We start from the raw sequence: 115343 nt of genomic DNA, 5'->3' as shown, positions 1-115343 counted from the left end.
TTGAACTTTCCTAGCGTTAGCGAAAGATAATTGGCTGTTAATGTTTAATCTATAATTCTTTTATTTTTATTTATTTCTATACCCTATGAATTTGGTATAAATATATACCATTTTCGAAATAACTTTTTTTGATTTTGTATAAATATATACATTTTTTGAAAGAGGATTTTCAAATGTAGTATAAATACATACGATTTTTGTGAATAGAAAATCGATAACTGGAACAGGGCGTGTGGTTTGTATTATGTGCAAGACATTAATGATTGAATAATAAGTTTTGATTGTTTCAACCCTCTGATGAATAGCGCAATCATTAGAGAAATATAAAACTAAATAATTTAAGAAAGGAATCTGAATAAATGGATTTTACAAATAAGAAAAGTTATATAATCATCCCAAATGTTGCTTTTGGCTTTGGAACAGAGTACCACATGACAACTAATGAGTTTATGGTGTTTGGCTATTTACAATTAGCGAAATCTATTGGTTTGGAAAATCAAATAGTAACAATGATTGATGTAATCGTTGAAGCATTAGATTGGAATACATCAAATACAAGTCGTGATAGAAGCCGTGTGCAAGAAGTATTAACAGGATTGCACAATAAAGGATATATAACTGTTAAATTTAATGGAACTAAGATGGTATCATCTGTATTAATAATTACAATCAAAAAAGAAATGGAAGCTGCTGAAGCAATATCAAAAGTTGATTGGAGGGATAGACCGTTTATTTTTAGTGGTTGGACTAGGATTGAATACTATGAGTACAACCTAGCAAAGTGTAATGGTGAACACTTAATGATAATTGCTTACACGAAATGGAGAGAACAACTTAAAAAAGCTAAGAATATTACCTATAAAATTGCTTATCAGGAGTGGCAAGCGGTTTTAAGCGTAAGTTATACCAAATCGGTAGATACAATAAAAAAGTGTGCAACGTTTATTGAGAAGATTACTGGAGCTTACTATAAAGATGAGGTTGGACAATGGAAACAGGGTGTAAATGAATATTCAGTTAGACATTCTAAACCTAATGTGAAGGAGATTGAAAAGAAAGAAAAAGTAAGGAACGCACAAGAAAAGTTTGCAGAAAAGGTAACTGATTTAAGGTACAAGTTTGAGGATAACATTTTGAAGCAGATTAATGACTATGGCACTAAATGGGAGTTAGACGGTTATACAGCATGGATAGTAACTGATTGCCCTATTCTTAAAGAAGCAGGTGAGAAGAAATTTGAAATACTTGAAAATAAGGGACAGGGTTGGGTTAAAGAAAAACTTGAAAAAGAATATGAAGAACGTAAATTACGTAGAGAACATCAACAGAAAGCGACAGAAAATCATATAAACGATTATGAACCATTCGTTTCTTCTTATAAGAAACCAAAGAAAAGGGAAGGCGGTATTAAAGATTTTTTAGATGATGCTATATGATTTGAATGTCTTGGAATATTGACATAATTTAATATTATCAAGCCCTCAAGTAAGTGTGAGGGCTTTTATTATATGAATTTTAAAATCTGTGACCTATAGTTCCTTACTATCTGTATTATGGTATAATAATGCAAAATTATGTTGTGTTTTCTAGTAAAGCGGTTAATTTCAGCTAACGGTAAATTGTACAACTATGAGAGCTTTTGTCTTTATTTATGATACTAATCCATATTATATGAGTTATTTTTAAAACGATGGTAAAGAAGGTTGGTATGTCATCGGATGAAATAATAGACGTTAAAAAAATTGATATCATTAGAAAAGTATGAAAATTCTCTATCGGGGAAATATTCTCAATTAAGATTAATAGAACGTGTCGACAGTGAGAGGTTTTCACTTTACGAACTAAAGGAGAACGGTTTGAAAGTAGCGCCACAAAATCCAGAGAAAATAAGGGAGTAACTTGAAGTGTATTAGAGAACAATTTGAATGATTACTATTCAGAAGATGTCTTTTCAGAAAAGATTATTAGTGATTTAGAAGAAGGGCATAGACGCCCAGTCAAGGTTTATAAAAATGAGCGTAGATCTATCGCAAGATAAAAATGCTATTATCATAGAAATATTAAAGGGTAATTTGGAAAAAATGAGATGAATAATAAGCTAGTATTTTAATTTGGATTTTATTTTAAGTTAGGGGAGTAGCGTGATGGTTAAGTTATATTTTGCAAAGTTCAATATAAATTCTAATATCAATGAAATTGATGAAGGTGGAATAAAAGATATACTTCAAAAACTTTATATCGCTATTGATGATAAAGTTGATTATGTGAAAGAGATACCGACAAGATATACCGATGAGGACGGGGAAGTTCAAATTTCGTTTAGAGAAGAGAAATATAATTTTTCCCAGATAGTAAAAGATGATGCTACAAAAATAATTACGGGATGGCTTGTGCGAAGGATGCCGATGCATATAGAAGAATTTGATATTAAAGAGAGGATATCAACACCTGCTGTTCTTGATAATACTTCTGCAAGTACTATGTTTTATATAGATTGCGAAAGAGAGATTATAACATTTACGACTAGATTAAGATTAGGTTATGCACAGATAATGGAGGCTTTTGAACAGTTATTTGGGATTTACATAGGGGATGTAGGATTCAAAATTTTCCTTTTGAAAAACCCTTTCAGCATAGATGAAACGCTGGAGCGAATGAAAAAAGTGCATAAAATAACTACTACTTTAATTCCACCTAATGCTGCAAACCGCGCAGCTTTACAGGCACTTCTTGAAGAGAAATCTGAAGAGTTAAGGGATGCCAATGTGACAACTGAAACTACTATTTGGGAAACTGATAAGAAAAATGAAAATGGAATTAATAAATCATCTAGTCGATTTAAGACTTTTATAAATTTAATTAAGGCTTTTGCTGAAAAAGGATATGGAAAAACAGAGATTGAGGGAGAAGATTCAAATGGAAATATAACAGATTTTGATTCGGATAAAGACGCCCCATTTGTCGAAAATGTCTCAGATGCGAATAAAGAAGATAGGGCAACTATTATTCATGTTTCAAATCAAGGAATACAGAAGCTAGCTATAAAAAGTACACTTGATAATCAAGAATAGAAAAAGGTGGGGAGGTAATGGCTAAAACAGAAATATACGATTTTAAGAAATTGTATGAAACTATTAGGAAAGTAGAGAAAGACCAGAAGGTTTTACCCGCTATAATAAATTATAAAGAGTTTGAGTCATGGTTTTCACTTTTACTTTCCTTGACTTTTGGAATAATATTATGGTTATTTACAAATACAAATGATAATAATATAGCTTTCATTGTTTCGAGCAGTCAGAATATGTTACTATATCTAATCTCAGGATTAATAGCTATGCTAGGTTTTATAGTAGCAGGTTTAGCTATAATGATAAGTACTACATCTAAAGCTATAATGAACAAATTAATTAATGAGGGGAAATTTGAATATTTAATAAGCGTGTTTGCGAGCTTTGTGTTTATTTCTGTTGTTATGGTACTTTTGATAATTTGTTGTATGGCACTTTATTTTGTTTTAGGAATTAATTATCCTTTTATAAATTGGTTATATTCAGTTATTGCGTTTTTCTTATCTTATTTAGTATTTTTTACTTTATTTTACGTAGTGTCTTTATTAGGAACGTGTATAAATATATTTATATTTAACTATGATATGTCTGTTAAAGAAGATTAGTTTCAGTATAGATAGTATAATTTAATAAAGGTCTTTGAACCAAGTTCATAAATGTGTAATATCCTTAATGGAGAAAAACGTTTAATATAGAAGTAGAAGTATGGGAAGGCTAATTCCTTTGTGGTGTAAGTGACATCATAACGCTAAGATAATGTGATTGGAAAGTAGACAAAATATGCACTAACCAGCTACAATAGACTTACAAAATAATGCATGTAATGGCAAAGTAATTTATATAGTATTCAAATATTCAATAGCTCGAAAACATTATTATATCAAGGTCTATCGTTAACGAAGTAAAACACGTTAACCGCGTGCTGTATGATGTGACGAGTAAGCCACCTGCAACGATTGAGTGGGAGTAGGGCTAAACATCTAACATCTTGCAATCCTAGTTGTATCAAAAGTTTAAACGTTGTTCGAGTGAGCGTTTAGTTGTTCAACTGCAATAATTGACTTTCAAAATAGGCCTTTCCTTTATTCATGTAATTCATGAGTGAAGGAGGGTCTTTTTTATGGTTAGAATTTTTGAACTGATAGGTGATTTCAAAATGAATCAGGAAATCATTGGTCGTAAGCAAAAGTTGTCCAGATGTATAGTTGGCGGTGAGCTGATATACCAAGTTTTTACTGATATATGTAAGCTTAGCAGTGAATGTATACGGTTAACTTCAGTAAAATGAGGTATAGTATATTTGTTGGGTAGATTCTCTTTAAAGACAAAAAAGTAGGTGAATAAAATGGGAAAATATCAATTGGATACAAAAGGTAAGGTAGCTGTGGCAAAATATCATGAAAAACACAAGCCGGCCCAATTTGATAAAAAGCAGCAACTTGAAAAAATACGTGCGGAGTATTTGAAAAACAAGCAACAACAAGCAGATAAATAATATGAATTTTTACAGAGGGAGACTAAAATATTCCTCTGTTTTTTATTATCATAAGGAAAATAAATTTTTCTGCATGCTATTATTGGGTACCAGGCATATAGAGACGCCATTCGTATAAATTAACCATGATAGAAAATCAAAGTGACATGTTCATTATTCAAATGATGCCGCTGTAAACAGGTAGTTCACCTAGTGCTATTGAGGACAAGAATTATATGAATTGAGCGGAATCTCCTGCTTTGGCATACTGAGCGGAAATGTTAGGCTATCACCGAAGTAAAGTATGTGAACCATGTGCTGTATAAAATAGTACGGGTAAGTTGTTAAGTTGGAATGCTAAATATTAAGTAATACTATTTAACGCTGGGAAAGGTTTTAAAAATACAAAATGAGGGAAATAAAAGCTGTCTCTTGTATTACATAACTTGCAGGTCTATTTGCCAAAAGTGGCACATTAAAGTTGAATACTGAAATATATCGAACGGGGTGAAATATGAGAAAGCGAGTAACAACAAATATTTACAGCTTCGCATTGATTGTAAGTTTCATAGGGGCAATCGTTTTGCCGGTTCAAGCTACTGCAGCAGTGGAGGGTAAAAATACTGCGGTAGTACAACAGGCAGCAAGTCCATTTCAAGACGTATCCCCAGAAGATGAGGCTTACGCAGCCATTGTATGGGCTAAAGACAGAGGGATCATTAGTGGTTACGCAGACAGTACATTTAAGCCGAACGCTTCTATAACGGAGGCGCAATTTGCGAAAATGCTCGTGCAGTTTTTAGGCTTAAAAGATGATAAAGGCGATATACATAAAAATAAATCCGCGAATCATTGGGCGGATAGTCATTACGATAGCTTGGCCGCATATGGTACACCGTTAAATGCTTATTTTAACAATACGTTAAGAAATCAAACAGTAACACGGGGTGTAGTGGCACAGGCAATTGGCTATTTAACAGGCAATGCAACTTCGTTAAGCGGCTCCATTAACTTTATGCTTTCACAAGGGATAACGATCGGTCAAAACCCACAATTTGAAGGGAAGGATTTAAATAAATTTTTCGGTTCGGAAAATTATTTAACGAGAGCACAAGTAGCGTCATTCTTATATCGTATGCATAATTTGGAACTGGAAAGAGCTGCAGGTATTGCAATAGAGGCATATGAGAATAAAGAAGCTTTAACTTTAGTAGCAATAGCTAATAAAGGTATCAGGATGCTGGATAATTCTTTACGTAGAGGAGAATTAGGAAGTGATGCGCCACCACCTAAGAATGAACCTGTAGTAAATGTTAATAGTGCTTATATTCCGATGAAAAAATTAATGCAAAAACCAGAGCTTCCAAATGGCTGTGAAATTGTTTCTCTTACCGCCGTACTAAATCATTATGGATACAATGTTTCGAAAACCACAATGGCGGATCAGTATCTTCCGAAACAAGCTTTCAGCTGGAAAAATGGCAAACGTTATGGACCGGATCCTTACAAAGCCTATGCAGGGAATCCGAGAAGCACAACGAGTGGCTGGTATAGTTTTGCGCCTCCTATCGTGAAGGCTGCTGATAACTATATGGCAACACAAAAAAACAAAATGAAAGCAAAAGATATAAGCGGCAGCAGCCAAAGAGAAATACTTACATATTTAAATAAGGGTGTCCCTGTTGTGATCTGGGTAACGCTGGATTTAAGCAAGCCGGCACTAAATGGGCAATGGTATTTAAGTGACTCTGGCAAATACTATAAAGCTTATACAAATCTGCATGCAGTTGTTTTGACTGGATATAAAGATGGAATAGTAGGTGTGATGAATCCTTTAAGAGGGCAAGTTACGTATAATCTAAATGCATTTTTTAAAAGTTATGCAGAGCTGGGGAAACATGCGCTTGTTTTAGAAAAGCAATAAACCATTATAAGGCTAGCATACCGTAGGAAATTACTTGGGAGCCAACAGCCATAATTGTTGAAGAGTAGACTTAACAATCAGATCCATGGTGTGAAGGTATGAGAAGAGAATTGCCATATCTTTAATTCAACTCTCCGCTATCGTAAGTGATAGCGGGAATTTTTTTCTGTCCTCAATATATACAAAGAACAGAATATAATGAGCCCGGTTATATTCTAGTGAAGTCGAAAGACTATAAGTTTTATTATCTTATGAATAACTTTAAACCTTCATTTTCTTTCAGTTTCATTACAAGAAAATGAAGGCTTTTTCTTTTATAACAGAGGTTTATTAATTATTGCATTTTACCTATTTACGTTTATTTTTCAGGAGAAAAGGTATTAACAGTAGTATACCCGCATCTATACGACAAATTGGTATACCCAAACTATATAACAAACAGGAGGAATGAAACATGGAAACACGTGATAACAAATTATATGGTATTTATAATAATGAAATGGAATTACAAGAAGAAATGGATCGCCTTCGTGCACAAGGTTATGATGAGGAAGATATGTATATCGTCTCGAATCGTGACCAGCAGCTATCGATGTATCGAGGTTCAACATCTTATGTAAATGAAACAAAAGAGGGATCTTGGTGGGATCGATTTAAAGCGTTTATGATGGGTGAAGATTTAGTCCGTGATCAGTATTTTACGCAAATGGGTCTAACGGATGAAGAAAGAAACCGCTACTATGATGAGTTACAAGCTGGTAAATATTTATTATATGTAGATAAACATTACGGTTCTTATTTTGATGAAGGATCAAAAAATTATGGTGTGAATAATGTTTTTGACCGCGATTATGAAAAAACGGATGAAGAGCGTTTAGCACTTCATGAAGAGCGTCTGCAGGTTGATAAAAACCGTGTACAAACAGGTGAAGTCAATGTAGAAAAACGTATTGTAGAAGAACAGCAAACGGTAGAAGTACCTGTAGAGCATGAAGAGGTATACGTAGAAAGACGCCCTGTAAATGAAGAAGTACGTAATGTAAATATGGGCGTTCGTGATGGTATGGCTCATACGTATGAAGAGGATGGAAAAATTCATATCCCAGTAACGGAAGAGCAAGTAGAAGTAACGAAAAAAGATGTCGTGACAGAAGAAATCGTTGTCGGCAAACGGAAAGTGACAGATACTGAAACGGTATCCGATACGGTTCGTCGCGAAGAAGCAGATATTGAGGATACTACCCACAACATCGATGATCCATTAAAGCGTACAGATCGCCGCTATTAAGAGCATTGTAAACTAAAGAGGGAAGCCTATATTATTATAGGCTTCCTTTTTTATTGGGGGGAAACTACTTCTTTTCCGTATCATATATAAGTATAAGAGCTTTTTACTTATGATAGGTTACGTACACCTTATTTATGGGAAGTAGATAGTTTAGTAATATTTATTTATAATGGAACAAATATCTATATTTTATCCAAAAATAATCAGGAGGTTGACAGCATTGAAAAAATGGTTGATAGGTATGCTGCTGCTAGTGGGTGTGTATATGGTGGCCGAGGAAGCAGAAGCGAAGTCTATTGTGTGGGATGGTGCAGAGGTCGTAGAGGGGCAGACGGGAAAAATGACTTTTTCAAAGGACGTAAAGGTTTACAAGAGACAGCCAAACGGCACATTTGCATCAATGGTCGTAAAAGCGAATAATTTTTTCCGTGTTTATACGATTGAATCCTATAATGGCAATACGTATTACTGGATGAGCGGCGGCTACCGCGTGCAGGCGACAAATCTTGTTATCTTTAAAGAAGTACCCAATCATATATTAAATGAGCTGGGCACGTTTAATAAATTGAATACCATGATTTATGCTAAATCAGCGAGCGGCGTCTCTCTAAAGGCATCGCCAAAGGGGAACTCAGAAACGATAGCAAGCTTCCCGCAAGGAACAGTTTTTAAAATTTTGCGTGTTTCGGGAGACTATGTAAAAGTCCAATATGACCCTTATCAGGGGGCAGATCATGTTGTCATTGGCTACGCGTTGAAAAAAGATTTGGCGAATTTAGTATCGCAGGGAACGCTGTATGTACAGACCTCAGGCGAATTGCTGAGAACATTGACAGGAGAAGAAAATTTCTACAGAGAGCATGTAATACGTAATGATAGTGTTACTGTATTCTTTTATGCAGGAAATCAGGCATATGTAAAGTTGCCTCGTGGACAATATGGTTATATAGCAAAATCAGATTTAGGTAAAGCGAAACATGAACCGAAGCCTGTTGCCCAAATTTCATCTCCTTCTGTCATTTCTTTGGATGAATCGAAGGAACTTAGTTGGAGGAGAGGAGGCGCAAGTCATAGCCTTCCTACAAGTGGTAAACTAATACATCAAGGTGATGGTCTTTGGAAGGGGCGGGGGGTCTTTGAAGAGAATGAAGCTTATGCTGAATATGATCTGATACTAAAGACGGTCACAACGAGCTCCTCCTATACAATTGATGGGAGTGTTACCGAATCGGGCAGGCCTGAATTTTCTTACCCAGTTGATAGCATTTCGCTGACGTTCCCTTTGAAAAACGGAGATTTGGCTAGCGTAAATGGTCAAAAAAAACCTATAAAAATCGAATCTGTTGGAACATTCGATGGAAAAGATTATAGTCCAGTAGTCTATATTGGTGATTCCGTTGTAGTAGGAAAGCATTTATACTTCCACGGAAACAAATCTAATTACAGCATTTATCATTAGTAGCCATCTGTCGAGGAAGCCGGAATTGTAATAGGGTAGGATTTCTTTAAAATATGGTCTGATCATGTTTGTAGAAAAATGGATAAAACATAGGCGTTGATTTCTTCCAATAGAATGGCGGAAATCAACGCTTTTTATATTTTTAATATTTATTCAAGCTGATCAGGGTTATAACAAGTTAAGAATCATTGAGGGCAACTTCTTTTCTCCTGTTTAAATCGCCGAGGTTCCCCTTTTTTTATTACTATCTTAGTTGCTATAGGCGGATAGAATCTGTTTCATCACTTATATATGATATTTTTTTGTTTTATTTGTAATATAATTAAGTATTTTTAATAAAAATGTAACATAAGAAGTGAAGGTATGCTAATATTCAAAAGTAATATAGAAGGGAGCTATTACTTTTGAAACTTAAAAATGTAGGGATTATTTTATTTCTTACCCTGTTATTAGCAGCTTGCGGAGATGAAAAAACAACTGTCTCAAGTGAAGGAAGCAAAGATCAGTCAGGAGAAGAAAATACTGCAGCTGAGGAGAAGGAAGGTACAGCGAAATTGGAGATTTCCCAGCAGACTGCGGGTGCTTGGATTGATTCTATTGATTCGGTATGGGTGCATTCTGCAGCAATATTTGAAAATACAGGAGATACACCAGTAGAAATTGGTGAGACTCAAATGAATTATAAGGCGACGGATGGTAGTATCCTTGGAACATCCTCGATGATCTATGCGGTTCCTCAAATAGTAAATCCTGGAGAAACAGCTTTCATTGGTGAATCGACAATTTTAGATGGAACATTAACAGACGAAAGCTTCAGTGAAACGACATTTAACTTCAACTTTAGCGAAACTGCAGACAAGCCTAATCTAATGGAAACTAGCGGAATTAAAGGAATAGACGGTGAGTATGGATATAAAGTGACGGGGATTGTTAAGAACCCGACAACTGAGCAGCAAGAAGATATCCGGTTGGCTGCAGCTTTGTTCGATAACACTGGCGATTTGTTAGGCGTGCTGCAAGGAAGTGTAGATGTAGGCTTAGCTGCAGGTAGTGAAGCTGGTTTTGAACTTAGTTATCCGGAGCTTCCGGAGGAGGTAGCTGCTAAAGTGGCGACGATCGAAGTGAAAAGCTACGGTTGGACATGGTAAGACAGTTTTTACAGGCAGATCAAAGAGGGCAAATTAGATAAAAAATGAGGAGTAAGAAAAAATGAAAAAATGGTTATTTGCAGCAGGTGCGACTGCCTTATTGTTGGCTGGGTGCGGGGAAGAAAAAAAATCAGAGGCAACAAAACAAGAACAATCATCAGATGAGTCAGTGAATGTTGAAAAAGGTTTGTTGAATGTGGAAGTCACATTACCTGCGAGCTTCTTTGAAGATACCACAGAAGAAGAGATTATGACAGGAGCTAAAGAAGAAGGCTTCACTGAGACAACAGTGAACGAAGATGGTTCTGTCACATATAAAATGTCAAAATCTAAGCATAAGGAAATGATGAAGGAATTAGAGGATGGGATTGTTGAGTCGATTAAGGAGATTGTCGAATCGGGTGATTACCCTTCCATTAAAGAAATTTCATATAATAAAAGCTTTGATGAATTTGATGTGAAGGTCGACCGTGAACTATATGAAAACGGCTTTGACGGCTTCGCGATTTTAGGCATCGTCATGACAGGCGCATACTATAGTGCATTTAATGGAGATGCGGCTGAAGACCTGAAACTAACATTTAATATGATCGATGCAGCGACAGATGAAATTTACGAGACAGCTGTATACCCAGATGACTGGGAAGAAACAGAGGAAGCAGAATAGTCTATTAAAAGAAAATCATAGTACAGATGGCTGATACTGTCCATTCTATGGATGAACTAAAAAAGGAGCCCCCTTCCATACACGTTCATGTGAGTGGGAGGGAGCTTTTATTATTTATCCAGCTATGCTCCATAGTGTACGTTTTTAAAGTGGAAGGTTTGAACATTTTAAAAGCCGGATAGAAATGGGTCATGATAGTATGCGTAGGTGATAAAGAATTCTAGTTAGTACAAACAAATAGGATCTGGAAAGTTAAAGTTACTAAGCATAGGAATTTGTTTGCCGTTAGAAGGGAGCGGCAAACACAGATTCAAGCTCTCATGTTTTTCTATAGGATTGGCAGAATATACTATAGGCTAACTGAGATCCTATAAACGAACGATATAGTTGATCTTGCTGCAACAGATATTAATTAAGTTTCCGTCACGAAGTTGAAGAACTTTTCCATCCGCGATATTTTCAAATATCCCAGTTACAGGGGCAGGGTTATTTGTATAAACTACAATTGTATCACCTTCAGCGATTCCTTGTAGTAAGTCACGACAAGAGCAGCCATCGCTATGATGTTTTTCCTGATCTTTACATTTGTCTTTATCGTGTTTATGGCAATCAAACTCTTTTGTTGAGCGTTGACATTTGTATTGTTTCAATCTCTTCACCTCCTTTTGCAGAACTATAGTATTGTATGTTGATAGAAGAAAAAAGGCTGGGGCGAATTGCTTGGTTAAGAGAAAAAAACAATAACTAAAATTATGAGGAATATAGATTCAACATAAAATATCCATTAATAGAATAATTTTGGAATTCGTATTTCTTTTGCTGATTACAAGAAAATAAGGGGTATTTATACTTGAATAGAAGATATTTTAAAAGCATCTCAAAAGGATAGAGGAGAGTTTATCTTCATTCCCTTTAGAGATGCTTTTATTTTTAAATTAGCAGGGGCTGGCAATGATGTCCTGCTGGGGGGCATTGTTGTGATTACATCCATTTCATTTGAAGGATGGCTTGTAATTGCTTGAAATTTTCCTGACCGATATTTTTTTCGATACTCCGATCAATTTCTTTTTTTATTTCTAGGCTATGATGATAGACTTCTTCGCCTAAAGGAGTCAGCTCTACCCGTCTTTGTGTTTTCGGTGCTTTGACAAGCTCTGTTTGGACTAACTGCTTATCTTCTAATACTTTTACAAATTTATGAACTGCCTGTTTTGAAATCTCGACTCTTTTTAAGATATCAGGAATTGTCGTTGCTCCTCCGCGTATACAATTTAAGATATACCATTCGGAAGTGGTAATTTGAATATTGTTTTGAAGATTCCAGGTAGTAACAACTGCTTCACGCAGCTGCTTATAATGTTTGTGTAATAAATCAATTGTTTCGCTCATAATGCCTCCTTTGCCATCTACTATAAACAACTTAGGTATTTTGGTCAATTAGGTTGACCAAAAAACTTTTATGAGGTAAAATAATATATAGTAAACCAGGTTGACCATAGGGGGGAGAACATGTTTTCAATAGGTGATACAGTTTTCTACAGCGCACAAGGTATTTGTTCCATTGAAGAAATAAAAGAACAGAAGTTTGGGAAAGAAGCTCAGCTTTATTACACGCTACGTTCGCACCACAACCCAAATCTTACTCTATATCATCCTGTCGATACGGTTGATTCGAAGCTAAAAAGGCTGATGACGAAAGAACAGGCTGTGTCAGTATTACATTGTTTTAAAAATGTAGCTGATTCATGGGATGAGAAAACAAATGTAAGATCTCATTCATATCAGGCTACGATTAGCTCAGAAGATCATTTAAAGATTGCGCAGATGGCCAATACTTTGCTTCGTAGAAAATCGGAGCTGGAGGAAATCGATAAGAAGTTACCAGTCCAGGATGCTCAAGTGTTACAACGCGTAACGACAATTTTGTATGAAGAACTGGCAAATGCCTTAAACACAACTGCGGGCGATATATCGAATCAAATCGATGAAATTATACAAAAGAATTAGATTTATATAGTGCATGTACCTTATTGGTGCATGTGCTTTTTTGTGTTGTACATATTGGAACAACTATATGCTTCGACCGTCTAATCGGCAAAAGGGGTGTTTTATAAGGTGAAGAGACTGTTCGTATTAACTATAATAATTTTTTTACTAAGTAGCTGTAAAACAGAGTTTTCAAAAGAGATGGAAGGGAGCAGTTCTGCAGCAGAGGAAATAAAGCCTCCGAAAGTGGCAATTACATCAAAGAATGGAATCTATCCAATGGGGCAGGGGAGCTTTAATTGGACAATAGACGGTAAGAAGAAAGGGGAAACGGTGACAAGTATTGCAGATACAGCTGTTCCTAGTGCTTCTATAAAAGGCGGCAAGTTCACCTCGATTAGCAAAACGGAAGTGCTTACCTTGCTGTTTACAGTCGAACCAGAGCGTTATGAGCTATATGGCTGGTATATAGACGGCACAAAGAACAAAGTAACAAAGCTGGAAGAATTAAAGGGAGACACACCAGTGGCCATCGAAGTACTGGCTTATTATCCCCAAGGGTATGCCTCTTATGTGCTTCCGGTCATTTTTGAATAATAAGCTCTAAAAGCAAAAGACTGTCCTGTTGTAAAAAATACAACAGGACAGCCTTTAATAAGGTTCTATAATAGTTCGTCTTTTACGTAATCAGCCCACTGATAATCGAGGCATTGTAACTTCTTTTTTTGTGAATGGGGGAAACCGTCTTTCTTTGTCTTGATGGCACATAGCAGACAGGAGCAGTGAATCTTTCCTTTTGCAAAACGCCCCTCAAATGAAATGTTCCATCCATATTGCTCGGCGATTCTTACTTTACGTCGAATGACTCTCTTTCGATGGTGCCTATAATAGGCACGGTTTCTATTTGTTTGATGCTGCCTCATTGCTATCTACTCCTTTGGGATAAGGCTCAGCCTGCAAGCCTCCCCCAAAGAAAATCTGGAAGCTTACAGGCTGAGTATGTTAGCAGAAAGCAGGTAGTGAATATGCATAGTCAGCCCCCTTTATTTATATTCTGAAGACCATCCTGCTTTAGAGAAGGTTCTTAAACTCGCACCAATCAACTAGGCGCGGCAGCTCGATTTGCTGATTATAGGATTGATTTTTTACAATTACCTTCGTGCCAAGCTCAGCCAGTGTTTCCAGTACAGCAGGTTTATCATCAACATAGTAGTCGAGCTCAAGTGATTGGATAATCTTGATTTTTTCATGGTCTGCCATACCGCAGAAGAAATTTTCATCCTTTACTGGGAAACCTTGAGCTTTTACCCATTCGCGTGTCTGCCCGCAATACTGCTTTGGTCTCGAGGTAATATAGAATATCTCATGCCCCTCTGCAACAAGTCCGTTCAATGTGTCGATGGCATCTGCAAAAGCGGGGCAGTCAGTGAAATAAATTTCTTCCATACAGTCCATCCACATTTGGCTGCCCTGCTCATTCGTTAATCCGAAAGGAGCATGTATCTCTACAGTGGAAAGCGATAGGAATAAATCAATTCCTAATTCTTTATTTAATTTTTTGTTATATAGGTGAAACGCATGTTCACGTAAATTGATAAGTGTGTCGTCTATGTCAAAGCCAAATTTCATTATATCCTCCTGTATCTAGCCCATTATTGAAAAATGTGAGAAAAATCCCTGCTCTTTTTCAATCTGTAATGCCTGGAGCTTTTCAATCTCTTGTTTGCGCTGCGAGGCACATGTTAGTGAAGCAAGTTGTTCAATTGTTTGTTTTTCTAGAAGCTCAGCGAGGATATCTGCATCCTTCATGGCACTATTCAAACCAAATGCACCGGTGGGGGTCATTGTATGAGCGGCATCACCGATCAGGGCGAGCCCGTTATACCCCCAATGCTCCGCCTGGCTGCTGAATACATCGAGAAAAATAAAATCTTCCCAAGAAGTAATATGCTCATGCACAGCTTCTGATAGGTCCGGAAACGCATTGATCAGCTTTTCGATAAAGGGAACAAAGGGCTGCTTCCGAAGCATTGAATAGCTTCTCGGGGGTATATTCCATCCGATTTGTACATAGTTTTTTGCCTGAGTGAATAGTGAAATCTGCATATCCTCGACGAGTGCCATTTTGATAGAGGGCTGCCAGCCATGGGGAGCTGGTATGCGAGCCCATAGCAGGTCATAACCGTGCTTATGGATCGCTGTCTTGATCTGAGCCTTTTTTCGAACAGTTGAAAACCGTCCGTCTGCTCCGACAATAAGCTTACTATTGATAATAAATTTTTCCCCGTTACGTATGACATGGACCCCTGTATAGCGTCCATCTGCATCTTGAAAAAGATCTGTAACCCGCGAGTTCAGATAATACTCGAACCCCTCGTAGAGTTGGGCAGCATCAAAGATAGCCTGTAAGAGATGGGCTTGTGGAACATGGATGCCTAAATGGCCGACAGCTGGGTCGGGGGAGGTGGTTTTGATTAATTGACCATTGTGCCAGTACTCCAGCTGCTCCATTTTTAATAGCCCGAGCTTTTCTACCGCATTGAAAAGATTGTGCTTTTTCAAAATAGCTTCGCCTTCTTCGTTTATATGCTCTCCGCGAAAGGACTTAGCAATTTGCCCCGAACGCTCCAATAATAGAACGGAGAATCCTTTCTTTGCTAATAAATAGGCAAGTAAAGCACCGCCGGGTCCACCGCCGACAATACAGACATCTACTGTTTGAATCATAAGGCTATCCTTCCTTTGGGTAAGCGGTAATTCGCAAATCCTCGCCAATTTTTTCAATATCGGCAAAATCTAGTAGCATGGCGGCATCAATCGTTTCTACGTCCATTCCCGTAAATGGCGTAATTGAATGGCGTCCACCCAGTACTTTGGGTGCCATGTAAACAAGGAATTTTTGAATGAGTCCGTCACGCAGGAAGGAGGCATTCACTTCTCCGCCGCCTTCAACCAAGACATCGGTAATACCAAGTTTATAAAGCTGATCCAGCATAGAATGCAGATCAAGCTTGCCCTCAACAAGTGGTACATAAATGAATTCTGCCCCTGTATTTTTGAATGTATTGGTTTTTTCCTGCTGTCCTTCAGCTGTCACAATAATTGTTCTCGCGATATTGGTTTGTAAAATTTGTGCATCGAGGGGTGTTTTCAGCTGACGGTCTAATATAATTCGAGTAGGATTTTTACCGGTGCGTCCCTTAAGCCTTGTGGTTAAAGCTGGATTATCTTTTAACACGGTGCCTATTCCAACAAGAATGGCATCTACTTCATTGCGAAGCTCATGCACATCCTGGCGTGCTTCCTCTCCCGTAATCCATTGGGAATGTCCATTATATGTAGCAATCTTTCCATCTAGAGTCATAGCAAATTTCGAAATGACGAATGGGCGGGAGGCCACCATATTATGAATGAACCGTTCATTTAAGCGGCGGGCTTGTTTTTCCAACAGTCCCACTTCTACCTCGATTCCTGCATCGCGCAATAGTTGAATACCTCGTCCTGCAACGGAAGGATTGGGGTCCTCCATTGCTACGACGACACGCTGTACACCTGATTCTTTTACAAGGTTCGCGCATGGAGGGGTTTTACCGAAATGAGAGCAAGGTTCTAGCGTCACATATAATGTTGCACCTTTTGCATGTTCTCCGGCCATATGAAATGCATGTACCTCTGCATGAGGCTCCCCGGATTTTCTATGAAGTCCAGTCCCAACAATAGAACCGTCCTTCACAATCACCGCCCCCACAAGCGGATTTGGATTTGTTTTTCCTTTTGCGCTTGAAGCAAGATCAAGGGCGAGTTGCATGTAATACTGGTCGTTCTTCATCTTCAAGTCCTCCATCTGTCAAGATATGGCCAGCTTTTTCTACTTTTGTTTGCAAATAAAAGCGGTTTGTTTCTGTCATGCCGCCCCAAAGCGGAATATGCTTATCCGCTAATAAGCCATGCTGTTGAAGAGCGGCCAGCTTATTTGGATTATTTGTAATAAGAGTTGAAGGCTTTTGACGAAGTGCTTCTAATAGTAGAATGGCGTCTTCGTATGAACGTATATCATCCTCAAATCCTAACGCATGGTTTGCTTCCACCGTGTCATATCCATTCTCCTGCAGCAGGTAAGCCAGCGTTTTAGAAAATAAGCCTATACCTCGTCCCTCATGATCTGCTAAATAGAAAATGGCGCCGCAGCCATGATCGGCAATCATTTTCATCGATTCATGAAGCTGATAACCGCAGTCACAACGCTGGCTGCCGAAAATGTCCCCAGTATGACAAATCGAATGCATGCGAATTAGCGCCTCATCGGCATTGGCAAAATCTCCATATACTAAGATGGATGATTGTTGTCCTATTGCAAGGTTTGTTTTAGATATATTCTCTATAACCTGTTCGGCTGTAGTACTAGCTTCCACAGACAGCCATGAATACCACTGGAATGTAGCTTCAAAATCGCCTTGCTTAATGGGTAGACGGACAGGGCCTACTAGACATAGGTTTTCTGTCTCGTTGCGTTTAATAAGCTGTATCTTTTTTGATAAAATCTCAAATTCTTTTTTCATTGTCATCACCATTCATCGTTTTAGTTTAAGTCTATGATAAAAGGAGAGGGGAGTATTAGGCATGGAAGAGCTTTTTTGCCCTGCGGCTTTGATGTTGCCTTTTTAACTTCCTTCAGCAAAACTCCCCCGGCCTTATAGGTGTCAAGATGAATCTCGACACATTACCATCCAGGCAAAGTAGTTACTAGTAAACCATGACGGGATAAGCTCTATTAGTCAACTTTTCCGTCTTCCTTCATATAACTTACGTTTCGTAATTAAATATATAAAAGTTAACGTGTGTTGTCTATTTTTTCATTCTCTTTTAATAGGAAAAGTGCTTTCTTCATTATTTCTTTAAATATTTTATTGTATAGAAAAGGAATATAACAGCACCTATCTTTCATACATAAAATGAAGGGGGAGAGGCTGTGTTTAAAGGAGAAAAGGAAATCCAAATGATAGAGTATGTACCAGAGTCGGTGAAAAAGGCAGGGGTAAGACTGGCGGAAGTAGGGGAAGTACAAACTATTTCTTTTACAGCACGAAAGCTCGTCATTGCTCTTGCCCGGACAATTTTAGCGATGAACCCGAAAGATAAGGATGTAGTGCATCAGGCAATCAGCTCTTATAGTGCGCTGTATCCGCTTATCAGTGAGGATAAGGAGTTCCGGTTTGCAGCGGATGTAGATGCAAAAATACGGGATTATATTTTGTCGACACGTACAGGAGAGCTTGCTCCAGCAATTGGCTATTTATTTGCTCAGGAGCAGTTAAACAAACCGTTTATTGTTGACTTTTCAGGGCAGATGGAAGATGAAGCAGCAAAGGCGGCAGTTCCTGACATGATTGCTGCATCATCTACCGGAGAAATTACTTTTATCGAATCCAAGGGATCAAAAGATACCCGCAACAAAGGGAAGCTGCGGGATGCCCTTATCCAAAGTGAAAGTGCCGCAACCTTAGTTGAAGGAGCAGTAGATGACTTTTATGGCCTTTTCATTTCCATTCCTAAAGCCGATGCCGACTATCCTGCATCGATCCACTATACCTCTACAATCAATGAGGGACAACGTAAAGCTCATGATCTTCGGCGTCTTATGTTTAAACATTATGCCAGCTGGTTTATGCTTCTTGGGTTCCAAGAAGAGGCCGAAAGATTGGCTGATGGAGAGAACATCATGATCAAGAGGCCAAAAAAAGAGGTAATGGTGAAAAAGAAGAAGTATTATCTGCTGGACACTTCAGATTCGCTTTTCTTCAATGCTATCAACATATGGGATAAGCAATTTAAGCGGGCAAAGTTCGCTATTGCAGCAGATGTTTTTACTTTTTTAACAGGACGTATAGATGGTGCGGTCGATTTCTCTTCATATGGTCAGCTTCTGAAGCAAGGGAAGAAATATGATTTTTTTGCAGATGGGACGGCTGTTTTTTATAAATAAGAAAGAGATACGCAAATGAATTATTTGCGTATTTTTTATTTGCATATTTTTCCTGGTATGATCAATTTATAATATAGAGAAAAAGGGGTGTAGAAATGTTCAAAATAGAAACGGGGAATCTAGCACAAGATACAATTGTTTTTTTACATGGGGGAGGACTTGATCATACCCAATGGAATGAAGTGATGCAGCACCTCTCTGGAGATTTCCGTTGTGTTGCAGTTGATTTGCCAGGGCATGGGAGAAGCAGGGATATCGAGCTATCGATGGACAAAGTAATGGAAGAACTGGAGGTACTCGTCGCATCATATGGGAAAGTGCATCTTGTAGGGCTATCACTTGGGGGCGTCATAACTTTAACAGCACTCAATCGATTCCCGTCCTTTATAAAGAGTGCGATAGTCAGCGGGACAGTATTTTCTTTCGATTTAAAAAATGCAAAGCTGATCAACAAATATGCGGCACCTATTTACAGTATGCTAAAACCGGAATGGATTACGTCTATTCTAATGAAAACCTCCAATATCCCAATGCGTTTCAAAGAAGATATTAGCGAGGCTGTCAAGTTTACTAGTGTGGAACAGGTACGCAACATGTATATAACGTTAGCTTCAGGGGAATTTCCGGAAGGTAATCAATGCCCGCTGCTTGCCGTAGTTGGAGAAAAAGAAAACAAAATCGTCAAGGACTCACAGGCTAGTATTGTAACTTCTATTACACAAAGCGAAGGAGCAATAGTGCCCAAGGCAGGGCATGCTTGGAGCTATGAAAATCCTGTTCTCTTTGCGGAAATGGTAAGGGAATGGTGTTCTCGTACAAAAATCCATTATGTGCTAAGAAGCTTAGAAAAATGAAAAGCATCGAAATTTTTACGAACTTTAGTTATTTTTTTTAGATTAATGTTCGGAAATAGGTTGAAATCTAAAAAGTGTGGTGATATAGTACTAACATAAATTAAATACGTCGTCGTATAATAACGGGAATAAGGCCCGTAAGTTTCTACCAAGTTACCGTAAATGACTTGACTACGATAATGAAAATATTTTGTACCTCTATCTATGGAGGTATAGTGTTTTCTTATATTCAGTGAAACAAAGCATACGACATCCTGCTCGTATGCTTTTTTTATTGGAGACAAAGTGCCGTTACTGTAAGACGACAAACGGAGGAACAGTTCAATATGAAAAAGTATTTCCAATTTAATGAGCTTGGCACAAATTACAAGCGAGAAATATTAGGTGGTTTAACTACTTTCCTAGCAATGGCTTATATTTTAGTAGTGAACCCATTAACACTTACATTATCAGATGTGCCCGATCTGCCATCCGCATTGCGTATGGATTATGGAGCGGTATTTGTAGCTACAGCTGTTTCTGCAGCAATTGGCTGTTTTATTATGGGGATTTTAGCAAAATACCCATTAGCATTAGCACCAGGACTTGGTTTAAACGCTTTCTTTGCCTATACAGTTGTTTTAACGAATGGAAGCCCTTGGCAACACGCATTAGCAGCTGTTTTTGTATCTAGTATGTTCTTCTTGATTTTAACGTTGACAGGCTTACGTGAAAAATTAATCAACGCTATCCCTATGGAATTGAAATTAGCAGTTGGAGCGGGGATTGGTTTGTTCGTAGCATTTATCGGTTTGAAAAATGCTGGAATTGTCGTTTCCAATGAAGCAACAATGGTTGGTCTCGGAAATTTGAAAGATCCAGAAGTGTTACTGGCAATCTTCGGTATAATCGTTACGGTTATATTCCTAGTACGCGGCATGAAAGCTGGAGTATTTATCGGTATGGTGATTACAGCTGTTGCTGGTATGATCTTTGGTTTAGTAGATTTACCTAAAGCCGTTATGGATATGCCGCCAAGTGTAGAGCCGACATTTGGTGCGTTGTTCTCAGCATTTGGTGATCCAAACTTCTATACATTGACAATGCTATCTGTTATCTTATCGTTCTTGTTTGTTGATTTCTTTGATAATGCAGGGACGTTAATGGCGGTAGCAAACCAAGCAGGTTTTGTGAAAGACAATCGTCTGCCGCGTGCTGGCAAAGCGTTAATTTCTGATTCATTAGCATCTGTTATCGGTTCTATTTTCGGTACATCAACTGTAACGTCTTATGTTGAATCTTCAGCAGGAGTTGGTGCAGGGGCCCGTTCAGGATTTGCATCTATCGTAACAGGAGTATGTTTCTTACTATCTTTATTCTTCTTGCCGTTACTAGTAGTTGTTACGAATGCAGTAACAGCACCAGCTTTAATCATTGTCGGGATCTTAATGGTCTCTTCGCTTGGTCAAATTGAGTGGAATAAGTTCGAAGTTGCTGTACCGGCGTTCTTTACAATGCTGATGATGCCATTAACTTCATCCATTGCTACAGGTATTGCAGTTGGTTTCATTTTCTATCCACTTACAATGATTTTAAAAGGGAAAGCAAAAGAAGTAAGCCCGATTATGTATGTCTTTGGTATTGTCTTCTTACTATATTTAGCTACGTTATAGATAATAATGAGAGTACTGCGCTATGGCATATGCTATAGCGCAGTTTTTTGTATAAATAGAGTCTGAATAGAAGTGACAAGGTAAATAGCTTTACAAATGATTTTGTATATATAATAGGAAGAAACTCAATAAGGGAAAATCAATTTAATGTCTGAATAATTTTTCTTTTAATAAAGGGTTGCCAAATAAAAGAGACGAGTGTATAGTTAAGAACGTTGCTGCGACACAAACGAAAGCAACGAAAAAACTTCAATAAAGTTGTTGACAAATAGAAACAACGGTGTTAAAGTTATAAACATCGCTTCGCAAAATAGTTTGAAGCGACATGAACTTTGAAAACTGAACAAGCAAGACGTTAACAATAATTTTCTTTCTTAATTGAAAGAGACAATTTGACTAAAACAATAGTCAGCAACATTTTGAGCTTAACTCAAACTACTTTTATGGAGAGTTTGATCCTGGCTCAGGACGAACGCTGGCGGCGTGCCTAATACATGCAAGTCGAGCGGACGTTTTGTTGGTGCTTGCACCGACTTAACGTTAGCGGCGGACGGGTGAGTAACACGTGGGCAACCTGCCCTGTAGTCTGGGATAACTCCGGGAAACCGGGGCTAATACCGGATGATACTTTCTATCTCATGTTAGAAAGTTGAAAGATGGTTTACGCTATCGCTACAGGATGGGCCCGCGGCGCATTAGCTAGTTGGTGAGGTAACGGCTCACCAAGGCAACGATGCGTAGCCGACCTGAGAGGGTGATCGGCCACACTGGGACTGAGACACGGCCCAGACTCCTACGGGAGGCAGCAGTAGGGAATCTTCCACAATGGACGAAAGTCTGATGGAGCAACGCCGCGTGAGTGAAGAAGGATTTCGGTTCGTAAAACTCTGTTGTAAGGGAAGAACAAGTACAGTAGTAACTGGCTGTACCTTGACGGTACCTTATTAGAAAGCCACGGCTAACTACGTGCCAGCAGCCGCGGTAATACGTAGGTGGCAAGCGTTGTCCGGAATTATTGGGCGTAAAGCGCGCGCAGGCGGTCCTTTAAGTCTGATGTGAAAGCCCACGGCTCAACCGTGGAGGGTCATTGGAAACTGGGGGACTTGAGTGCAGAAGAGGAAAGTGGAATTCCAAGTGTAGCGGTGAAATGCGTAGAGATTTGGAGGAACACCAGTGGCGAAGGCGACTTTCTGGTCTGTAACTGACGCTGAGGCGCGAAAGCGTGGGGAGCAAACAGGATTAGATACCCTGGTAGTCCACGCCGTAAACGATGAGTGCTAAGTGTTAGGGGGTTTCCGCCCCTTAGTGCTGCAGCTAACGCATTAAGCACTCCGCCTGGGGAGTACGGTCGCAAGACTGAAACTCAAAGGAATTGACGGGGGCCCGCACAAGCGGTGGAGCATGTGGTTTAATTCGAAGCAACGCGAAGAACCTTACCAGGTCTTGACATCCCATTGACCACTGTAGAGATACAGTTTTCCCTTCGGGGACAACGGTGACAGGTGGTGCATGGTTGTCGTCAGCTCGTGTCGTGAGATGTTGGGTTAAGTCCCGCAACGAGCGCAACCCTTGTTCTTAGTTGCCATCATTTAGTTGGGCACTCTAAGGAGACTGCCGGTGACAAACCGGAGGAAGGTGGGGATGACGTCAAATCATCATGCCCCTTATGACCTGGGCTACACACGTGCTACAATGGACGGTACAAACGGTTGCCAACCCGCGAGGGGGAGCTAATCCGATAAAACCGTTCTCAGTTCGGATTGTAGGCTGCAACTCGCCTACATGAAGCCGGAATCGCTAGTAATCGCGGATCAGCATGCCGCGGTGAATACGTTCCCGGGCCTTGTACACACCGCCCGTCACACCACGAGAGTTTGTAACACCCGAAGTCGGTGAGGTAACCTTTTGGAGCCAGCCGCCGAAGGTGGGATAGATGATTGGGGTGAAGTCGTAACAAGGTAGCCGTATCGGAAGGTGCGGCTGGATCACCTCCTTTCTAAGGATATTTTTCGGAAGTATATCACACGGTGATATACGTTAACGTTCTTGCTGTTCAGTTTTGAAAGTTCATACTTTCAAAACTTGTTCTTTGAAAACTGGATAAAACGACATTGAAAGCAAACACAAATTTCTATCTTTAAATAGATATGAGTCAAACAAGTCAAGCAATTGACGTGTAAACTGAAGTCTAACTCTTCGAGTTAGCGTTAACTTATTGGTTAAGTTAATAAGGGCGCACGGTGGATGCCTTGGCACTAGGAGTCGATGAAGGACGGCACTAACACCGATATGCCTCGGGGAGCTGTAAGTAAGCTTTGATCCGGGGATTTCCGAATGGGGGAACCCACTGCGTTTAATCGCGCAGTACTTTCGCGTGAATTCATAGCGCGTTAGAGACAGACCCAGGGAACTGAAACATCTAAGTACCTGGAGGAAGAGAAAGAAAATTCGATTCCCTGAGTAGCGGCGAGCGAAACGGGAAGAGCCCAAACCAAGAGGCTTGCCTCTTGGGGTTGTAGGACACTCTATACGGAGTTACAAAGGAATGATTTAGGCGAAGCGACTTGGAAAGGTCCGCCAGAGCAGGTAAAAGCCCTGTAGCCAAAAAGTCATTCCCTCCAGAGTGGATCCTGAGTACGGCGGAACACGTGAAATTCCGTCGGAATCCGGGAGGACCATCTCCCAAGGCTAAATACTACCTAGTGACCGATAGTGAACCAGTACCGTGAGGGAAAGGTGAAAAGCACCCCGGGAGGGGAGTGAAAGAGAACCTGAAACCGTGTGCCTACAAGTAGTTAGAGCCCGTTAATGGGTGATAGCGTGCCTTTTGTAGAATGAACCGGCGAGTTACGATTACGTGCGAGGTTAAGTTGAAAAGACGGAGCCGCAGCGAAAGCGAGTCTGAATAGGGCGAAATAGTACGTGGTCGTAGACCCGAAACCAGGTGATCTACCCATGTCCAGGGTGAAGGTGAGGTAACACTTACTGGAGGCCCGAACCCACGCACGTTGAAAAGTGCGGGGATGAGGTGTGGGTAGCGGAGAAATTCCAATCGAACTTGGAGATAGCTGGTTCTCTCCGAAATAGCTTTAGGGCTAGCCTCGTGATTGAGAATACCGGAGGTAGAGCACTGTTTGGACTAGGGGGGCATCTCGCTTTACCGAATTCAGACAAACTCCGAATGCCGGATATTTATACACGGGAGTCAGACTGCGAGTGATAAGATCCGTAGTCAAAAGGGAAACAGCCCAGACCACCAGCTAAGGTCCCAAAGTAATCGTTAAGTGGAAAAGGATGTGGCGTTGCTTAGACAACCAGGATGTTGGCTTAGAAGCAGCCATCATTTAAAGAGTGCGTAATAGCTCACTGGTCGAGTGACGCTGCGCCGAAAATGTATCGGGGCTAAACGATTCACCGAAGCTGTGGATTGACATCTTTGATGTCAGTGGTAGGAGAGCGTTCTAACTGCGTTGAAGTCAGACCGGAAGGACTGGTGGAGCGGTTAGAAGTGAGAATGCCGGTATGAGTAGCGAAAGACGGGTGAGAATCCCGTCCACCGTATGACTAAGGTTTCCTGAGGAAGGCTCGTCCGCTCAGGGTTAGTCGGGACCTAAGCCGAGGCCGACAGGCGTAGGCGATGGACAACAGGTTGATATTCCTGTACTACCTCCCCACCGTTTGAGAAATGGGGGGACGCAGTAGGGTAGGGTAAGCAGAGCGTTGGTTGTCTCTGTTCAAGCAGTAAGGCGTGTGTGTAGGCAAATCCGCACACTGTAACGTTGAGCTGTGATGACGAGTCCGTATGGACGAAGTTCCTGATCTCACACTGCCAAGAAAAGCCTCTATCGAGGTGGGAGGTACCCGTACCGCAAACCGACACAGGTAGTCGAGGAGAGAATCCTAAGGTGTGCGAGAGAACTCTCGTTAAGGAACTCGGCAAAATGACCCCGTAACTTCGGGAGAAGGGGTGCTCTGGTAGGGTGAAAGCCCGAGAGAGCCGCAGTGAATAGGCCCAGGCGACTGTTTAGCAAAAACACAGGTCTCTGCAAAACCGTAAGGTGACGTATAGGGGCTGACGCCTGCCCGGTGCTGGAAGGTTAAGAGGAGCGGTTAGCGCAAGCGAAGCTGTGAATTGAAGCCCCAGTAAACGGCGGCCGTAACTATAACGGTCCTAAGGTAGCGAAATTCCTTGTCGGGTAAGTTCCGACCCGCACGAAAGGCGTAACGATCTGGGCACTGTCTCAACGAGAGACTCGGTGAAATTATAGTACCTGTGAAGATGCAGGTTACCCGCGACAGGACGGAAAGACCCCGTGGAGCTTTACTGTAGTTTGATATTGAATTTTGGTACAACTTGTACAGGATAGGTAGGAGCCAGAGAGCCCGGAGCGCCAGCTTCGGAGGAGGCGTCGGTGGGATACTACCCTGGTTGTATTGAAATTCTAACCCATGCCCCTCATCGGGGCAGGAGACAGTGTCAGACGGACAGTTTGACTGGGGCGGTCGCCTCCTAAAAGGTAACGGAGGCGCCCAAAGGTTCCCTCAGAATGGTTGGAAATCATTCGTAGAGTGTAAAGGCACAAGGGAGCTTGACTGCGAGACCTACAAGTCGAGCAGGGTCGAAAGACGGGCTTAGTGATCCGGTGGTTCCGCATGGAAGGGCCATCGCTCAACGGATAAAAGCTACCCCGGGGATAACAGGCTTATCTCCCCCAAGAGTCCACATCGACGGGGAGGTTTGGCACCTCGATGTCGGCTCATCGCATCCTGGGGCTGTAGTCGGTCCCAAGGGTTGGGCTGTTCGCCCATTAAAGCGGTACGCGAGCTGGGTTCAGAACGTCGTGAGACAGTTCGGTCCCTATCCGTCGTGGGCGTAGGAAATTTGAGAGGAGCTGTCCTTAGTACGAGAGGACCGGGATGGACATACCGCTGGTGTACCAGTTGTTCTGCCAAGGGCATCGCTGGGTAGCTATGTATGGACGGGATAAGTGCTGAAAGCATCTAAGCATGAAGCCCCCCTCAAGATGAGATTTCCCATTACGCAAGTAAGTAAGACCCCTGAAAGACGATCAGGTAGATAGGTTCGAGGTGGAAGTATGGCGACATATGGAGCTGACGAATACTAATCGGTCGAGGACTTAACCAAATTTTGTGTGCTGCACAATGAAACGTTTATCCAGTTTTGAAAGAACAAACTTCTTTCAGTTATATAAAGGAACTTCTGCTACAAGCGCAACATCGTGTTGCAGCACAGAAGTCAGCACATCCATGTGCAAGTCTAGTGATGATGGCAGAGAGGCCACACCCGTTCCCATACCGAACACGGAAGTTAAGCTCTCTAGCGCCGATGGTAGTTGGGGGCTTCCCCCTGTGAGAGTAGGACATCGCTGGGCAACAAGACTCAACCTGTAGAGGTTGAGTTTTTTTATTGCCAAAAAAGCTCCCAACCACCAAACACCGAAGGTGAGATCGGCGCGCAAACCGAAGGATTCATTTTATGTAAGGAAATCAAAGAATACGATACGAATTTCCCAGAGCAGTGGGAGGACCAAGAAGGACAAGGAAACAAGGGAGCAAAAGAAGGAACGTACTCGGTACGTGACTGAAAGAGTAAGCGCAGATGACGCCATCATTCGCCGGTCATCGCGCTGCGAAGGTAGCGTCGATGGTAGTTGGAGGCGCCCCTGTGAGAGTAGGACATCGCTGGGCAACAAGACTCAACCTGTAGAGGTTGAGTTTTTTTATTGTCAAAAAAGCTCCCAACCACCAAACACCGAAGGTGAGATCGGCGCGCAAACCGAAGGATTCATTTTATGTAAGGAAATCAAAGAATACGATACGAATTTCCCAGAGCAGTGGGAGGACCAAGAAGAACAAGGAAACAAGGGAGCAAAAGAAGGAACGTACTCGGTACGTGACTGAAAGAGTAAGCGCAGATGACGCCATCATTCGCCGGTCATCGCGCTGCGAAGGTAGCGTCGATGGTAGTTGGAGGCGCCCCTGTGAGAGTAGGACATCGCTGGGCAACAAGACTCAACCTGTAGAGGTTGAGTTTTTTTATTGTCAAAAAAGCTCCCAACCACCAAACACCGAAGGTGAGATCGGCGCGCAAACCGAAGGATTCATTTTATGTAAGGAAATCAAAGAATACGATACGAATTTCCCAGAGCAGTGGGAGGACCAAGAAGAACAAGGAAACAAGGGAGCAAAAGAAGGAACGTACTCGGTACGTGACTGAAAGAGTAAGCGCAGATGACGCCATCATTCGCCGGTCATCGCGCTGCGAAGGTAGCGTCGATGGTAGTTGGAGGCGCCCCTGTGAGAGTAGGACATCGCTGGGCAACAAGACTCAACCTGTAGAGGTTGAGTTTTTTTATTGTCAAAAAAGCTCCCAACCACCAAACACCGAAGGTGAGATCGGCGCGCAAACCGAAGGATTCATTTTATGTAAGGAAATCAAAGAATACGATACGAATTTCCCAGAGCAGTGGGAGGACCAAGAAGAACAAGGAAACAAGGGAACGAAAGAAGGAACGTACTCGGTACGTGACTGAAAGAGTAAGCGCAGATGACGCCGTCATTCGCCGGTCATCGCGCTGCGAGGATAGCATCAATGGTAGTTGGAGGCGCCCCTGTGAGAGTAGGACATCGCTGGGCAATCAGACTCAACCTGTAAGAGGTTGAGTTTGTTATTGCTTAAAAACCCCCAACTATCAAACACCGAAGGCAACATCACTAGGGGTTAAATCTCTTTAAGACATTCTTTTTAAAATGGACTAATTCTAACTCCCTATCAGAGGTTATAAAAAATTTATAGGCTATATACAATTTCTTTTGCTATAAAAAAATAAAAGCATGTACGGTCTATATTTTTCAGAAATAATGTTATATCTAAACAGATGCTATCACTTTTAAATGCGTCTGTTTTTCTTTTCTTTCACTGATTTTCAATATGCATTATGCTTAAAAATAAAGAATTTATAAAGTTTACAAGAAGCAGCAATTATCGTTGTTATAGTGTATTTAGGAGGACAGCAAAATGGCGCATAACATTCTGTTAGTTGAGGATGATCGAGAAATCGCTCGCATAATGAGGGATACTCTCGTCAAGGAAAATTACAAAGTTACCTGGGCCACAACAGGGATAGAAGGATTGGAGGATTTTAGTAAAGGAAGTTTTGACTTGGTTCTGGTGGATTGGATGATGCCTGAAATGGGCGGCTTGGAAATGATAGAACACATCCGTCTTCAAAGTGATGTTCCCATTATTATGATTAGTGCTAAGAGTAAGGATACCGATAAAGTAGAGGGACTGCAGGAAGCTGATGACTACTTAGCGAAGCCATTCTCCTTAGAGGAGTTAAAGGCTAGAGTAGCATCTCATTTGCGACGTTGGCAACGTTATAACAAAATTTATCCGGATAAGGAAATCGTACAGTTTACCAATGGTTTATGTATCGATTACAAGAACGAGCAAGTTTTTCATGAGAATACAGAAATAGTTCTCACACAAAAAGAATATGCGCTTCTTAAGCTATTTACTCAGAATCCTCATCAATTGTTTACGAAGGAAGCACTGTATACTCATGTGTGGCAACAAACAGGTCTTGAGGCTAACCATACTGTGACCGTCCATATTAAAGGGCTGCGTGAAAAGCTGAAGGACCCTGTAAAACACCCTCACTTTATTCAAACAGTATGGGGAAAGGGTTATCGATTTGTGGGTGACGAACTTTGAAAATCAAAACATGGCTGCTTCTTACTTACCTGCTGGTTATGCTGCTGCCCTTGGTGGGGGCATATGGACTCTATTTATCCATTAATGCGTATTATCAGGATAGGAATATAGGTGAATTTGTAGAAAAGCGAATAGAGTTAAATGAGATGAAAAAGGTACTGCAGGATTCCTCTCTGTATCAAGTGGATGCATCATTCGAAAAAGTTGAAAGTTTGACGTCTGATCAGGTACAAGTCAAGTTGTATTCAACGAAGGGATATCTTTATTATTCTTCTAATCCTTTTGGGCAAACAGGCAACAGTTTTGAAACGAAAGAAAGGCTGTTGAAAAATCTTTATGAGTTTAAACAAACTTATCAAAGCTTTGTCTATAAAGAACCGGTCTATAACCGTAATGAAATGGCCGGTATCTATGAAGTGACTTTCCTTCGTACAGAATGGATAGAGCAGGTGAATAATCGTTCCTATATAGCTGGAATAGGCATCATAGGCTTATTAGTAATTATTTATGGAATCGCCGTATATTTCTTGAATAGAAGATTTAATAAACCAGTGAAAGAGCTGATTTCTCAAATGAAAGCCTATGCCAAAGGAGAAATGGTTGAATCAAACTTGCATCAGAAAAGGGATGAGTTAGGAGAACTTGCTTGGAGCTTTAAAACGATGCAAATAGAGATTGAGCGCACTAAGGGGCAGTTGGAAGAGGAGCAGAGACAGAAAGAATTCATGATTGCAAGTTTATCACATGATTTGAAAACACCTCTTACCTCTATTCAGGCTTACGCAGAAAGTTTATGCAGTAGTGACATAAGCGGCACAGAGCAGGCGGAATATTTACAAGTCATATCCTCAAAAGCAGATTATATGAAACACATGCTGGAAGATTTAATGATGTACACATTATTGCAGTCTCCTACCTATGAATTAAAGCGGGTAACAGTTGATGGTGCTGAGTTTTTTGATATGCTCCTGGCTGACTATAATCAGGTGTGCAAGGAAAAAGGATTTAGAGCAGAAACTTTCCTGCATGTAGAAGGGAAATATGATGTGCATCCAAAACAATTGATGAGAGTTATGGATAATCTTATCTCTAACGCATGGACTTATACGGAACAGGGTGGCTTTATAGGAATAGCAGCTTTTGAGCCTTCTCATATTCCATTATGGTGCAAGGATTTTGTCAAGTCCTCCTTCAAAGAGGCAGAAGGAGTATACCTTGTTGTTCAAAACAGCGGGGAAGGCATCTCACTTGAAGAATGCAATAAACTTTTTGAACCGCTTTATCAAGTGGATCAATCAAGAAGCAAGGCGGGACAGCGCGGAGCAGGGTTAGGTTTGAGCATAGCTAAACAAATTATTGAAAAGCATGAAGGGCACATCACTGTATGTTCAGATATAAAAAAAGGCACAGCAATTATTTGCTGGCTGCCACAAAGGAGAGAAAGTAAATGAAAAGATTAATTTATTCGGCTACATTAGCCTTAACATTAGTATTGACAGGTTGCAGCACAGGCGGGACATTTACTCCACAAGAGGTTGTTGCTCAAACTTTACAGGAAATTGCAGAAGTGAAAAGCTACTACGGAGAATACAAAATGGATCTGGGAGATGAGGGCCTCACTTATATAAAAGAATGGGTTAAAGACGGAAAAAGACGAATTGAGATGACAGGCCCGAATGACGAGCAGTACATCACGATAAATGATGGAAAGCAACTGACGAGCTTGGACGTATCGGCCAATAGTATCCAAATCTTCGAGTATGCAGATGAGAGCGAAGCCGCCCTTACTCAGCAGTCGCCGAAAGAACAAGCGGAAATGCTTTTGAAAATGGTAGAAGATACACATAAAATTACTTTAGGAAAAGAAGAGAAAGTTGCAGGGCGTGAAACGTATCAGCTTATTGCAGAAGCGAAGGAGAAAAATAATCTCATAGGTGATATGGAATTATGGATCGATAAAGAAAACTGGATGGTGCTAAAAACTGTTTCTACTAGCGGAGGACTGACAATGACGACCGAATATACAAAGTTGGAACTCGATCCTAAGCTTGAGGATTCTCTATTTGTACTCGACGTGCCAAAAGGGGCAGTAGTGGAAAGAATGGATGCAGGCAGCTATGGTCCAGAAGAATCATCTATAGAAGAAGCAAAAACAGTTTTAGGATCCTTCCTTGTATTCAAAGAAGAAGGAATTGAATTAAGGTCGGTAGAGGATATGAAAGTCGAAGATCGTCCTGAGTTTGCTTTTAACTATAATATGAATGACGAACCTGCTTTTACTTTATCGGTACTCAAACCAGCAGCGAATGTAGCAGACATAGGACCAGATGTTGGAGCGACAAAAATAAAAGTTCGCGGAGTAGATGGCGAGCAGATGGATATGAATAATTTCCGTTATATTCAATGGACAGAGGGCGGCTATCAATATGGTGTTATTATAGAGAATCCGGAACTATCCTTTGAAGAAGTTTATCAGTACATCGAAAGTATGGAAATCGTTCAATAATGAAAAGGCAGTGCTATGAGATCATCTTATAGCACTGCTTTTTTGCATTACCCTTCATTTTATAGATATAATGTGTCGAATCGTTCACAATTTTTTACGGACGCATTTAGTATGAATAATTGTTCCATGCTATAGTAATAGAAATATTTTAAAAAAGGAGGAACAAAATTTTTGGCTAAAAAACAAGTATGGTATGAGGTAAAAGAAAATGAAACAATCGAGCAATGTCTAGAAAGAATGAAGAAGGATGGCTATATGCCCTTCGGCCGAAAAGAAGAACCTGTCTTTGAGATGGTTGAAGGTGAACCAACATATTTGCGTCAAAAAATCCAATTTAAAGGCGTTCCTATAGAATAAATGCCGGAAAATACCTTAAAACCGAACAATATCATTTTCTGAAAATTTATCGTTCGCATTTTACCATTGATTTTCTCTTGATCCCTTGTTAAAATGTGAACAGGAAAAGAAATTCGATCCCTACATATATGCTGGAGAATATGGCTCCAGTGTTTCTACCCGGTACCGTAAAAACCGGACTATGCAGGGAAAGCAACTTTTGGAATGATTGAAGAAAAGGATGTGACCTTAGATGCTTTCATCTGCATACTCCTTCAAATTTAGTCCTCAAGTAAATTGCTTTCTCATGCGTAGAGAGTAGTTTATTTGGGGACTTTTATAGTTGTTCTTGAGAATAAGGAATAGTTGTTGAAAAGGAGAGCGAATTCATGGATCCAAAAATTGGTGTTATTATGGGCAGTTCCAGTGACTGGGAAACAATGAAGCATGCATGTGATATTTTAGATGAACTAGAAGTGGCATATGAAAAAAAAGTTGTCTCCGCACATCGGACACCGGATTTAATGTTTGAGTATGCAGAACAGGCACGTGGCCGTGGTTTGCAGGTTATCATCGCAGGCGCAGGCGGAGCAGCGCATCTGCCTGGAATGGTAGCAGCAAAAACAACATTGCCGGTAATTGGTGTACCTGTACAGTCTCGGGCACTAAATGGGTTGGACTCTCTTCTTTCCATCGTACAGATGCCAGGAGGTGTCCCTGTAGCTACAGTAGCGATCGGTAAGGCTGGTGCAACGAATGCAGGTCTGCTTGCAGCCCAAATATTATCAACAACCGATGTACAGTTAGCAGAAAAGCTTGAGGCGCGCCGTGAAGCGACAAAGCAGCAAGTTTTAGAAAGTACAGGTGACTTGGTGTGACAAAAATGATTTATCCAGGTCAAACAATCGGAATTATTGGCGGCGGACAGCTTGGACGAATGATGGCAGTCGCTGCAAAGGAAGCAGGCTTTAAAATTGCTGTATTAGAACCATCTATGGATTCCCCATGCGGCCAAGTAGCAGATATCCGGATTGTCGCCCCTTATGACGATGAATCGGCTTTAGAAGAGCTAGCAGAAGTAAGTGATGTTATCACATATGAATTTGAAAATATTGACTACGAAGGGCTAAAGCGTTTGACGGAAATTGCTTATGTACCCCAAGGAGCAGAGCTTGTCCGTATTACGCAAAACCGTGTAACGGAGAAAGCTGCCATTGTAGAAGCAGGCTGTCCAGTTGCCCCTTATATCGTAGCGCATACATATGAGGAGCTTATTCAAAAGGTTGATGAGATCGGCTTTCCATGTATTGTGAAGACGGCGCGTGGCGGCTATGACGGAAAAGGACAGCAGCTATTGAAAAAGAAAGAGGATCTTCCAATGGCGAAAGAGCTTTTGGAGCATTCCGTTTGTATCGCTGAGGGCTTTGTTCCATTTACAAAAGAAATTTCTGTAATTGTTCAGCGGAATGGCAATGGCGATACGTGCTGTCTACCGGTAGGCGAGAATATTCATGTGCATCATATCCTTCATGAAACAATCGTGCCGGCTCGTGTTGATAGCAAAACAACAGCGCAGGCAGAGAATGAGGCAGCTAAAATTGCTGATTACCTCAATTTGGTTGGAACACTAGCTGTTGAAATGTTTGTGTTAGAGGACGGGAGTATCGTCATTAACGAGCTCGCTCCAAGACCACACAACTCTGGTCATTATTCGATTGAAGCATGCAATATTTCTCAGTTTACGCAGCATATCCGAGCTGTATGCGGCTGGCCATTACGCAAGCCAAAACTATGGGCATCTACGATTATGGTAAATGTACTGGGACAGCATGTAATGCCGTTGACAAATTCTATTTCTAAATATCCTGATTGGTCTATTCACTTATATGGAAAAGCAGAGGCGAAAGTGAATCGTAAAATGGGTCATGTTACAATTATGACGGAAGATGTGAATGCAACTTTACAACAAATCGAGGATTCTGGCATTTGGTCAGAGCAGAAGGAGAAATAATAGATGATTGAACGTTACACAAGACCCGAAATGGGCGCAATTTGGACGGAGCAAAATAAATACCAGGCATGGCTGGAAGTAGAGATTCTTGCATGTGAAGCCTGGGCGGAAATCGGTGACATTCCAAAAGAGGATGTAAAGAAAATCCGTGATAATGCGTCATTTGATGTTGACCGCATTTATGAAATTGAGCAAGAAACACGTCATGATGTAGTAGCTTTTACACGTGCTGTATCTGAAACACTTGGTGAAGAGCGTAAATGGGTACATTATGGATTGACTTCTACAGATGTAGTAGATACAGCCCTTTCTTACTTAATTAAACAAGCAAATGAGATTTTGCGTAAGGACTTGCATAATTTCATTGATATTATTCGTGAAAAGGCACTAGAGCATAAATACACAGTGATGATGGGACGTACTCATGGTGTACATGCAGAGCCAACAACATTTGGTTTGAAGCTTGCTCTTTGGTATCAGGAGATGCAGCGTAATCTAGAGCGTTTCGAAGCTGCAGCCAAGACAATCGAAACAGGAAAAATGAGCGGCGCAGTCGGCACATATGCCAATATTGATCCAAAAGTTGAGGCATACGTTTGTGAAAAATTAGGTTTAGCCGCAGCACCAATTTCAACGCAAACATTACAGCGTGACCGTCATGCTCAATATCTGAGTACGCTAGCATTAATTGCGACATCTATTGAGAAATTCGCTACAGAAATCCGTGGTCTTCAAAAATCAGAAACACGTGAGGTGGAGGAGGCATTTGGTAAGGGACAAAAAGGTTCTTCTGCCATGCCGCATAAACGTAACCCAATTGGTTCTGAGAACATGACAGGGATGGCCCGCTTGATGCGCGGTTACATGACGACGGCATTTGAAAACGTGGCATTATGGCACGAGCGTGATATCTCTCATTCTTCTGCAGAGCGCGTCATCCTTCCAGATGCAACAATTACACTGAACTATATGCTGAACCGATTCGGTAATATTGTGAAAAATTTAACGGTGTTCCCAGAGAACATGAAACGCAATATGGATCGTACTTTTGGTTTGATTTATTCACAACGTATCCTTCTTGCTTTGATCGATAAAGGGTTAGTACGTGAAGAAGCATATGATACTGTGCAGCCGTTGACAGCACGTGCATGGGACGAGCAAACACAGTTCCGTCCATTAGTAGAAGCGAATGAAAAAATCGCTTCGTACTTAACAAAGGAAGAACTGGACGATTGCTTTGACTATAACTACCATATCCAAAACGTCGACCTTATTTTCGAACGTTGCGGTTTAAAATAATCTAGGGGGAACATGTCATGAAGAAAGGTCAGCTTTTGTATGAAGGCAAGGCAAAGCGTTTATACGCAACGGAGGATCCAACTATTCTGTTTGTTGAGTATAAAGACAGTGCTACTGCATTCAATGGTGAGAAGAAAGAAGAAATAGCCGGAAAAGGTATTTTGAATAACCGCATCACAACATTGTTATTTGAAAAATTACAAGCGAAAGGAATCGCTTCGCATTTTGTGAAGCGCCTTTCTGACCATGAACAGCTTGTACGTAAAGTTGACATTATTCCGATTGAACTTGTTGTCAGAAACATTGTAGCTGGTTCACTCGCACAGCGCTTGGGGCTTGAAGAGGGTACACCTCTCAAGCGTCCAATCGTGGAATTCTATTATAAAAATGATGACTTGGGAGATCCGCATATTTCAGCAGAGCATATCGATGTACTAAATCTTGCGACGCCTGAAGAAGTACAGGCATTATATGAAGGCGGCTTGAAGGTCAACGAAGTATTACGCCCTATTTTCAAAGAGATAGGCGTGGAGCTGATTGATTTTAAACTGGAATTCGGCCGCGATCAGGATGGTAATGTCCTGCTTGCAGATGAGATTTCTCCAGACACTTGCCGGCTTTGGGATGCTAAGACAAAACAAAAGCTTGATAAAGACGTGTTCCGCCGCAATCTTGGCAGTTTAACGGAAAGTTACGAAATCATACTTACTAGACTTGGAGGACAATAGAGAATGAAAAAGGTTAAAATTTACGTTACATTACGCGAAAGTATCCTAGATCCACAAGGTTCGGCAGTAAAGGGCTCGTTAGTGAAAATGGGCTACGATGAAGTAGAAGACCTGCGGATTGGTAAGTATTTAGAGCTGACGATCGGTGATACGGAAAAGGACATTGATACGATTGTAAAAGAAATGTGTGAAAAAGTATTAACGAACGTAGTCATCGAAGACTACCGCTATGAAGTCGAGGAGGCTAACTAATCATGAAATTCGCAGTACTTGTTTTCCCTGGGTCAAACTGTGACATCGATATGTACCATGCAATCAAGGATGAACTAGGTGAAGAAGTAGAGTTCGTTTGGCATTCAGAAACAGACCTCAGCGGCTTTGACGGCATTTTGGTACCAGGAGGCTTCTCCTATGGGGACTACTTACGATGTGGAGCGATGGCCAATCAATCCAACATTATGTCAGAAGTAAAAAAAGCTGCCGAAGCAGGCAAACCGGTATTAGGCGTATGTAATGGGTTTCAAATTTTAACCGAAGCAGGGCTGTTGCCGGGCGCACTCCTCCGTAACAAAAACTTAAAATTCATGTGCCGCCCAGTACAACTAAAGGTGGAAAATAATCAAACGTTCTTCACAAGTCAGTATGAACAAGGGGAAATCATTACTGTTCCAATCGCTCACGGTGAGGGGAACTATTATTGTGACGAAGAGACGTTACAAAAATTAAAAGAAAACAATCAAATTGTGTTCACATACTCAGGGGAGAATCCAAATGGCTCTCTTGAAGATATCGCCGGCATTATCAATGAACGTGGAAATGTGCTTGGTATGATGCCTCACCCGGAACGTGCAGTCGATGCATTGGTAGGCGGAGCAGATGGGTTAAGATTATTTAAATCAATTGTAAAGCAGTGGAGGGAAAGTCATGTCAACAACTAAGTTTGAGCCAACAGCGGAGCAAGTTAAAGAGGAAAAGCTATATGCTCAGATGGGTATGTCAGATGAAGAATTCACAATGGTAGAAGGTATTTTAGGTCGCCTTCCTAACTGGACAGAGACTGGCCTTTTCTCCGTTATGTGGTCTGAACACTGCTCTTATAAAAATTCAAAACCAGTGCTGCGTAAGTTCCCGACAAAAGGGCCCCAAGTACTTCAAGGTCCTGGTGAAGGTGCAGGGATTGTAGATATTGGGGACGAGCAGGCGGTTGTATTCAAAATGGAATCGCATAACCATCCCTCTGCGATCGAACCTTACCAAGGCGCTGCAACAGGTGTAGGCGGTATAATCCGCGACGTCTTCTCTATGGGAGCACGTCCGATTGCTATGCTGAATTCATTGCGTTTTGGCGAGCTGAAGTCAGCACGTGGAAAATACTTATTTGAGGAAGTCGTTGCAGGGATTGCAGGATATGGCAACTGTATCGGTATTCCTACGGTAGGCGGAGAAATCCAATTTGATCCTTGCTATGAAGGAAACCCGTTAGTAAACGCTATGTGTGTAGGGCTGATTGATCATAAGGATATCCAGCGCGGTATTGCAGCAGGTGTCGGTAACACAGTCATGTATGTAGGAGCGAAAACAGGACGCGATGGTATTCATGGTGCAACATTCGCATCCGAGGAATTAACGGAAGATTCAGAAGACAAACGCCCGGCTGTGCAAGTAGGAGACCCGTTTATGGAGAAGCTTTTACTTGAAGCATGTTTAGAAGTCGTGAAGTCAGATGCATTAGTTGGTATTCAGGATATGGGTGCAGCAGGGCTTACTTCCTCTTCAGCAGAAATGGCTTCTAAAGCAGGCTCTGGTGTGGAAATGAACCTGGACCTTGTTCCGCAGCGTGAAACAGGAATGACAGCTTACGAGATGATGTTATCTGAGTCACAGGAGCGTATGCTTCTTGTAGTAAAAAAAGGGCGCGAAGATGAAATCAAGGCTATTTTTGAGAAATACGACTTGGATGCTGTAGCAATTGGCCGTGTAACGGATGATAAAATGCTGCGTCTTCTACACAACGGAGAAGTAGTGGCAGAAGTGCCTGCTGACGCGCTTGCTGAAGATGCGCCAGTTTATCATAAACCGTCCGCAGAGCCAGCTTACTATGCTGAGTTCCAAGCGATGGAAAACATAGAGCCACAAGTAGCAGATTACAAAGAGGCCTTAACTGCTCTTCTTTCAGCCCCAACTGTTGCTTCTAAAGAATGGGTGTACGGCCAGTATGACTATCAGGTACGTACAAATACAGTAGTAGCACCTGGTTCTGATGCTGCAGTATTACGTGTACGCGGAACAAATAAAGGACTGGCTATGACAGCCGACTGTAACTCCCGCTACATTTACCTCGATCCAGAAGTTGGCGGTAAAATTGCCGTGGCAGAAGCAGCACGTAATATCGTATGTTCTGGAGGAGAGCCGCTTGCTATTACAGACTGCCTAAATTTCGGTAATCCAGAAAAGCCGGAAATCTTCTGGCAGATCGAAAAGTCAGCTGACGGTATTGCTGCAGCATGTACAGCATTGAACGCGCCAGTCATCGGCGGGAATGTATCACTTTATAATGAACGTTCTGGTGTAGCGGTTTACCCAACACCGACAATTGGAATGGTTGGGTTAGTAAAAGAGTTAGAACATGTAACAACTCAACATGTAAAACAAGCTGGAGATATTGTGTACTTGATTGGTGAAACGAAAACAGAATTCGGTGGTTCGGAGCTTCAGAAATTAATGGCAGGTGAAATTTCGGGTAAAGCCCCAGCAATCGATCTAGAGGTAGAGGCAGCCACGCAGGCCGCTATATTGGCAGCCATTCGTGCAGGCTTAGTGCAGTCAGCACATGACATTTCAGAAGGCGGTACAGCCGTAGCGCTTGCTGAAAAAACATTTGCTTCGGATTCGCTAGGTGTAAACGTTACGTTAACAGGTTCTGCAACTACAGCATTATTCTCTGAATCTCAATCGCGTTTTATTTTAACAGTTAAAGAAGAAAATACGGCAGCATTTGAAGAAATCATAAAGGATGCACAAAAAATCGGTGTCGTAACAGAAGATGCAAAACTAACGATCAGCGGTGACAACGGTGTGCTTATAGATGGTACAGTAGAGGAATTCCGTTCGGCTTGGAAAGGAGCAATCCCATGCTTGCTGAAATCAGAGGCTTAAATGAAGAATGTGGCGTTTTTGGGATATGGGGACATAAAGAAGCAGCACAATTAAGTTATTACGGTTTACATGCGCTGCAACACCGTGGACAAGAAGGGGCTGGTATCGTCACAACAGACGGCCAGCAGCTTCGTGCGGTAAAAGGCGAGGGACTTGTAAATGACGTGTTTAACGAGGAAAAACTGCGTACGGCAACTGGCCATGCAGCAATTGCACATGCCAGGTATGCAACAGCAGGCGGTAATGGTATTGAAAATGTACAGCCGCTGCTTTTCCGTTCATCTACAGGATCATTAGCGATCGCTCATAACGGGAATCTAGTAAATGCTACTCACCTAAAGCAATACTTAGAGCGCTCTGGCAGTATTTTTAATTCAACTTCAGATACAGAGGTTGTCGTTCATTTAATCAAAAAAAGCTCACATTCTCCTTTCCGGGCAAAGGTGAAAAATGCTCTTTCTTTGTTGAAAGGGGCTTTCTCTATTCTGCTATTAACAAATGATTCAATGATTGTAGCTCGTGACCGTAATGGGCTGCGTCCTTTATCTCTTGGGAAACTGGGAGATGCATGGGTTGTGGCATCTGAAACATGTGCATTTGACCTAATCGGTGCTGAATATGTCCGTGAAGTGGAGCCAGGTGAATTACTGATTATTTCAAATGATGGTTTAGAAGTAGACAGCTATGTTGAAAAAGAGCAGCGTACGATGTGTGCAATGGAATATGTATATTTTGCCCGTCCTGATTCTAATATCGATGGTATTAATGTCCATATGGCACGTAAACGTATGGGAAAAGAGCTTGCTCGTGAATGTAAGCATATCGATGCAGATGTAGTAACAGGTGTACCGGATTCCAGTATTTCTGCAGCTATTGGATTTGCAGAGGAGAGCGGTATTCCTTATGAATTAGGATTGATTAAAAATCGCTATGTAGGCCGTACATTTATCCAGCCTACGCAGGAGCTGCGCGAACGCGGAGTGAAAATGAAGCTTTCCCCAGTCGTTCAGGTGGTAAAAGGAAAACGCGTTATCATGGTAGATGATTCGATTGTAAGAGGAACAACATCCCGTCGCATCGTTCGTATGTTGAAGGAAGCGGGAGCAAAAGAGGTACATGTTGTTATTTCGTCACCGCCAATGACAGACCCATGCTTCTATGGTATTGATACATCAACGCACGAAGAGCTGATCGCTTCTAGTCACAATGTAGAGGAAATTCGTCAGGCTATTGGAGCAGATTCACTGACATTCCTATCGGTTGAAGGGCTGGTAAAAGCGACTGATCGTCCATTTGAAGATGAAAATGGGGGACTTTGTATGGCGTGCTTTACAGGAAAATACCCTACTGAGATTTTCCCGGATACAATCTTACCGCATGAAAAAGAACTGTTATGTTAATGGAGGAGAAATAAGATGTCGAAAGCCTATGAACAAGCAGGCGTGAATATTGAAGCAGGATATGAAGCAGTAAAGCGTATGAAATCGCATGTAGAACGTACAAACCGTCTTGGCGTGATGGGCACGTTTGGTGGATTTGGCGGCATGTTTGACCTATCTGCACTAAACCTGAAAGAACCAGTTCTGATTTCAGGTACAGACGGAGTAGGGACGAAGCTGAAGCTTGCCTTCATGGTGGATAAACACGATACAATCGGGATCGACTGTGTAGCCATGTGTGTCAATGACATCGTAGCGCAAGGTGCAGAACCTCTGTACTTCCTCGATTATGTAGCAGTAGGGAAAGCAGAACCTTCAAAGATTGAACAAATTGTAAAAGGCGTAGCAGACGGTTGTGTACAGTCTGGTGCTGCGCTAATCGGCGGCGAAACAGCCGAAATGCCTGGTCTATATGAGGAAGATGAATATGACCTTGCAGGATTTGCAGTAGGCGCCTGTGAAAAATCAGCTATCATTACGGGAGAAAAAATTGCAGAGGGCGATGTGCTGATCGGACTTGCATCAAGCGGAGTTCATTCAAACGGCTATTCATTAGTACGGAAAATCGTCTTTGCGGACAATAATTTTGCAGTAGATACAGTAGTGGATGGTTACGAAGATTTAGGACCGATCGGAGAAGCATTGCTTGTACCGACAAAGCTGTACGCAAAGCCAGTCCTCTCTATGCTGAAGGCCGGCGATGTGCATGGGTGTGCCCATGTAACAGGCGGTGGATTTTATGAGAACCTGCCTCGTATGATGCCTCAAGGACTAGCAACGGAGATTGAGCTCGGTTCTTGGCCTATGCTGCGAATTTTTGAATTCTTAAAAGAAAAAGGACAGCTGGCTGATAAGGACTTATACAATGTGTTTAATATGGGCATCGGCTTCGTTGTCGCTGTTCCAGAAGCAGATGCGGAGAAAGTCATTACTGCAGCAGAAACGAATGGTGAAAAAGCTTATCGTATTGGCCGTGTTGTAAAAGGCGAGGGCGTACTTTTTAATGGCTCTCATGACGGGAGCTTAGGACAATGACAACGAAAATAGCTGTATTCGCTTCAGGGAGCGGCAGTAACTTTCAGGCAATTCAAGAGGCAGTTATAAGTGGTGACCTGCATGCTCAAGTAGAGCTTGTCGTAACGGATAAGCCCGGAGCATTTGTTGCAACACGTGCAAAGCAGTTTGATATTCCAGTACTCGAGCTTTCACCAAAACAGTTTGATTCAAAGGCGGCTTATGAAGAAGCATTGGTCTCAGAGCTGCGGGCTCTTAATGTGGAATGGATTGTCCTTGCAGGATATATGCGTTTGGTAGGTGATGTACTGCTTTCTGCTTATCCTAATCGTATTGTTAATATCCACCCTTCTCTTTTACCATCCTTCCCAGGCAAGGATGCTATTGGACAGGCAATGGAGCACGGGGTGAAGGTAACGGGTGTCACAGTGCATTTTGTAGATGCGGGGATGGATACAGGGCCGATCATTTCGCAGCAAGCAGTAGATGTTGTAGTTGGTGACCGTGAAGCAACAGAGGAACGCATTCATACAGTTGAACATGACCTTTACCCAAAGACGCTGCAATCATTATTCAACTAAAACTTTCGCGCTAGTCTGGATTTTAGAGACAAACGCGTACATAAATTGGAGGACTTTATTGTGACTAAACGTGCACTAATCAGTGTTTCGAACAAAGATGGTATTTTAGAATTTGCAAAGGAGCTTGTAGCATTAGGCTATGAGGTGCTTTCCACTGGAGGAACGAAAAAATTGCTTCAGGACAACAATGTAGCTGTAACAGCTGTTGATGAAGTAACAAAGTTTCCGGAAATCTTAGATGGCCGTGTGAAAACATTGAACCCAATGATTCACGGTGGCTTACTTGGCAAATTCGACGAGCCCGGCCATGTTGCACAAATGCAGGAACATGGTATCGAGCCGATAGAAATCGTCTGTGTGAACCTTTACCCATTCGTAGAAACAATCTCTAAGCCGAATGTGTCATGGGATGATGCCATTGAAAACATCGATATTGGCGGACCAACTATGCTTCGTTCAGCGGCAAAAAACCATGATTATGTCACAGTGATTGTAGATTCAAATGATTATGCACAGGTACTGGAAGAATTAAAAGCGGATGGGAAAACGACAATCGAAACACGCCGTCGTTTAGCGGCAAAAGTATTCCGCCATACGGCAGCGTACGATTCCTATATCTCTAACCATTTAACAGAAGCAATTGGTGAAGAGTTCCCTGAGAATCTGACATTGACGTATGAATTGAAACAAAGCTTGCGTTACGGTGAAAACCCCCATCAAAAAGCAGCGTTTTATCAAAAACGCCTTGGTTCGGATTTCTCGATCGCCTATGCACAGCAGCTGCATGGGAAGGAGCTTTCTTATAACAATATTCAGGATGCCAATGCGGCGCTTCAAATTGTGAAGGAATTTGATATGCCGGCAGCGGTAGCTGTAAAACATATGAATCCATGTGGTGTTGGTACAGGTTCTTCGATTGAAGAAGCGTTCAATAAAGCGTATGAAGCAGATCCAACATCTATTTTTGGCGGTATCATTGCCCTTAACGAAGAAGTTGATCAGGCGACTGCTGAAAAACTTTCCGGCATCTTCCTGGAAATTATTATTGCTCCTTCATTTACTAATCAGGCACTTGAAATTCTGACACAGAAAAAGAACATTCGTCTTATGACGATAGATTTTTCTCAAGCAAAGCAAGATAAATTTAATGTTGTATCAGTGGAGGGCGGTTTGTTAGTTCAAGAGCCGGATCGTTTCGGCTTTAAGGAAGCAGATATCAAGGTTGTGACAGACCGTGAGCCGACTGAAGCAGAATGGGATGCAATGAAGCTTGGCTGGGCAGTAGTGAAGCATGTAAAATCTAATGCCATCGTTGTAACAGACAGCCAAATGACATTAGGCGTCGGTGCGGGTCAGATGAACCGTGTTGGTGCTGCTAAAATTGCCTTTGAACAAGCAGGGGATAAAGCGAAAGGGGCGGTGCTTGCATCGGACGCATTTTTCCCAATGAGTGATACAGTGGAAGCAGCAGCGGCTGCAGGTATTACAGCCATTATTCAGCCTGGTGGATCAATTAAGGATCAGGATTCCATTGATATGGCGAATAAGCATGGTATCGCAATGGTGTTTACTGGTGTGCGTCACTTTAAGCATTAAAGAGAATATTTTCCGCAGGGAAACTGTCAATTCCTGCGGTTAATTCATTAAATTGCTCATCTTCTTTGGCATTTTGATAAAAAAGGGTAGTGTCTTTGTATCTTGCAAGATATAATAGAATAATGTTTCGCCGTTATTCTGGCCGGATAATGGCAGAAGCGTTTGAAAAAAGCTGTTCTCTTCTTTCTGGCCGGAAGAAGAAAGCAGCAGGGCACATGGCCTTGGCCGGACATGTTGCCAATAAAAATGTACAGCCCAGTATGTCTTCACTTTGGTCGGGGGAGATAGAAAGGCGGCATCTGTACAATAGCGCATTTAATATGACTATTCTGGTCGGGTACGATTATGGGATGGTTATTGTAGGATGCAAAACGCTCGCTTAATTCTAGATAAGGCGGGCGTTTTTTTTATACAAAAAATTAGAGTTTCAGGAGGGTTTGTTCATGAAAGTTCTTGTAATAGGAAGCGGTGGCCGTGAGCATGCCATCGCAAAGCAGTTCAGCGATGCGCCATCAGTGGAGAAGGTATTCGCAGCACCGGGGAATGACGGTATGAAAAGTGATGCAGAAATTATCGGAATCGATGCGATGAATTTTAAAGAATTAGCGGCATTTGCAAAGGAACAGGCAATTGATCTGACATTTGTTGGACCTGAACAACCGCTTGCAGCAGGGATTGTGGACTATTTCCAAGCAGAAGGATTGTCAATTTTTGGCCCGACGAAAGCCGCGGCCCAAATTGAAGGTTCAAAATCATATGCAAAGGAAATGATGAAAAAATACAATATCCCGACAGCTGCTTATGACACATTCACGGAAGCGGAGCCTGCTATTGCTTACATTAAGGAGCAGGGAGCACCAATCGTCGTAAAAGCAGACGGACTGGCTGCAGGTAAGGGCGTTATCGTAGCGATGACAGAAGAGGAAGCAATTGAAGCTGTTAATGATATGATTGGCAATCAACGCTTCGGTGACTCTTCATCACGTGTTGTCATTGAAGAGTTTCTAGAAGGGGAAGAATTTTCATTTATGTCCTTTGTACATAAAGGACAAATCTATCCGATGGTTATCGCTCAAGACCATAAACGTGCTTATGATGGTGATGAAGGTCCAAATACAGGAGGTATGGGTGCTTATTCACCAGTACCGCAAATACCGCAGGAAATGATATCCCGAGCTTATATTGAAGTCGTTGAGCCTACAGTGAAGGCGATGGAGGAGGAAGGTGCATCATTTACGGGCATCCTTTATGCAGGACTAATTTTGACTTCAAAAGGACCAAAAGTTATTGAATTTAACGCTCGTTTTGGTGATCCTGAAACACAGGTGGTACTGCCGCGCATGTCCTCTGACTTTGGTTTATTCATGAAAGCCTTGATGGAAGAGACGTACTTTGATCTACAGTGGCATAATGAAGCAATGCTAGGTGTAGTTGTAGCTGCTGAGGGTTATCCGGGTGATGTAGAAAAGGGGAACCCTCTGCCCGAGCTAGCGGATATCGAGCTGCCTATATACCATGCAGGAACAAAGCAAATGAATGGCCGATTTGTAGGGAACGGTGGCCGTGTACTGCTTGTTGCAGCCAAAGCTGATTCCTTAAAGGAAGCACAGGAAAAAGTATACGCGGAACTTGGTAAGAAAGAATGGGACAAATTCTTCTTCCGTAAAGATATTGGCTGGCGTACCTTCCAGTAACATTAAAGACTTTACACAATGGATGAATGACCAAGAGATAAAACAAAGCTGCATGGGTTCCCCATGCAGCAAAGAGTGAAAACAAAGTCTTTTTTTGATTTGTTTTTACGTTTTTCAGCTAGGCTCTACCCAGCCTGTCTTGAAAACGCTTGCCAGACAAGGCGCGACGACGAGCGAAGACACGAATAGAACCTAAGTTCATGAGTGGACGAGCGAGGCAAGCAACGCTGGATGAAAGCGATTGTCAACAGGCTGAGCTGCATGGGGTCCCCATGCAGCATTTGATATGATCAATAATATAGAAGAAAGATTCCCTGCAAATCATGCTCTTCTTTTAACTGTTTCTTAATTCATCATATCATCCTCATAGCCATAATCCTCATCATCGACTACCATAGCTGTTACTGGGCAATACTGATAATAGCCTTCTGCAACTTTCATGGCTCCGCCGATAATCATCAATTTTCCGATCAGGCAGTTGGGGTTACGTGAAATACGCGCCGTGCCAAATGATACAAGGGTTATACCGCATATCATACGAATAAATCCATTTTGTTCAGAAATGTTTTCCGATAGCATAAAATCACCTCCTTCAAAAAAGTAAAATAATCCCTTCGAAGTACTTTGCTTTATGAAAGTGCTATGTTACGATAAAATCGTCTATCCAGCTAAAAAGCACTTGTAGTATGTGCTGACTGGAAGGCGCTATACTGGAAGAGAATTTGAAAGGGGTGTACGATATGCCTGAAATTAAGTGGAAGATAAAAAACATTCGCGAACAGGTAGCAGCGATTGATGGAAAATCAGCGCCTAGCCTGGTTTTGAAAAATGCACGTTATTTGCATAGTATGTTTAAGCAATGGATGACAGGAAATATATGGATTGTTAAAGATCGTATTGTCTATGTAGGAGAGGAAATGCCGGCAAATATAGAAGGCGCAGAAATCCTGGACGTGGCAGGTAAGACCATTGTGCCCGGCTATATTGAACCGCATGTACATCCTTATCAGTTGTACAATCCTAGTTCTTTTGCCGAGTATGCGGCACAAAGAGGAACAACAGCATTTTTATCAGACAACATGACTCTTGTTTTATTATCTAAAAATAAGAAAGCGTTTTCACTTATAGATCAATTAAATCAGCTGCCATTTGCATTTTATTGGTGGGCTCGGTTTGATTCCCAGACAGAAATTGAACATGAGGAAGAGTTTTTCTCTACTGAATCTGTACTTGAATGGCTGGACAGACCAGATGTACTGCTTGGCGGAGAGTTAACGGGATGGCCTCGTCTTCTGCGTGGAGATGACCAAATGCTGTATTGGATTCAGGCTGCTAAGCATAAAGGCAAGAAAATAGAAGGGCATTTCCCGGGAGCTTCAGAAAGAACGCTGGTGAAAATGCGCTTACTTGGAGCGGATGGCGACCATGAGGCAATGACAGCTGATGAAGTGGTAAAACGGATTCAGCACGGTATTAAAGTAACGCTTCGTCATTCTTCTATCCGTCCTGACTTACCAAATCTTTTAAAGGGAATTTTAGAAAAGAAATTAAATATTTTTGATCATTTAATGATGACGACAGACGGAGCAACACCTGCCTTTTATCAAGATGGAGTAATGGACAAGTGCATTCAGGTAGCGCTGGATGCAGGGGTAGAACCAATTGATGCTTACCAGATGGTAAGCTATAATGTAGCGCGTTACTATAACATGGCAAGCCTGCATGGCATGGTGGCAACCGGAAGATATGCCACGCTAAATATCTTAAAGGATGAATTTACACCACAGCCGGAATCGGTACTGTCAAAAGGGATTTGGCTGAAAAAAGATGGAGAGCAGGTTTACGATTTCCCAGCAATCGATTGGTCTGGATTAGGAGAGCTGGACCTTCAATTTGATCTGCGAGAAGACGATTTCCAATTCTCAATGCCAATCGGGATGGAACTTGTCAATGATGTAATCACTAAACCGTTCAGTGCTAAAATACCAGCGCATAAAAGAGAGCTGCCATTAGGGAAAGATGAGAGCTACCTAATGCTTGTCGACCGTAATGGGAAATGGCGTGTCAATACAATGATTAAAGGCTTTGACACACATGTCAAAGGTTTTGCCTCCTCCTACTCTAATACAGGCGATATCATTTTAATCGGCAAAAGCATCCGTGACATGAAATGTGCTTTCCGAGAATTAAAGAGCATGCGCGGCGGTATTGTGCTAGTGGAGGACGGGGAAATTGCAGCAAGTTTGCCACTTCCAATCGCAGGAGGAATGTACGATGGGAAAGTCGAGCATTTAATAGAAAAAGAGATTGCCTTAAAAGAGGCGCTGCGTGAACGAGGCTACCATCATACAGATGCTATTTACACGCTTTTATTCTTACAGTCTACACATCTACCATATATTCGTGTTACACCGCGGGGAATTTTTGATGTCATGAAGAATACTGTGATGCTGCCTTCTGTGATGCGCTAGAAAAGGGGATAAAGAAAATGGTTAAAAAGAGAGTGTTGTTTGTCATGTGTTCAGCGTTACTGTTAGCAGCCTGCAACAAGGATACAGCAAATGAAGTGAAGCCGGTATCAGCCGAGCCCGAAGCTGAGGAGGCGGTAGAGGAGTTACCATATACAACTCCTTTTACAGGCGAAAAGGTTGCGGAGGAGCCGCAGCGACGTCCAATTTTAGTAACGATTAATAACCACCCGGATGCCCGCCCGCAATCTGGCATTGCTTATGCGGATGTCGTATATGAAATGCTTGCAGAGGGAGATGTAACGCGCTTTTTAGCATTATATCAGTCAGAAATTCCAACGAATCTCGGACCAATTCGAAGTGCGCGCTCCTATTTTGTAGACATGGCAAAGGGTCTGGATGCATTCTATATTGCTCATGGCTACAGCCCGGAAGCAAAAAGCATGCTGACAAGCGGAGTGGCTGACAATATTAATGGGATGAATTATGATGGAACACTTTTCCAAAGATCGAGTGAAAGAAAGGCACCACATAATTCCTATATGTCAGGTGAAAATGTAACTGCTGCGGCTGAAAAGGTAGGAGCTTCGTTACTTTACCAGAAAAAAGTGTTATATTCGTTTTATGAGGACCTAGATAGTGTTAAAATAGGAACAAAGGCGAATGAAGTGTCTATGAACTATAGTAATAGTGCCTTTAATAGTAACTACACATATAATGCAAAAGATAATCTCTATACACGAGCTTCAGCTGGTGAGCTGACGGTGGATCATCTGACAGGTGAGCCGGTACAGCTATCAAATGTGCTGTTTTTTGAGATGGCACATCGTATCATCGATAATGAAGGCAGAAGAGATATTGATATTACATCAGGCGGCGTAGCTTATATTGCACAGCAAGGCATGCTCCGTGAAGTGAAATGGGAAAATAGAGACGGCTTGCTTGTAGCAATTGAGAGCGACGGTAGTGATGTGTTGCTTGTCCCAGGGCAAACATGGATTCATTTTGTTCCAGCATCGCCGGGAATTGCTGCAAGTGTAACGTATTCCGAATGATTTAAGGAAGGGTGAGAGTATGCAAATCGAAAAAATTCGTGGGCATCAAACAGACCAATTATTTAAAGCAGTGTTGGAGCTGAAAGACATGGAGGAGTGCTATAAGTTTTTTGATGACTTATGTACAATCAGTGAAATCCAATCTTTGGCACAACGTTTTGAAGTGGCGCATTTATTACGCCTGAAGAAAACATATGAAACAATCAAAAAAGAAACGGGTGCCTCCACTGCAACAATTTCTCGCGTACGCCGTTGCTTCGATTATGGAAATGACACGTATGATGAAATGCTTGGACGTTTATATCCGGATGAAAAACCGTTTCAAGATCGTACGAAGTAATTTTGCCATCCAGCAAAATCTGCTGATTCGATAAAAATAAGTTATATGCAGCTGGTATGGAACTGACGCTTCGGCTGCATCTCAAAGCTGGGCGGCTTGCTGCTCAGTTTTTTACTTTTTCTTTGCTATACTAGAGACAAAAATATTTTAAAAATAGGTGGGAAATAGATGGACTACTTACAATGGAGGCATGTGTTTAAAATTGACCCGGCTAAGGAAATCTCAGATGAGGATCTGGAGCTGGTATGTGAATCGGGGACAGATGTTATTTTAGTCGGGGGGACGGACGGCGTAACGCTTGATAATGTACTTGATATTCTAGTGCGCGTACGCCGTTTTTCCGTGCCGATTGCGCTGGAGATTTCCAATTTGGAGTCTGTAACACCGGGCTATGATTATTATTTTATTCCCTCGGTGCTGAATAGCCATGATACAAAATGGGTGAAGGACCTGCATCATCAGGCAATCAAGGAATTTGGCGATATTATGGTATGGGAAGAGTTAGTGGCGGAAGGATATTGTGTGCTGAATCCAGACTGCAAGGTAGCGCAGGTAACAGGAGCAAACACAAATTTATCAGAGGACGATGTGATTGCCTATGCACGAATGGCGGAAAAATACTTTAAACTTCCTATTTTTTATATGGAATATAGCGGCACATACGGAGATGCAGCACTAGTGGGCTCGGTGAAGGAAGTTCTTGAGGAAACGAAGCTATTCTACGGAGGCGGTATTACCTCTGTGGAGCAGGCTGCTGAAATGGCCGGTGCAGCAGATACGGTTGTTGTCGGTAATATTATTTATGACGATTTACAGGCAGCCCTGAAAACAGTTGAAGCTGTAAAGTCGGTTATGTTATAAAAAGAATAGGAACAAATGTTTGTGAAAGGGCGGTGCAGTATGGAACAACTATCAAAGAATTTACTAGCAGGGATGAACCCACAGCAAAAAGAAGCGGTGCAGACGACAGAAGGACCGTTATTAATCATGGCAGGCGCAGGCTCAGGAAAGACACGTGTACTAACGCACCGCATTGCTTATCTAGTAGTAGAAAAAGAAGTATATCCTTCGAAAATTCTAGCTATTACATTTACGAATAAAGCAGCACGTGAAATGCGGGACCGTATTGACGGTATTCTAGGAAACGGAACTTGTGAAAGTATGTGGGTATCTACCTTTCACTCGATGTGCGTCCGTATCCTTCGTCGTAATATCGACCGCTTGGGCTACTCAAAGAGCTTTTCCATTTTGGATTCGAGTGACCAGCTGACGGTCGTGAAAAATCTGATGAAGGAATATAATATTGACCCTAAGCGTTATGAGCCGCGGGCGATTTTAAACGCTATCAGTTCTGCAAAAAATGAAGGTATTACAGTCGAAGGCTTTAAGACTAACATGAATGAACGTAATCCATTCGAAAAAATAGTTGCCCAGGTATACGAGGGTTATACGAAACGGCTGAAGCTGAACTCCTCGCTGGACTTTGACGACCTAATCATGATGACAATCCGCTTGTTTGAAGAGGCGCCGGATGTATTAGAATACTACCAGCATAAATTTCAGTACATCCATGTGGATGAATATCAGGATACAAACAAGACCCAGTATCTGCTTGTGAAATTGTTAGCACGCAAATTCCGTAATATTTGCGTTGTAGGGGATTCGGATCAGTCAATTTATCGTTGGCGCGGTGCAGATATCACGAATATTTTATCTTTCGAAAAAGATTACCGGGATGCAAAAGTAATCATGCTGGAGCAGAATTACCGCTCCACACAACGTATTCTGCATGCTGCGAACAGTATTATTGAAAACAATGAAAGCCGCTATCCAAAGGTGCTTCGGACGGACAACCCCGAGGGCGAAAAAATTGTCCATTACAAGGCATATAACGAGCAGGAAGAGGCACAGTTCGTGGCTCAGACAATCCAGCAGCTGATGCAAAAAGAAGGACGCAAGCCTGGAGACTTTGCTATTCTGTACCGGACAAACGCCCAGTCTCGTGTAATGGAGGAAGTCCTTGTCAAATCGAATATGAGCTATCAAATCGTCGGAGGTACGAAGTTCTATGACCGTAAGGAAATTAAGGATCTCCTCGCCTATCTTCGCTTGATTGCGAACAATGACGATGATCTATCTTTAGCACGTATTATTAATGAACCGAAACGAAGTATTGGTGCAACTTCTTTTGAAAAAATTGCGCGTTATGCTATTGAGCGGGATCGTTCTATTTTCGATGCCATGCAAGAGCTTCTATTCATTGGTCTGTCTGGAAAGGCGGCTTCTTCCGCGGAACAGTTTTATGCGATGATTTCAGATTTGTCAGCTCGTCAAGAAGAATTGACAGTGACGGAGCTGGTGGAAGAAGTAATCGAACGCTCTGGCTATCGGGCAATGCTACAAAATGAAAAATCGATTGAAGCGGAAAGCCGACTAGAAAATATTGAAGAGTTTCTAACCGTTACACAAGCATTCGAGGAGCGGAGCGAAGACCAATCGCTTATCGCCTTCCTAACGGATTTAGCACTCATCGCGGATATTGATTCGATGAATAATGGATCGTCAGAAGAAGAAGGCTCTATCGTTTTAATGACCATGCACTCTGCAAAGGGGCTAGAATTCCCGGTTGTATTTATCATCGGAATGGAGGAGAACATTTTCCCGCATTCACGTTCTTTGGAAAGCCCAGAGGAAATGGAAGAAGAACGCCGGTTAGCATATGTAGGAACAACGCGCGCAGAAGAACGATTGTATTTAACATGTGCACAATCACGAACGATTTTCGGACGGTCGAGCTATAATACTCCTTCACGCTTCATTAATGAAATCTCGCCAGAAATTTTAGAGCACGTTTCAAAGGCTGGAAATCGCTCACAATCTCTGCCATTCGGCGCGAGTCGCAATAGCTATGATCGAGCTCCGTATGCACGTACACAAGGGGCCGTCCAAAAAACACCACCTGTCACAAGACCAAAACCAACAGGTGCGGCTGCACTTGATTGGAAAATCGGCGATAAGGTAGAACATAAAGCATTTGGTACAGGAATGGTTGTAAATGTTAGTGGAGAAGGCAATGAGCTTGAATTAAAGGTCGCGTTTCCGAATGCAGGTATTAAAAAGCTGCTTGCAAACTTGGCACCGATTACGAAGGTGTAATGGAGGTACTGTATGAACGAAATTGAACAACGCATTGCTGAATTAAATGAATTGTTACATGGATACGGCTATGCCTATTATGTTTTGGATAAACCGATTGTACCGGATTCAACATATGACCGGTTAATGGAGGAACTTATTGCCCTAGAGGAGGCGAATCCTTCCTTGATCTATCCCGATTCACCTACACAGCGTGTAGGCGGTATGGCACTTGAAGGCTTCCAAAAGGTTACACATGAATACCCGATGCTCAGCCTTTCAAATGCTTTTAATGAAGAAGATTTACGGGATTTTGACCGGAAAATCCGCCAGTCAATTGGCAACAATTTTTCCTATGTATGCGAGCTGAAAATTGACGGGCTGGCAATTTCCTTACGGTATGAAGAGGGCAGGTTCGCACAGGGAGCTACACGCGGTGATGGGACTGTTGGAGAAGACATTACGGCAAACTTAAGAACGATACGTTCAATTCCTCTACGCCTAAAGGAACCTGTAACAATCGAAGTACGAGGCGAAGCATATATGCCGAAAAAGTCCTTTGCCAGTCTTAATGAGGCGCGCGCCGAAGAGGGTAAGGAGCTATTTGCCAACCCGCGTAATGCAGCGGCAGGTTCTTTGCGGCAGCTGGATCCCCGTATTGCGGCAAGCCGGAATTTAGCCGTATTCATCTATGGAATTGGCGGCGACGGCGAAGCATACGGTGTAGATTCACATGGAGAGATGCTGGATTATTTGGAGAGCCTCGGGTTCGTCTCAAACCGTGAGCGCCAAACGTGTGGAACAATTGAAGAGGTACTGGCGTTCATTACTAAGTGGACGGAAGCAAGACCAAATTTATCATATGAAATCGATGGCATTGTCATTAAGGTGAACCGCTATGCGCAGCAGGATGAACTGGGATATACAGCAAAGAGTCCTCGCTGGGCGATTGCTTATAAGTTCCCTGCTGAAGAGGTGACAACAAAGCTCCTTGATATCGAGCTGACGGTTGGCCGTACAGGGGTTATTACTCCAACTGCCATTTTAGCGCCGGTTCAGGTAGCAGGTACGACAGTAAGTCGCGCATCTCTTCATAATGAAGATCTTATCCGTGAAAAGGATATCCGCATCCATGATACAGTCATTGTCCGTAAGGCAGGAGATATCATCCCGGAAGTAGTAGGGGTAATTGCAGCGGAGCGTCCGGAAGAGGCGGTTCCGTTTGAGATGCCGAAGCATTGTATTGCCTGTGAGAGTGAATTAATTCGAATCGAAGGCGAGGTAGCACTGCGCTGTGTAAATCCAGCGTGTCCTGCTCAAATCGCAGAGGGAATCAAGCACTTTGTTTCCCGTAACGCGATGAATGTAGATGGTCTAGGGGAAAAAGTGGTGGAGCAGCTGTTGCGTGAGCAGTATATCGCAAACGTGGCAGACCTTTATCTTCTGACGGTAGAACAGCTTGTGCAGCTCGAACGCATGGGAGTAAAATCAGCTACCAACCTAGTGGAAGCACTCGAAAAGTCGAAAAGCAACTCTCTAGAGCGCCTATTATTTGGCCTGGGTATCCGCCATGTAGGGGAGAAGGCGGCGAAAATCCTGGCGGCGGAATATGAAACAATGGATGCCTTAATGGAGGCAAAAGTCGAGGAGCTGACAAACATTCATGAAATCGGTGAAAAAATGGCTGACTCAATTGTCTCTTATTTTGCAACTGAAGAAGTGCAGACACTGATTGCCCGCTTAAAGGACGTCGGTGTTAATATGACATATAAAGGCAAGAAGGTCATCGTCGAAGCAGGGGCAAACCCGTTTGCCGGCAAGACAATCGTTCTGACAGGAAAACTTGCCCAATTGACACGTAATGAAGCTAAGGCGAAAATAGAAGAGTTGGGCGGATCTGTAGCAGGCTCTGTCAGCAAGAAGACAGATCTTGTCGTCGCAGGTGAGGATGCCGGCTCTAAGCTTGAAAAAGCACAAAGTCTGGGCATAGAAATTTGGGATGAAAACCGTCTAATCGAAAATTTACCACAGTAAAGGGGTTTACCTATCATGAAGCGATTTCGCTGGCTTTCAGCAATCGTAGCGGCTGCAGTACTAGCAGGCTGTACACCATCCATCAGCCCTGAAGAGGAAGTCGTACAGGAATCTGACCAAGAAGAAGCTGAGATGACGATTATTCCTAATCTTGCATTAAGCGATAACTATTATAAAACGTTAATTCCATATAAAGAAAGTTCCAGTCGAGGCCTAGTCGTTTCAAATATCCATACAAAGTATGATATGAAGGAAGTGGAGACGGGTTTGATGCGTCTTTCCCAGCAGGAATTCAATACGGATGATTACTATTTCCAGGAGGGGCAGTATCTCTCCGAAGATATGGTGCGTTATTGGCTGGCTCGAGAAAATCAAACAACTGATAAAGGGCCTGAATATAAAGGCCTGAACCCGTCTAGTCTGGACGCAAGCGGTAAAGAGCTGGATCCGACGACAAAGGCAAAAGAGGCGCCCGTCTATTTAGCACATTTAGTAGAGCAAAACTATTTAACGAAGTCCGGGGAAGATAAAGTTAAACTTGGCGGTATTTCCATCGGTTTAGCATTAAATTCAATTTACTATTATCAAAAAGAGCAATACGGTGAATACTATGAGGAAAAGATTGACGATGCTAAGCTTGAAAAGATAGGAAAAGAGATGGCCCAGGAAATAGTGAATCGGCTGCGCCAACGCTCGGAACTAGCAGATGTACCGATTGTTATCGGGCTGTTCAAGCAAAAAGCGAGAAACGCTATTGTTCCTGGAACATATTTTGCCTATAGCGTTGCTGAAGCAAATTCCTCTAATTTAGGAGACTGGACAAAAATCAATGAAGAGTATGTTACATTGCCGATGTCCTCGCCGGAGGATATTTACCGTGAGTTAAACACCGATTTCCAAAAATTTAAGCAGGATATCGATGAATACTTCTCAAACTTCACAAGTGTAATCGGGGAAGGTTTCTATCAGGATAACCGGTTATCAAGTCTTGAAATCGAGGTGCCGATCCAATTCTATGGAACTGCTGAAATCATTGGTTTCACACAGTATCTGACAGGCGTCATGCTGAAGAATCTGCCAAGTGATGTACAAATCACAGTAAGTATCACGTCCTCAAATGGAGCTGAAGCTCTCATTAAAAAAGAGGCAAATGAGGAAGAGCCGTTTGTCCACATTTATGAGTAATTGCTGATTTGATTGCAAGGAGCTGTCTCATGGCCGTTGAGCAGCTCCTTTCCTACATGAAACCGCGAAACAGCAACTGTTAGACCAACAATTGGAGTAGTTTCGGTAATTTTAAACAAAGTTGTGATTTTTAAAATCAAAAATGGTATCATTATGGGCATGGTTACCTTTATTAAGCCCGATATACTCGAAAAAAGGTAGGAAATTTTCTTGATCCGGAGGTGTAAAAATGGCGAAACTAACAAAAGAAGAAGTAAAGCACGTGGCACACTTAGCACGCCTTGCAATTACAGAGGAAGAAGCGGAAAAATTTGCTGACCAGCTAGGGAAGATTACGGAATTTGCTGAACAGCTAAATGAGCTTGATACAACGAATGTAGAACCGACATCACATGTATTACCTCTTGTGAATGTTATGCGCGAGGATGTAGCTGGACAAGGCTTACCGCGCGAAAAAATGATGTTGAACGTAAAAGAACAAGAAGATGGACAAGTGAAAGTACCATCTATTTTAGACTAATCATATAAAGGAGGCGCCCCGCATGACATTATTTGAGCGTTCAGCGAAAGAACTGCAAGAAAGCCTACATAACGGCGAATTGACAATCGCTGATTTGACAAAAGAAGCATTTGACCGTGTAGAAAATCTAGACGGCGATGTACAAGCGTTTTTAGCGCTAAATAAAGAGCAAGCAACAGCAGAAGCTGCTGAATTGGATAAAGTACCATTCGAAGAGCGTGGACCACTATTTGGTCTTCCGATTGGTGTAAAAGACAACATTGTAACTGAAGGATTGGAAACAACATGTGCTTCTAAAATTCTAGAAGGCTTCATGCCGATCTATGATGCAACGGTTGTAAAAAAGCTGCGTGAAGCAGGCATGGTAACAATCGGGAAATTAAATATGGATGAATTTGCAATGGGTTCTTCAAATGAAAACTCAGCATATAAAACAACAAAAAATCCTTGGGATCTTAACCGTGTACCAGGCGGTTCCTCAGGTGCATCTGCAGCAGCAGTAGCAGCAGGGGAAGTACCATTCTCTCTTGGTTCGGATACAGGCGGATCTATCCGCCAGCCGGCAGCATACTGCGGAGTTGTTGGTATGAAGCCGACATATGGCCGTGTATCACGTTTTGGTCTTGTAGCATTTGCATCTTCACTTGACCAAATCGGTCCAATTACACGTAATGTACGCGACAATGCATTGCTGCTAGAAGCAATTGCCGGTGTAGATGCTAACGATTCTACTTCTGCAGATGTTCCTGTACCGAACTATGCAGCAGCGTTAAACGGCGATATTAAAGGTCTTAAAATTGCTGTGCCAAAAGAATTCCTAGCAGAGGGTGTACAAGAAGCAGCACGTCAATCTGTTCTTGATGCGCTGGAAGTATTGAAAGGATTAGGCGCTACAGTAGAAGAAGTGTCACTTCCTCATTCGAAATACGCGCTTGCTGCTTACTATATTCTTTCATCTTCTGAAGCTTCTTCAAATCTTTCCCGCTTTGACGGCATCCGCTACGGGTTCCGCGCAGAAGGTGTAAAAAACTTGATGGAGCTTTATAAAGAGACACGTGCACAGGGCTTCGGTGATGAAGTAAAACGCCGTATTATGCTTGGTACTTATTCATTAAGTGCTGGTACATACGACGCTTACTATAAAAAAGCACAGCAGGCTCGTACATTGATTAAACAAGACTACGATAAAATCTTCGAAGAGTACGATGTCATTGTTGGACCGACTGCACCGACTGCAGCGTTCCAAATCGGACAAAATATCGATGACCCGATGACGATGTATGTAAATGATATTTTAACGATTCCTATCAACTTGGCAGGCGTTCCGGCTATTTCTATTCCTTGTGGATTTGATGGTGATCTGCCGCTTGGACTGCAAATTATCGGTAAACACTTTGACGAGGAAACAATTTACCGTACTGCCTATGCATATGAAAAGGCGACGGATTTCCATACAAAAACTCCTCAAATTTGGGAGGGTAAATAATTATGAACTTTGAAACGGTTATTGGTTTAGAAGTCCACGTAGAGCTGAAAACAGACTCTAAAATTTTCTCAAGCTCACCTAACCACTTCGGTGCAGAGCCAAACACGAACACTTCTGTTATTGACTTAGGTTATCCAGGCGTTCTGCCGGTTCTTAATAAAAATGTCGTTGATTTCGCAATGAAAGCAGCACTTGCTTTGAATATGGAAATCGAACAGGAAACAAAATTTGACCGTAAAAACTACTTCTACCCGGACAATCCGAAAGCTTATCAAATTTCACAATTTGATAAACCAATCGGTAAAAACGGCTGGATTGAAATCGAAGTAGACGGCTATAAAAAACGTATCGGCATTACACGCCTTCACATGGAAGAAGATGCGGGCAAATTAACACATGCTGACGGCTACTCATTAGTAGACTTCAACCGTCAAGGTACTCCTCTAGTAGAAATCGTATCGGAGCCGGACATCCGTACACCGAACGAAGCATATGCCTACCTTGAAAAGTTAAAATCAATCATCCAATATACAGGTGTTTCTGATTGTAAAATGGAAGAAGGTTCTCTTCGCTGTGATGCGAATATCTCGATCCGTCCATACGGTAGAGAAGAATTCGGTACAAAAACAGAGCTGAAAAACCTTAACTCCTTTAACTATGTACGTAAAGGCCTTGAGCATGAAGAAGTACGCCAGGCAGAAGTTTTACGTGCAGGCGGTGTTATCGAACAGGAAACTCGCCGCTTCGACGAGAAGACAGGTAAAACAATCCTGATGCGTGTAAAAGAGGGAACAGACGACTACCGCTACTTCCCAGAGCCGGATTTAGTCCGCCTTTCTATCAGTGATGAATGGGTAGAAGGCGTTCGCCAATCAATTCCTGAGCTGCCAGACGCGCGTAAAGCACGTTACGAAACAGAGCTTGGTATGACAGCTTACGATGCTGCAGTACTTGTTGTAAACAAAGAGATTTCGGATTTCTTTGATGCGATGGTAAAAGAGGGAGCAGACGCGAAGCTTTCAGCAAACTGGCTGATGGGTGATGTTTCTGCTTATCTGAATGCAGAGCAAAAAGACATCGGCGAGACAGCGCTGACTCCTGAAAACCTTGCAGGTATGGTGAAATTAATTTCTGATGGCACAATCTCTTCTAAGATTGCCAAAAAAGTATTCACTGAACTTGTAACAAATGGCGGAGACGCTGCGAAAATCGTCAAAGAAAAAGGATTAGTTCAAATCTCTGATCCAGAAGTTGTCCGTGGATTTGTAACAACGGTATTAGACAATGATCCGAAATCAGTAGAAGACTTCAAAGGCGGAAAAGACCGTGCGCTTAAAGCACTTCTTGGACAAATCATGAAGGCTTCTAAAGGACAAGCTAACCCGCAGTTAACAAATGAAATTCTTTTAGAAGAAATCAACAAACGATAATATACAGGAAGACAGTGGCGAGAGATTCGCTGCTGTCTTTTTTACATTCTTTTGGTATACAATAAGAGTATATAAATCTTGTGAAAAGAAGGGGCGATTATAGTTGAAAACAGAACAACAATATTTTGAAGATGCTATTTTAATCGAGCAGTATATGGATGATATGACGCAGCTGAAGGAAGAAAGCTTTGCAATTTATCATGCTTTTGAAGTACCGAATGATGAATTTATATCTAAATTAAGAGAAAGCGGACTTCATATTCTTGTGATTACGGAAGATTGGTGCGGAGATGCAATGCTTAATAACCCAATTATCCGTAAAACAGCAGAAGCTGCTGGACTGGACATGCGTGCTGTCTTACGTGATGCGGATACAGATTTAATTGACCGCCATTTAACGAATGGAGGCCGTGGTATTCCGATTTACTTGTTATTGAATGAGTCGGGGGACCTTATAGCGAAATGGGGACCGCGTGCACCTGAGCTGCAGGAGTTCGTGATGAATAGCCGTGCACAGCTGCCAGACAAGGAATCTGCTGATTTTGAACAAGCGCAGCGAGACATGTATACAAACATGCGCAAGCAATATGTGGAGGATCCAACATTCTGGACATATGTGTATAATAGCTTCAAACAAACAGTAGAAAAGGCAATCTAACAAAAACACATACGCACAGTGTAAATACCTGGATACTTCGACAACTCTCAAAGCGATAGTTATTTACATTAAAAAAGAGGGCGAGCTCATCATTCGATGAGCCCGTCCTCTTTCAATTTATGAAGACATCCAGCGTTTTACTTGGTCGTCTGATCCGTATACAAAGTGACCAGGCTTTGCTTCAATTACTTTTGCATCTTCCTTATTCTCTTCATGCTTATAAGGAATACGCACACGTTTGCGTTCATACGCCGGGTTTGGCTGTGGAACAGCTGAAAGAAGTGATTTTGTGTATGGGTGGATTGGATTATTATAAATTTCATCCGCTTCACCAAGCTCTACAATCTTCCCACGGTACATAACAGCGATGCGATCACTGATATATTTAACCATTGATAAGTCATGGGCGATAAATAGATATGTCAGTCCACGTTCTTTTTGTAGTTCCTTCAATAGGTTAACTACCTGTGCCTGAATCGATACGTCAAGTGCTGAAATCGGTTCATCAGCAATAATGAAGCTCGGATCAAGACTAAGTGCACGGGCAATACCGATCCGCTGACGCTGACCACCTGAGAACTCATGGGCATAACGGTTTGCGTGCTCACGATTTAAACCAACGGATTCCAATAAGGAACCGATCTTTTCCTGGCGTTCTTTTTTGTTTTTATAAAGGCCATGAATATCGAAGGCTTCTGCAATGACTTCACCAGCTGTCATACGAGGATTCAACGAAGCGTATGGATCCTGGAAAATCATTTGCATCTCCCGGTTAAATTGAAGAAGGTCTTTACGTGATTTATATTCCGTAATATTTTTCCCATTGAAGAAAATTTGGCCTTCCGTAATATCGTAGAGACGGATGATGGAACGTCCAGTTGTGGATTTACCACAGCCCGATTCTCCTACAAGTCCTAGTGTTTCGCCCTCGTATACATCAAAGCTGATACCGTCGATCGCTTTAATCGGTGCTTTTTTTGTACCGAAATATTGTTTAAGTCCTTTTACTTCTAAAATTTTATTCGCCACTGTCATTCGCCTCCTTGTTGATAGCCTTCGATGCGACGGGCAACCGCTTCAGGGAGCGGAATCTTTGGCGCATCCGGATGCAGTAGCCATGTTTTTGCGTAATGCGTATCAGAAATCTGGAACATTGGCGGCTCTTTTTCATAGTCAATTGCCAGTGCATATTCATTACGAGGTGCAAATGCATCTCCGATAGGAGGGTCAATTAAGTTTGGCGGTGACCCTGGGATAGCACGTAACAGCTCATTGGAGTTATTATCCAAGTCAGGCATAGAACCGAGCAGACCCCATGTATACGGATGCTTTGGATTATAGAAGATATCATTCACTGTACCATACTCGACAATTTGTCCAGCATACATAACGGCTACTCGATCTGCTATATTCGCTACAACACCCAGATCGTGGGTAATGAAAATAATCGATGTATTTGATTTCTTTTGAATCTCTTTCATTAGCTCCAAAATTTGCGCTTGGATTGTTACGTCAAGCGCCGTTGTTGGCTCATCGGCAATTAATAGTTTTGGATTAGCTGCCAGAGCAATGGCAATCACGACACGTTGACGCATACCGCCTGATAATTCATGCGGATAAGCACGGAAACGCTTTTCCGGGAATGGAATCCCTACTTGATCTAATAGCTGGATGGCACGTTCTTTTGCCTCAGAACGTGAGCCAGTCTTTTTATGTTTCAGCAATACCTCTGTAATTTGGTAGCCAATTCGCATTGTCGGGTTAAGCGCTGTCATTGGATCTTGGAAAATCATCGCGATATCGTTACCACGAACAGACATCATTTCCTTTTCAGTCAATTGCACAAGATCACGACCGCCAAATAGAATTTCTCCACCAGCATAAATGCCCGGCGGCTGTGGAATTAACTTCATCAGCGCATTACTTGTGACAGACTTACCTGAACCAGATTCACCTACGATGGCTAATGTTTCGCCTTCATAAAGCTCAAAGTTTACACCGCGAACGGCTTTTACTTCCCCGGCGTACGTTTTGAAATTGATACGCAGGTCTTTTACTTCTAAAACTTTCTTTTTCATATCGTACACCCTCTTTTATTTACGTAGTTTCGGATCCAGTGCATCACGAAGGCCATCCCCAACTGCATTGAACGCGAAAATCGTTAATGAGATAAACAGGGCAGGGAAGAATAGACGCCAAGGAGCGGAAAGCATAGCTTTAAATCCTTCAGAAGCCATCGTTCCCCAACTTGCCATTGGGGCTTGTACGCCAAGACCTAAATAACTTAAAAATGATTCTGTAAAGATAGCACTTGGAATTGTCAATGTCATTGTTACTAAAATAGCACCTAGTGCATTTGGGATTAAGTGGCGTTTAATTAAGTGCCATTTGTTTGCCCCTAATGTACGAGCAGCTAGTACGTACTCTTGGTTTTTAATAGATAATACTTCTCCTCGAACAATACGAGCCATATTGACCCAGCCTGTAATGGACAAGGCAATGATCATAGGGAATAAACCAGGCTCCATAACAACTAGAAGAATGATTACTACCAATAAATACGGAATGGCAGTAAGAACGTCTGCGATACGCATCATAATATTGTCGACACGTCCGCCTGCAAGGCCAGCAATAGAACCCCAAAGTACACCGATGATTAAATCGATGACAGCAGCAGTCAAACCGATAAATAGGGAGATGCGGGCACCTTCCCAAACACGGACGAAGACATCACGGGCAAGGTCATCGGTACCAAACCAATGGGTAGCAGATGGAGCCGAATTATATAATCCTACGTTTTGTTCATAGCTATATTGCGAAACCATTGGTGCGAAAATCGCCATTCCACCAATCAGAATAAGCAAAACCATACCGACTAACGCCAATTTATTGTGAGAGAAGCGATAAAATACTTCTTTCCAGAAGGACACTTGCTTTTTAGCAAGCTTGTCTGATTCATCAAAACGGCCACCGACAACGTTGAACATGTCTGGTGATAAATTCTCTGTCTTCTGTTCTGTTTGCATCATTATTTTTTCGCTCCTTTCAATTTAATACGTGGATCAATAACACCATATAAAATATCAACGATCAACACCGCAAATAATAGAATGATAGAATAGAACACAGTTGTTCCCATGATGACTGTATAATCACGGTTTGTGATGGACGTAACGAAATGGCGTCCCAGTCCTGGGATAGCAAAGATTTGTTCAATGATAAAGCTACCAGTGATAACCCCGGCAGATAAAGGTCCTAAATATGTGATAACCGGCAAGAGCGCATTACGCAGACTGTGTTTCACTACAACCGTCCATTTGCCGATTCCTTTCGCACGGGCAAGCTTAACGTAATCGCTATTTGTTTGTTCCAGCATGCTCGAACGAGTAAGCTTTGCGATAAAGCCGGCATGTGTAAGGGCTATTGCAACTGAAGGCAAGAGTGTATAGGAGAACCCTTTCCATCCACTTACAGGGAACCATCCAGCCTTAAAGGATAAATAGTACTGGAACAGTCCGGCAAGAATGAACGATGGTACAGAAATCCCTAATATTGCAACTACAGTCGACACATAGTCAGGAAATTTATTATGGTAAAGCGCTGAAATAACTCCCAAGAAAATACCTATTCCAATTGCTAGGATCATGGCTTGAACACCGAGTGCCACGGAAACTGGGAAGCTTTCTGCAATAATGTCGTTTGTAGAACGACCTTTATATTTCATAGATTCACCAAAATCAAAGCTCAACGTTGAGACTAAATAATCTTTATACTGTATATACCATGGATTATCCAATCCATATTTAGCATTTAATTGTTCCTCGATTGCCGGTGGAAAGTTTTTTTCACTTGCAAAAGGGCTACCAGGGGCTAATTGCATTAAGAAGAATGTAGCAGTGATAATTAAGTACATTGCAATGACGATGTAAACAAGACGTTTAAAAATATAACCAAGCAATGGACCGGCCTCCTTTTCTAACTATTTTGAATATTTCTTTATACTATGAAAGGCTGCTTGAAACCGAGAACCGATTTAAGCAGCCTTTTCATTAAATTACAAGGTATTATTTTTCAACTTTAACGTATTTCAATTGAATATTACCTAGTGAATCTGATTCCATACCTGATACGTAGTCTTTCTTCACGAATTGGTCAGTATAGAAGTAAATTGGTGCGATTGGCATTTCATCCATTAAGATTGCCTCTGCTTGTAATAATAAATCTAGACGAGCTGCAGAATCTGTTTCAGCATTTGATTGTGTTAACAGCTCCGCATATTTAGGATTTTCCCATCCAGTATCATTGTTACCATTTGATGCAGTATCGTATTGCTCTAAGAATGTATATGCATCGTTGTAGTCAGCGATCCAACCCATACGAGCTGCTTGGAAATCAAGGCTTGTTAATTTGTCTAAATAAACTTGCCATTCTGAGTTATCAAGCTTTACATTGATACCTAATTCTTTTGTCCAGCCTTGTTGAACGAATTGAGCAACCGCTGCATGGGCTTCACTTGTATTATAAGAAAGAGATACAGTCAGTTCAGATGGATCTGACATACCAAGCTCTTTTAAGCCTGCTGCTAATAGTTCTTTTGCTGTTTCATAATCAGCATCTTTATAGTAGCCTTCATCATCACCGAAACCTTCTACAGTGTTAGGAACAAGGCCTAATGCAGGCTTTTGCTCACCTTTTGTAATGTTTTCTACTAAAGCATTACGATCGATTGCATAAGTAAGCGCTTTACGAATATTAGCGTTTGACATTACTTCATCTGTTGTATTGAATTTGTAAACGTAAACACCAGTTTTATCAACGATGTTTAGTGAACCGTCTGCTTTCAGGCGGTCGATTGCATCAAGTGAGATACTTCCGTATGGAGGTCCCAAGTAGTCAACTTCGTCATTATCAAACATTGTAATTTGTGTTGCTTCAGATTCAACCATTGCGATGTTTACTGTATCAACAGATACGTTATCAGCATCCCAATAGTTTTCAGATTTCTCAAGAACCATGTTGCCGCTGTGTACCCACTCAGTCAATTTGTAAGGACCGTTAGATACGATAGTGTCAGCTTCGCTGTACCATGTTGGGTTAGCTTCTTGAGTAGCTTTGTGAATAGGAGACATTGTTTTGAAAGCCGTTAGCTCTAAGAAGTATTCTGTCGGCATTTCTAATGTAACCTCGATTGTTTTTTCGTCAGGTGTGCTGATGCCCACCTCTTCAGCAGAACCTTCTCCTGAATTGTAAGCCTTTGCACCTTTAATTGGGTAAAGGATTGAAGCATACTCAGAAGCGTTTTCTGGGTTTAATGTCCATAACCATGAGTATTTGAAATCTTCAGATGTTACTGGATCACCATTTGACCATTTTGCATCACGTAGTGTAAACGTATAAGTCAAGAAGTCATCACTTATTTTGTATTCTTGAGCAGCACCTTCGATTAGCTCTCCGTCTTTACGGCTCATTAATCCTTCGAAAATATTTTGAAGGATCGCACTTGATGTTGTATCAGTAGCAAGTCCTGGGTGTAAAGATGGTGGCTCAGAAGTAACCAATAGGTTTAATTCGCCGCCTCCTGCTGATTCTCCAGAATCATTTGATGAATCAGAATCTTTGTCTGTTGAGTCGTCGCTATTACATGCTGCAAGTACAGCGGCTAACGCCAGCACCATGAATAACATAAGAAATTTATTCAATTTCATTCTAAAAACCCCCTTTTTTTGTCTTTAATCAATTTTCTGATAAATGTGATGCATTACAAATATATCAGAAAATTTATAATTAATAAATACGAAATTTTGAATTCGAGTATAATAATTTACATAGATGTTTTGGTTTTATGCAGAAAAAAACCCTTTTATGTAAAAACCTGTGATATTGATCGGGTGATAATCGGTATAATGTATTTAGTAAATAAGTGAAATTTTATAAGGCTTTAGGTTATAATGAATGGATGTAAGAGGAAAGAAACCTTAAGAAGAATTAAAGCGTTTACTTTATAACAAAAAAATTCATGTGGGATGAGTAAAAAATGAAAAGAGCTAGAATTATATATAACCCAACATCGGGTCGAGAACTATTTAAAAAACATTTGCCGGAAGTATTGGAGAAGCTTGAAATTGCGGGATATGAAGCTTCTTGCCATGCGACTACCGGAGCAGGAGACGCCACGCAGGCAGCAATCACAGCAGTAGAGCGCGGCTATGATATCGTCATTGCGGTTGGCGGGGACGGTACTTTGAATGAAGTAGTGGCTGGTATCAGCCAGTGCGACAATCGTCCGAAACTTGGGTTAATACCAATGGGAACAACGAACGACTTTGCGCGGGCTGTACACATTCCCCGAAAAATTGATGAAGCAATTGATATCATCATCAAGGGCGATACAATACCAGTGGACGTTGGATTAATGAATAATGAAAAGTATTTCATTAATATTGCTGCTGGCGGCCGTTTAACGGAACTGACATATGAAGTTACAAGTAAGATGAAAACGATTCTTGGACCGGTTGCCTATTATATTAAAGGAATTGAAATGATTCCTTCGATCAAGGCGACACATATGCGTCTGGAAGTGGATGATGAGGTATTTGACGGTAATAAAATGATGTTCCTGTGCGCGCTGACAAATTCAGTCGGCGGTTTTGAGCGGATTGCACCGGATGCATCGATTAATGATGGTTATTTTACTGTGATGGCTTTAGAGGAATGCTCCTTACCGGAATTTGCTAGAGTGATTTCACTTGCAGCACGTGGTGAGCATTTAAAGGATCCGCGAATCATCTACCGCAAGGCGAAACGTGTAAAGGTGATGACGAGTGGAGAGGTTCATTTAAATCTGGACGGGGAATATGGCGGAGATGCGCCTGCTGAATTTATTAACTTAATGCGTCATATTGAAGTATTTGTACCGATTGATGAAATACGGGATATTGACCGGGTTTAATTAAGCGGCTTGGGGGGCATAAATGCTCCTCAAGCTTTTTGTGTGCCTAAAAGTTGTTTTAGAATGCAATTTGTTATGTGCATGCTACAATAGAAGAATTGAAATAAGGGGGCGAATGTTTATGAGCGCACCGGTGAAGAAGAATGACCGTGTAACAGTAATAGTAGAGGATCTGACACATGACGGAAATGGCGTCGCAAAGGTAGACGGCTATCCATTGTTCATTCAGGGAGCCCTTCCTGAGGAAACGGTGGAAATCCATGTGTTAAAGACATTAAAGAATTACGGCTTTGCAAAAGTCGTTGATATTATACAGCCTTCCCCTGATCGAGTGAAGGCACCATGCATCTATTTTGACCAGTGCGGCGGATGCCAGCTTCAGCATCTATCTTACGAGGGCCAGCTAAAATGGAAGCGCAAGATGGTTGAGAATGTAATGAAGCGTCTTGGTAAAATTGATGCGCCTGTCCACCCTGTAAAAGGAATGGAGAATCCTTGGACATACCGAAACAAGGCCCAAATTCCATTTGCGCAAGGAGAGGAAGCGGCAATCGCCGGCTTCTATAAAACAAAATCCCACACAATTGTGGATATGGAGCGTTGTCTTATTCAGACAGGTGAAGCGGATGCCATTTTAGGCGGATTGAAGCGAGAACTTACTAAGCTCGGCATTGAACCTTACCACGAGACGACACATAACGGACAATTACGCCATGTTGTTGTGCGTAAAGGACGTGCGACGAATGAAGTGATGGTTGTGCTTGTGACAAAATCACGTAAGCTTCCTCAAAAGGAGGCAGCCATCGATGTGATTAAACGACTTGTACCAAATGTGACGTCCATCGTTCAAAATGTCAACGGGGAGAAGACGAATGTCATCTTCGGTGAAACGACACTGACACTATGGGGTAAGGATAATATAGAAGACAGAATTGGAAATGTCCGATTTGAAATTTCTGCACGCTCCTTTTATCAGGTAAACCCGGAGCAGACAGAAATACTGTACAAGCAGGCACTCGATTACGCACAGTTAGAAGGAAATGAACGTGTTATTGACGCATACTGCGGTATTGGCTCTATTTCATTGTTTCTGGCCCAAAAGGCAGGCTTTGTGATGGGAGTGGAAATCGTTCCGCAGGCGATCGAGGATGCGAAACGAAACGCCGAGCTGAACGGCTTTACAAATACGTATTTCGAAGCAGGAGCAGCCGAGGATGTCATCCCGCGCTGGTATAAGGAAGGCAAGGAAGCAGACGTTCTTGTTGTCGACCCGCCGCGAAAAGGCTGTGACGAGGCGCTGCTAAACACAATCATCGAGCAAAAGCCGAAGCGTGTTGTCTACGTTTCATGTAACCCGGCAACACTTGCTCGTGACCTCCGTATCTTGGAGGACGGCGGCTACAAGACGAAGGAAATCCAGCCAGTCGATATGTTCCCACATACGACGCATTGTGAAGCGGTGGCGTGGCTTGAACTAACTGACTAATCCTAAGGCAAACGTGTTTTTCACGTATGCTTTATTAGAGGATGTCTTTGCTATATCTAATTTAATATTTGTTGAAACATAAAAAGCAGACGGTTTAGAAGTGCGTTAATGCACCTCTAATTGGCCGTCTGCTTTTACAATGATTTTAAAAATGAACTGTGCTAAGAATGCTGGCGTTAATTTTGTTATTGGTTCATTTAAGTTTAAATGATTTAGTACATACTTTTTTAAGTCCTCGATATTACCGTTTGTTGCCTTTGATTCCTTTTGTACTTCATCGAGGTCTTTTCTTAATTGTTCAATTTTCGGATTTAAATTGGCAATTAAATCGTCGTAAGCATCTTGATCGATTTTATCATCCAAAAGTTTCTCAACCGCTTTTTGTTTACGCTTCTTTAATTCTTCTATTCCTTTAATGATAGTTTCTTCTTTTGATAATTTTTTATTTTTAGTGGAATTCAATTTCGAATCAAGTAATTTCTCTACATAATTCTTTTGAACGTTAGAAAAATATAATGAATTAATATCCTTTAACAGGCATTTAATTAGTTCCTTTTCGATAGGACGATAATTGTCCGAACAAGCGATTTTACCATGTTTATTTTGATGTCCACATACATAACGGTCGCGTTTGAATTGCATTCCTGCCCCGCATGTGCCGCAAATTAAAAAGCCGGTAAATACATGCTTACCTTGTTGAGAGCGAATACGTTTTCGTGAAGCGATAAGCTGCTGAACTAATTCAAATTCATCTCTTGAAATGATTGGATCATGTGTATTTTCAACGATAATCCATTCATCTTCCGCGTTAATTCGACGCTTATTGTTACGAGGGGAGAGTGTAGTGGTTTTACCAGCAACTAGTCTTCCCATATAATTGTGCCGTTCTAAGATTTGCCGTACAGTAGAGCCGTGCCAATATCGTCCTGCATTTTTATGGTCTTTTCGTGCGGCAGGTGTTGGCACTTTTTCACTTGATAAAGATCGGGCTATACCATCAAAGCTTCGTCCTTCAATGTACTCTTGGAAAATACGTTGAACAATTTCAGCACTTCCATCAGTAGCCACATATAATTTCCCGTCTTTTAAATCATATCCGTAAGGTGCTTCGTCAAACTTTCCTGCTTTTGCACGTACTTGAGCGGATGTTTTAACTCGTTTACTTGTTCGGTAAGCTTCATTTTCAGATAACCATGCGAATAAACCAAAATTAGTTAGACTATCGTCCAAAGTATTAATTGCCCCATCTAATGTAATTAAATGAATTTGATTAGAAATTAGCACGTCTTTAAATTCGTATGAAAATCCTCCATTTCGAGAAATACGTGATAACTCTTTAGCAAGGACAATATCAAATTTATTAGCCTTTGCATCTTTAATAAGACGTTGAATACCAGCCCGGTTGGATTTTGAACCTGATTGCTCGTCCGTATAAATATCGTATAGTTCCCAGCCTTTTTCCTTAATGAAATTTTCAAAGAGCTGAATTTGTGCGGGGATAGATGTCTTTTGACTATCAAATCCCGTTGAAACACGGGCATATACTGCACATCGCATTTTATACATCCTCCTCAGAAGATGTAGTAGAATTCACCTTGTTTTCAGAATAATACTGAGAGATTAGCTCGTCAAATAAGAGTTCGTAAGTTAATCGTAAAATTGGAGTAGGTTCTGTTGTTTCAAAAACATGAATAATTTTCATAAAATGTTTTTCTCCTGTAAAAGTTAATAAATAAGGCTTTTAGCTAAAAGTGAAAACATTATACTATCCAATTTTCGATATTTTAATAGAGGGTTTGGAATTTCTAAAAAAATATTTAATAATATTTTTAACGGAGATTTTGTTATGATAACGAATTGTATATTACCGAATCCTCTAGTCGTTTTCCAGAATGAAAATATCATTCACTTAATGGTGAAAAGCGGTTGTCATAAAGCATTAGGAGATATTGGGTAAAAGAATAGTCTGATTCCCAATAACTAATTTAGGCATTTAAGGGAAAACAGCCTACTTAAAATAAAAAACGTATATGTGTTTAATGACAAAATTCACTTATTCTCATAGTATTTCCGTAAAAATTCTTTCTCTAATTGGATATTGTATTGTAAATTAAATTCGACTTCAAAAATCCAGATTTTTCTCTTTGGTACATAGTCTATTTTACGGAAAGTATAAGGGTATAATTTCGGAAGCTCATTTTCCTTAAGATAATCTAGTACTTTTTCAATTGGTAAGTCCCCAGGTAACTCAATTTCAAATATCTTATAATGCATTCCTGTATTGGCATTATAACCTTCACGCAAAGAATCACGTCTTACTCCTCTCCCCTCAGCTTTTCTTTTCCAAGAGGCAATTAATTCAATTAGCCGATTCTTTTCCTGTTTAAAACTAAACGTTACTTTTTCTAATTCATTTTCGAGCTCTTCTATGCGTTTTTGAGTTTGTTTACTATTATTCAATGTACCTCCTCGCTTTCTGTAGTACATTTTAGCAGCGAACTTTAATATTCCTAGATGTATTAAAATTTAATCTGCTAAATAAATATCTGTCACGTCAGCGCGGTTATGGCCGATTAGCTTTGATACGGCTTTCTTAGCACTAATAGAATCGATCCCCTGTAAAATTAAACGGTTATATTGTTCTTTTGCATAAGCGTGTCTGAAACTATGCATCGTGATTTCAATGCCTTCTGGACGACCATGAAGCGGGTCTATTACTTGATCACGATTATTTCGAACAAAGTCTTGGACTTGTTGTATTACTTGATGTGCTTTTAAATGCTGCGGGACAAAAAGTTTCTCACCACGGCTTACATGTTCCATTGTTGTTTTTACTATCGACGTACTGATAGGAGAAAGAGGTACATCGCGTCTCAAGCCTCCTTTACCCTTTACCGATAGATAACTATTTCTAATGGCTTTCTCGGCGTCAGCGCGATCCATTCTCACAGCTTCGTGTACACGTAAGCCCAGCTCGCGAGCTAACTGTATAATGCTTGCTAAGGCAGGGTAGTTGGAGTTGGCCGCAAGCATAACTAAGGCTTGATATTCACGATCAGTCGCACGCCGATTAATCCCGCCAAACTTTCTTTTTTCAAGAATAAACTCGGGGTATTTTTGAGCTAACTTTTGATTGGGACTTAATCGATAGCGTGCCTTTGGAATTTGGTCGTGAAAATATCGAATGGCGGCTAAATCATTTTTAATCGTAGAAGCAGATTTTCCTTCATCTTGTCTTTCGATCACATATTGAACTAAATGTTTATCTCGTATATTTGCTAACGTTTTTAAATTAAAGTTGTCAGCGAGAAACAAACAAAATAAATGCATGTGATGATAGTATTGCGGTAAAGATTTATGCACACTAACCCCTTTGGCATGACGTGCAAGTTTATTTAATTGCGTCATCAAATTAATGTACGCGCCTGTATTACTTAGTTCGGTATCATTAGAAGCGTATTCTCGTATTGCGTCATCTGATTTAATCCAACCTCGTTTGTTTTTCATATACTAAATTCCTTTCAAAAATAAAAAAAGTCAGACTTCACCTAGTTAAAAAAGTCTGATCTTTATCAGTTTTATAGCTAGCACTTCCTGAAAAAGTTTTAAGAAAGGCTTTGCCTTTATTTACTTTAGACTGTCTATATGGTGCAGAAGAAAAAGATAGACTTGTAACTAATCTGTTAAGTTCTTGGTTGCACACTACAAGCTCATTACTTGTCACCATGTGGTGGGTGCTTCTCACTTAAGCCTGCATTCCGCAAGTTTCATCATTTCTTTAGATGAAAAGTGAGGTCATTGTCTGTCGACAAAATTTCCGTGGCAAAAATATAATAAACCTGTAATTGTACAGTCGCATAGGCACTTGACGAGTTGCTTCTATCGCCCAAAGAATTGGCTTCTTGCATTTTTAGATGTGTTAGCATCATTAGGGTATCTCCAAGCCAAAATTGAGATAAAGGTGTTCTATAAAGTTGCTAGCAACGGCTATATGCAACTTACCAATGTGAAGTTTGGCAACGGCACGATTCACATCTGGATTTCCAATCTATATAAACCGCTAATTATTGGGCAGAACGAATAGAGTAGCGGACTATTCTGTTCTGTAAAACGCTATTAATATATAAACCAGATACATGGGATTGTTTTCATTTGTTTCGTAGATTTTTAAAAGGAGTATCTTGCAAAGTGGATTGATAGGTTGACGAAATCTTGCATCAAAATGCTTTGATTCCTCATACCAGATGGATTGATAAAGTTAAATAACGGTGATTTTTAATGAAATTAATTTGTTCAGAAAGAACAGACAAAATTATTAAATGGAAATACAAAAGTAAATAAAATAGTTGTTCTATTAATAGACTAACATCTACTCTGATTAATTCGAACAGGGAGCGCCAATATTTTTTTATGGTAATTCAAAACCGATGCTAACCTTCAAATAATGAAAGTTGGCTTTAATTTATTTTTTTTGGAGTTGCATTAAGACATGCAGGATTTTTCCTATTCCACAAACGGGCCAGATTGTTGAATAACTTATATAAGAGAACTGGATATTTATGCTAAAATGTAAAAAGTAATATAAATACTATTTACTTAAATTAAGTGGCAGCATTAGACAAATAATCAGGAGGTGTAAATTTGTTATATTTAACTTTATTAATAGGTTTGACTTTAATTGTAATTACAACTAGGCTTACTCAAAATCTTAAATTATCAAGTATTTGGTTGTTAGTTGGTCAAATTAGTGCATCATTTATCATTATAATGTTTGGAAACCTTAAGGTTAGTCATATTAGTCAAATTGAATTAGGATATTTATCGATTCCATTTTCTTTATTGTTCCTTGTAGGTTTTACAAATGTAATGAATGTAGAGAAAGAGCAAAAACCTTTAATCTTGCTGTTACCATGTATTTCTTTAGTTTGCCTTTCTATATTGGGTCTTGTTACAGGTCATTCATTTGTTTCAATGATAGGAATATTTGCTGTTTTAACAATTACATTGGTGCTACTATATGGTTGTATTTCAGGTAAAGGAAATATAGGAAGAACATTTACTACATCCATAGGTTTTATAATAGCGGTACTATCACTATCTTTGCTTGAACTTTCTTTTGTCATGATTTATATTCCGATATTTACTTTAATTTTACCATTGGTTTTGTATCTTTTATTACAAAATAAAATAACAAGTGTACAATCAATTATAATCAGCTCTTTAATAGCTCTTTTATTTAGCTTAATAATATTTGTGATTCCTTTTAATATAGTATGGTATTTGGTTATTGGATTCACAGTTATTTTGGCACTCTCTCAATTATCCAATAAACACCGCTTTATCTAGTAATATCCTATTGTCTTTTAAATTTTCTTGTAATCGAGTCTACTGTTAAATGGCGCTTTCCTTGAAAAAGGAGAGGGTCTTTCTTCATGAATAGGGCCAGATTGTTGAATAACACTCAATAAGAAAATTGAATATTTATGTTAGTATTTAATTGAGATTGTGAGGAAATATACTTAAAATATCGGGACAGTTTAGTTATATGGAAGGAGTTGAAAATTAGAGTGAACAAAGAAGAAAGACAGAAGAGATTAAATGAAATTGTAGAGGAACGGAAACAAAAAGAAATAATTCAACAAGCGATTCAAAAAGAGAATGAAGTAAAGATTCTGCTTCAAGAAGTGTTCGGCGAAACGGAATTATTTGAAATTCTAGATTCTAATAACAGTAATTCAATTGTAGAAGATTTCTCTGAAAATTTCCCGATTGCTTTTTGGAACAGAATTGACTGGGAAAATGCTATTGTTAACCGAGTTGAATTAAATGACCAAGGAATTAAAAGCATTCCTTCCCTTCTAATTTCTAAAGGATTTGATACTTCATTTCCTATATATATCTTTTGGGGACACGATAATTATCCATGTGTAAAAACTAAATTGACTGAAGAATTATTAAGTAATATTGAAGATATTGTCTGGTTAGGAAATGATTTATATCTTTATTGTCTTACCCAGAAATATGTTATAGAATTCTTTCATGATGATACTGTTAATATTGGGTGGATTTAGGTCAACAAAGACTTTGTTTTATTCAACTAACGGGGGTTTTAGTTAAATAACGATCTTCCACAATCGGGCGCGATTCTTCAATAAGAAGATCGCTTTTTTCCGTTATAGGGCCATATTGTTGAATAAATAAAATCGCTTATTTCCGTTATAAGGTCAAATAAGATCGGTTTAGTGGAAGAACGATACAGTAATGGGACAACGATTTCCTATGACTACGCCCCGGCTGGGAACCGCACGAACAAAACGGTGACAAAATACGGCCTCACAACAACGACAGCCTATGAGTACGACGCTGCCAATCGAATGAAGAAGGCTGGTTCCCAAGTGTACGAGGTAGACGACAACGGCAATCTTAAAAACGACGGACGCTATCAATATGTATGGAATGCATTCGATCAGCTGACGGAAGTCAAGACTATATCTGGTGCAGCAGTTGCATCATACCGCTATGACGACCAGGGCCGCCGTGTATACAGTAAAAACCAAAACGGGGAAACCTACTACCGCTACAATGGGACGTCAAATCAAGTATTATTTGAAGAAAATGCGAACGGGACCATTACGAAAGCCTATACGTACGATGACAACGGCCATCCGCTCACTATGACATACGAGGGGAAAACGTACTACTACCTGACGAACTACCGCGGCGATATACTCACAATGACAGATATATACGGAGCAGTAGTAGCGGAATACGCTTATGATGCATGGGGAAATATCTTAACACAAAGCGGAATAATGGCAGCAACGAACCCATACCGTTACGCAGGCTACCGTTATGATGAACAGACAAAGCTGTATTACCTGATGGCGCGCTACTACAACCCGGATACAGGTGTGTTCCTATCCCTTGATCCAGTGCGTGGCGATATGAAAAATCCCCTTACGATGAACGGGTACAATTATGCGAACAACAATCCCGTGATGAATGTGGATCCGGATGGAGAAGCGGCAATATCTACAGCGGTAAAAAGAGTGAAAAATGCAGTATTATATGCACTTGGAATATGGTTGGGAATGTATATAAATCCCTCCTCTCTCGCGTTATTACTAACATCCGCTAGTTTATTTGGTGAAAAAATAGTAAATGGTGTTTGGGGGAGTATAAAGAAGTACGTGAATAATAAAATTAGTACTACTTCACTTATTAATCAAACAAAACAAGTTATAAAAGACTCCCGAAAAGAACAACAACAGCTAATAAAAAATATAAAAAATACAGTTAGAAAGCATAATGCAAAATTGGCAGCAAAGATTTTTATAAAAGGTTTCTTTACTCCTGTAGATCGTACGATTGTCTTAGGTGCTTTTGGATGGGGATTATATAAAAATTATGGATGGAAAAATGCATTTTAATAATGGGGGGACATAATGGACAATAGGTCAAAAAAAGAAATAAGAAATAAATTTCTTAACATATATAGCATTTCATTATTAATAGCATTGGTTTTAATGCCAAATATAAACAATACTGGAGCCAATCCGCTTGAAGGGGTTTCTATGGCTCAAATTTTAATTGCCTTAATACTAGTTTCGCCTTGTATTGCTGCATTTAGTATTAATCTGGGCAAAATTCAAGAAGAGTTGCCGTTTATAGTGTTCTTTTTGGCTGGAATATCAGGGTTTGCATCTGGTGCATATATAGGAAGTCTTATATAAATTGCTGTTAAAGGTTCTCTCGATTTTAGGGAGTTAAAATTGTAGATAGTAAAGCAGGGCAAAGTATGAAAAAGACTCTTTTATTTTTTCTCTATCTTCTTTTTATTATCAATTTAACCAAATTTGATCCCAGTTTATCTTTTACTAGAACAGGAGGAAAAGATTTTGACAGTATGACCCCTCCGGTCAGCTGTCCAATGGAGAAAGAGTAATGAGAATAAACACGCTTCTTTTGCAGCGTGTTTATTTTATTTGAATCATATATTGTCTCGCGTATGTCTGAGGAATGCAGGAGGATACAGTAAAATTACGAAAGCCTATACGTATGATGACAATGACCACCCGCTAACCATGATATACGAGGGGAAAATATACTTAAATTACCGAGGATTTAGATGAAGCGATCTTCAACAATCGGTCGCGATTCTTCAATAAAATGAAGATCACTTTTTCAGTTATAGGGCCATATTGTTGAATAAGAAAAGGTGCTGATTATTAATGATAAGAAATTTGCTATACAAGTTTTTATACAAATTAAAGAACAAGCACAGCAAGTATAAACACCGTTCCATCAACGGTTTGCATCATCTGTATAAAATGCTGCATAACCCAATGTTCATACAAAAGGCACGAAACGTTGATTTAACATCGTTCCTGCCTTTTTGTTGTATTCCCAAACTTTTTTGGGGAACGTTTTTTGTATAGAGATGAATAGAGGATATATTAACAATTAAGACAATAAACTTTTCTTAACTGCTGAATTGAACATTCCCTAAGTGTCGTTTGAGGATGTTTTGAAACGCTTATTGCACTAAGAAATCCGTTAGTTGAAGATACTTAAAATAAGACCTAAGAATAACGTTATGATAATTCCACCGAACATAAAATAGCCTATTATCTTAATTGGTAAAGGAAGTTTTCCACCTTTCCTAATAGGATAGCCCTCTATTTTGTTTAAATGGTCCATTGCATCATTAAATGGTTTATCCTTTTCATCATTAAGTTTAGACATTTTCAGGAACTCTCCCTTCTTTAAGTAAACTTCTATGTTATTTAAAGTATAACCTTCCCCAAAGCGTCGTTTGGTAACATTTCATAATACACCTGTCCCAAAATCGTATTTGGGAACGGCCCTTTGCTTAACATTTTAAAATATAGAACTGATGTAACCCTTATTCCACAATCGGGCGCGATTGTTGAGTAAACCAGGAAGATAATGAACAAACTTTTTTATAAAAATTGCGCAGTGTTTCACAAAGAATTAACCCGTTTTGAACAAACTTTATTCTAAAGCTACACAAAAGTCTCTCGTAATACTATTTATAAGATTAAAGCCAATTTAGAAGAAAGAGCGTTAAATAAGTAATAATTGAGGAAGAATATGAAACATATATTTGATTAGAAACAATCTATTTATCAATTAATTATTTATAGGGAAAGATATATGTAAATATTTAGTAGTATAAATGTTCTAATTTACAGAATATTCTTGAAAAGATTGAATGGTTTGTTACAATGAAGAGGCATTAAAAATATTACTATAAAGGAGTGTTTCAAAATGCATAAGAAAAATTTCTTCATCATGTCTCTCTTGTCAGTATTTTTAATATCTTCATTTATGTACCTTGCCCCAACAGCCCATGCAGCATCCGGAGTAATAGTTTCGACAACTGCTGAAGCTGCAAAAATAGGAAGTAGTTTTGAAACAACCTCAACACTTTCTAGAAGCGAAGTAAATCAACTTTTAAAAGAAGTGAAAAGATTAGAAGAGGATGCTAATCTTATGAATTCGATTCGTTTTGGGGCAATTGGCTCACTAGTCACTGCACCATTAAAACGAATCGGTCTAAATGTAGGTGCAGGAGCAGCTTCTGGTGTAATAAGCTACTTTGTAATTAACAAAGATTTCGGTTCTACATCTATCCAAAATGTCCTAAACAAAAGCACAGCTTCTAATTTTAAAGTTAAAATTAAATATGTTAAAAAAACACGTGGACGAGATGTATGGTATCAAGCCAGCACTATAAGTATAACTGCTGCTTAACAAGTTTAATAAATTAATTTAATTATTGAAGTAACTTAATAATGTAAACTAGTTATAGTGCCTGTCTATAAAGCTATTAATCAGCTTTTTAAGACAGGCTTTTTATGTTTAATTGTGACTCTAAAATAAAGTTCGATAATTTATAATAAAGTCTGATCGTCTATAAAAAAGTTTGATCAAATTTCTGTGTAGATAGACAAGATATTTTCTTGTTCCACAAATAGGCCATATTATTGAATAACATTTTTTATGAAAGATTATCAAAGGACGCGTTATGAAGGTTTTAAAAAGGTATTTAGAATTAAATAACAAATACCATAAACAGAAATATTTAAAAGAATGCATAGAGATAAAATGATGGAGAAAGTTCTAGCAGTTTTATTAATTCTAATAGCAGTTGGTCTTTGGGTCGTTTCAAATAATGATTTTAAGGAGACACTTTTAAACGATGTTTTAGTTTTTTGGCTTCTTATTCTCATGTTTATAGTGTTACTCTTAAACAAGAAAAAATGATTTGTATATAATACATATTGAACTAAATAACGTTCTAAAATGAAAAAAAATATAAAAAACCTCTATTATTAGAAAATAACTCTAATAATAGAGGTGTCTTAAAAAATAAATGGGTATTTGAGTCATCCTTCATTATTTGACTTCTTATTATAAAAATAAGAAGCTAAACTACTTTTTATTAAATATAAATAATTCAAAAACTAATATATTTAAAAAAACAATCACTCCTAATATTATAAAAACGTTTAATGTAGCAATATCTAGAATAAAGAACAATGCTATTAGAAGAATTACAACAATTAATAATTCTAAATACCCTTTTTTTCTTTTACTCATAATTCAGCTCCTAAACTAATTATAGTTATATAAATTGCGACATCGCATTCCTACGAATCTTAACATATTTAAAGTTATCTAAATAAAATATATTAATCTTAAATTATTATTTTCCTATTGGAAGTAAGATAAAAAAGTTATTGGTATAAACAGTTATCTATATATTTTAAATTATAACATAAGTTAGTTTTATGCTCACTTATTATCCAATAACTCTCTATTTTTTTAACAAACTCGGATAGCTGGGACTTCAGATTTTAACTCATTAGCAGTAAATGACTGCATCACTATATAGTATTTGAACATGATCCTTCTCCCCTCTTTTTAGAATAGCTTCCACTCAATTATAAAAACATACTTAATTAATAACCCTTATACTATGTAGGTTATCAGGCCCCAATAAAATACTACAGGAATAGCCTGAATAGTGATTAAACCATTGAAAACATTCAACTATAGATACTATTACACCGTTTCTATAATGCTGGTGTAACCGATTATATTCACCTGGCAAAATGTAGCTTTGAAATAAAGTTCGATCATTTATAAAAAAGATGAATCAAATTCCTGTGTAGATAGGCAAGATAGTTTCTTATTCCAAAAATGGGCCAGATTGTTGAACAACCTTACAGAGAATTGGATATTTATGCTAGAGTATCAATAAGATGCTAAAAGAATACAGTGGAACTAAGCAGGAAGATGAAAATATGCTTGGGGTGATTTAGATGAAATATACTTGTCCTTGTTGTGGCTATAAAACACTAGATGAAGAACCTCCAGGAACATATGAAATATGCAGTATTTGTTATTGGGAAGACGATGGAGTTCAATTTGATGACCCAGATTATGAGGGTGGCGCAAATCTACCATCTTTAAGAAAAGCACGGAAAAATTATGTCTTATTTGGGGCTTGTGAAGAAAGTTGTATTGAGTCTGTTCGAGATCCAAATGAAAAAGATGTAAAAGATACTAATTGGAAAACATTATAGGTACAACCAAAAAACTAATAATTGGATGATTGTTATTCAATTAAAGGGCGCGTTTGTTTAACAACATGGGTAGAAAATAACCTGAGTATTTATAAAAAATCAAACATAGATTTCTCGAAGAATCCATTCTAATTAGTCCTTTTTAAAATGGCTACTTTTTATTCAATTAAATAAGAGTTAGCCAAGTATTTTTAATTAAGCTTTATTTCAAATTAATAAAAGACGTTTGTTCAGATATATGCTTATGATGTTTAGGCATCTGTTTTAGAAAGCAACATATAGAGCAATAAGAACGGTGGATTTTCACCGTTCTTATTTTTTTATATAGGGCATTAATAAGACATATAAACCCTTCTGTTGTTCAGGTGACAGGGTTTTAACCATGTTGACTAACTCAGTTTCAAGATCTTTCATATCATTAAAATTTGGGTCGTCAATTGGACCTAAATCAAGGTTAACATCATCATGAAGCATTTTAAAAAAATCAACCATCGTTAGTTTGCATGTTAGACAAATATTCTCGAGTATTGTAAGTGATACTTCACGAGAACCATTTTCGATTTTAGAGAGGGATGGTTGAGAGATATTAATTTTTGTTGCAAACTCAGTCATACTCAAATTCCGCTCTTTTCTAAGCCGTCGAATTAGCCTGCCTATTTGTATGTGTTTCATGTAATACCGACCATCCTTTAAACGCTATTTATCTTTATAAGTATCGTACAATTTATCAATTTTACAAGCAATAAGTAATATGTTAATATCTAAAAAGAATATATACTAAATAGGAATAGTTGGCGGTGAGAATATGACTGATGATTTTAAACTTGCGTATGAAGAGTTAATTGAGCGTAGGATTGAGACAGTGTATAAAAGTCAAAAAAATATCGAAGCTGCTAGGGATTTGGAAAATGAATTGTTGGTGATTTTGAAAAAGGCAGAAAACAATATAAAACAAAACGATGTTGAACATATTTTGGAACAGGTAGTAACCATTGTAGGACAACATATATATGAACTTAATAAAGCAACATATCGATTGGCGTTAAGTGATGGTTTTACATTGTGTAATGATTTGTCCAAAAAAGAACAGGGGAGATTCTAATGGAATTATTTCGAGGCCATGTAAAATTTACACTAAGAACCGTAGTAGAAACACAAAATGATTTAAAAGAGATGGAGCGTGCCGCTCATGAAGGGCTATCAACAGAACTATTTGATGAATTAACTGGCTTCATTGAATCAAAAGGATACTATGTGACAGAAATTGCTGCAGATCTGAAACATGTTGAGGAAGCAAAGCCATATCACATCGATTGGGTGGAAGAGAGCAAAGAAACAGGAATACGAAAAGTAAAGGAAATTAAAGGGGAAATTATAACTACAAGAATTGAATTTTAAAAAGGTGATTAATTATGAGTAAGGAAAAGCATTATTTCATGCTTTATAATGAACAAAGTATCTTTTCAGGTTTGATTTATCAGACAAGACAGCTTGCAAAATACATCGATAATGAAAAATCTGTAAAAGAGGTAATCTCACATGATTATACGCGGTACACTCCAGAGGAGCTTGACTTTGAGGTTGATTTATTAACATTAGAATATCCTGGGGGATGGGTCGTTATAGAATTAACTGATCAGGAATTAAATCCCCTCTTAAACAGACAAGTAGGGCTTATTGATATTAATCCATTTCTATTAGAAAATAATCCGTTCAAAGAGTTATGAGGATAAATTATAAAATAAAATGCTGTAGTAAAATAAACAGGTAAATCTTTCACATTAAAAATAGAGTACAGGATTCCAGAAAAATTAAATTATTGAGGACTATGAGGCTGGTTTTGACGTTCTTATTCGATTTAGTATGTAAGTTTTGTATTCATACCATAAATAATAATATTCAAACGTGTACAGAATTACTTTACACGTTTTTTTGTGCGCCTGATATGTGCTGGTACTATCAGGTTGATGGGTTAGAACTTGAAGGAGGAAAGTAGAAGTGAATCAAGAGATGTTGAATTAACCACCATCAAAGTGACCGCCATTACTTAGAAGTGAGTTAAAAATTAAAAGAAAAATACTTACATCTAAACGATAGCAAGTATAATGCTAAATTTTAAGAACAAATACTATTTAATTAGATCTCTTCAATGATTATAAACTGTAGTAATACTAAAATACCTAGAAAGCATTTAAAGTATTTATCTTTTGAAACGATAAATAGGGTAATGGATTATTTATATCATTATGTTAATTTATTGAAAAAATATATGGTGAATTAGTGCATATTCATATAAATTAATTTTAATTTATGTACTTATTGGGCATAATAATGCTGGGAAATCCAATTTATTAAGGGCAATATCTTTAATTTTTAGTCCATCTGCAAAAAAAAATTTATCAATCGATGATTTTAACAAAACACTTTTGCTAGAAGAACTACAGTTACAGCCTCCTAGCGTTAATATTTCAATAACCCTTAGTCAAGAGGACAAAAAAATCTTATGGGTGACGACTTAGTTGTTGTTAATCAGTGTATTCGAAAAATAGATATCAATTTAAGCCAGTGATTAATTTAAATTATGAATAATAACCTGTTCAACTATAGATATATTTGAACAAAATATTAGAAGGGAGCATTATGTGTGAATATTGAAGTTAAATTTAACAATAATGATTTTAAATTCTTCATTAATGAAAAAGCGCTAACAAATAATGTTAAAGTAGTGATTCAAAATACACCCTTATTTGAGGTGAAAAAAATAACTATAACTTTTACTACTCAAATGTTAGAAGATATTGAAAACTTTCAACGCTTAAATGGATGGAGGAGAATTGGTATGAGTAAAGGTGCAATAGGAAAAGCATTTACTATTGCAGATGGAGAACATCATGTTTTTTTAAAATTTGATAATTTTAGAAGGTTAGCAGAGTATGATTACATCGAAGATGAAAGAGTATTAACTGAATTACATTATTTACATCATGAAATAGCGCATCTATATGATGGTTCTGTTACGATAGAAATTTTACCCGAAACATTTTACGGAATGGAAAATCTTACGTATAAAGAAAGGTTTCTTTATGAGATTGCAATGATTACATGGTGTGAATATAAGGCGAATTTTATTTCTGTTACCACATTAAACACTGTTAATTTCGAAAATTATTGTACCGGACTAATAAATTGTTTTGGGAATATGGAAGAAAGAGTGAAAATGGCTAAAGTAGAAATTGAAGTAGATAGCTCTAATTGTTTAGAAATTCAATATTTAATAAAAGATTTATTTTACTCCTTAGGGCAGATTATAGGTTTGATGCAGGGATCTGAGAGTGATAAATTTCGAGAAGAATTGAAGTTGTTATTATTAAAAACAGAAGAAGAATACGGTAATTTAGATATTGTTCAAGCATTAATTAATAGTATTAAAATAATAGACTCGAATTACCGTAGCTGGGAAAACTACGAAGTATTAAAACCTATTAATAAAGTAATAGAAAAATTTTTAAAAAGTAAAAATATCGAAGTTACCAATGATTTATTGTTTAATTCGATAAATTAGTATTTTATGATACTTAACATTATTCATTATCATTATTAAATAGCATTATGGATTTAAATATTTTAATAAATAAAGATACACCGAATTTCTTAAAAGGAGTTTGGTGTTTCTATATAGAAATATAATTAGATTAAAAATTTTTCTATGAAATATTTGGAGGTTTACATAATGAAAAAAATTATATATTTCGATGAATCTTCAGCGTTAGATCTAATTGATATAAAGAACGAGGGACGTTCAAATAAGTTGATAGATACGATTGTTAGTAAAGCCGGGAAGTTTGGCGTAGAGGGAGCTATAGGAACAGGTTGGCTAGACAATTTAACAACAGGGTTTACTGGTGGTATTAAAGCAGGTTTTTCAAGAAAAAAAACTAGTATAATTCAGACTAATATTACTAACACGATACTTACAAGTTTCTTAGAAATAATTAAAAATCCTGAAGGAAAAGAAAAAGAAATACAATTAAAGAAAATTAAAACTAAGAATATCTATATATTTAAAGAATCTGCTGCTTATATAAAGTCTATTGCTCCTTTTATTAAAATATTAAAAGAAGATAAGATAGATAATAAAGACTTAGAAAGTATTCATTTTCATGAAATGGATGCAATTTTAGAACTAGCTAAAGGATATTACGAATTATTATCTATTGATAATGAAGATAAAAAAACGATAGTAAGATTCAATCTGGAAGGGTTCAGAAATAATTATAGATTACAAGATTTACAAAAGATGGAGTTAGTTTTATATGGCGTAGTTGTAGGTAAAGCAAGAGAAGCCTCTTTAAGTTTTATAAATGAAATTGAACCTGAGGAAAAACAGAAAAAAAATGATAAAGGATTCGATGCATTCGCTGATACGAAAGAATCGGATGAAGACGATTTATTAGAAATAATAGATATTATACTAGCGGGTGTGGAATAATGAATAGTATTTATTTATATAATGGACCCGATGAAGACTTTGAAAACTTTATTAAAGAGAATTATTTGGAAGAAAATAGTATTGCCAGGAGGTTATATTTCAGGGACGTAATTCAATCTATTGATCAAATTAACTTAGAAACAATTATGGAAGAAATGAAGAAAGAAAATAAAGAATATGAAGTAATTTTAGTTATTAAAACAGAAGATTTTTTTTCAATTAAGGACCATTTCACAGAAAAGTTGATGGATAGAATTAATTCCTGGATAGAGAAAAATTATATAATAACTGCTGTAATACAAAATCCGCCTAAAGTTTTTTTAAATAAATTAAATAAACTTGAAAGCGAAAATAAAATTGAATTAATTAAAGATAAGTTTGAGTTGAAAAGTATCACCAAAGAAAACTTGAAAGAAATTGTAATAAAAATAAAGCAAAGAATTATAGGGCAAGACCAAATAATCAAGCAAATAGTTGCTTCTTTATATCTCTCCGCAAATTCTAAGAAGAATAAGCCTGTTGTTTTAATGTTTTATGGACCACCTGGAGTTGGTAAAACTGAAACTGTAAATATCATAAGTGAAGTAATTAATAATACAAAAGCATTTAGGCAGCAACTTTCTATGTTTAAAACGAAAGAGTTTTCAGATTATATGTTTGGTTCTGAAATTCATTCGAAGGCTTTATCAAAAGATTTAATTCGAAATAATAGTAATGTTATTCTCTTAGACGAATTTAATCAATGTCCAGAGTATATATATTCTTCTTTTTTTCAAATGTTCGATGAAGGATATTTTGAAGACTTTAATTATAAAGTGGATTTGACTAATTCTATTATTATCTGTACAGCAAACTTTGATTCCCTTCAAGAAATTCAAGATAGAATAGGTCCTGCTCTTTATTCGAGATTTAACCATTTTATTCAGTTTAATGATCTTAATATTAAAGACAAAGAAACATTGATTTATTTAAAATATAACGAAATTATTCAAGATTTTTCGGAGCAAGAAAAGGAATTTATTGAGAAACAAAATTTATTAAGTAATTTAATTTTAATGGCCGACAAGTTTAGTGATGTACGTAATATTCATAACGGTTTAAGAATGTTTCTATCAAAGGTGTTAGCAGAAGAACTTATAATTGAAACATTAGGTTTAAATAAAGATGAAAAAGAGGCAAATTGAGATGTGTAATAATACCAATGAAAAAGTTAACTCTATAGAGACGTTTTTAAATAAACTTCCTCATGTAGACGAAAAGTCTAAAGGAAATATATTCTATCGTGGACAAAGTAAATCGACGTATGATCTTAAACCGTCTATTTTTAGAGAAAATTACATCGAAGAAGAGCATAATATCTATACGGAAGTTATGACAGAGTGTGGCCATGAGTTTGAAAACTGTACATTACATAATGAAAAATTATCAAAAATGCAACACTATGGTGTTCCTACTAGATTACTAGATGTTACTACTAATGCGTTAGTAGCATTATATTTTGCTTGTGAAAGTAATAGTAGAGAAGATGGTGCTGTATTTTTAATACGCGCGAATTCATCACAAATTAAACAATTCGATAGCGATACTATTTCGATATTAGCATCTCTGCCAAGATTTACGGAAAGTGAGAAACAAGAAATATATACCCTAGCCATAGAACACAGTGGAAATTTAAGTGAAGATAGTGGAGGGGATTTTCAATGTTTTAACAATAAGCCGATTATCAAGAGAATATTACATGAAATAAAAAAAGAAAAACCGGCATTTGAAAATGCAATCAACCCTAAACATTTATTGGGTAATTATATTTTTATTCCAAGAAAAAACAATACTCGTATAATAAGACAGAGTGGAGCATTTATAATTTTTGGTCTAACTAACCATGAAGAATATAAATTTGAAAAAGATTTTGAATATAAAAAGATTATAATTAATGGTGATTCCAAGGAAGTAATAATTAAACAGCTTGCTAGCTTTGGTATAACAAAAGCTTCAATTTACCCAGAATTATACAAAGTAGCTGAATTTATTAAAGAAAGGCTTAAAGATAGATCAAACATTTATTTATGATTATTTATTCTATTTATTAAATCATTTTTTTATAAAGAGAGGGTAGGAATAATAAATGTTTAAACAAATACGAAAGTTAATTAATAAATTGAAAGATGAAGAAATATTTTGTTCGGCTAAAGATGAGCAAGATATTTTAATGTATCTTGAAACAAAGTATGGATATAAACCCTTTAGTTTCAATGAAACAGGTGAAAAAGGTATTAAGTTATTAGAATACGTACTTGAATTAACTAGGCTAATGTTAATAAATTTTAATAAGTTAATTCCTAAAAAAACAAAAAAGAAATTATATTTTTTCTTTGTTGATGATAAAACAATTAATGCATTTACAACTAGGATTAATAATATAGATGTAATTGGTATAAATATTGGGGTCTTAACAGTATTGTATGATTTTTATTACAAGGTTGTAGAGGAAGAAATTTTTCCAGAAATACAGTCTGATTTAGAAGGGAAAAAGGACTTAGTTTTTAGACTTCAGATAATGTCTATATTATATATAATTTGTCATGAGGTTGGTCATCTATATAACGGTCATATAGGTTATAACAAAATGGACTTTATGCAAGAAATTAATAAACTAAGTGAAAAAAAGAGGAATGAAATAATATTTAGAAAAACAATTGAGCTTGATGCAGATGCTTTTGCGATGAATAGAATGCTAGAATATAATGAAAGCCTTATTAAAGTAAAGAGTGAAACAAAAAATCAATTAAGCCAATACGAAAGTATTGAGTATTCCTATAAAATACTGTTATTTTCGATGTATTCTTTTTATTTGTTTTTAGGTGAAACATTTAAAAAGGAAATGATAAAAAAAAGCACTTACTTTAGTCCAGCAATTCGCCAACTTTTAAATTTAACAATAGCTCGGGAATTTGTCGCTAAGAAGCGGCCTGAATTTATAAATGAAATAGATGGAATTATCGATTATCTATTATTGCATGGAGATTTTATGATGGATAGGTTTAAATTATATAAAAGAAATGACAAGGATGAACAAAAATATATTTTAAATAAACTTATTTATTTCGAAAGTATGGAATTGCAGGAAGAAATGCTATTAGTGAGGAAACATTGGAATTTGGTTAGAAGTGATTTACAAAAAAATGCTCGAGTTATTTTGTCGCCGGAATATCAATTGGATTAAATTTAAAGGGATTCTACTACATCTTTTATATTTTTTCTCCACGCTCAGCACACATGGCATTGTGAAGCGGTGGCGTGGCTTGAACTAACTGACTAATCCTAAGGCAAACGTGTTTTTCACGTATGCTTTATTAGAGGATGTCTTTGCTATATCTAATTTAATATTTGTTGAAACATAAAAAGCAGACGGTTTAGAATTGCGGTAATGCACCTCTAATTGGCCGTCTGCTTTTACTTTTATTACTTTGATGAAGCGGGCTAAAATTGATGGTGTAATTTTAGTAATAGGTTCGTTTATTTTAAGTTGCCTTAGTTCATATTCTTTTAATTCAGCAATACTACCGTAAGTAGTTGATGCTTCAAGTTCTAAATCGTTTAGCTGCTGTGTTAGGGCATCGAGGAATGGAGAAATCCATACCCGCTTATACAAAAGTAACGATAAAATTGTTGGACTTCTTCGGGCATTAGTAAATATACCAGGTGATTTTTTCTTATGCTTTTTATTCTGGATTCCCCAGTTATCCATGTAATTTTAATGATTCGTGATAATAAGGCAGACAAAAGAATGAAACATCAGATTAAATTGATGAAGAGATAATAAATAATATTAGCTAATGTTAATTTGAAGGTACTCGACGGAGTACCCTTTCAGCCTGTTGATAAACGCTTTCATCCAGCGTTGCTTGCCTCGCTCGTCCACTCATGAACTTAGGTTCTATTCGTGTCTTCGCTCGTCGGCGCGCCTTGTCTGGCAAGCGTTTTCAAGACAGGCTGAGTAAAACATACCTTTATAAAACTAGTTGAAAGAACGTAAAGACAAGGTCAAAAAGTGACTTTGTCTTCACTCTGGAAGGTACTCGACGGAGTACCCTTTTTTTATTGAATTTCGGAGATGGTGTTGATGCATGCAGCATGGTTAACAGGGGAGAAATTAAAAAGGAATATGAGAAACAACCAAAAGTACACTAGCAAAGTTTGCTAAAAAGCATGGCATCCCATTGGGGACAATACAGAGCCAGATTAATACATAGAGTTTCATTTAGACAAATGTTTAAATTCGAAAAAATACGCCATGTTACAGTTCAATCTTAATAGGGTAGTGAATGATATGCTGCTGCCATGACAAGTGAAATCGGTTGATTCGGGTATTTCGAGGCATATCGCTAATAACGAAGCGTATAGCGCTTCGATAAAGCCTCAAATTATATATAGAGCATTGCGTCAATACGGGGGTCAACTGCCAGTAAAAGCCCGATTGGTTGGGGTCTGCAGGAGGCATGGAAATAAGGCATTGCAACAGGACGTAGCGAACTTTGCATTTTGTTCGGCTGCTCAGCGGGAATAGCATCCCAGAGCCAAGTTAGAAATAGGAGTGTTTATGTTGGAAAAGGGTTATATTATATTAATAATTTCATTACTATTAAATGTACTGTTGTTAGGAACAGGAAGCTATGTGGTGAAAAATATCGGTGGATTTGAATTTGTTAAAGCAAAAATGCAGTCAACACCTTCTCCCAAGAAGGATTCCGCCTATTACTTTACGAAAAAAAGCGTCTTTGAACATTCGTCAATTAGTAATATAGATAAAGTGTTCATTGGTGACAGTATTTCCGATTACGGAGAATTCCAAGAATACTTTCCCGGTGAAGTTGTGCTGAATCGAGGAATCCGGAATGATTGGACAGAAGGTGTATTGAATCGGATACAGGAAGTAGTGGACCGCAACCCGAAAGAGGCGTATTTGATGATTGGTGTCAATGATATCCGTTATGGAACAGAAGCCGAAGTATTTAAAAGTAATGTCGAGAAAATCGTGGATTCGTTTGAAGGAAAAGGTACAAGGCTCGCTATTCAATCAATCCTACCTGTGAATAACGGGTTATTCGGAAATGAAGTGACAAATGACAAAGTGAAGCGATTTAATATTATTTTGCAACAGATTGCGGATGATAAGGGAATTGAGTATATCGATCTGCATTCGAGCTTTATCGATAAAAACGGGCAACTGGATAAGCAGTTCACAGGTGATGGGCTTCATATAAATGGGAAAGGGTATGAAGTTTGGGTCGATAGGCTTCGCTCTAAATAAAATAAATTATATAAAAAGCTGAACCTCAGAGATGAGGTCCAGCTTTTTTTTACGTCGGAATAGGTGTCTTTTCTTTCTTGATTGAAAACCCGCCAAGCAGAGTTTTCCCGTTCGGCAGCAATTTTTTTATTAAAATTGAAACAATGATAGGAATGAATATCCCAATCGTTGTGTAACCAATAAGCCCGTACGTGAAATAATCATTTAAAATAATATCTGCAAATATATGCAAATACATAATGGAAAGCGAGTGATTTTCTATTTTCTGCAGCCAGTTGAGCGAGAGTTTTGCTGCGAGCAACTGGAAGCATCCTACTAATACGATTGTAAATGATAAGGGAATGACCAAATCCAATATAAAATGGTCATACCGTAAGAACTTCATACTCAGTCGATAATCGATGATATTGAAGCGATCAAGCAATACCGCCGTCGCACTCAGGAACATGGCCGTACTCATCCATCGTTTTGAAATATCCATCCACAGATCTTTGAAATAGTACCCGATTGCAAAATAGACGATTGCCATCAGCGCAACATCGATGTTCCAAATCATTGGAATCGATTGCGCTGCTTCGGAGGGCTTGCCGCCGATGACTTTCATAGCGATGATGCTCTCAAAATGTGCGATAATATAAAAGAGTCCCAGAATCATAAACTGTTTCATCCGATTGAAGTAGGTCGTCAACCACATGAATAATAAGTATGTGAAGAATAATGTCGTCACAAACCAGAAAACACCATATGCTTCACGAATAAAACGCCCCCCTATGGCAAGTGTCCATAAGTCATTAAGATACCATTCTAAAACCCGATTGCCTGAAAAAATCTCCATCCCATAACGGACTAGTGTAATACTAGCAAGGAAAAATAGGTAAGGGACGATTAATTGCATGAAACGCTTGTGAATCGTCGGCTTTATATCTTTTTTATCTAAAACCGGCTTAAAGAACAAACCGCTTAATATGAAAAATGCAGGCATATGAAACCAATAAATATATTTCGCGAGTGGAAAGTCGAGCTCTCCTGGATAATGCCCGATGACGACAAGGATCATTAAGAATCCTTTCGTAATATCCACCCACGTTATCCGTTTTTTCTTCATCAATGTACACCTCTAAAAAAGTATGCTGCTATTATATACCCTCTTTTCGTGCTAATAGCGCAATGTAACAGTATAGATATGTAATTGTTAAATAAACGGTAAAATACGGGGATAAAGGATTCCTGTGGTGTCTATAAAAGAAATTCCTAACCACTGAACAGAAGTGATGGTTTCAGCTCAGATAATTCTTGCTGAAAGAATTGCGACAGGCAGTTCAACAGAAGTTAATATATTCGCCAGCCCTCCTGAAACTAACGGGCGCCGACTGCAATAAAGACGATAAACACCAAAATCATTTAACCTGTTATCAGCACAGATGTACGTGTTAGCGGAGCGACATTCACCGCTCAGTATCTGGCTCGGGTGATCGATTTCTCGGTATATTAATCGAACATTTTGACGGCGCATCCCCACTTTGGTTAGCGCCGAAACAAGTGCAAATTATCGGGTTGTCCGAGGTACAAGCGCCGTCGTACGTTGAGCAAGTGACGACAGAGCTATGTCAATCAAATATTCATGTATCAATTGATAAACGAACTGAAAAAATTAGTCGTAAAATTCGTGATGCACAAGTGCAAAAAATATCGTACGTCCTAATGCTAGGTGACGAGCAACAGAACACTGGTAACGTGTCAGTTCGCGCCTTTAAACAGGAGGGATTGCAAAGTTATCGTTTGCAAGCGTTCATGGGCAAAATGCTTGCCGAAATATTGGAGAAGAAATTGCCTTGAAATCAAGGTTTGCCTGTTGAAATTATCCATTTCAGAATGTTTTGCAATGGGCTTTTTTAAAGAAGCAACACCCTTTCAAATTTTTTAAGAGCACAGAAAATAGTAGAATAATAAATACAAACCATCATTTGTCCCTAAAGGATGAATGGTGGTTTCTTTTTGTTTACAGGAATGAATTGAACTTATGCAAACCTCGGAAATATAGCCATGAATTATTACTAACAAAATAGGAGATTCCCCTCTAGCAGCAGCAAAAACTGCTATGTTAATATAGTTTGAGTTTAATATAAAAGGAGATTAATAATTGAAAAATATAAGGAAAATAGCGATATTTCTTCTAATTTTGTTGCTGACTGCAAACATAAACTTGATGGTGTCAAGTGCATCAAAAATTAACCCCTTGCCATTTGAAGATGCACAGCTAGGTAGAAATAGTAACGCTTACCTATCTATATATTCAAATCTATCTACTGAAACGAAAGAAAGTTTTATTGATACAATTTCTATTCCTACAATAGAGGCAAATGGAGAATGGGGAATCCCTGTTAGTGTCATTATTGGCATGGCAATTCTTGAAAGTGGTTATGGAACAACAAGAATAGCTATAAATGCGAATAATTTTTTTGGCATAAAAGTATGGGGATATAACCCGGAAAATGCTTGGCAACTAAAAGGGCAACCTGATGAAGATTATGAGCCGGTACCTGTTTTAGTTGATTATGGATATGATCGGAAAGTATTCGACGAAAGTAAAAGAAAAGATAACTGGTATCGTACGTTTAATTCTTATAAAGAAGCGGTTGATTATTTAGCAGGAAACTTACTATTAAATCAAAGATATCGTTTCGCAAAAACAAATTATGAAGAAAGAATTAAATATGGTTGGAGTTTGGAGAAGGCAGCCAAAGATTATCTATACGATATTGCCGAAGCCGGATATAATCATTTGGGTGGTGAATACTATCGAAATAAAGTAGGCGAGTTAATAGACGTATGGAATTTAACTCAATATGATACTAAAAAATTCCGAGATGTAATAGGGCATTGGGCTGAAAAAGAAATTATGTTTTTAGCAGAAAAGGGTTGGATTTCTGGCTATCTTGATGGAACATATAAGCCAAATAAGTCAATAACAAGGGCTCAAGCCGCTAAAATCATAAGTAATTTTTTAGAGCTGACTCCAACAAATGAAAAGATTTCATTTAGTGATGTTAATCAAGATCATTGGGCTCAAGATGTAATTAATTTAGTTGCCCAACATAAAATTATGAATGGAATTGGCAATGGACGTTTCTCTCCTGATGCTATTGTAACTAGAGCGCAATTGGCACAAATAATTTATAATGCAGGTTTTTATAGTCATCCTAAAAATAATCAAATGAATTTATTTATAGATGTAGACCATAATCATTGGGCATATGAAGCAATTGAAACTATGAAACAAGAAGGAATTTTAAATGGCTACCGTGATGGACGATTTGGCCCTAATGATTCCACATCAAGAGCGCAATTAGCAGTTATTATTTATCGACTTTATGAAAAAGGGTTAAGCAAATAAAAGTATGTAAGTGTAAGAGGCGCTTAATGGTGTCTCTTTTTCTATAGGTGAAACTAATAAGATAGTAATACGGCATATTTGTATATCGCAACCGAATATTGAGCCATTTATTAATTGATCCAGTGAGCCGCCTAACATACTCGTCTTTTTCAGATGAACACCTTGGCTTTATTTGGAGTGCCGGGCATCATGATACCCCAGTTTGGGCGTTTAATCCTTGTTGCTACGCTTTTAATGCGAGAATTATGCCCGCAGAGGCTCGATGGAAAACCTACCGAAGAACATGCTGCTAAGTTTATCTTGCCGAAGAAAACGGCTCAATTTTCCAGTTACAAAGCAGCTTACATTTCAAGCGCGAAATATACATATTCGTATTTTTGTTACACTTGCTTTATGCGATTAGGTCATGCCAACCTAATAATGCTAAGAAAAAGGCTCGATTCCACTAAAAGGAATTGGGCCTATATAATCAAAACCACCAACACCAATTTGTTGCCACATACACTCCGCACATTATGCAGCAGCTGCATGGCTTGAGCTCGCTGATACAAAACAAAATTAATCGATTTCTCAGCAAAATAAAAGCTTATGATTCAGGACCGGTTTTCATTAAAGCCAACATTCTCGATGTCCCGTTTTGGATCAATAATTTCCCGGTTTTTCCTTAATAGGAGTCCGGGATTTTTTCTTTTCTGCTCACTAATAACCCAACGCAAAATCAGGACTTCTACTCTTTCGTAAAATTTGATTACCTTTTATTCATTAGCCATACCTGATGTTTTCAATATCTCAGCTGTTATATCACCAGGAAATTAACAATCAACAGATAGATAAACATGATAATTGAACTGGAAATGGAGTTTACTTATTAGTCGATGTATCAAAATTTAGAAGGGGAACAGCTTGTTTAGGATTTTATCTTCGCAACCCGAATTTTCCATAGAAAAGTAAATGATTACACGTCCAGTTGGAGGGGAAAAGAGAAAGGCGCTGAGATAATCTTTGGTCAGTTAGATCAAGCCGGGTCTTGTTGTCATTCGTATAATGAAATATGAAACGCGAGGCAGTAGTAACAGGGTGAGCCTCTTAAAACGGCAGATCCGTACAAGTAAGATAAGACGAAAGAAGTTGGAGTGTAAAGGACAGGGCAGCAAAACTTATAAGTATGAAGGATAAAGCAAGAGGATGTATACAGCTGATAAATCGGGAAACCATATGATGAATCTAGACAAAGTACCCATAATGAGAGAACTTTGGAGAAAAGCATAAAAGAATGGAGGAAAGTATATGGCAAAAATTTTAGCGGTCTTATCAAGTGGATATAAGGATGAGGAAAATAAGTATGAAACAGGATGGTGGGGAGAAGAGCTTTTTGCTCCTCTTGAAGCATTAGAAAAAGCAGGACATGAGGTGAATCTAGCATCTCCATTAGGAGGAAAACCTACTGTAGACCAAACGAGTTTTTTACCTGAATACGATCCAGCGGGAACTTATAAGGCTTTATATGAATCAGGACGTGCAGACAGCACAAAGAAACTCTCTGATATAAATCCCAAAGAATATGATGTTGTATTAGTGGTTGGTGGTCACGGCGCAATGTATGACCTTGCCAAAAATGAAGATTTACATCATATAATTAATAACATTTATGATAATGGAGGAATAGTTGCTGCTGAATGCCACGGTCCAGCCCCCCTTATTTGGACTATACGACCTGATGGTAAAAGTATTATAGAAGGAAAAAAAGTTACAGGTTATCCGGATGAAATCGAACCTGGAGGCTTACTAGATATTCTTCCATTTAGCCTAGAACAGGAAATGATGAAAATTGCTCAATATGATAAAGGGGATTTAAAGCAAAAAGCTTATGCGGTTTGGGCAGATGAGCAAATTGTTACAAGCCGTGACCCATTTTCCTCTGAATTAATGGGTGAAGAGTTAGTGAATGCACTTGAAAAGAGAAATAAATAGGGAATCTAAAAGGTGTCCTACTGGGATGGAACCTTGAAATGGGAAAGTTTCTATTCAGGACCGGCTTCATCCAAAACAAGCACTTCTGATTTTCGATTCTAATTCAATAGTAGCCCGGTTTTGTCCGATGACAAATCCGGGCTTTATTCTTATATAAGGTGCAGATATATCTTGTTAAACAAAGGAAATTGCTAGATTAGAACTGTTATTTAACATATACCTGCCACTGGTTTTTAACCCTGCTATCATTCAAAAATATAGCTGATAACATCGATTGCCTGATCAACCGTTTTTACGGTTACATTGGCTTTGTTTGAAAGTTCCTTTAAAGGGTGAATTAATGATTCAGGCCGGATAATAATTGTCGGCTTGTTCATCGCGATGGCTGTGCTTGCGTCCAGTGCGGTATTCCATTGTTTATACTTTTCACCAAACAAGGCAATGACGATGTCCGCTTTCTGCATTAATACTTGTGTTCTGAAGTTATTTATATCAGAGGCTGCATCGTCTTTATAAAGATTGGAAGGCTGTTTTCCTAAAATCTCTTCACCAATATTGTCTGAACGGTCGTGGTTTGTCTGTGGGCCTACGAAATGCAGCGGAAGATTTTTTTCCTTTGCTTTTCGTGCTACTTCTTCTCGCCAATCATCATGAATCTGTCCTGCTAAATAAACCGTAAGTTCCATTTTTATTCCTCCCATACTATTTTGCTTCCATTAAATAGTACCCAACTTAACAGAGTTTTTAAAGTAAACCTCATAAAAGTCCGGATGAAGAATATGTTGCTGAAGTTATGATATGGTTGTAAAAGAGATAAATCAGAATGCAAAAAATATAAAAGTAACCAGATGAAATTTTATATCATCACGAGTAAGGAGACCAAAGATGAATATCGGTTTAATTGGGGCGGGAGCAATCGCACATTTCTTGTTAGAAGAGCTCAATCAAAAGCAGCAGAAAAACTTACACATTAAAAGTATTTTCGTAAGGGATAAGAAAAAGTATCAGTTATTAGAAGCGGATTTTGGGGTGGAATTGTTTACGGACCTCGAGGCATTTCTTGATTCAGAAATTGACCTTGTAGTGGAGGCAGCAGATATAAATGCGGTGAAAGCTTTAGTGCCAAGGGTTATTAAACGAAAAGATGTTGTACTAATTAGTGTCGGTGCACTTGCAGATGAGGGGCTGCTGGCAGAGATGGGGTATCTAACTGATACGTACAAAAATGAGATGTACCTGCCTTCAGGTGCTGTCGGCGGCTTGGATTTACTACAGAATGGGAACGCGCTTGGTGCAGTAACAAGTGTTTCGTTGACAACCCGCAAACCCGCTGGATCTTTAATTACTGAAGACATCGATGAACCTAAAATTGTGTTTGAAGGGAAAGCTATTGATGCGATTCAGCAGTTTCCCAAAAATATGAATGTCTCAATTATCCTTTCCTTGGCAGGAATAGGGTTGGAGAAAACAAGCGTGTGCCTTATTGCTGATCCGCATATCGATAAAAATGTGCACCATGTGGAAGTGACAGGTGACTTTGGGGAAGCAGCATTTACAATTAAAAATAATCCACTGCCGGAAAATCCCAAGACGAGTTATTTAGCTGCTATGAGTATTCTGGGGACGCTGAATAGAATCGATGACAAGCTAAAAATCGGTGGATAATTTGTTAAAAGAGCCGTTTCCAAAGTAAAATAGTAACAATAGAGAGCGGGGATGTATAAACACGCGGACAGTCATGTGCTGTCCGTGTGTTTTGTTTTAGAATTAAGCCAATATGGTAGAAGGAAACTTATGAAAAGTATAAAATGGAATAGTGATTTTTGATGCATGATGCTATAGCGATGATAACCCGGTTATACTATAATAATGATTTGGTTTTAAAAATCGTGAATTACTATATAGATGCTCCATATGAGAGCTTAATTTAAAAATTGGGGGATCAGTAACATGCTGCATCCTGTTTTGAGAGGATTTGAATAAAGATGAAAGAAAATTTCTGGCAGGACTTACCGAAGCCGTTTTTTGTACTTGCACCAATGGAAGATGTAACGGATACTGTATTCCGTCATGTTGTCGCGAAAGCTGGCAGACCGGACGTATTTTTTACAGAGTTCACAAATTCGGAGAGCTATTGTCATCCAGAGGGCACAAAAAGTGTTCGTGGACGGTTGCTATTTACAGAAGATGAACAGCCGATGGTAGCACATATTTGGGGAGATAGTCCGGAAAATTTCCGCAAAATGAGTATCGGTATGGCTGAGATGGGCTTTAAAGGTATTGATATTAACATGGGTTGTCCTGTACCGAATGTTGCACAAAGAGGAAAAGGCAGCGGTCTTATCCTTCGCCCCGATGTTGCTGCTGAATTGATTCAAGCAGCAAAGGCTGGCGGGCTGCCTGTAAGCGTGAAAACCCGCCTTGGTTATAAGGAAGTCGATGAGTGGAAGGAATGGCTGACGCATATTCTAAAGCAAGATATCGCGAATCTTTCCATCCATTTACGTACAAGAAAAGAAATGAGCGCTGTAGATGCCCACTGGGAGCTGATTCCGGAAATTAAGGCATTGCGTGACGAAATCGCCCCGAACACGCTGCTAACGATTAATGGTGATATTTTAGATCGTCAAATGGGCTTAGAACTTGTTGAAAAATATGGTGTCGATGGTGTGATGATTGGGCGCGGTATTTTTAAAAATCCATTTGCCTTTGAAAAAGAGCCGAAAGAGCATAGCACAAAAGAGTACCTGGATCTGCTAAGATTACAGCTTGATCTCCATGATCAATATATAGAAGAATTACCGCGTTCAGTCACAGGACTTCACCGTTTCTTCAAAATATATGTCAAAGGGTTCCGCGGCGCAGGCGAGCTTCGAAATCAATTGATGAACACAAAATCAACAGATGAAGTACGCGCTTTGCTGGATAGCTTTGAAGCAAACCAGATGGATTAATTCAAGGCGGGAGAATGAGATAAGAAATAGCGTTGATGCATCTCTAGGGTAATAACATGAATTTGATTTTGTATTGAAAATTTTCAAGTAGAAGTTCATGCTCTCGATTAACCCGAATAAAACCCTTACAAACAGTGTTCACTGTTTGTAAGGGTTTTATTTATAGCTTAAATTTTGAAACTGAGCCGGTTAATCTTTCGACTTGGTCCTGTAAATGATTTGCATGAATAGTTACTTCAGAAGTGGCTGATGTTTGTTCCTCGATTGAACTTGCAATTTCCTGTGTTTCAGCTGTGACTTCCGCTGTCATTTCATTGACCATTTCCATCGACGATAGAACGACATTTTTTTGCTGCTGCATAGTCAACACATTTTCCATCGTATTAGAAATAGATACTTTCATATTTTCCAATGTATTTGAAAGCTGTATAATTGCATTATCTACCGTTTCAACAGCTATTTTTTGTTCTTCACTAATCTCGTTTGTTTGCTTCATTACTTGGACCAGCTGCTGTGTATCCTCTAAAATGCTTACGATGATTTGTTGAATATTCCTTGTCGCTGCTTTTGAACTTTCCGCTAAACTTCTTACTTCATCTGCTACAACGGCAAAGCCTTTCCCATGTTCTCCGGCTCTGGCAGCTTCAATTGATGCATTAAGTGCCAGTAAGTTAGTTTGTTCAGTAATTTGAGCAATTACATTTGTAACTTCCGAAATAGACTTCGTTTTTTCATCTAAATTGCCAGTTACAATCGTTACTTCATTGAACGCGCTTTCTAGATTCGTGTAAGACTGTTCTAGTTGTTGTACTTTATCAATGCTTGTATGCACTTCTACCAGCGCTTCATTCGCATCATCTACCATTTGCTGAGATTTCATTTCAATTGATTCGATACGATCTGCTAATACATGAGTGGCTGTAGAACCATCCTGCATTTTTTCTGCTTGTGTACTAGTATTCATAGCGATCTCTTCGATACTATTGGATACATTATTTAATGCTTGTTCATTCTCTTTTGCAATAATGGCTAAACTATTAGAGGAATGTCGGATTTTATTTGTGTTTTCATTTACTTGTACTATTAAGTCTCGCACTTGATCCAGCATGTGGTTGTAGTGATTTGCCAAATCTGCAATTTCGTCCTTTGAATTTGTTTCAAAACGTGAAACAAAATCCCCGCTTGCTGTTTTTTCGAATACCTTTTTAAAGCGATCAAAAATCCCGACTAATTTACGTGCCATAAAATAGGCAAATAGACAACCGATTAGCAGCCCAATAGCCATTGAAATCCAACCAGCCATGACGAAATCCTTCAATTTCTCTGCGTAATTATTAGTGTCAACTAAAGAAATGATTTGCCACTTATTTTTTTCAATCGTTTGAATTTCACCTGCATAATTCACACCTGCCCATTCAAACTGTTCCACTTCTTTATTTCCGCTGCCAGCATCTGAGAGCCATTTGAATTCTGTTGCTAATTTGCTGGGGTCCAACAAATCTGATACTCCTTCAATCTTACCGGAATTTTCAGCATTAATGTTTTTCCCGTCCCCGTCTTCAATAAATGAAGAAACTATCAGGCCATTTGGATCGACTATCATTAATTTTGAGGATGCCCCGTCTTCAATGCCTTCACGAATTGCGCCAATTGTTGAGAAGTCTATGTCATAGCCGACTGCTCCTACAAGCTGTTCGTTTTTAAACACTGGCGCAATAACAGAAGTCATTAGTTTGTTTACCCCTGTATCTAAATAAACATCCACCCATTGTAAGCTTGGGTTTGCAGTTAGCTTTGCGAATGTTTGAGAATCACGAACGTTCCAATCATAATCAATTTGAGGCGTCATATGTATTTTAGTAGTTTCGAAATCCATAAAGTAGACTGAGAAGTAGTCGTTGTTTTGGCTTTTTAATGTGTTGGTGATTTTATCGATTTGCGAATAATCAACTTGCTCATTATTTAAAATCGTTTCAACAACTTGACCAAATTGTAAAACACTTGTTTCATAGTTCAGTAAACCTAACGATACTTGCTCAACTGCATTTTTAGCACTGTCAGTAGAGGCTTGCCGATTTTCTTCATCTAAAATATTACGTACAGTCCACTGAGTAAAAATGACTGTAATTCCGACTGCTATCACGATAGCAAAGGAAATAAACATCATCCATTTTGCTTTTAAAGATAAATTTTTTAAAAAGTTCACTTGTTCACATCTTCCTTTAACATATATATTTACCTCGATTCCTAAAAATAGGAATTTCAATACAGATAGAAGTATATATGGGTATAGGTCTTTTGTCTATTTGAATAGGAGAAAAACATAGTAAATATCTAATAGTTATAATTTTCGAACTAATATTACTATTCCGGTATTCTTTTTTAAAATAAATGGTCTGGTTGGATGATAGAAAATTTGAGGATAAAATTTTAGCAGGAATTAATGAGAAGGGGGCTGAAAATCCAACTGTACAACTAAGGGTGCTGCATGTAGAGGGTTAAGAATGTTAGCTATAAAAAGACGTTCTTATGTAGTTTGAATATATAATTCTAAAACTCATACTCCTAATATATTTGTTTGAGATGTTATTTTTTCCTCACAGCTAAGTTGCCGCATGGTTAGAAGCAGCAGTGTAAAACGAAATAAACTCGACTCGGCAAAATAAAAATTACCCTTTCAAGGCGAATCACTATTAAAATAAATTTTTTCTATTTCAAGCTAATTCCTTCTTGATAGTATCCCGGATTCAATCTACTGTGAATCCGGGTCCTTGCATGGGAATATTCGTTTATTTACTCTTCATAGAAATCAGGAAACATTCCTTCAGGAACAAGAGCTGGAAAGTATAAATAGTATATTAATTTTGCCTTTAGTCTTTGGGCATATAAAAAGGAATGCTCTCTTTATTCCTTGCTACATTTATTTGTCTTAAAACTTATTTCCTGTTTGCCAGGAAGCTCCGCTAATTTTATAATAAATCGATTTTACTCGTATTGTTCCCCAATATGGATTAAGAGTGATTCTGTTAATTCCCGCCTTATTTTTGTAATATGCCTTTCCATGAGCTGTTTAGCCTGGTCTGCATCCCCAGCTGCAATTGCCAAGTAAATTTCTTTGTGTTCATCAATCGTTTCTTGCGTACGTTCTGGATCTTTCAAACGTTGGCTTCTTGTAGCGCGGATCGTGTCCTGCATATGTTTGCTGAGTGTTTGGAATAATTGTAGAAATATTGAATTGTGTGAAGCAAGAACAATATTAATGTGGAAACTTAAGTCAGCCTGAATTCCTAACTCTACATCCTGCTTCGCTTGAGCCATCATTTCTAATGCTTGGCGAATTTGTTCTAAATCTTCAGAAGTGGCTCGTCGTGAAGCTAAAAAGGCACATTCTACCTCAAGTGCCTGCCGAAGCTCTAGCATTTCATATACTAGTTTTTTTTCAGTTTTTATGATTGTAGAGGAAAGATCTTGTCCTAATGTATGGCTTTCTGTTGCTTTAATAAAGCTGCCGCTGCCTTGTTTAATTTCAAGAACTCCTTTTATCTCCAGCTTCCGAAGTGCCTCTCTAACCGATGTCCGACTTACATTAAAACGACTTGCTAACTCCCTTTCAGTCGGGAGTTTTTCCCCGGGCTGTAAATCTCCGTTTAAAAAACCTTCCTTTATTTGATCAACAATTACTTGATAAGCTTTTTTCTTTGGTTGTGGCATTATCCATGTCACTCCCTTCGATTACATAGTCCTTTAAACGTTTTAATCATACAAAAGTAAGGCAAGATTAGCAATTTAATAAAAATAATAATAATTGATATTTTCAGAATATTTAGTACAATAATAAAGGTTGGACCAATTTGAAGAATAGGGGAAATTGGTATGACATATATATTTATAATTCAACCAATCAAAATACAATTAACGAACACAGGGAAAGAATGCGAGTAAAGAGGGGGAGATTAAAATGATTACAACAAATGAAGAAGTAGTAAGCGCTCTGCGGAGTGTCATCCCAGAGAGCCAAGTAACGATCAATCAAACAATTTTGGAACAACATAGTATGGATGAATCTTATCATAGTGCCAGTCTACCTGATATTGTTGTGTTTCCGACAACGACGGAAGAAGTGAGCAGTATAATGAATATAGCGAATCAACATAAAGTACCGGTCGTGCCTTTTGGAAGGGGAACAAGCCTGGAAGGGCATGTTATTCCTTATGACCATGGAATAACAATTGATTTTTCTCTCATGAACAAAATAGTAGAAGTTAGGGAGAAGGACTTTCTTGTGAAAGTTCAGCCGGGGGTGACGCGTTCTCAGTTGAATAAGGAGCTGAAGAAATACGGGCTATTTTTCTCTGTAGATCCTGGAGCAGATGCAACACTTGGAGGGATGGCAGCAACAAATGCTAGTGGAACAACATCTGTAAAGTATGGTACTATGCGCGATCAAGTCCGGGATTTAGAGGTGGTTCTGTCAGATGGTACGGTAATTCATACGGGAAATTTAGCGGAAAAGTCATCATCAGGCTATCATTTGAATGGTTTATTCGTAGGGTCTGAAGGAACGCTGGGCTGCTTTACTGAATTGACAGTAAGAGTCTATGGAATTCCTGAATATGTTATGGCTGCCCGAGCATCCTTCGAAACAGTCAATGATGCTGTGGAAGCGGTCGTCAGTATTTTACAGGCCGGAATTCCAATTGCAAGAGTTGAACTAGTAGATGAAATTTCGATGAAGCAAGTAAATTTGCATAGCAAAACAGCTTATAAGGAACAACCAACGTTATTTTTGGAGTTTCAGGGAAATGAAGCTGGTTTAAGGCAAGATGTTGAATTTATGAAAGAAATTGTAGCGAGCCATCATTGTGAAGGTATTGAATTTGAGACCGATAATGCGGCTCGAAATCAGCTGTGGGAAGCACGTCATAATTTAGCCTATGCCTATGTACATGGTCACCCAGGAAAAAAACTAATGGTGACCGATGTCTGCTTACCGATTTCCGAGCTGGCAGGTGCTATTGCACATGCGAGAGAAGCGCTTAATCTGTTAACGCTTACAGGCGGTATTGTCGGCCACGTCGGTGACGGCAATTTCCATGTTCTCTTAATGATTGATATGAACGACGTTCGTGAAATCCAAAAAGCTGATGAGTTTAATGAGCTGATTGTGATGTACGCTCTTGAACGAGGGGGGACTTGTACAGGAGAACATGGTGTCGGTATTGGTAAACAGAAATATCAGGAAAAAGAACATGGGAGAGCACTGCTTGTGATGGAAAAGATTAAGCAGGTCCTTGATCCTGATGGTCTTTTGAACCCAAATAAAATAGTAAAAATAAAAAAGTAGGGGTGGAAATATGAGAGTTCTAGAGACGATTAGTACGATAGCTGGAAAATACTTTGCTGTATGGGTCATCTGTATAGCTGTTATTGCCTTTATCATTCCGGACCCTTTCTTAGTATTTGGAGGATACATCACGATTTTGCTAGGGGTTGTTATGTTTGGGATGGGACTGACATTAAAAGCTGTAGATTTTAAACTGATCTTAACGAATCCAATGCCCGTTATTATTGGTGTCTGTGCGCAATATGTTATCATGCCGCTTTCTGCTTTTTTAATTGCTTATATTATGAATTTGCCAGCGGAATTAGCTGCAGGTCTAGTCCTGCTTGGCTCTGTTCCAGGGGGGACGGCTTCCAATGTTATGGTGTATCTAGCTAAAGGGAATGTACCGTTATCGATTACAATGACATCCTTTTCAACATTATTAGCGCCTATTGCAACACCGTTAATATTACTATTACTTGCTGGTAAATGGATGCCGGTGGATCCAATGGCAATGTTTACTTCCATTATTCAAGTCATTATTTTGCCGATTATTCTAGGTATTGTTATAAGAAGGTTTGCTCCTCAGGTAGTAGAAAAGAGCATAAACATCATTCCGCTTATTTCTGTAGCTGCTATTATGATTATTGTATCTGCTGTTGTGGCGGGGAATGTTGATAGCATTACTTCTGCCGGAGCCATTGTTTTTGCAGCAGTAGTTCTCCATAATGCATTCGGATTGCTGTTTGGTTATTTAACAGCTCTTATGTTAGGACTTAATGAAAGTAATCGGAGAGCTATCTCCATTGAAGTAGGCATGCAAAATTCTGGACTAGGCGTAGCGTTGGCCACGGCCCATTTTGGCCCATTGGCTGCTTTACCTAGTGTTCTGGGTGCTGTCTGGCATAATATTTCCGGACCGATTCTTGCCACTTACTGGTCGAAAAAACCGGAGAACGCAGAGAGCCGGCTTCATGAACCGGTACAGGAAAGCAATAGCGGGAATCAAGTGTAAAGGGCTGTATTAAGGTAGAAAGTATTTACTGTCCCACTTTGCATGTATCTATTATGCAGCACATACCGCCAATGAAAAGAAACACTCGACTTTATTAGGCTGCTAGCAGGAGTTAGGAAAATAGTTGTTTTATCGATTGCCAAAGGATTTAATAAGTGTTTGAATCATTTCTAGCAACATCTCTTCTGCTGCGAACTAGGCTTTGTATAATAAAACAGCAGCATGCTTGAACTTAAAAAATTCTAAAATAAAGAGTGATAATGTGAAGTGCCTCGTAAACATTAGTTAGAAAACTAATGTTTATGAGGTGTTTTTTATGGACAGATTTACAACTAGAAGAAACAATATTGATTTTCTTTCGTCATATAGTAGTGACTTGACAGAAGTCAGGATTAGGAATAGTATAGTTTAGTTGCGGAATAAGTTATTTTGCAATAATACTTTAGGGATTTACTATTGATAATTTCACTTCATATCAATCTAATTTTTATGTAAGTAAAAGGTAGGTGCAAAAATGAAAAGTTTAGTAAATAAAAAAGGTACTCTATTAAACAGCTTTTTTGGGATATATATATTAGCCGTTTTGATGTTATGGATGAAAACATACTTCACGCAAACAACACAATTTGACTTAGGTGTAGAAGGATTTCTTCAACAATTCCTTTTATTCATTAATCCTTTAGGTTCAGCATTGTTATTTCTAGGATTTTCATTTTTCTTTAAAGGAAAGAAAAAATATACAACCCTAGTGATAATCTATATACTTATGTCGTTTCTTTTATATGCAAATGTCGTGTATTACCGATTCTTTAGTGATTTCATTACATTGCCTACAATTTTTCAAACGCAGAACTTTGGAGATTTAGGAGGTAGTGTTCTTTCTTTATTAAAACCTTATGATCTTTTATTCTTTGTGGATGTAGTTGTCGTATTATATCTACGATTTTCAAAAAGAGTTCAAAAAGAGACAAATGGATTTGGATACAAAAGAGCAATAGCTGTGATAGCTTTTGCGTTAGTATTGTCAATTATCAATTTAGGGCTGGCTGAATCCAGCCGTCCGCAGTTATTAACACGAGGTTTTGACAGAAACTATATCGTAAAATATTTAGGCATGTATAACTATACGATTTATGACTCCGTTGAAACGATGAAGGCGTCATCACAGAGAGCTTTAGCGGATAGCAGTGATATTACAGAAGTGATTAACTATACGAAATCCAACTATGCTAAGCCTAATCCAGAATATTTTGGTGCAGCAAAAGGAATGAACGTTATCTATTTACATTTAGAATCATTCCAAAACTTTATCATAAACTATCAATTAAATGGTGAAGAAGTGACGCCATTTTTAAATTCCTTAGCCAAAGATTCGAATACGTTGTATTTTGATAATTTCTTCCATCAAACAGCTCAAGGTAAAACTTCAGATGCAGAATTTATGCTTGAAAACTCTATATTCGGTTTACCGCAAGGATCTGCTTACATTACAAAAGGGCAAAATAAGTATCAAGCAGCTCCCGCAATATTAAAGGATGAGGGATATACATCTGCTGTATTCCACGGAAATGAAGGGAGCTTCTGGAACCGTAATGTGATTTATAAATCGTTCGGTTACGATAAGTTCTTTGATGCCGATTATTATGACACGAGTTCTGAAACAGATATGGCTGAATATGGTTTGTTGGACAAACCATTCTTTGAACAATCAGCAGATCTTTTAAATACTTTACCGCAGCCGTTCTATACGAAATTTATTACGGTTGGGAACCACTATCCATATAAACTTAACCAGGACCTAGCAACAATTGGTAAAGGCAGTACGGGTGATGCAAGTGTCGATAATTACTTCCAAACAGCACGCTATGCGGATGAAGCTATTGAACAGTTCTTTAATCAATTAAAAGAATCAGGTTTATATGATAACAGCATGATTATTCTTTATGGTGATCATTATGGTATTTCAGAAAATCACAATAAAGCGATGGAACAAGTCATTGGAAAAGAAATTACACCATATGAAAGTGCTAATTTACAACGAGTACCATTATTTATCCATGTTCCAGGAATGCAAGGTGGAACAGACCATTCTTACGGTGGGCAAGTAGATCTTCTGCCAACGGTGTTACACTTGCTAGGAATTGATTCGCAAAAATTTGTTCAATTTGGTTCAGATTTATTATCAGAAGAGCGTAATGAAGTTGTTCCATTTAGAAATGGCGATTTCGTGAGCCCTGAGATTTATTCAATTAATGAAAAATTTTACGATAATAAAACAGGCTTACCACTGGATGATAGTCAATTAGAGCAGGCCGATACTATCAAAGATGAAGTGGATTATAAATTACAGTTATCTGATAAAGTCGTGAATGGTGACTTATTGAGATTCTATACGCCAACAGGATTTACTCCAGTCGATCCTTCTCAGTACAATTATAAGAAAGAATCGAATGTAGAAACTGAATAATGATTAATAGTTAGCAGGCAGTTCAAGAAAAGGTATTTGAGATCAACGTATTGTTGATGTCTTATCGTTTTCTTGAATTGCCTTTTTTATATACTTTTTGATAAGGATCAATACAGGGGGCTTGCTAATATCTCTTATGCTGTTATTAGAATCCGTATATTTTGATACGTTACATACGTCTAGTAGTAAATGAACCATAGAAAGCAGGCGGGTTAGAAGTGCCATCATGCTCTTCTAATTAATTATCTGCTTTTATGTATTTAATGAATGAGGCTAGGCTATAGGTCCTTTGTATTAAGTTTGGGCGGGTTGCTGATGCTAAACCATTATAAAAGACTTTTTCATAGAGAATTATAAGCGCGAAACTCAAATAAATGAGAAATTATTTTAATACGATGCTGATAACTTTGGAAATGTTTTAATCTATCAGAAAAATAGTAATGACAGATTCGTTAATAAAGCTGGGGTTTTTGCCAAAAAATGTTGAACTATGTAGAATTGTGTGAGATTATTAATAAAGTTAGGATTTTATACTTACAATATTACAAAAGGATAGGCAGTAAAACCTTATATCTAAGGTTTGGGAATTAATCAAAAGGTCCTGTAATCTAAACGATAATCACCTGATTATTAAATTTGTAGATTAATACTTATTTAAAACCTTTGGCTATTCTATGGGAAATAGAATAGCCTTTTAGATTGGTTTTCTAATTACTGGTAATGCCTTTCCATGAACAGTCATGCAGAAAGGAATGGTAAATGATTTAACTTAACAATTTAGAAGATCTGCAGTAACAACCGGCACATGATTATCTCAATAAAAAAGCAGGAAGGTTTATTAAAATGAAGAAAAGAAGATTTTCATTTAAATTAAAGGTTTTAATTTATTCTTTATTACTATCACTAGTACCGATCGTGTTTATAGGATTTTTAGTAAATATAAAAGTCAGCGAAATAACAAAGAAAGATTATCTTAATTTTAGTGAAAGAGAAATCTCACAGGTAGACAACGGAATTTCTATGTACTTTGAATCGATTAGGGAAAATGTTAGTTTATTAGCTACCAACCCTGCCGTTCTAAATGCTGATTCAAGTATCACCTCCTACATAGATGTAGAGGGAGAAGATTCAATTGATATGACTCCTTCAACGAATGGTGAGAAGGAAAAAGCGATATATGAGGTGTTCTCTCAATTTAGTGAGAGTCATCCAAATGCTGCTTATATTTATATGGGTACAGCGGACGGAGGTTATGTTCAATACCCTGAAGGTCCCGTGCCAGCTGGCTTTGATTCAAGGGATCGTCCTTGGTATACGACAGCCACTCAGGATCCAGGGAAAGTAAAATTAACAAGCGCCTATGCCGCAACGGGAATCGAAGGAATTATAGTAAGTAATGTCACTACGATTGAAAATGGCGGAAAACAAGTAGGTGTGCTAGGTCTAGATATAAGCTTGGAAGGCTTAACGGATATTATCAAGGAAATCAGTATAGGGAAAAATGGTTACGTAATCTTAGCGCAAGGCGATGGAACAATCCTTGCACACCCAAAGAACCCTGAATTGAATTTCGAATCAATTTCTACTCTAAACATTCCGGAACTAGAGGATTTAAGTAAAGATGGTTCATTTGAAGCCACAATTGATGGAAAAGAGTATGTATTAAACACAGTAACTTCAGAGAATGAAGGCTGGAAGTATATTGCTGCTATCGAAAAGAGTGAGCTTTTAGCGACAGCAAACTCTATACGTACAAATATTTTCGTTATAGGCGGAATTATTGCGGTAATAGCTGTAATCGTTTCTGTACTTGTAAGCTTGGTGATAACACGAAGAATCAAAAACATTAGTGACTTATCATTAGCTATGTCAAATGGAGATTTGACTCAATTAGTTGAGATTAAGTCAAATGATGAAATTGGCGATATGGGTAAGAACTACAACATTATGGCTAGTAGTTTAAAGGAAACAATGAAAAAGATATCATTTGAATCCCAGCAATTATCAGCTACATCTGAGGAGCTGGCAGCATCTTCTATCGAAAACCAGAAAGCCTCTAATCAAATATCCGGGTCGATTCAAAGTGTTGCTAACGGAACAGATGAACAGAATGCTGCTATGAAAAATGCAGTAGAGATTATAAACGAAGTGTTTAAGCATGTTGATGATGTGACAGTGAGCATGAACAATGTAAGTTCATCGATCCATTATTCTGCTGAAACTGCTAAACAAGGTAGTGATGTTGTTGGTCAAACCGTAAAGCAAATGGGTGAAATAGATAAAAACGTGAGCTCTTCTGCTGAAAAAATTAGCGTATTAAATGAGAAGTCAAATGAAGTCAGCCAGATCAGCCTGATGATACAGTCGATTTCAGAGCAAACAAACCTGCTTGCCTTGAATGCTGCAATCGAAGCTGCAAGAGCAGGGGAACATGGTAAGGGCTTTGCAGTAGTAGCAGATGAAGTACGGAAACTAGCAGAGCAGTCCAGTCAGTCAGCATTGCAGATAAGCGAGATTATTAATGATATTAAAGACGGAATCAAGGATTCGATGAGTCTTGTAAATCAAGGGGCGAACTCAGCTAAAGAGGGAATGAAACTTGTTAATGAAAGCGGAAAAGCTTTCGGAGAAATTAAGAATTCTGTTCTTACTGTCACACCAAAAATCACAGAAGTTAGTAAAGCGATGGAAAATATGAAAAATCATATAGCAGAAGTGGTAGACCATATAGAGGAAGTGTCGAAAACAAGTTTAGAGGTAAACGAACATTCACAAAATGTGGCTGCATCTTCGCAACAGATGAGCGCCTCAATGGAAGAAGTCTCATCAGCTGCCCAAGAGCTGGCTAGAATGTCAGTAGATTTAGAAGAAGTTATACAGCAATTTAAGCTATAAATTTTAATATACCCTTTGATTTTATTAATCTTGTTTAGCGGGGCAATATTAAAAGTTTAGTAGATAAAAGACTAGGGAGGAAATACTATGTTTAAAACGATGGGTCAGCTTAAAACCCTGATTGCATTTATTTTAGTAATGACACTGCTTCCATTGGCAAGTGTTTCTGCTAAAGAAACAGAATTTGATCCATTTGAGAAGAGTATTGGTGAAATTTCTGATGCTTTAAATAATAATGAAATCACTTCAGAGGAGCTCGTTGAGTATTATTTAGAGCGTATTGAAGCGTATGACAAGCAAGGCCCAGCGATTAATTCAATTATTACGATTAATGCACAAGCTTTGGAGATGGCAAAGCAATTAGATAAAGAAAGACAAAAAAACGGTCCAAGAAGTGTTCTTCATGGTATTCCGATCGTTGTAAAAGATAATTTTGACGTAAAAGGAATGCCTACATCAGGAGGGTCTGTTGCTCTAAAGGATGCTTATCCTCGCGAGGATGCCTTTACTATTCAGAAGCTTAAGGATGCAGGAGCTATTATCATAGCAAAGACAAATATGTCGGAATTAGCAGCATCTTATGGAAGACTAGGATACAGTTCTTTAGGTGGTTTAACATTAAACCCATATAACCTTAACCGTGATGCTTCTGGATCAAGCAGCGGAACAGCTGCAGCAGTTACAGCAAACTTTGCTGTATTTGGTTTAGGTACTGATACTTCTGCCTCGGTGAGAGGTCCTGCCAATGTCACGGGTCTGGTTGGTATTAGACCAACAACAGGTTTAACAAGCCGCAGTGGAGTAATCCCTTCCTCACTAACTTTCGATACAACTGGTCCGTTAGCTCGATCTGTAGAGGATGCAGCAATTGCATTGAGTTTTATGGCCGGAGTTGATGAAAAAGACGATAAAACATTGCCAGCCAAGAATTATATTGTTGAAGACTATAGCGAAAACCTAGATAACACAGCATTGCAAACTGCAAGAGTAGGTGTGGCCGTCGACTTCTTTGGAGACAGTGCAGAAGTGGACGAAATTGCGAAAAAAGCTATAGAAAAAATGGAAGAAATGGGCGCAGTGGCAATTCCAGTGTCTTTCTCAGAGCTGACACAATACTTATGGACGCCAATTGTTGGACCTGTTAATGATGCTGATTTTAAGGTTCAATTTGAAGAATACCTGGCACAGCTTCCGGAAGGCCAGCCGAAAACGCTGGAGGAAATAATTAAGATTAGTGAATCGCCAGAAGTTTTAAATTCAGCAACACCAGTAAATCCAGGGCGTTTAGAAGGCTTGAAAACAGCTTTGAAACAAGCGGAATTCAAGGATACTCCAGAATACAATCAAATAATTACGAACGACATGTCTAACGTGCGTAATGAAATACAAGCAATCATGGAAAAAGAAAATTTAGATGCAATAGTATTCCCGACAATGTCATGTCCGGCATCTCCACGATTTGATAAGGAAGATCCAACATATGTATGTGAAGCCTATGATACTTATGCTGCGAGTTATGTAGCATCAGCAACAGGATTCCCTGAAATTACTGTACCGGCTGGAGTTACGAAGCAAGAGGTGCCTGTTGGTATCTCATTCTTCGGGACAGCATACAGTGAACAAGCTTTGTTAGATTTAGCTTACTCTTTTGAACAAGCAACAGAAGCCAGAACAATACCGAAAACGACGCCTAATTTTACGGTTGATTTAGAGGATAAACCCAAATTTAAAGATGTAAATTCCTTTGTAGACGAAATTGAGTATTTAGCAGCTAAAGGAATTATTCAAGGCTATACAGATGGAACGTTTAAACCGAACAACTCTGTTACCCGTCTACAAGCTGTACGTATGATTTTAAGAGAAAAAGGAATTAACGACTTTTCCGCTATTGTAAATCCAGGATTTATCGATGTGAAACCGGGTGATAATGGCTATGAGGAGATTGCGAAAGCGGTTGAATTAGGTATCATCAGTGGAAAAGTAAATGCCCAAGGTCAAAAATATTTTGACTCAAATGGAAATTTAACTCGTTCACAAGCGGCGAAGATCCTAGTATCAGCTTACGACTTAAAAGGAACTAGTCCAGCTGAATTCAAAGATGTTTCAAAAGAGCACTGGGCGTATGATGTTGTTTCAGTGCTGGCAGCCAATAATATTGCTGCTGGTTATGCAGATGGAACATTTAAACCATCTATTAATCTCTCGCGTCAATATTTTGCTGCATTTATGGCTCGCTGTCTAGATGACCAGTTTAAGCCAGTAAAGTAAATAGTAAGAGTGAATTTTTTGAGGTAAAAATAAGGGTTACAAAAGAATAATAAATAACATGTAGGCATCTCATAAGCAAAGGAAACTTATGAGATGCCTTTTATCTTTGGTTTATCTACTGTCATAAAACTACTCCGGGAGGTAGACTCAATTTTAAATCAACTTTTCGGCATCCATAAATTTACACCTGATGATCCCATTTACTGTATACTGTAGATATCCTATTGCCCAAGCAGGATAGTATTTTTTAGGAGATTTACAATGAAGTTAGATTGCTTAATTGTTGATGACGAAATTGCTTTAGCCGAAACAACTTGTGAATATTATAATATGTTTGAGGTCAAAACAGCTTTTGTGACAAGTGCTGAGGAGTGCGAACATTTTTTGAAGGAACATGAACGATCCGTGCTTCTTCTAGACATCAATCTAGGTAATAAGAGATTGAACAAAACCATAGTAGGGGATTCGGAACTTTTAGATTTTTAAGCTGAATATTACTAAAAAAATTGCTATACTAACGGGGCAGCTTAGCACGTAAATCATTATGAAAAAACGATAAGGGGGAAGCTAATATGGCAAAGAGAAATCAAGAGTTGTCATCGGAGCAGCGTGAAGAGTTATTTGGAATATTGAAAGCTCGTTTTGAAAAAAATATGAATCGTCATGAAGAAATTGAATGGTCTGACGTACAATCAAGATTAGAAATGAATAGTGAAAAATTATGGTCACTTAATGAAATGGAAATAACAGGCGGGGAGCCGGATGTTATTGGTCTTGATCAACAAACAGGTGAATATATTTTTACTGATTGTTCAACGGAAAGCCCTAAAGGCCGCAGAAGTGTTTGTTATGACCGCGAGGCGCTGGAGTCTAGGAAACAACATAAACCAGAAAACAGCGCTATCGATATGGCAGCTGCTATGGGCATAGAGATGCTAACGGAAGAGCAGTACCGAGAACTGCAGAAGCTTGGGAAATTCGATAAAAAAACATCGAGCTGGGTGAAAACACCTGATAACATTAGAAAACTAGGCGGGGCTATCTTTTGTGATTGCCGCTATGATACTGTGTTCATGTACCACAATGGAGCAGATTCTTATTACGCTGCCAGAGGTTTCCGCGGCTCTTTAAGAATCTAGATATCATTTGAAAACGGCAGCTTAAGTAATTGTAAATAAATATGCTGGCAGAAAAAGCAGACGGTTTAGAAGTGCAGGCAAGCACCTTTAGTTGGCCGTCTGTTTTTATATTGGATTTTATAAAAAGGCAAACATGTTTCATAAAGCTGATGGCTATGGTAAAAGGCTTGCTTGAACTATATAAGTTCAGTCTTGGGAGGGGAAATCTATATCCTTGTAGAATTTTAATACTATTTTAATAGTGGATTTTCATAACTAATGAAAATGAAGGGTGGATAAATTTATGACGGCAATTATAAAATTTGGTTCTTCTTATCAAGAAGAGGAAGTGAAGAGAGAGTTAAACTTAATCAAATTGGAATATGAAATAATTAAAGACTTTGTGGATTTTGAAGTCTTTTCTTTTGAAGAAATTGATGAATGTCAAATAGGCTACAGTATCGACAGCGATGGGAATTCTCTTGTAACGGAGGAAGAGGATACTTGGAATGATAGCTGGATTGTTATCGGATATGAAACTCTATGTGGGGATCCGATAATCATTGAGTTAAATGAAGCTGGATATCCTGTATCTAGATTGATGCATGGTATGGGGAGCTGGGATAATGGTACTTTCCTTGCAGATTCAATGCAATCATTCTTGCATATTTTGAAGGACATAAGAAGCTTCCTTACGGAAAAACAAATAGTAAGGGGAAAGCGAACGATACAGCATAAAGAGTTGAAAGCACTAGTAAACAGTGTAATAGAAAAAAATAAAGCTGAAGATTTTGAAATCTGGGAATCTCTATTAAATCCGTTATTCACTATGGCAGAAGAATACGAGGAATCAATAAAAGAAAAAATTAAGGGAATGAAAATAGAGGGTAAAAAAATTACAGAGATTGCTGAGCTGCTTAATATACAGCTTAAAGACGTTTATGAGTATAGCAAGAAAATGTAAAAGGGGAAATAAGGGGATACTTCAATAACTAATTAACCCCCTACGGTGACAGCGGCAAACCCCCGTGCATTCAATTCATCAAAAAATTAACATAACATCAATTTCTTCGCCAATAACAATGAAGCTATAGTAATCAATGTGTTTTACGCTTTGGGTGCGGTAAGCCACTGATACTTTTTCCGGTATTACATAAAGTTCGGACAGGTCGATCGGATAGGAAACTTATCGTTCTTCCGAAGAACTTCTCCTCTTGTAAAGGTCATGATGAAATGGCGGTACACATACGGGACAACCATGGATATCGTAAATGACTTCATCATACCTTATGGCATTAAAAGAAACTGTCGTAAATTTTTGAGGGCTTTAAAAGTAAGCGATAATGTTATACATCCTTCTTGATCATTGAAATCAGTTATAGATTTGATAAGGTTTCAAGCTCTTATGTGTCTCGATATGCCAGTTGATTGAAGCTGAGAGAGCAAGCAGCAGGAGAAATCGAATTTTCTATAGAATGTAATTACTAATAAAAGGCAACAAGCCGGATATTTTAATGAAGGGCAGTTCTTCACTCTCTTGAAAATATAAAACCCTGCTGAAAAACAGGTTTTTATAATTACATGCAATTCATATATATAAAATAAAAGCTAATAGGGGTAAAAATTATTGGAAAAACAAAATAGCAAATATAGATGGATTGTATTTGTTACGGTATTATTTACTTATTTGTTAATGGCAAGTCAACGAACTGCTCCAGGATTGATTACAGATCAATTGATGCGGGACTTTAGTGTAACAGCATCGACAATTGGGTTATTGACGAGTATACAATTTTTTGTATACACGAGTTTACAAATTCCGATGGGGATTTTAGCTGATCGATATGGACCGAATTTTTTTCTAATTACTGGGGCAGCTCTTACAGGTTTAGGTACAGTCATTTATAGTGTCGGGACACATGAATTTGTACTGTTTTTTGCTAGAATACTTACCGGGATCGGGGATGCGACCATTTGGGTTAATATGGTGCTCATTTTGGCTCAGTGGTTTCACGCAAAGGAATTTGTTCGACTAATTGGCTTCGCCGGTATGACGGGCAGTCTCGGTTTCTTATTAGCGACAGTGCCTTTCTCTGCGTGGATTCAATTACTTGGTTGGAGAGGAGCATTTCTCTCAGCGGGACTACTATTATGTTTATGTGGTGTTCTCCTTTAT

The 115343-nt window shown here is 39.0% G+C and carries 101 protein-coding genes, 3 rRNA genes, 1 pseudogene and 2 riboswitches (1 of these 107 only partly in view); of the genes and pseudogenes, 81 read left to right on the top strand and 24 right to left on the bottom strand.

Going from position 1 to position 115343, the window contains the following annotated elements; all coding sequences use genetic code 11:
• Window positions 1-359: 359 nt before the first annotated feature.
• The 10 genes and pseudogenes from AA0Y26_RS20270 to AA0Y26_RS20225 all read left to right on the top strand — a co-directional run bounded on the left by AA0Y26_RS20270 (window position 360) and on the right by AA0Y26_RS20225 (window position 11028).
• Complete coding sequence (locus tag AA0Y26_RS20270; protein ID WP_413363823.1) at window positions 360-1436, top strand: hypothetical protein; 1077 nt, start codon at window positions 360-362, stop codon at window positions 1434-1436.
• Window positions 1437-2144: 708 nt separating this feature from the next.
• Window positions 2145-3071: a hypothetical protein gene (locus tag AA0Y26_RS20265; protein WP_413363822.1), complete on the top strand. Its 927-nt coding sequence runs from the start codon at window positions 2145-2147 to the stop codon at window positions 3069-3071.
• A gap of 17 nt (window positions 3072-3088) precedes the next feature.
• Window positions 3089-3673, top strand: coding sequence for a hypothetical protein (locus AA0Y26_RS20260; protein ID WP_413363821.1), 585 nt, complete (start codon window positions 3089-3091; stop codon window positions 3671-3673).
• Between the two features lie 269 nt (window positions 3674-3942).
• A pseudogene (locus tag AA0Y26_RS20255) lies at window positions 3943-4038 on the top strand (hypothetical protein); the annotation flags it as partial.
• A 375-nt stretch (window positions 4039-4413) separates the two neighbouring features.
• Window positions 4414-4563, top strand: a complete 150-nt coding sequence (locus AA0Y26_RS20250) for a hypothetical protein (protein WP_413363820.1) — start codon at window positions 4414-4416, stop codon at window positions 4561-4563.
• A gap of 493 nt (window positions 4564-5056) precedes the next feature.
• Window positions 5057-6466, top strand: a complete 1410-nt coding sequence (locus tag AA0Y26_RS20245) for a C39 family peptidase (protein ID WP_413363819.1) — start codon at window positions 5057-5059, stop codon at window positions 6464-6466.
• Between the two features lie 454 nt (window positions 6467-6920).
• A complete protein-coding gene (locus tag AA0Y26_RS20240; protein ID WP_413363818.1) occupies window positions 6921-7754 on the top strand; it encodes a DUF2382 domain-containing protein in 834 nt (277 codons plus the stop codon).
• Window positions 7755-7974: 220 nt separating this feature from the next.
• On the top strand, window positions 7975-9213 hold the full coding sequence (locus AA0Y26_RS20235; protein WP_413363817.1) for a hypothetical protein: 1239 nt from the start codon (window positions 7975-7977) through the stop codon (window positions 9211-9213).
• Between the two features lie 404 nt (window positions 9214-9617).
• Entirely contained in the window at window positions 9618-10361 is a 744-nt protein-coding gene (locus tag AA0Y26_RS20230; protein WP_413363816.1) for an FxLYD domain-containing protein, read from the top strand.
• Window positions 10362-10422: 61 nt separating this feature from the next.
• Window positions 10423-11028, top strand: a complete 606-nt coding sequence (locus AA0Y26_RS20225) for a hypothetical protein (protein WP_413363815.1) — start codon at window positions 10423-10425, stop codon at window positions 11026-11028.
• A 368-nt stretch (window positions 11029-11396) separates the two neighbouring features.
• On the opposite strand, the gene AA0Y26_RS20220 is transcribed toward AA0Y26_RS20225, so the two are convergent.
• Window positions 11397-11678 carry a hypothetical protein gene (locus tag AA0Y26_RS20220; protein WP_413363814.1) on the bottom strand — a complete coding sequence of 94 codons (282 nt, stop codon included), beginning with the start codon at window positions 11676-11678 and terminating at the stop codon, window positions 11397-11399.
• A 331-nt stretch (window positions 11679-12009) separates the two neighbouring features.
• A complete protein-coding gene (locus tag AA0Y26_RS20215; protein ID WP_413363813.1) occupies window positions 12010-12417 on the bottom strand; it encodes a MarR family winged helix-turn-helix transcriptional regulator in 408 nt (135 codons plus the stop codon).
• Window positions 12418-12537: 120 nt separating this feature from the next.
• Here AA0Y26_RS20215 and AA0Y26_RS20210 point away from each other — a divergent pair, with 120 nt between their 5' ends.
• Both AA0Y26_RS20210 and AA0Y26_RS20205 read left to right on the top strand, forming a co-directional pair.
• Window positions 12538-13035 carry a CarD family transcriptional regulator gene (locus AA0Y26_RS20210; protein WP_413363812.1) on the top strand — a complete coding sequence of 166 codons (498 nt, stop codon included), beginning with the start codon at window positions 12538-12540 and terminating at the stop codon, window positions 13033-13035.
• Between the two features lie 225 nt (window positions 13036-13260).
• Window positions 13261-13611 (top strand): hypothetical protein, encoded by a 351-nt coding sequence (locus AA0Y26_RS20205; protein ID WP_413363811.1) that lies wholly within the window; start codon window positions 13261-13263, stop codon window positions 13609-13611.
• Window positions 13612-13676: 65 nt separating this feature from the next.
• Here AA0Y26_RS20205 and AA0Y26_RS20200 read toward each other — a convergent pair whose 3' ends face one another.
• The 5 genes from AA0Y26_RS20200 to AA0Y26_RS20180 form a co-directional block, all read right to left on the bottom strand.
• Complete coding sequence (locus AA0Y26_RS20200; protein ID WP_413363810.1) at window positions 13677-13937, bottom strand: hypothetical protein; 261 nt, start codon at window positions 13935-13937, stop codon at window positions 13677-13679.
• A gap of 148 nt (window positions 13938-14085) precedes the next feature.
• Window positions 14086-14643, bottom strand: coding sequence for a 5' nucleotidase, NT5C type (locus tag AA0Y26_RS20195; protein ID WP_413363809.1), 558 nt, complete (start codon window positions 14641-14643; stop codon window positions 14086-14088).
• Window positions 14644-14658: 15 nt separating this feature from the next.
• Window positions 14659-15741: an FAD-dependent monooxygenase gene (locus AA0Y26_RS20190; RefSeq protein WP_413363808.1), complete on the bottom strand. Its 1083-nt coding sequence runs from the start codon at window positions 15739-15741 to the stop codon at window positions 14659-14661.
• 4 nt (window positions 15742-15745) lie between these two features.
• Window positions 15746-16843: a bifunctional diaminohydroxyphosphoribosylaminopyrimidine deaminase/5-amino-6-(5-phosphoribosylamino)uracil reductase RibD gene (ribD, locus tag AA0Y26_RS20185; RefSeq protein WP_413363807.1), complete on the bottom strand. Its 1098-nt coding sequence runs from the start codon at window positions 16841-16843 to the stop codon at window positions 15746-15748.
• Entirely contained in the window at window positions 16806-17579 is a 774-nt protein-coding gene (locus tag AA0Y26_RS20180; RefSeq protein ID WP_413363806.1) for a GTP cyclohydrolase II, read from the bottom strand. The genes ribD and AA0Y26_RS20180 overlap by 38 nt, the downstream gene beginning before the upstream one ends.
• Window positions 17580-17983: 404 nt before the next feature.
• On the opposite strand from AA0Y26_RS20180, the gene AA0Y26_RS20175 reads away from it, so the two are divergent.
• From AA0Y26_RS20175 to purD, 26 genes are all read left to right on the top strand, one after another.
• Window positions 17984-18997, top strand: a complete 1014-nt coding sequence (locus AA0Y26_RS20175) for a hypothetical protein (RefSeq protein WP_413363805.1) — start codon at window positions 17984-17986, stop codon at window positions 18995-18997.
• A 95-nt stretch (window positions 18998-19092) separates the two neighbouring features.
• The gene (locus AA0Y26_RS20170; RefSeq protein ID WP_413363804.1) at window positions 19093-19851 is read left to right on the top strand and encodes an alpha/beta fold hydrolase; all 759 of its coding nucleotides are present in this window, start codon (window positions 19093-19095) and stop codon (window positions 19849-19851) included.
• 92 nt (window positions 19852-19943) lie between these two features.
• A riboswitch (purine riboswitch) is annotated at window positions 19944-20045 on the top strand.
• A 132-nt stretch (window positions 20046-20177) separates the two neighbouring features.
• Window positions 20178-21503 carry an NCS2 family permease gene (locus tag AA0Y26_RS20165; RefSeq protein WP_413363803.1) on the top strand — a complete coding sequence of 442 codons (1326 nt, stop codon included), beginning with the start codon at window positions 20178-20180 and terminating at the stop codon, window positions 21501-21503.
• 440 nt (window positions 21504-21943) lie between these two features.
• Window positions 21944-23499, top strand: a 16S ribosomal RNA gene (locus AA0Y26_RS20160).
• Window positions 23500-23720: 221 nt separating this feature from the next.
• Window positions 23721-26649 (top strand): 23S ribosomal RNA (locus AA0Y26_RS20155).
• Window positions 26650-26780: 131 nt separating this feature from the next.
• Window positions 26781-26896, top strand: a 5S ribosomal RNA gene (rrf, locus tag AA0Y26_RS20150).
• Together the 16S, 23S and 5S rRNA genes form the textbook arrangement of a ribosomal RNA operon.
• 22 nt (window positions 26897-26918) lie before the next feature.
• Window positions 26919-27425 carry a hypothetical protein gene (locus AA0Y26_RS20145; protein WP_413363802.1) on the top strand — a complete coding sequence of 169 codons (507 nt, stop codon included), beginning with the start codon at window positions 26919-26921 and terminating at the stop codon, window positions 27423-27425.
• On the top strand, window positions 27418-27741 hold the full coding sequence (locus AA0Y26_RS20140) for a hypothetical protein (RefSeq protein WP_413363801.1): 324 nt from the start codon (window positions 27418-27420) through the stop codon (window positions 27739-27741). Before AA0Y26_RS20145 ends, AA0Y26_RS20140 begins: the two co-directional genes overlap by 8 nt.
• Window positions 27734-28057, top strand: a complete 324-nt coding sequence (locus tag AA0Y26_RS20135) for a hypothetical protein (RefSeq protein WP_413363800.1) — start codon at window positions 27734-27736, stop codon at window positions 28055-28057. The genes AA0Y26_RS20140 and AA0Y26_RS20135 overlap by 8 nt, the downstream gene beginning before the upstream one ends.
• Window positions 28058-28542: 485 nt before the next feature.
• Window positions 28543-29241, top strand: coding sequence for a response regulator transcription factor (locus AA0Y26_RS20130; protein ID WP_413363799.1), 699 nt, complete (start codon window positions 28543-28545; stop codon window positions 29239-29241).
• Window positions 29238-30692, top strand: a complete 1455-nt coding sequence (locus tag AA0Y26_RS20125) for a sensor histidine kinase (protein WP_413363798.1) — start codon at window positions 29238-29240, stop codon at window positions 30690-30692. The genes AA0Y26_RS20130 and AA0Y26_RS20125 overlap by 4 nt, the downstream gene beginning before the upstream one ends.
• Complete coding sequence (locus AA0Y26_RS20120; protein ID WP_413363797.1) at window positions 30689-31747, top strand: LolA family protein; 1059 nt, start codon at window positions 30689-30691, stop codon at window positions 31745-31747. Before AA0Y26_RS20125 ends, AA0Y26_RS20120 begins: the two co-directional genes overlap by 4 nt.
• A 171-nt stretch (window positions 31748-31918) precedes the next feature.
• Window positions 31919-32104, top strand: coding sequence for an NETI motif-containing protein (locus AA0Y26_RS20115; protein ID WP_413363796.1), 186 nt, complete (start codon window positions 31919-31921; stop codon window positions 32102-32104).
• Between the two features lie 102 nt (window positions 32105-32206).
• Window positions 32207-32306: riboswitch (purine riboswitch) on the top strand.
• 166 nt (window positions 32307-32472) lie between these two features.
• The gene (purE, locus tag AA0Y26_RS20110) at window positions 32473-32961 is read left to right on the top strand and encodes a 5-(carboxyamino)imidazole ribonucleotide mutase (RefSeq protein WP_413363795.1); all 489 of its coding nucleotides are present in this window, start codon (window positions 32473-32475) and stop codon (window positions 32959-32961) included.
• The gene (gene purK / locus AA0Y26_RS20105; RefSeq protein WP_413363794.1) at window positions 32958-34094 is read left to right on the top strand and encodes a 5-(carboxyamino)imidazole ribonucleotide synthase; all 1137 of its coding nucleotides are present in this window, start codon (window positions 32958-32960) and stop codon (window positions 34092-34094) included. Before purE ends, purK begins: the two co-directional genes overlap by 4 nt.
• A gap of 3 nt (window positions 34095-34097) precedes the next feature.
• The gene (gene purB, locus AA0Y26_RS20100; RefSeq protein WP_413363793.1) at window positions 34098-35393 is read left to right on the top strand and encodes an adenylosuccinate lyase; all 1296 of its coding nucleotides are present in this window, start codon (window positions 34098-34100) and stop codon (window positions 35391-35393) included.
• Window positions 35394-35410: 17 nt separating this feature from the next.
• Window positions 35411-36121, top strand: a complete 711-nt coding sequence (purC, locus tag AA0Y26_RS20095; protein WP_413363792.1) for a phosphoribosylaminoimidazolesuccinocarboxamide synthase — start codon at window positions 35411-35413, stop codon at window positions 36119-36121.
• A gap of 3 nt (window positions 36122-36124) precedes the next feature.
• Window positions 36125-36373, top strand: a complete 249-nt coding sequence (gene purS / locus AA0Y26_RS20090) for a phosphoribosylformylglycinamidine synthase subunit PurS (RefSeq protein WP_036150400.1) — start codon at window positions 36125-36127, stop codon at window positions 36371-36373.
• Window positions 36374-36375: 2 nt separating this feature from the next.
• On the top strand, window positions 36376-37059 hold the full coding sequence (gene purQ, locus AA0Y26_RS20085; RefSeq protein WP_413363791.1) for a phosphoribosylformylglycinamidine synthase subunit PurQ: 684 nt from the start codon (window positions 36376-36378) through the stop codon (window positions 37057-37059).
• Complete coding sequence (gene purL, locus AA0Y26_RS20080; RefSeq protein ID WP_413363790.1) at window positions 37046-39277, top strand: phosphoribosylformylglycinamidine synthase subunit PurL; 2232 nt, start codon at window positions 37046-37048, stop codon at window positions 39275-39277. The genes purQ and purL overlap by 14 nt, the downstream gene beginning before the upstream one ends.
• Window positions 39253-40677 carry an amidophosphoribosyltransferase gene (gene purF, locus AA0Y26_RS20075; RefSeq protein WP_413363789.1) on the top strand — a complete coding sequence of 475 codons (1425 nt, stop codon included), beginning with the start codon at window positions 39253-39255 and terminating at the stop codon, window positions 40675-40677. The genes purL and purF overlap by 25 nt, the downstream gene beginning before the upstream one ends.
• A gap of 15 nt (window positions 40678-40692) precedes the next feature.
• Window positions 40693-41751, top strand: a complete 1059-nt coding sequence (gene purM / locus AA0Y26_RS20070; RefSeq protein WP_413363788.1) for a phosphoribosylformylglycinamidine cyclo-ligase — start codon at window positions 40693-40695, stop codon at window positions 41749-41751.
• Window positions 41748-42311 (top strand): phosphoribosylglycinamide formyltransferase, encoded by a 564-nt coding sequence (gene purN / locus AA0Y26_RS20065; RefSeq protein WP_413363787.1) that lies wholly within the window; start codon window positions 41748-41750, stop codon window positions 42309-42311. Before purM ends, purN begins: the two co-directional genes overlap by 4 nt.
• Before the next feature lie 60 nt (window positions 42312-42371).
• Window positions 42372-43907: a bifunctional phosphoribosylaminoimidazolecarboxamide formyltransferase/IMP cyclohydrolase gene (gene purH, locus AA0Y26_RS20060; protein WP_413363786.1), complete on the top strand. Its 1536-nt coding sequence runs from the start codon at window positions 42372-42374 to the stop codon at window positions 43905-43907.
• Window positions 43908-44056: 149 nt separating this feature from the next.
• Entirely contained in the window at window positions 44057-44290 is a 234-nt protein-coding gene (locus AA0Y26_RS20055; RefSeq protein WP_413363785.1) for a hypothetical protein, read from the top strand.
• Window positions 44291-44350: 60 nt separating this feature from the next.
• Window positions 44351-45601 (top strand): phosphoribosylamine--glycine ligase, encoded by a 1251-nt coding sequence (purD, locus tag AA0Y26_RS20050; protein WP_413363784.1) that lies wholly within the window; start codon window positions 44351-44353, stop codon window positions 45599-45601.
• A 345-nt stretch (window positions 45602-45946) separates the two neighbouring features.
• Here the strand turns inward: purD and AA0Y26_RS20045 are convergent, their stop codons facing one another.
• On the bottom strand, window positions 45947-46180 hold the full coding sequence (locus AA0Y26_RS20045) for a YgaP-like transmembrane domain (RefSeq protein WP_413363783.1): 234 nt from the start codon (window positions 46178-46180) through the stop codon (window positions 45947-45949).
• Window positions 46181-46341: 161 nt separating this feature from the next.
• On the opposite strand from AA0Y26_RS20045, the gene AA0Y26_RS20040 reads away from it, so the two are divergent.
• From AA0Y26_RS20040 to AA0Y26_RS19990, 11 genes are all read left to right on the top strand, one after another.
• Window positions 46342-48072 carry an adenine deaminase C-terminal domain-containing protein gene (locus tag AA0Y26_RS20040; RefSeq protein ID WP_413363782.1) on the top strand — a complete coding sequence of 577 codons (1731 nt, stop codon included), beginning with the start codon at window positions 46342-46344 and terminating at the stop codon, window positions 48070-48072.
• A gap of 17 nt (window positions 48073-48089) precedes the next feature.
• Window positions 48090-49124 (top strand): DUF3048 domain-containing protein, encoded by a 1035-nt coding sequence (locus AA0Y26_RS20035; RefSeq protein WP_413363781.1) that lies wholly within the window; start codon window positions 48090-48092, stop codon window positions 49122-49124.
• 19 nt (window positions 49125-49143) lie between these two features.
• Window positions 49144-49464 carry a YerC/YecD family TrpR-related protein gene (locus tag AA0Y26_RS20030; protein ID WP_413363780.1) on the top strand — a complete coding sequence of 107 codons (321 nt, stop codon included), beginning with the start codon at window positions 49144-49146 and terminating at the stop codon, window positions 49462-49464.
• Between the two features lie 168 nt (window positions 49465-49632).
• Window positions 49633-50325, top strand: coding sequence for a heptaprenylglyceryl phosphate synthase (locus tag AA0Y26_RS20025; protein WP_413363779.1), 693 nt, complete (start codon window positions 49633-49635; stop codon window positions 50323-50325).
• 39 nt (window positions 50326-50364) lie between these two features.
• Entirely contained in the window at window positions 50365-52620 is a 2256-nt protein-coding gene (gene pcrA, locus AA0Y26_RS20020) for a DNA helicase PcrA (RefSeq protein ID WP_413363777.1), read from the top strand.
• A 12-nt stretch (window positions 52621-52632) separates the two neighbouring features.
• Window positions 52633-54633 carry an NAD-dependent DNA ligase LigA gene (gene ligA / locus AA0Y26_RS20015; RefSeq protein ID WP_413363776.1) on the top strand — a complete coding sequence of 667 codons (2001 nt, stop codon included), beginning with the start codon at window positions 52633-52635 and terminating at the stop codon, window positions 54631-54633.
• Between the two features lie 15 nt (window positions 54634-54648).
• Window positions 54649-55818 carry a CamS family sex pheromone protein gene (locus AA0Y26_RS20010; RefSeq protein ID WP_413363775.1) on the top strand — a complete coding sequence of 390 codons (1170 nt, stop codon included), beginning with the start codon at window positions 54649-54651 and terminating at the stop codon, window positions 55816-55818.
• A 229-nt stretch (window positions 55819-56047) separates the two neighbouring features.
• The gene (gene gatC, locus AA0Y26_RS20005; protein ID WP_413363774.1) at window positions 56048-56338 is read left to right on the top strand and encodes an Asp-tRNA(Asn)/Glu-tRNA(Gln) amidotransferase subunit GatC; all 291 of its coding nucleotides are present in this window, start codon (window positions 56048-56050) and stop codon (window positions 56336-56338) included.
• Between the two features lie 22 nt (window positions 56339-56360).
• A complete protein-coding gene (gene gatA / locus AA0Y26_RS20000; protein WP_413363773.1) occupies window positions 56361-57824 on the top strand; it encodes an Asp-tRNA(Asn)/Glu-tRNA(Gln) amidotransferase subunit GatA in 1464 nt (487 codons plus the stop codon).
• 2 nt (window positions 57825-57826) lie between these two features.
• The gene (gatB, locus tag AA0Y26_RS19995) at window positions 57827-59254 is read left to right on the top strand and encodes an Asp-tRNA(Asn)/Glu-tRNA(Gln) amidotransferase subunit GatB (RefSeq protein WP_413363772.1); all 1428 of its coding nucleotides are present in this window, start codon (window positions 57827-57829) and stop codon (window positions 59252-59254) included.
• Window positions 59255-59357: 103 nt separating this feature from the next.
• The gene (locus AA0Y26_RS19990) at window positions 59358-59912 is read left to right on the top strand and encodes a thioredoxin family protein (RefSeq protein ID WP_413363771.1); all 555 of its coding nucleotides are present in this window, start codon (window positions 59358-59360) and stop codon (window positions 59910-59912) included.
• A gap of 117 nt (window positions 59913-60029) precedes the next feature.
• On the opposite strand, the gene AA0Y26_RS19985 is transcribed toward AA0Y26_RS19990, so the two are convergent.
• The 5 genes from AA0Y26_RS19985 to AA0Y26_RS19965 all read right to left on the bottom strand — a co-directional run bounded on the left by AA0Y26_RS19985 (window position 60030) and on the right by AA0Y26_RS19965 (window position 65617).
• Window positions 60030-60941 carry an ABC transporter ATP-binding protein gene (locus tag AA0Y26_RS19985; protein WP_413363770.1) on the bottom strand — a complete coding sequence of 304 codons (912 nt, stop codon included), beginning with the start codon at window positions 60939-60941 and terminating at the stop codon, window positions 60030-60032.
• Between the two features lie 2 nt (window positions 60942-60943).
• On the bottom strand, window positions 60944-61990 hold the full coding sequence (locus AA0Y26_RS19980; protein WP_413363769.1) for an ABC transporter ATP-binding protein: 1047 nt from the start codon (window positions 61988-61990) through the stop codon (window positions 60944-60946).
• Window positions 61991-62005: 15 nt separating this feature from the next.
• Entirely contained in the window at window positions 62006-62941 is a 936-nt protein-coding gene (locus tag AA0Y26_RS19975; protein ID WP_413363768.1) for an ABC transporter permease, read from the bottom strand.
• Entirely contained in the window at window positions 62941-63870 is a 930-nt protein-coding gene (locus AA0Y26_RS19970) for an ABC transporter permease (protein WP_413363766.1), read from the bottom strand. Before AA0Y26_RS19970 ends, AA0Y26_RS19975 begins: the two co-directional genes overlap by 1 nt.
• A gap of 106 nt (window positions 63871-63976) precedes the next feature.
• The gene (locus AA0Y26_RS19965) at window positions 63977-65617 is read right to left on the bottom strand and encodes a peptide ABC transporter substrate-binding protein (protein WP_413363764.1); all 1641 of its coding nucleotides are present in this window, start codon (window positions 65615-65617) and stop codon (window positions 63977-63979) included.
• A gap of 329 nt (window positions 65618-65946) precedes the next feature.
• Between AA0Y26_RS19965 and AA0Y26_RS19960 the strand changes: the two genes are divergently transcribed.
• Together AA0Y26_RS19960 and rlmD are read left to right on the top strand one after the other, a co-directional pair.
• Entirely contained in the window at window positions 65947-66861 is a 915-nt protein-coding gene (locus tag AA0Y26_RS19960) for a diacylglycerol kinase (protein ID WP_413363763.1), read from the top strand.
• Between the two features lie 121 nt (window positions 66862-66982).
• Window positions 66983-68347 (top strand): 23S rRNA (uracil(1939)-C(5))-methyltransferase RlmD, encoded by a 1365-nt coding sequence (gene rlmD / locus AA0Y26_RS19955; RefSeq protein ID WP_413363762.1) that lies wholly within the window; start codon window positions 66983-66985, stop codon window positions 68345-68347.
• A gap of 105 nt (window positions 68348-68452) precedes the next feature.
• On the opposite strand, the gene AA0Y26_RS19950 is transcribed toward rlmD, so the two are convergent.
• From AA0Y26_RS19950 to AA0Y26_RS19940, 3 genes are all read right to left on the bottom strand, one after another.
• Window positions 68453-69904, bottom strand: a complete 1452-nt coding sequence (locus tag AA0Y26_RS19950; RefSeq protein ID WP_413363761.1) for a recombinase family protein — start codon at window positions 69902-69904, stop codon at window positions 68453-68455.
• A gap of 492 nt (window positions 69905-70396) precedes the next feature.
• Window positions 70397-70807 (bottom strand): hypothetical protein, encoded by a 411-nt coding sequence (locus AA0Y26_RS19945; RefSeq protein ID WP_413363760.1) that lies wholly within the window; start codon window positions 70805-70807, stop codon window positions 70397-70399.
• A gap of 66 nt (window positions 70808-70873) precedes the next feature.
• On the bottom strand, window positions 70874-71854 hold the full coding sequence (locus AA0Y26_RS19940; protein WP_413363759.1) for a tyrosine-type recombinase/integrase: 981 nt from the start codon (window positions 71852-71854) through the stop codon (window positions 70874-70876).
• A 1134-nt stretch (window positions 71855-72988) separates the two neighbouring features.
• On the opposite strand from AA0Y26_RS19940, the gene AA0Y26_RS19935 reads away from it, so the two are divergent.
• From AA0Y26_RS19935 to AA0Y26_RS19920, 4 genes are all read left to right on the top strand, one after another.
• Window positions 72989-73693, top strand: a complete 705-nt coding sequence (locus AA0Y26_RS19935) for a UDP-N-acetylmuramyl pentapeptide phosphotransferase (RefSeq protein WP_413363758.1) — start codon at window positions 72989-72991, stop codon at window positions 73691-73693.
• A 221-nt stretch (window positions 73694-73914) separates the two neighbouring features.
• Window positions 73915-74418, top strand: a complete 504-nt coding sequence (locus AA0Y26_RS19930) for a hypothetical protein (protein ID WP_413363757.1) — start codon at window positions 73915-73917, stop codon at window positions 74416-74418.
• A 171-nt stretch (window positions 74419-74589) separates the two neighbouring features.
• A complete protein-coding gene (locus AA0Y26_RS19925; RefSeq protein WP_413363756.1) occupies window positions 74590-75777 on the top strand; it encodes an RHS repeat domain-containing protein in 1188 nt (395 codons plus the stop codon).
• A gap of 15 nt (window positions 75778-75792) precedes the next feature.
• Complete coding sequence (locus AA0Y26_RS19920; protein ID WP_413363755.1) at window positions 75793-76080, top strand: hypothetical protein; 288 nt, start codon at window positions 75793-75795, stop codon at window positions 76078-76080.
• Between the two features lie 823 nt (window positions 76081-76903).
• On the opposite strand, the gene AA0Y26_RS19915 is transcribed toward AA0Y26_RS19920, so the two are convergent.
• On the bottom strand, window positions 76904-77092 hold the full coding sequence (locus tag AA0Y26_RS19915) for a hypothetical protein (protein WP_413363754.1): 189 nt from the start codon (window positions 77090-77092) through the stop codon (window positions 76904-76906).
• Between the two features lie 546 nt (window positions 77093-77638).
• Here AA0Y26_RS19915 and AA0Y26_RS19910 point away from each other — a divergent pair.
• On the top strand, window positions 77639-78124 hold the full coding sequence (locus AA0Y26_RS19910; RefSeq protein WP_413363753.1) for a hypothetical protein: 486 nt from the start codon (window positions 77639-77641) through the stop codon (window positions 78122-78124).
• A gap of 681 nt (window positions 78125-78805) precedes the next feature.
• Here AA0Y26_RS19910 and AA0Y26_RS19905 read toward each other — a convergent pair.
• Window positions 78806-78973 carry a hypothetical protein gene (locus AA0Y26_RS19905; protein WP_413363752.1) on the bottom strand — a complete coding sequence of 56 codons (168 nt, stop codon included), beginning with the start codon at window positions 78971-78973 and terminating at the stop codon, window positions 78806-78808.
• 725 nt (window positions 78974-79698) lie between these two features.
• Here AA0Y26_RS19905 and AA0Y26_RS19900 point away from each other — a divergent pair.
• Window positions 79699-79962: a CPCC family cysteine-rich protein gene (locus AA0Y26_RS19900; protein WP_413363751.1), complete on the top strand. Its 264-nt coding sequence runs from the start codon at window positions 79699-79701 to the stop codon at window positions 79960-79962.
• A 312-nt stretch (window positions 79963-80274) separates the two neighbouring features.
• On the opposite strand, the gene AA0Y26_RS19895 is transcribed toward AA0Y26_RS19900, so the two are convergent.
• The gene (locus AA0Y26_RS19895; protein ID WP_413363750.1) at window positions 80275-80634 is read right to left on the bottom strand and encodes a helix-turn-helix domain-containing protein; all 360 of its coding nucleotides are present in this window, start codon (window positions 80632-80634) and stop codon (window positions 80275-80277) included.
• 133 nt (window positions 80635-80767) lie between these two features.
• Here AA0Y26_RS19895 and AA0Y26_RS19890 point away from each other — a divergent pair, with 133 nt between their 5' ends.
• From AA0Y26_RS19890 to AA0Y26_RS19850, 9 genes are all read left to right on the top strand, one after another.
• Window positions 80768-81064: a hypothetical protein gene (locus tag AA0Y26_RS19890; RefSeq protein ID WP_413363749.1), complete on the top strand. Its 297-nt coding sequence runs from the start codon at window positions 80768-80770 to the stop codon at window positions 81062-81064.
• Window positions 81064-81360 (top strand): hypothetical protein, encoded by a 297-nt coding sequence (locus tag AA0Y26_RS19885; RefSeq protein WP_413363748.1) that lies wholly within the window; start codon window positions 81064-81066, stop codon window positions 81358-81360. The genes AA0Y26_RS19890 and AA0Y26_RS19885 overlap by 1 nt, the downstream gene beginning before the upstream one ends.
• Before the next feature lie 14 nt (window positions 81361-81374).
• Window positions 81375-81689, top strand: coding sequence for a hypothetical protein (locus tag AA0Y26_RS19880; protein WP_413363747.1), 315 nt, complete (start codon window positions 81375-81377; stop codon window positions 81687-81689).
• A 549-nt stretch (window positions 81690-82238) separates the two neighbouring features.
• Window positions 82239-82481, top strand: coding sequence for an AAA family ATPase (locus AA0Y26_RS19875; RefSeq protein WP_413368324.1), 243 nt, complete (start codon window positions 82239-82241; stop codon window positions 82479-82481).
• A gap of 125 nt (window positions 82482-82606) precedes the next feature.
• Window positions 82607-83524, top strand: coding sequence for a hypothetical protein (locus AA0Y26_RS19870; protein ID WP_413363746.1), 918 nt, complete (start codon window positions 82607-82609; stop codon window positions 83522-83524).
• A gap of 168 nt (window positions 83525-83692) precedes the next feature.
• Window positions 83693-84451: a DUF6414 family protein gene (locus AA0Y26_RS19865; protein WP_413363745.1), complete on the top strand. Its 759-nt coding sequence runs from the start codon at window positions 83693-83695 to the stop codon at window positions 84449-84451.
• Entirely contained in the window at window positions 84451-85635 is a 1185-nt protein-coding gene (locus AA0Y26_RS19860; RefSeq protein ID WP_413363744.1) for an AAA family ATPase, read from the top strand. Before AA0Y26_RS19865 ends, AA0Y26_RS19860 begins: the two co-directional genes overlap by 1 nt.
• The gene (locus tag AA0Y26_RS19855; protein WP_413363743.1) at window positions 85616-86521 is read left to right on the top strand and encodes an FRG domain-containing protein; all 906 of its coding nucleotides are present in this window, start codon (window positions 85616-85618) and stop codon (window positions 86519-86521) included. Before AA0Y26_RS19860 ends, AA0Y26_RS19855 begins: the two co-directional genes overlap by 20 nt.
• 55 nt (window positions 86522-86576) lie before the next feature.
• Window positions 86577-87674 (top strand): hypothetical protein, encoded by a 1098-nt coding sequence (locus AA0Y26_RS19850; RefSeq protein WP_413363742.1) that lies wholly within the window; start codon window positions 86577-86579, stop codon window positions 87672-87674.
• 84 nt (window positions 87675-87758) lie between these two features.
• On the opposite strand, the gene AA0Y26_RS19845 is transcribed toward AA0Y26_RS19850, so the two are convergent.
• Window positions 87759-88199: a hypothetical protein gene (locus tag AA0Y26_RS19845; RefSeq protein WP_413363741.1), complete on the bottom strand. Its 441-nt coding sequence runs from the start codon at window positions 88197-88199 to the stop codon at window positions 87759-87761.
• Between the two features lie 852 nt (window positions 88200-89051).
• Here AA0Y26_RS19845 and AA0Y26_RS19840 point away from each other — a divergent pair.
• The gene (locus tag AA0Y26_RS19840; RefSeq protein ID WP_413363740.1) at window positions 89052-89762 is read left to right on the top strand and encodes a GDSL-type esterase/lipase family protein; all 711 of its coding nucleotides are present in this window, start codon (window positions 89052-89054) and stop codon (window positions 89760-89762) included.
• Between the two features lie 49 nt (window positions 89763-89811).
• On the opposite strand, the gene AA0Y26_RS19835 is transcribed toward AA0Y26_RS19840, so the two are convergent.
• The gene (locus AA0Y26_RS19835) at window positions 89812-90867 is read right to left on the bottom strand and encodes an acyltransferase family protein (RefSeq protein WP_413363739.1); all 1056 of its coding nucleotides are present in this window, start codon (window positions 90865-90867) and stop codon (window positions 89812-89814) included.
• Between the two features lie 434 nt (window positions 90868-91301).
• On the opposite strand from AA0Y26_RS19835, the gene AA0Y26_RS19830 reads away from it, so the two are divergent.
• The 3 genes from AA0Y26_RS19830 to AA0Y26_RS19820 all read left to right on the top strand — a co-directional run bounded on the left by AA0Y26_RS19830 (window position 91302) and on the right by AA0Y26_RS19820 (window position 95127).
• Complete coding sequence (locus AA0Y26_RS19830; RefSeq protein WP_413363738.1) at window positions 91302-91598, top strand: His/Gly/Thr/Pro-type tRNA ligase C-terminal domain-containing protein; 297 nt, start codon at window positions 91302-91304, stop codon at window positions 91596-91598.
• Between the two features lie 304 nt (window positions 91599-91902).
• Entirely contained in the window at window positions 91903-93156 is a 1254-nt protein-coding gene (locus tag AA0Y26_RS19825) for an S-layer homology domain-containing protein (protein WP_413363737.1), read from the top strand.
• A gap of 1287 nt (window positions 93157-94443) precedes the next feature.
• A complete protein-coding gene (locus AA0Y26_RS19820; RefSeq protein WP_413363736.1) occupies window positions 94444-95127 on the top strand; it encodes a type 1 glutamine amidotransferase domain-containing protein in 684 nt (227 codons plus the stop codon).
• A gap of 245 nt (window positions 95128-95372) precedes the next feature.
• Here the strand turns inward: AA0Y26_RS19820 and AA0Y26_RS19815 are convergent, their stop codons facing one another.
• Window positions 95373-95813: a YtoQ family protein gene (locus tag AA0Y26_RS19815; RefSeq protein ID WP_413363735.1), complete on the bottom strand. Its 441-nt coding sequence runs from the start codon at window positions 95811-95813 to the stop codon at window positions 95373-95375.
• 199 nt (window positions 95814-96012) lie between these two features.
• Between AA0Y26_RS19815 and nadX the strand changes: the two genes are divergently transcribed.
• On the top strand, window positions 96013-96792 hold the full coding sequence (gene nadX / locus AA0Y26_RS19810; protein ID WP_413363734.1) for an aspartate dehydrogenase: 780 nt from the start codon (window positions 96013-96015) through the stop codon (window positions 96790-96792).
• Between the two features lie 320 nt (window positions 96793-97112).
• Window positions 97113-98081: a tRNA dihydrouridine synthase gene (locus AA0Y26_RS19805; RefSeq protein WP_413363733.1), complete on the top strand. Its 969-nt coding sequence runs from the start codon at window positions 97113-97115 to the stop codon at window positions 98079-98081.
• A 160-nt stretch (window positions 98082-98241) separates the two neighbouring features.
• On the opposite strand, the gene AA0Y26_RS19800 is transcribed toward AA0Y26_RS19805, so the two are convergent.
• Together AA0Y26_RS19800 and AA0Y26_RS19795 are read right to left on the bottom strand one after the other, a co-directional pair.
• Window positions 98242-100287, bottom strand: a complete 2046-nt coding sequence (locus AA0Y26_RS19800; RefSeq protein WP_413363732.1) for a methyl-accepting chemotaxis protein — start codon at window positions 100285-100287, stop codon at window positions 98242-98244.
• 779 nt (window positions 100288-101066) lie between these two features.
• Window positions 101067-101792: a FadR/GntR family transcriptional regulator gene (locus tag AA0Y26_RS19795; RefSeq protein WP_413363731.1), complete on the bottom strand. Its 726-nt coding sequence runs from the start codon at window positions 101790-101792 to the stop codon at window positions 101067-101069.
• Between the two features lie 247 nt (window positions 101793-102039).
• Here AA0Y26_RS19795 and AA0Y26_RS19790 point away from each other — a divergent pair, with 247 nt between their 5' ends.
• The 9 genes from AA0Y26_RS19790 to AA0Y26_RS19750 form a co-directional block, all read left to right on the top strand.
• Window positions 102040-103425 (top strand): FAD-binding oxidoreductase, encoded by a 1386-nt coding sequence (locus AA0Y26_RS19790; RefSeq protein ID WP_413363730.1) that lies wholly within the window; start codon window positions 102040-102042, stop codon window positions 103423-103425.
• 10 nt (window positions 103426-103435) lie between these two features.
• Window positions 103436-104419, top strand: a complete 984-nt coding sequence (locus AA0Y26_RS19785; RefSeq protein ID WP_413363729.1) for a bile acid:sodium symporter family protein — start codon at window positions 103436-103438, stop codon at window positions 104417-104419.
• A 514-nt stretch (window positions 104420-104933) separates the two neighbouring features.
• Window positions 104934-106886 carry an LTA synthase family protein gene (locus AA0Y26_RS19780; protein WP_413363728.1) on the top strand — a complete coding sequence of 651 codons (1953 nt, stop codon included), beginning with the start codon at window positions 104934-104936 and terminating at the stop codon, window positions 106884-106886.
• Between the two features lie 843 nt (window positions 106887-107729).
• Complete coding sequence (locus AA0Y26_RS19775; RefSeq protein WP_413363727.1) at window positions 107730-109781, top strand: methyl-accepting chemotaxis protein; 2052 nt, start codon at window positions 107730-107732, stop codon at window positions 109779-109781.
• An 87-nt stretch (window positions 109782-109868) separates the two neighbouring features.
• A complete protein-coding gene (locus AA0Y26_RS19770) occupies window positions 109869-112049 on the top strand; it encodes an amidase family protein (RefSeq protein ID WP_413363726.1) in 2181 nt (726 codons plus the stop codon).
• A gap of 261 nt (window positions 112050-112310) precedes the next feature.
• Window positions 112311-112535 (top strand): hypothetical protein, encoded by a 225-nt coding sequence (locus AA0Y26_RS19765; protein WP_413363725.1) that lies wholly within the window; start codon window positions 112311-112313, stop codon window positions 112533-112535.
• An 86-nt stretch (window positions 112536-112621) separates the two neighbouring features.
• Window positions 112622-113188: a DUF4256 domain-containing protein gene (locus AA0Y26_RS19760; protein ID WP_413363724.1), complete on the top strand. Its 567-nt coding sequence runs from the start codon at window positions 112622-112624 to the stop codon at window positions 113186-113188.
• Between the two features lie 283 nt (window positions 113189-113471).
• Entirely contained in the window at window positions 113472-114131 is a 660-nt protein-coding gene (locus AA0Y26_RS19755; RefSeq protein ID WP_413363723.1) for an SMI1/KNR4 family protein, read from the top strand.
• A 663-nt stretch (window positions 114132-114794) separates the two neighbouring features.
• Window positions 114795-115343, top strand: the beginning of a protein-coding gene (locus AA0Y26_RS19750) for an MFS transporter (RefSeq protein WP_413363722.1). 729 nt of this gene lie beyond the right edge of the window; only the first 549 of its 1278 coding nucleotides appear in the window; it begins with the start codon at window positions 114795-114797; its stop codon lies beyond the right edge, outside the window.

The sequence above is a fragment of the Lysinibacillus canaveralius genome (genome assembly GCF_047301505.1).
Taxonomy (GTDB): Bacteria; Bacillota; Bacilli; order Bacillales_A; family Planococcaceae; genus Lysinibacillus_B.
Note: the sequence above shows the minus strand (reverse complement) of the source record. Positions and strands in the feature narration are given on the sequence as shown.

What these genes read in the sequence shown, in the direction of transcription:
- purF (WP_413363789.1), top strand. Translation starts at nt 39,253, where the DNA reads ATGCTTGCTGAAATCAGAGGCTTAAATGAAGAATGTGGCGTTTTTGGG.
- AA0Y26_RS19785 (WP_413363729.1), top strand. Translation starts at nt 103,436, where the DNA reads ATGAGAGTTCTAGAGACGATTAGTACGATAGCTGGAAAATACTTTGCT.
- AA0Y26_RS20040 (WP_413363782.1), top strand. Translation starts at nt 46,342, where the DNA reads ATGCCTGAAATTAAGTGGAAGATAAAAAACATTCGCGAACAGGTAGCA.
- AA0Y26_RS19960 (WP_413363763.1), top strand. Translation starts at nt 65,947, where the DNA reads ATGAAAAGAGCTAGAATTATATATAACCCAACATCGGGTCGAGAACTA.
- AA0Y26_RS19905 (WP_413363752.1), bottom strand. Translation starts at nt 78,973, where the DNA reads ATGAGTAAAAGAAAAAAAGGGTATTTAGAATTATTAATTGTTGTAATT.
- ribD (WP_413363807.1), bottom strand. Translation starts at nt 16,843, where the DNA reads ATGAAGAACGACCAGTATTACATGCAACTCGCCCTTGATCTTGCTTCA.
- pcrA (WP_413363777.1), top strand. Translation starts at nt 50,365, where the DNA reads ATGGAACAACTATCAAAGAATTTACTAGCAGGGATGAACCCACAGCAA.
- AA0Y26_RS19950 (WP_413363761.1), bottom strand. Translation starts at nt 69,904, where the DNA reads ATGCGATGTGCAGTATATGCCCGTGTTTCAACGGGATTTGATAGTCAA.
- purB (WP_413363793.1), top strand. Translation starts at nt 34,098, where the DNA reads ATGATTGAACGTTACACAAGACCCGAAATGGGCGCAATTTGGACGGAG.
- AA0Y26_RS19865 (WP_413363745.1), top strand. Translation starts at nt 83,693, where the DNA reads ATGAAAAAAATTATATATTTCGATGAATCTTCAGCGTTAGATCTAATT.
- AA0Y26_RS19805 (WP_413363733.1), top strand. Translation starts at nt 97,113, where the DNA reads ATGAAAGAAAATTTCTGGCAGGACTTACCGAAGCCGTTTTTTGTACTT.
- AA0Y26_RS19835 (WP_413363739.1), bottom strand. Translation starts at nt 90,867, where the DNA reads ATGAAGAAAAAACGGATAACGTGGGTGGATATTACGAAAGGATTCTTA.
- AA0Y26_RS19780 (WP_413363728.1), top strand. Translation starts at nt 104,934, where the DNA reads ATGAAAAGTTTAGTAAATAAAAAAGGTACTCTATTAAACAGCTTTTTT.
- AA0Y26_RS20010 (WP_413363775.1), top strand. Translation starts at nt 54,649, where the DNA reads ATGAAGCGATTTCGCTGGCTTTCAGCAATCGTAGCGGCTGCAGTACTA.
- ligA (WP_413363776.1), top strand. Translation starts at nt 52,633, where the DNA reads ATGAACGAAATTGAACAACGCATTGCTGAATTAAATGAATTGTTACAT.
- AA0Y26_RS20265 (WP_413363822.1), top strand. Translation starts at nt 2,145, where the DNA reads ATGGTTAAGTTATATTTTGCAAAGTTCAATATAAATTCTAATATCAAT.
- AA0Y26_RS20200 (WP_413363810.1), bottom strand. Translation starts at nt 13,937, where the DNA reads ATGAGGCAGCATCAAACAAATAGAAACCGTGCCTATTATAGGCACCAT.
- purL (WP_413363790.1), top strand. Translation starts at nt 37,046, where the DNA reads ATGTCAACAACTAAGTTTGAGCCAACAGCGGAGCAAGTTAAAGAGGAA.
- AA0Y26_RS19940 (WP_413363759.1), bottom strand. Translation starts at nt 71,854, where the DNA reads ATGAAAAACAAACGAGGTTGGATTAAATCAGATGACGCAATACGAGAA.
- AA0Y26_RS20170 (WP_413363804.1), top strand. Translation starts at nt 19,093, where the DNA reads ATGTTCAAAATAGAAACGGGGAATCTAGCACAAGATACAATTGTTTTT.
- AA0Y26_RS19765 (WP_413363725.1), top strand. Translation starts at nt 112,311, where the DNA reads ATGAAGTTAGATTGCTTAATTGTTGATGACGAAATTGCTTTAGCCGAA.
- AA0Y26_RS19770 (WP_413363726.1), top strand. Translation starts at nt 109,869, where the DNA reads ATGTTTAAAACGATGGGTCAGCTTAAAACCCTGATTGCATTTATTTTA.
- AA0Y26_RS19815 (WP_413363735.1), bottom strand. Translation starts at nt 95,813, where the DNA reads ATGGAACTTACGGTTTATTTAGCAGGACAGATTCATGATGATTGGCGA.
- AA0Y26_RS19920 (WP_413363755.1), top strand. Translation starts at nt 75,793, where the DNA reads ATGGACAATAGGTCAAAAAAAGAAATAAGAAATAAATTTCTTAACATA.
- AA0Y26_RS19760 (WP_413363724.1), top strand. Translation starts at nt 112,622, where the DNA reads ATGGCAAAGAGAAATCAAGAGTTGTCATCGGAGCAGCGTGAAGAGTTA.
- purM (WP_413363788.1), top strand. Translation starts at nt 40,693, where the DNA reads ATGTCGAAAGCCTATGAACAAGCAGGCGTGAATATTGAAGCAGGATAT.
- rlmD (WP_413363762.1), top strand. Translation starts at nt 66,983, where the DNA reads ATGAGCGCACCGGTGAAGAAGAATGACCGTGTAACAGTAATAGTAGAG.
- gatA (WP_413363773.1), top strand. Translation starts at nt 56,361, where the DNA reads ATGACATTATTTGAGCGTTCAGCGAAAGAACTGCAAGAAAGCCTACAT.
- AA0Y26_RS20210 (WP_413363812.1), top strand. Translation starts at nt 12,538, where the DNA reads ATGTTTTCAATAGGTGATACAGTTTTCTACAGCGCACAAGGTATTTGT.
- AA0Y26_RS20120 (WP_413363797.1), top strand. Translation starts at nt 30,689, where the DNA reads ATGAAAAGATTAATTTATTCGGCTACATTAGCCTTAACATTAGTATTG.
- AA0Y26_RS19915 (WP_413363754.1), bottom strand. Translation starts at nt 77,092, where the DNA reads ATGTCTAAACTTAATGATGAAAAGGATAAACCATTTAATGATGCAATG.
- AA0Y26_RS19890 (WP_413363749.1), top strand. Translation starts at nt 80,768, where the DNA reads ATGACTGATGATTTTAAACTTGCGTATGAAGAGTTAATTGAGCGTAGG.
- AA0Y26_RS19900 (WP_413363751.1), top strand. Translation starts at nt 79,699, where the DNA reads ATGAAATATACTTGTCCTTGTTGTGGCTATAAAACACTAGATGAAGAA.
- AA0Y26_RS20180 (WP_413363806.1), bottom strand. Translation starts at nt 17,579, where the DNA reads ATGACAATGAAAAAAGAATTTGAGATTTTATCAAAAAAGATACAGCTT.
- gatB (WP_413363772.1), top strand. Translation starts at nt 57,827, where the DNA reads ATGAACTTTGAAACGGTTATTGGTTTAGAAGTCCACGTAGAGCTGAAA.
- AA0Y26_RS20025 (WP_413363779.1), top strand. Translation starts at nt 49,633, where the DNA reads ATGGACTACTTACAATGGAGGCATGTGTTTAAAATTGACCCGGCTAAG.
- AA0Y26_RS20030 (WP_413363780.1), top strand. Translation starts at nt 49,144, where the DNA reads ATGCAAATCGAAAAAATTCGTGGGCATCAAACAGACCAATTATTTAAA.
- AA0Y26_RS20130 (WP_413363799.1), top strand. Translation starts at nt 28,543, where the DNA reads ATGGCGCATAACATTCTGTTAGTTGAGGATGATCGAGAAATCGCTCGC.
- AA0Y26_RS20270 (WP_413363823.1), top strand. Translation starts at nt 360, where the DNA reads ATGGATTTTACAAATAAGAAAAGTTATATAATCATCCCAAATGTTGCT.
- AA0Y26_RS19775 (WP_413363727.1), top strand. Translation starts at nt 107,730, where the DNA reads ATGAAGAAAAGAAGATTTTCATTTAAATTAAAGGTTTTAATTTATTCT.
- AA0Y26_RS20055 (WP_413363785.1), top strand. Translation starts at nt 44,057, where the DNA reads ATGGCAGAAGCGTTTGAAAAAAGCTGTTCTCTTCTTTCTGGCCGGAAG.
- purQ (WP_413363791.1), top strand. Translation starts at nt 36,376, where the DNA reads ATGAAATTCGCAGTACTTGTTTTCCCTGGGTCAAACTGTGACATCGAT.
- AA0Y26_RS19975 (WP_413363768.1), bottom strand. Translation starts at nt 62,941, where the DNA reads ATGATGCAAACAGAACAGAAGACAGAGAATTTATCACCAGACATGTTC.
- purD (WP_413363784.1), top strand. Translation starts at nt 44,351, where the DNA reads ATGAAAGTTCTTGTAATAGGAAGCGGTGGCCGTGAGCATGCCATCGCA.
- AA0Y26_RS19880 (WP_413363747.1), top strand. Translation starts at nt 81,375, where the DNA reads ATGAGTAAGGAAAAGCATTATTTCATGCTTTATAATGAACAAAGTATC.
- AA0Y26_RS20195 (WP_413363809.1), bottom strand. Translation starts at nt 14,643, where the DNA reads ATGAAATTTGGCTTTGACATAGACGACACACTTATCAATTTACGTGAA.
- AA0Y26_RS19860 (WP_413363744.1), top strand. Translation starts at nt 84,451, where the DNA reads ATGAATAGTATTTATTTATATAATGGACCCGATGAAGACTTTGAAAAC.
- AA0Y26_RS19755 (WP_413363723.1), top strand. Translation starts at nt 113,472, where the DNA reads ATGACGGCAATTATAAAATTTGGTTCTTCTTATCAAGAAGAGGAAGTG.
- AA0Y26_RS20240 (WP_413363818.1), top strand. Translation starts at nt 6,921, where the DNA reads ATGGAAACACGTGATAACAAATTATATGGTATTTATAATAATGAAATG.
- AA0Y26_RS20035 (WP_413363781.1), top strand. Translation starts at nt 48,090, where the DNA reads ATGGTTAAAAAGAGAGTGTTGTTTGTCATGTGTTCAGCGTTACTGTTA.
- AA0Y26_RS19885 (WP_413363748.1), top strand. Translation starts at nt 81,064, where the DNA reads ATGGAATTATTTCGAGGCCATGTAAAATTTACACTAAGAACCGTAGTA.
- AA0Y26_RS19790 (WP_413363730.1), top strand. Translation starts at nt 102,040, where the DNA reads ATGATTACAACAAATGAAGAAGTAGTAAGCGCTCTGCGGAGTGTCATC.
- AA0Y26_RS19980 (WP_413363769.1), bottom strand. Translation starts at nt 61,990, where the DNA reads ATGAAAAAGAAAGTTTTAGAAGTAAAAGACCTGCGTATCAATTTCAAA.
- AA0Y26_RS19855 (WP_413363743.1), top strand. Translation starts at nt 85,616, where the DNA reads ATGAAAAAGAGGCAAATTGAGATGTGTAATAATACCAATGAAAAAGTT.
- AA0Y26_RS20245 (WP_413363819.1), top strand. Translation starts at nt 5,057, where the DNA reads ATGAGAAAGCGAGTAACAACAAATATTTACAGCTTCGCATTGATTGTA.
- AA0Y26_RS19795 (WP_413363731.1), bottom strand. Translation starts at nt 101,792, where the DNA reads ATGCCACAACCAAAGAAAAAAGCTTATCAAGTAATTGTTGATCAAATA.
- purE (WP_413363795.1), top strand. Translation starts at nt 32,473, where the DNA reads ATGGATCCAAAAATTGGTGTTATTATGGGCAGTTCCAGTGACTGGGAA.
- purS (WP_036150400.1), top strand. Translation starts at nt 36,125, where the DNA reads ATGAAAAAGGTTAAAATTTACGTTACATTACGCGAAAGTATCCTAGAT.
- AA0Y26_RS19910 (WP_413363753.1), top strand. Translation starts at nt 77,639, where the DNA reads ATGCATAAGAAAAATTTCTTCATCATGTCTCTCTTGTCAGTATTTTTA.
- AA0Y26_RS20190 (WP_413363808.1), bottom strand. Translation starts at nt 15,741, where the DNA reads ATGATTCAAACAGTAGATGTCTGTATTGTCGGCGGTGGACCCGGCGGT.
- AA0Y26_RS20250 (WP_413363820.1), top strand. Translation starts at nt 4,414, where the DNA reads ATGGGAAAATATCAATTGGATACAAAAGGTAAGGTAGCTGTGGCAAAA.
- AA0Y26_RS20215 (WP_413363813.1), bottom strand. Translation starts at nt 12,417, where the DNA reads ATGAGCGAAACAATTGATTTATTACACAAACATTATAAGCAGCTGCGT.
- purC (WP_413363792.1), top strand. Translation starts at nt 35,411, where the DNA reads ATGAAGAAAGGTCAGCTTTTGTATGAAGGCAAGGCAAAGCGTTTATAC.
- purN (WP_413363787.1), top strand. Translation starts at nt 41,748, where the DNA reads ATGACAACGAAAATAGCTGTATTCGCTTCAGGGAGCGGCAGTAACTTT.
- AA0Y26_RS20260 (WP_413363821.1), top strand. Translation starts at nt 3,089, where the DNA reads ATGGCTAAAACAGAAATATACGATTTTAAGAAATTGTATGAAACTATT.
- AA0Y26_RS20225 (WP_413363815.1), top strand. Translation starts at nt 10,423, where the DNA reads ATGAAAAAATGGTTATTTGCAGCAGGTGCGACTGCCTTATTGTTGGCT.
- AA0Y26_RS19895 (WP_413363750.1), bottom strand. Translation starts at nt 80,634, where the DNA reads ATGAAACACATACAAATAGGCAGGCTAATTCGACGGCTTAGAAAAGAG.
- AA0Y26_RS19965 (WP_413363764.1), bottom strand. Translation starts at nt 65,617, where the DNA reads ATGAAATTGAATAAATTTCTTATGTTATTCATGGTGCTGGCGTTAGCC.
- nadX (WP_413363734.1), top strand. Translation starts at nt 96,013, where the DNA reads ATGAATATCGGTTTAATTGGGGCGGGAGCAATCGCACATTTCTTGTTA.
- AA0Y26_RS19850 (WP_413363742.1), top strand. Translation starts at nt 86,577, where the DNA reads ATGTTTAAACAAATACGAAAGTTAATTAATAAATTGAAAGATGAAGAA.
- AA0Y26_RS19840 (WP_413363740.1), top strand. Translation starts at nt 89,052, where the DNA reads ATGTTGGAAAAGGGTTATATTATATTAATAATTTCATTACTATTAAAT.
- AA0Y26_RS20045 (WP_413363783.1), bottom strand. Translation starts at nt 46,180, where the DNA reads ATGCTATCGGAAAACATTTCTGAACAAAATGGATTTATTCGTATGATA.
- gatC (WP_413363774.1), top strand. Translation starts at nt 56,048, where the DNA reads ATGGCGAAACTAACAAAAGAAGAAGTAAAGCACGTGGCACACTTAGCA.
- AA0Y26_RS20165 (WP_413363803.1), top strand. Translation starts at nt 20,178, where the DNA reads ATGAAAAAGTATTTCCAATTTAATGAGCTTGGCACAAATTACAAGCGA.
- AA0Y26_RS19820 (WP_413363736.1), top strand. Translation starts at nt 94,444, where the DNA reads ATGGCAAAAATTTTAGCGGTCTTATCAAGTGGATATAAGGATGAGGAA.
- AA0Y26_RS19845 (WP_413363741.1), bottom strand. Translation starts at nt 88,199, where the DNA reads ATGGATAACTGGGGAATCCAGAATAAAAAGCATAAGAAAAAATCACCT.